This window comes from Rathayibacter sp. AY1F8 (genome assembly GCF_002932165.1).
GTDB lineage: Bacteria > Actinomycetota > Actinomycetes > Actinomycetales > Microbacteriaceae > Rathayibacter.
The window spans coordinates 1-85,098 of the sequence record NZ_PSVB01000014.1; the positions used below are offsets into that span (position 1 = coordinate 1).

The following is an 85,098-nucleotide window of genomic DNA, read 5'->3' on the forward strand; positions in this document are numbered from 1 at the left end:
GTGGGGTGCGGGGCGGGATTGAGGCGGCGGGCCGTCTCGGCTGAGTCGATCGGACAGGGGCGGCTGGGGGAGTGCGGACATGCTCGGGCGGCAGTCATCCGCCCGAGCACGCGATCAGCGTGTGATCGGCGTCAGGAAACCCAGTACCCGCCGGATGCTCCGAGCACCACCTTCCCCTGCCGAACCGCATCGTCGATGGACTGAGCGACCAGACCGCGGATGTTGTCGGTCATGCGGAGGATTCCGAGAGTGGTCATCGTCGCCCTGACCAGGGCGTAGTGATCGATACCGGGAGTCGCGCGAACACACTGCGAGACGGCGTTCGCGGCCTCGAAGGGGTCGATGTGCTCGTACACCCGGTCGACTCCGAGGTAGACACCCGTCCGAGCCCCGTCGTAGTCGTCGGGCCCGAGACCCGCAGGCCAGAGGAATCCCGGATCCGCCAGGCGCCGGAAGTGCTCGGGGAAGCAGTCGACGATGCTGTCGACCCGGGCTGTGCTGACCTTGTTCAGCTCGAAGGCCCCGGCGATGAGCTTGGCCGCGCGCGTCTCGTGGAGGGGCCCCTCCGCCTCGACCACCTCGGACACCAGCTCGGCGATGGCGCGGCGGGACGACTCTGCGGGGAGGGCGTTCAGCACGTCCTTCGACCCGACCACGCGTTCCCGCCAGGCGGTGTACGTCGTGATGCCGCCCTGTCCGTTCGCCCCGGGCCGCTCCGGTGCTGCGGGTACGGAGACGGGCTCGGAGCGTGATCGGAAGGTCCCGGCGACGACGTGGAAGCTCCGTGCCAGTTCCGGTGCGTCGGCGACTAGATCGACGACCTCGGGTTGTGGCGGGGTCGGAGCCGAGGGCTCGGCCTCCGGCAGCTCGACCTCAGGTGTCGACGCCTGCTCGTCCCGCACCAGATCGTCCGCTCGCCGGACCGCGTCCCGCAGGCGCTCGATCACCGCGTCGCGATCGGCCAGCCATTCCGGCAGCCACACCCGCTCGACGGCGGGCCAGCCCATCGCGTTCTTGAGCACGGCGCCGGGGAGTCCGTCGCGGTCGCTGACGGTGCGACGACGGCGCCAGGAGGCTCCGTCCAGCAGCACGGCGACGAGAGGCCGGCCGGGCTGCTCCGCGGTCGCCAGCGCGATGTCGACGCGGAACTCCGACAGGCCCACGTCGATGCGAGCGGCGAGGCCCGCCTCGATGAGGGCCGCGGCGAGCTCGTCGCGGTGCGCGTCGGGGTGCGGGAGCCTGTCGAGGGCGTCGTTCACTCCACCGGAGCCCGCCTGCGCGAGCTGCAGATAGGCCTTCAGGTGCTTCACGCCGACGGACTGGGTGTCGTCCGCTCGCAGCTCGGCCGGGTCGAAGCTGCAGAAGAGGACGACCTGCCGGCGGGCGCGGGTGATGGCGACGTTCCAGCGCCGTTCGCCCCCGGCACGGGTGAGCGGGCCGAACTGCAGAGGGACCACGCCCTTCTCGTTCGCGCTGAACGCGATCGAGAACAGGATCGTGTCCCGCTCGTCGCCCTGCACGTTCTCGAGGTTCTTCACGAACAGCCCGTCGGTGATGTCGAGCGACCGGGCGATGCGGGGGTCGGACGAGCTCCGGAGCAGGCCGTCGATCAGATCGCGCTGCTGCGCGTTGAACGTGATGATGCCGAGGGACGGGACGACGTCCGGCGACGCGTCGAAGCGGCGGTGGACCTCGGCGACGATCGCTTCGGCCTCCGCCGCGTTCGTGCGCAGAGCCTTGCCTCGACCGGTGCGGATGAAGGTGCCCGCCACGCGGACGAAGGAGATGCCGTAGCACTCCTGTCCGTCGCCGGTGTCATCGGCGTGCGGGGTCGGGAAGGACGAGAGCCGGCTGTCGTAGTAGCGGCTGTTGCTGAAGGCGATGAGCCGCTCGTCCTGGCTTCGGTAGTGCCAGGACAGCCAGCGCGACGGGACCCTCGCCTGCGACGCCTCGGACAGGATCGACTCCTCGTCCACGACGGTGTCCGCCGGAAGCGTCTCGTCCTCGACCGCGCCCGTCTCGGCGAAGCTCGTCGGCGGCATCTGCTTGCTGTCTCCCACGATGACGGCGCTGCGCGCCCGTCCGAGCGCACCCACGGCGTCGGCGACGCGGACCTGCGACGCCTCGTCGAAGACGACGATGTCGTAGAGGTCCGCGTCGACCGGCAGGAACCGGGCGACCGACTCGGGGCTCATCAGGGTGCAGGGCGCGAGCCGGGTGATGAGCGGACCGAAGTCGTTCATCAGGCGGCGCACCTTGAAGCCACCTCGCGACTTGTTCTCGAGCTGGCGCTTCAGGCCGCCCATCATCGTCGGAGGAAGCGAGCTCAGGTCGCGACGGGCGAGCACCTGCGACGGGATGATGCGCGGCAGCTCGTTCCGCACGGCGCTCGCGCTGGTCGTGTAACGGCCGAGGAGCCGCTCGTGCGCGGCTGTCCGGAACCCGCCGAGCTCCGTGCTGGCCAGCCGCTCATCGACCGAGGAGGCGGCGAGACCCTTCTCGAAGGCCAGGAGCGCGTCGTCGACGTCTCCTCCGCCCTCGAGGTACTGCCGGCGGGCCGTCGACATCCCCGCTTCCCGGAGCGGTTCGAGGCGCTCCAGGAAGGCCAGCCAGGTCTCGAGCGAGCGGACAGCACCTCGTCCGCTGCTGCGCTCGGTCGCGGACTGCCGCCAGGCCTCCACGACGGGTCTGCCGCCGGCCCAGTCGGACAGCTCCTCCGACGGTGCTCCGGCGACCTGCAGCAGGGAGCGGTGGGCGTCGATGAAGCGCTGCAGTGACGCGCCCAGGACCGCGCGGTCGGGACGGGCGTAGACCGCTCGGATCAGGTCGCGGTCGACCGCTCCGTTCGCCTCCTCGCCGACCACGACGAGCCGCCGCAGGGTGCGCAGCACGCCGATCTCGGCCGAGATCCGACGGAGGGTCTCGCCGTCGAAGGCGTTCCACCGCTCGGGGGCGATCGGTGCGGGGACCTGCCGGACGAGCTCGCGGAGGTAGAGGGCGTGCTGACGAGCCAGGAGGACGCGGTCGATCAGGGCGACGAGGCCATCGAGAGGAACGCTCTCCGGTCCGGAGCGGAGGTACGAAGCGAGGCGGTCGCGGACCGATCGGCGCAGCTTCTTGCGCGCGAGCAGCCCGGCTCCGTCCGCGGCGACCGCCGCCGCGCGGATGTCGTCCAGGTCCGCGTCGATCACCCTCTCGTGGATGACGTCTAGCACGTCGAAGCGGAGCGGGGCGAGGCGCCGCAGCTCCTCCTGCGCGTGGGCGAGGTGCGCGTCCCATCCCTGCTCGATGAACAGGTCGAGGGTGGCGAGCGGCCGTTCGTCCGCCTCCGAGGCGCGGATCGCCGGCTCGAGCAGTGCCGGGTCGGACGCCGCCGCCAGCGCCGGCGCCGGGAAGTCGAGGCGATCGAGCTCGAGGAGCACTGCGTCCAGTTCGTCGGCCGCGTCGGCGACCTCCCCGGCGAGGCCGGGGGCGAGGCGGGAGGGGGAGACGAAGGACCACGGGTGCCCAGGCCGAGGCCGGGCCGCGTGGAAGTCGTCCGGGAGCAGCCGCAGCGCCCGCCGGATCGAGTCGAACTGCTCGAGCGTGCCGTTCTCGACGAACCGGCGCGGCACGTCGAGAGCCTGGATGTGCTCCTCGGCGAGGACCTCCCGCTGGTGCGCTTCGTAGAGGGAGTATCCGGCGCCGTTCTCCTCGTGCACGTGGTCGGCGTAGCGGCGCAGCTTGCGCGTCGTCGACTCGACCGTGTCCTGCTGGATCGCGAAGCCGTGCGAGTCGGGCTGCACCGAGAAGTCGAGCGCGGCGCGGATCTGCGCCCGGGCCTCGGCCGGACGGGCGCCCTTGTCGTGGAGGTCGAGGCAGAAGGGGCCGAGCCCGACCTCCTCCAGGCGCCGCTTCACGACGTCGAGTGCCGCCCGCTTCTCGGCGACGAAGAGGACGCGCTTGCCCTCGGCGAGCGACCTCGCGAGCAGATTGGTGATGGTCTGCGACTTGCCCGTCCCGGGAGGGCCCTCGAGGACGAACGTCTTCCCGGCCACTGCGGCCGCGACGGCTTCGAGCTGCGAGGCGTCGGCAGGAACCGGCACCTGGGCGGAGAGCTCGTCGAGATCGAGGTCGAGCTCCTCGCCCGCCGGGTCCTCGAACGCCTCGAGCGGCGTGTTGATCAGATGGGAGACGAGGGGATTGCGGGCCAGGACCTCCCACTGCTCGTCGAGGTCACGCCACAGCCGGAACTTGGCGAACTGCAGCACCGCGAGGTCGACCGTCTCCTCGACGCGGAAGGGAAGGCCGCGCTCGGTCAGGGTCGCTCGCACGGAGTCGAAGACGGCGCGCAGGTCGATGCCCGACTCGTCCTCGGCCGGCGCGGCGAGGCCGGGCAGGTCGAGTCCGACGCTGACCTTGAGCTTCTCCACCAGGCAGAAGTTGGGAGTCGACGAGCCGGACTCGTCGAGCGTGATCGTGAAGACGGAGCCGCGGGCCGTCTCCTTGATCGTGACCGGCACGAGGACCATCGGCGACCTGAGCTCCCGGTCGTCGAGCGTCCAGTGCAGAGTCCCGAACGCGAGGTAGAGGTTGTTCGCGCCGGTCTCCTCGACGATCGTCTTCGCCGACGCGGCGAACTTGCGGAGCTTGTCGGTGTAGGCGGCGGCGGTGACGTCAGCGAAGACCCTCTTCTTCGTGACGAGCATGTCGTGGCGCAGTCCTGACGGCAGGTCCCTTCCGAACCGGATGCCGCGCTCGCGCTCGATCTCGGGGATGTCGTCCGAGGGCGCAAGGTGGATCGACGTGCCCTGATTGACGATGTCCTCGAAGAGAGCGGCGTCCGAGTCGGAGACGGCCAGCGAGAAGCCCGCACGATCGGTGTAGTTGATGAGCCGGTTCCGGAGACTCAGATCGAGGAGCGCGTTCTTCCAGGTCGCGACTCGGGCGGGCCCGGTCTCGACTTCTCGGCGCCGCCCTCGTCCTGTTCCGGTGAAATCGAGGACGAAGGAGGTGGCCCGGGGCGTGTACTCGTGCACCGTGTACTCGCCCTGAGCGCTCACCGCCCGGCTGGGAAGCGGGTAGAGCCCGCTGTTCCGCGCCTCTCGCACATCGACGACTCCGAGCAGGCTGCTGCTGCCGGCGACCAGGAGCGAGCGGGCAGCAGCATGCGCCCGCTGCATGCTCTGCGAGTCGCCGGTCAGCATGGTCGTCTCGACGACACGGATCCTGTCCATGTCAGCGAGATTCAGGGCCGCGCTCGCATCGAGCGAACCGGCACTGCCGAGGGTCGAATCGACTCGCCAGTACCCGAGGAAGATGTGCCCGGGCAGGAGCCAGAGAGTGCTGTTGATGCCCGCCTGCTCGAGGGCTGCGGCGAGGGTCACGGTGAGATCGAGGCAGGTTCCGAGTCCTCCCTCGAGGACCTCGGCCGGTGTGCGCACCTTCTGCCCGTCCTCGCCCCAGCTCGCCGGAGGCTCGCTGTAGGCGATGTCACGAGCCCGCATCGCGTCCCAGATGGATTCGACGATGGCGTCGACCCTCTCCTCGCTCTGACTCTGGTAGCCGTCGAGGTCGGATCGACCGGTCGCGTCGTCGAGTCTCTCCGAAGCCTCGTGAAGCACGGTCGCGACGACCGTCGCGTTCGGCTGGACGAAGGAGGAGAGCAGCTCCAGCCCCAGCTGGAGCGGCCGCGCCTTCCACTCGCTCGCAGCGAGGATCGTCACGGCGACCGAGGTCTCCGCCACGCTGTCTCCGTCCTCGGTTCTGAGGACGGCGCCGATGACACCCGGCCGGCGCTGCTCGACGGCGAGCATCCGCGCCGGATCGAGAGAGAGCGCCACGTTCTCGAGCGACTTGTCCTGGCCGGGGGCGAGGTCGAGTCGCAGAGTCCGGGGGCCGCCGAGCGAGCCGTTCGCGTCGCGGACTTCGAGGTCCAGGGACGCTCCCCGCAGCTCTTCTCCCCGATTGCGCACGGTGATCCGAGTGACGGGCTGGATCCGAGCGTTGGCCATCGCGTAGGAGAGCTCGTCGTGGGCCTCGATCTCCATCGTCACGGGATCATCGTCATCGATGGCCGGGAGGTCTGCACTCGTGTCGTCCCGCAGGGTCGGCGCATCGGCGTAGCGGGCTGATCCGCGAGGCCGACGGAGGACTGGTTCGGGCTCGCGCTCGGCGTCGGGCGAGGCGGGATCGCCGGGGACCGCTACAGGTGAAACGGCGTCGGACGGTAGGAGGTCGGGGGAACTGGCCGCGCCGGATCGTCTGGGTGGCTGTTCCCCCGCGTCCTGAAGGACCACCTCCTCCCGTGTCGACGAGGGAGCAGTCGGACGCGCATCCGACGGTTCTGAGAGGAAGGCGCGCCGCATCTCGCCGAGCTCCTCTGCCAAGTGGTCCATGGCGACTTCCTGCAGCAGGGTCTGAGCGGTCTCGATCGCACGGTTCGTGCGGGCACGGTCGAAGGGCTCGTTGTGCGCCCAGAGGTTGCGCACCCGCTTGAGGTCGCGGAGGCAGTCCTCGGCTGTACGGCTGATGGCGTGCTCGAAGGGCTTCCCCAGCGGATCGATCCGCTCCGTGAGAACCGAGACGAGGAGGGGGAGATCGCGGGCCCCGTAGTGCAGGCGCTGCCTCCCCAGCTCCCGATCCCGCCGCTCCAGGACGACCGTCCAGTCCTCGTCGGGCCCGATGTGCTTCTTGAGCACACTGTTCACCGTCGGCAGCAGACCGTCGACGACGGTGGCGAGCGCACGCTCGACCAGCTGGCGGTACTCGAGATCGTTCATGCGACGGGTTCCCCTTCGGCCCGAGACACGGTGTGCCACGAGATTTCTCGATCCTATTGACGGCCCCCGACAACGGCGATTCCGGGGAGTCGGAATCAGCAGCCCAAGCCGTCAGTTCGTTCCCGCTGTGTCGAGATGTCCTGAGATGCGCCCGACGAGTACGACGCCGTGTGCTCCGAAAGCGTCGTCGAAATAGAGGCGTGGCGCCGTCCCCCGATGAGTGGCGAGCGGCACGTGCGCGAACATCTCGACCACGCCGTCCACCGCGATGCTCTCGGGGGCCCTGACCTGCCGCTGTCGGCGCATGCGCGGATCGTTCCGGACCGTCTCGCTCTCCTGCCAGGCCACCCGCGGGAACCGGTTGAAGCGGCCACCCGGCGTCCTCTCGATGTAAGCACGGAGCGAGTCGTCGAAGTCCCCCTCACGGCGGCATGCGACATAGGCAGAAGCTGTGGCGAGTGCGTCCCAGGCCTTCTTGACCGCCGCGACCCCGAGAGCGCTCTGCGCGTCGAGCTCCCGCGTCTCGTCGCGGTCGCCGAGGAAGAGCAGCCCGTCGAGGCTCTGCATCCGGTCCAGCAGCTCTGCGAACGTCGCCGGATACTCGATCTCCGGTGCCGATCCGGCCTCTGCGATCGCCGCTGCGGCGTCCTTCGGGTACACGCTGAAGAGCCGTCGACTCAGCCGGGACTCGCGGTCCCTGGTCTCGATCAGCCGGTCGTAGAGATCGTCGTTCTGCTGCACCAGTTCGTCGCGCTCCGCGCGGGCGAAGTCGAGTGCGTCACCCAATTCCAGCTGTCGGTGTGCCGCCTCTTCCGCCTGCTGCTGCGCCCTGCTGTACTGCTCGAAGAGGTCCTCGACGAAAGCGCGATCGAACTCGCCGGTCGCCGTCGGGATGGTCGCCTCCGCGAATCGGCGCTCCAGTTCCTGGTACGGGGTCGTCCGAGAGGCTCGGAGCAGCTCGTAGTCCGCCTCCCGCAGAACGCGAGGAAGGGGCGTCCGAGCGATAGCGGCGATCTGCGCGTTGCGGATCACCCGGTTGAGCCGGCGCCGGTCCGAGTCCGCCAGCGATCGCGCTTGAAGGATCCGGTGACGGAACCCGTCCTCGGGGCTGCCCGGCTCCGCGCCCGGAAGGAAGGTGCGCATGGCACCCGCCGGCACTCGATGGAAGCGGCCCAGCTGAGCGCTCAGTTCGTCGGCGACGGCCCCGGCGACCACGTAGCCGACGGCGAGACCCTGCGTCCCTCGAATGATCCGGCTCAGATCGTCGCTCCAGCGGTCGACGGGAACACCCTCCGGAGGCACGCTCACGTAGACCGCCCCGATCCGGGAGCCGTCACGGATGATGTCCGTCAGTTGTTCGACGTGCGAGGAGGACGCGATCACCTGGAGATCCGCCCACGGCTCGGCCTGTCCGTCCATGAGCGGTACAGCGTCGATCAGACGCGAGACGAATCGCGGAGTCCCGGTCTGCTGGGGCTCGACGCGGGTCTCGCCTCGGGAATCGGTGAGTGTCAGAGACGGCGGCTCGATGTCGACCCACACCCACGTGCGATTCATGGTCTCGACGATCGTCACATCGATGAGCGCGAGTCGGCTCGTCGTCGCGCCTGCGTACCAGCGTGGCGGCTCCCACGTCTCGCTGAGCCGCCAGCGCCGCGCCGCGATCCCCCGTCCTTCGACCGCCGACACCTCGACGGTCGAATCGTCTACGCGTGCAGAACCCTGCTTCGGAAGGTCCTCGAAGCCTTTCTCGGCGAACCACTCGGCGACGATCGCCTCGATCCGATCGCGGTGCTCGATTGACGTCTCGGTGGAGAGGATGGAGCGGTAGCCCACGGGCATAGCGGTGTCCTTCGGCGGTGAAGCGGTTGTGGGAGGACTCTAACGAGAAGGGAGTGAATACCGGCCGGAGAATTCTCGCGCTGCAGTGCACGACACATGTCGTCTGTATTCTCGGCACTGGCCGTTCCCGTCCTCATCCGATGACGTGCTGGCGAGAAGCGGAGATGCTCGTGTCCACAGATCCCACCCTGCTCTTCCTGCACGGCGTCGGCGCCGGCGATCCGGACGACCACTGGAAGGGCACGCTCGACACAGCGCTCAGAGGTGTCGGCTACCCCGGTCTCGGATCGATGCATGTCGTCGCTCCCAAGTACGCCCATCTGCTCAACGGCGCGAGCGGCCGGACGGTTGTCCCCCCTGTGGCGGCCAAGCAGCCGACGAGGGACGCCGCGAAGAGGAACCGACGGGAGTTCGAGGAGCGGACGGCCGCGATGGAGATCCGTCTCGGTCGGCACGATCAGGGCGTCGGATGGCTGGGCGGCGAAGCAGCAGTTGCGGCGGCCGCCGTGTCACCGCCGTTCAAGCAGGCGCACAACTACCTCAACGACTCCAATGTCCGTGCGGCGGTCCTCGCTCTGATCCTGGCGGCCGTGCCCGCCTCGGGAAGCCTCGTGATCATCGGGCACAGCCTCGGCTCGGTCATCGCAGCGGACCTGATCCGCCGCTTGCCCGTTGCAGTGCGCGTCACGGGTCTTCTCACCATCGGCAGCCCGCTCGCGAACGGCGGCTTCGACGTCGACAAGCTGCGCGACACCCTCCAGGAACCTCCGGCGAATCTCGACTGGTGGGTCAACGTCTGGAACGCGTCGGACCCCGTGGCTGCCCACCGCGGCCTGTCGTCGGTCTTCGACTACCTCCTCGACTTCCGGATCCAGACGAGGCAGGTGCCGATCGACAAGCGTGCTCATTCCGCAGGGGAGTACCTGTCGACTCCGGTCGTCGCCGAGACCGTCGGCTTCGCGCTCTTCGGCTCGCGGTCGAAAGAAGTCGACACGATCGACAGCGGCGTCGACATCCCACTGGACGGAGTCGAATCGGCCGGACTTCTCGCCCTGCGCTACGCGCACCTGGCCAAGGAGCGACTCGAAGGCGATGTCGCCGAGCGCTTCGAGGGTGCCCTGCGGTACGTCCAGGCGTTCTCGATCGAAGAGATCCGAGCGAGGAACCTTCGTGAGAACAGGCCGTTGCCTTCGCAGGTCGCTCGCCTGGTCGTCGACCTCACTGATGTCGCCGCTCCCGCCCCTGAACCGGTTCCCGCCGCCTATGTCAGCAAGGAGGAGGCGGTGGCCTTGATGACCGTTCTCGCGTCGGAGAACGTCATCAAGCCCTTCGAGATCACTGTTCCTCGTGAGACCTGGCAGGCGGCCATGGGGGACCTGACCGCAGAGCTCGGCCTGACGAGCAAGTTCGGCGCGGACGTCTTCACCGCCACGAAGGAGGCACAGGCCGCTCTCAGCGGTTCGCGCGGTCGCAACTGGATCAAGTGGGGTGCCATCGGAGCGGGTGCCGCCGCTCTGGTCGTCGCCACAGGCGGCCTGGCGCTCGCCGCGGGAACCGGACTGGCCGGAGCGGCTGTCATCACCAGCGCCCTCGCGAGCTTCGGACCGGGCGGCATGATCGGCGGACTGCTGACCGCCGGATCGCTGGTCACCGCGGGCGGCGGGGGTATCGCGTTCGGTCTGGCCAGTCCTGGCACCAGCGCTGACGTGGTCGAGGCTGTGGTCGTGCAACGCCTGTCGGCTTCACTGCTGCGACAGAAGCAGGGTCTCGATCCGGATCCCGAAGTGTGGGCGATCCTGACCCGGACAGAGATCGAGATCCGTCGTCAGCACGAGCGCTTGGACGAGTTCTCCGACCCGGACGCGGCGACGCTCAAGGATCTGACGCGGAAGATCGAGATCGTCGAGCGGGCCCTGGCGCATCTGACGGCGAAGGGCCTGGAACCGGTCTCCACCACGTACGAGGTCGAAGTCTGACGCCGTTTCCGAAGACGGGGCGAGGACGGGGTGTGAGGAGACGTCCTCATCCGTCCGTCTACACGACGAACGCCGATTACGATCACGTGAGGCGCTACGCCGACGAACCAGCAGGGGTGCAGTTGAACGACGCGGTCATCGAGAGCAAGCTGAACGTCGCTCCCGGATCGGTGGTGGTGGTCCGCGACGAGGAGTGGCTGGTCACCAAGGTCGAACAGGCGACGGACGGCGCGCTCGTGAGGGTGCAGGGGCTGTCGGAACTCGTCCGAGACACCACTGCAAGCTTCTACGAGGGGCTCGACCGCATCGAGGTCCTCGATCCGGCTCTGGCGATCGTCACGCCCGACGACTCCTCGGGCTATCGCAGGGCGAAGCTGTGGGTCGAGGCGACCCTCCGCAAGACGCCGACACCGCTCACCAGCGATGACACGACGATCAGCACGAGCATGCTCGCTGACGCGCTGCCCTACCAGCAGACGGCCGTGAGGCAGGCGCTCGACCCGGCGAACCTGCGCCCGCGGATCCTTCTGGCCGATGCTGTCGGGCTGGGCAAGACGCTCGAGATCGGCATGATCCTCTCGGAGCTCGTCGCGCGCGGGCGTGGCGACCGCATCCTGATCGTCAGCCCGCGGCATGTTCTCGAGCAGATCCAGCACGAGATGTGGACCCGGTTCGCGCTGCCGTTCGTGCGGTTGGACTCGGTCGGGATCCAGCGGCTCCGGCAGAAGCTGCCGGCGACCCGGAACCCCTTCACCTATTACAAGCGCGCCATCATCTCCATCGACACGCTCAAGAGCGACAAGTACATCCAGCACCTCCGCAAGCAGCGCTGGGACGCGATCGTCATCGACGAGTCGCACAACCTGACGAACTCCGGAACGCAGAACAACCGGCTGGCCCACGTGCTTGCGCCCACGACGGATGCGCTCATCCTCGCCTCGGCCACCCCGCACAACGGCAAGCCTGAGTCGTTCGCCGAACTGGTTCGCCTGCTCGAGCCGAGCGCGGTCACTCCCAGTGGCGAGCTCATCGAGAGCGAGGTCTCCCGCCTCATCATTCGCCGGCACCGCAACAGCCCGGAGGTGGCCCAGGCGGTCGGCAGCGACTGGGCGCAACGCAAGGAGCCGCAGCACCTCCTGATCACGGCCTCGCCCGAGGAGGACGCGGTCGCGACCGAGCTCGCCGACACGTGGATGCACCCCGAAGGGTCGAGCCCCTACTCGGGCAACAACTCGGCCCTGTTCCCGTGGACCCTCGCGAAGTCGTTCCTCTCCTCGCCGGCCGCGCTTCGGGAGAGCATCCGTGAGCGCACCCGCCGCCTCGGCGAGGCGTCGACGATCGAGCAACAGCGCGAGAAGCGAGCGCTCGAGCACCTCGGTCGGTTGACGCAGGAGATCGATCCCGACCGATCGGGCAAGTACCTGGCCCTCGTCGACTACCTCAAGAAGATCGGCGTCGGCAGGAACTCTCCGGAGCGGGCCGTCGTCTTCGCCGAGCGCGTAGCGACACTCAAGTGGCTGAAGGAGTCGCTCCCCGCGGCGCTCAAGCTCAAGCCCGAGAACGTGCAGATCCTGCACGGCGGCCTGACCGATGTCGAACAGCAGGATATCGTCGAGAGCTTCAAGCTCGAGGGGTCGCCGATTCGCGTGCTCATCACGGGCGACATCGCCTCCGAGGGCGTGAACCTGCACACCCAGTGCCACGAGCTGATCCACTTCGACATCCCGTGGAGCCTCATCCGGATCGAGCAGCGCAACGGCCGCATCGACCGCTACGGGCAGAAGCACGCACCGCAGATCACGACCCTGCTGCTCAACCCCGCGCACGAGCGGTTCCGCGGCGACGTGCGCGTCCTCACCCGCCTCCTCGAGCGCGAGAAGGAGGCGCACACCGCCCTCGGTGACACCGCCTCTCTGATGGGCAAGTACGACGTCGATGCGGAGGAGAAGGAGATCGTCCGCGTGCTCGCGGGCGAGCGCGATCTCGACACGGCCGTCCGCTCGGTCGAGGAGGTCCAGCAGGACGACTCCCTCGCCGGCTTCTTCGCGCGGCTGCACGCGCCGCTCCGGACGGCCGCGGCCGTCACCGTCTCCGCCCCGGAGACGCGGCTCTTCGCGAGTGACGCGCACTACCTCTCCGAGGCCCTCGAGGAGGCGTACCTCACGCCGGGCGCTGACCCCCGCGCCGGTGGTGTCTCGTGGCGCCACCACGAGAACCAGAGCATCGTCGAGTTCGCGCCGCCCGCCGACCTCCAGCAGCGCCTCGACGTGCTCCCGCAGAGCTACCTCGGGCAGCGACGCGTGAAAGAAACCCTCAAGCTCGCGACCTCGACGCAGCGCGGCAAGACCGTGCTCGCGGCAGCACTCAGTGACCGTCTCGGCTCGCAGTGGCCCGAGGCGCACTACCTCGGCCCCTTGCACCCCGTCCTCGACTGGGCGAGCGACCGAGCCCTCGCCTCTCTCGGCCGTAATCAGGTCTTCGCGATACGCGGACCGGTGGACGAGCCGACCGTCGCACTGATCGGCACGCTCACCAACAAGCGCGGGCAGATCGTCGCGTCGACGATGATGACCGCGGCGTTCGTCGGCCATCCCGACTCTCTCTTCCCCGCCGTCCAGACCTACCCGTCTGCGGGAGCGCTGTTCGATGCCCTCGGCATCGCCGGCTCGTCGAACAACCCGGGAGCCGTCTCGGGCGTCGATGACCTCCAGCGACTGATCGCACCGGCTGTGAAGCAGGCGACCGGAGCGCTCGAGAACGTCGTCGCCGCCGCCAGGCAGTCCACCGTCGACCGAGTCGCGGCCTGGTCGGACCGGGTGAGCGCTTGGGAGGAGGAGGCCAACGCTCTCATCCAGCGCGAGGGCCTCAAGCAGCGCCGCATCACCGTCGAGGCCGAACGCTCCCTCGCGGAGTCGATGGCACCGAACCGCCCGCTCGTCCGACCACTGCTCGTGGTGGTCCCCGACGACTGGGCCGAGACCTCCGAAGGGGAGGACGCATAGTGGCTTCGAGCGACGCGATCGTCATCGGCGAGGGCTGGATCAGCGAGCACTACTTCGGGACCGATGCGAAGTCGCAGTCGTTCACGGCCCGGGTGCTCGATCGGCGGAAGCAGTGGGAGGAGGCGAAGACGGCGGGCACGCCCACCGTGCGGTCACGGTTCACGGAGGCGCGGGCCGCGCTCGAGGCGGAGCTCGCCGCGTTCTCCTCCGAGGCCGTCGATCCCGAGCGGGTGTCGGAGCTGTACGAGCGCCTCGTGCGGATCCTCGGCTACAGGACCGGAGGCGCTACCCTCGCGCGCACCGGTCCGCTGCTGCAGGTGACCACGCCCGGGATCGCGCCGGCCGCGCGCCTCGTCCTGGTCGAGGCGAAGCCCGTCGAGAACGTCGAGGAGCTGCTCGAGAAGGGTCCGGCGGGTCATGACGTCAAGACGCTGCTCGTCCCGTACGAGCTCGAGGACGGCACCGCCCTCACCTCCGTCTCGCGAACCCTGACCACCCTGATGGTCGAGGAGGGCGGACCGGCGTTCGCTCTCGTGCTCGCCGGCCGCTGGCTCCTGGTGGCCGAGCGCGAGCGTTGGCCCGAGGGCCGCTACCTGGCCGTCAACCTGCAGCTCGTCGCCGAACGCAACGACGACAAGCGCGCGGGCGAGATCGATCGCGCCCTGACCATCATCGATGCGCAGTCGCTGCTGCCGGACGCCGACACCGGCGAGATCTGGTGGTCGGCGTCGCTCGAGGAGTCGGTGCGGCACACCGTCGGCGTCTCGCAGGACCTCCGCGACGGAGTCCGCCTCTCGATCGAGCTCATCGCGAACGAGGTCGTGCGTCGTCGCGCCGACGCCGGGCTCGACCCGCTGCCGAAGGAGGAGGCGCAGCCCCTGGCGGTCCAGTCGCTGCGATTCCTCTACCGCATCCTCTTCCTCCTCTACGCCGAGGCCTCGCCCGAGCTGGGCGTGCTGCCTGTCGGAGCGAGCGAGTACGAGCAGGGCTACAGTCTCGATCGGCTCCGCGATCTCACGCTGGTCGAGCTCGCGAGCCCTCAGGCGCGATCGGGACGGCACCTCTACGAGTCGCTCGGCAAGCTCTTCGAGATGGTCGACCAGGGCCACACACCGCCCGATCACAAGTCGGGTGAGTCGGACGCGTACGGCGTCCTCGACGACGGACTGACCTTCCACTCACTCCGCGCCGACCTCTTCAAGCGGGAGGCGACGGCCCACATCGACGACGTGGGCCTCGGCAACGAGGCGCTGCAGAACGTGCTGCGCCACCTGCTTTTGAGCAAGGAGTCGCGCGGTCGCGATCGTGGCTTCATCTCCTACGCCGAGCTCGGGATCAACCAGCTCGGCGCCGTGTACGAGGGGCTGATGTCGTACACCGGCTTCTTCGCCGAGGAGGATCTCTTCGAGGTCGCAAAGAACGGGGACGGGAGCAAGGGCTCGTGGGTCGTCCCGACGACGCGCGCCGACGGCATCAGCCCGAGCGACTTCGTGACGGTCGAGGACCCGGCGACGCTCGAGAAGCGTCCGGTCGTGCACGAGCGCGGCTCCTTCGTCTACCGCCTCGCGGGCCGGGAGCGCCAGCAGTCGGCCTCGTACTACACGCCCGAAGTGCTGACGAAGTTCGTGGTGTCGCAGGCGCTCGAGGAGCTGCTCGACCAGGACGGCACGACCACGCCGGCCGCCGACATCCTCGAGCTGACCGTCTGCGAGCCCGCACTCGGTTCGGGCGCGTTCGCCATCGAGGCGGTCCGTCAGCTCGCCGAGCAGTACCTGACGCGGCGGCAGAAGGAGCTTGACACCCGGATCGACCCCGACGACTACCAGCGCACGCTCCAGCAGGTGAAGGCGTACATCGCCCTGCACCAGGTCTACGGAGTCGACCTCAACTCGACCGCGGTCGAGCTCGCCGAGATCTCACTCTGGCTCGACACCATGGTCGAAGGTCTCGCGGCGCCCTGGTTCGGATTGCACCTCAAGCGCGGCAACTCACTGATCGGCGCGCGCCGCGCCGTCTTCACCCGCGCCCAGGTCGAGCAAAAGGCGCACCTCACGGCGACGCCGACCGACGTCCCGGTCTCGGAGCTCGTCGAGAACCTCGCCGCGGAGCGGGTCGCGGGTGCGACAGCTGGCAAGATCCACCACTTCTTGCTGCCCCACGAGGGCTGGGGTTCAGCCGCCGAAGCGAAGGAAGCGAAGGAGCTCGCCCCCGAGGCGGTCGCGAAGCTCAAGGAGTGGCGTAAGGGCATCCGCGCGAAGCCGACCAAGAAGCAGCTCGACGACCTCGTCAATCTCGGCTACCGAGTCGAGGTGCTCTGGCAGCTCGCGTTACGCCGGATGCAGATCGCCGAGCAGCAGATTCGCCGCGACATCCCGGTCTGGGGTGCCGAGGGGTTGCCCGTCGGAGGCGAGGTGTCGCGCGAGGAGATCGAGGCATCGCTCGCCGACGAGAACGGGGCCTACCAGCGCCTCCGACTGGTCATGGATGCGTGGACGGCGATGTGGTTCTGGCCGCTCACCGACCACGGCGTGGAGGGGGCTAAGTTGCCAACGCTCGACTACTGGATCGACTGCTGTCAGAGGATCCTCGGTCGGCACGCCGAGTTGAAGCCGTCGGCGCGGGCGCAGGGACAAATCGGACTCGCGAGCGCGGCGGACTGGGGTGAACTTCGCATCATCGAGGACAACGAGCTCGGGTTTGCGAGTACCTGGTCGATCGCTGACGTGGAGCGCGAGCACCGCTGGATAGCAGTTGCTAGAGGGGTGTCTGCGGGTCAAGGTTTCTTCCATTGGGAGCTCGATTTCAGTGCGGCGTTCGCGCGCGGGGGGTTTGATTTGCAAGTCGGCAATCCTCCTTGGGTGCGACCGCGGTCGGACGTCAGCGCACTTCTGGCCGAAGGCGACCCCTGGTGGCAGCTCGCAGTTAGACCGAGCCAAGTCGAGATGCAAAGGCGGCGCGAGTCGGCGCTGCGTGTGAATTGGGTACGGCAGCTTGTTACTGACGGAGTCACTGAGGTTTCCGCCGTCGCTGAATATGTTGGTTCTAGCGCCAACTTTCCCACTCTGACGGGACTTCAACCAGACCTCTACCGATGTTTCATTGAGCATTGTTGGCGCTCCCAGTCGATCAGGGGAGTGACGTCACTTGTACATTTGGAGTCTCACTTCACCGACGAAGGCGCTGGGAGTTTTCGGTCAGAAGTTTATTCGCGCCTCCGCAGGCACTGGCAATTTATTAATTCACTTATGCTTTTTGAGATCAAAGATAGTAAGCGTTTCGGGGTGAACGTTTATGGTGGGCGACGAGACGCACCGTCGTTCCTAAATGCCTCCTATATCTATCAGCCATCGACAATCGAAGATTCTTTGCGGCACGATGGCGCAGGTAGCGAACCAGGAATCAAGACGGACTCGGGAAGCTGGGACGTGCGAGCCCACGGCGGGCGCATCACTTCAGTGACTGAAGCGGAGTTGTCCGCCTGGCACGACGTGCTTGAGGAGCCGACTGTGCCGCTCCTCGAGACGCGAATGCTTTCTACTGTGAATCGTGCGTCTGCCGCAGTCATTCAAAAGTTAGCAACCGCGGAGAGGATCGAGCGCTTAGGAGTCGAATTCTCACGCGGCTGGGACGAGAGCATTGATCGAAAAAAGGGATTTTTTGAGAACGAGTGGGGAGCGCCCTCGTCGTGGGAGGAGGTAATCCTTCAAGGACCGCATCTTTATGTGTCGAACCCAATGTATAAAATGCCCAACTCGACAATGTTGCATAATCAGGACTGGTCCGTCACCGATCTTGAGGCCTTGCTTCCAGACGCAATCCCTGTGACTTCCTATAAGCCGACTGGCGATCGGCGTCTCTATGACGCTGCTTATACCCATTGGGGACGAGTCGAACGACGACCAGCCCGCGGGGTTTACCGGGTGGCGTGGAGGAATATGGCCGCGAACTCAGGGGTAAGAACATTTTATCCAAGCCTTATTCCACCTGGCGCTGCGCACATCCACGGCGTCTCGAGTGCCGGTACTGATGTCGCTTCTCTAGCGACCCTGCTGGTCGCCGCTTCGTCGCTTACAAGCGACTTCTTGATTCGATCTGCGCCTAAGTCGACCATTTCCGTCGAAGCCGTAAAGAGGCTCCCGCTCCCTGTGCTCGGCACCTTGCGTTCTGCCGCCGTTCTTCGCGCCGCTCGCCTAAATTGTGTCACAGATGCATACGCAGCTTTTTGGCGCGATGCGGTGTCGCAAGATGTCTCGACCTCTTGGACTGGAGGAATCGATTACCCTGGCAGGCCACATCTCGGAACCTTCACCCGAGAGTGGACGCGGTCCACTCCGCTTAGGCGTGCTTCCGACCGGCATCAGGCTCAGCTTGAGATAGATGTCATTGTCGCTATCGGCCTCGGCGTCTCTATGGAGGATCTCTGTACGACTTACCGTACGCAATTCCCAGTGCTGTACGGCTTCGACAGGCGAGAGTACCTCTTTGACGCGAACGGGCGCCTCGTCCCCATGTCCGTCCAGCAGGTCTGGCGCAAGAAGGGCGACGCGATCACCGAGCCCGAGCGGACCGCTACCAACGCCTCGGGAAACACCTACACGTACGAACTCCCGTTCGTGAACCTCGACCGGGAGGCCGACATGCGGCAGGCGTACGCGCACTTCGAGAAGCTGCTCGAGGAGCGCTCGTGAGCGAGCTGCTCCCGACGGTCCAGGCGGAGGACATCCGCGAGGGCTTGGTCGACTACCTGACCACGACCTTCGCTCTCAGCGATCCGGACGCAGCGGCGAGGCTCGACGAGTTCCTCAACGACCCGGCGAGCGGACTGTTCCGTGGTCCCTACCTGCGCCTGCGGCTACCGTTCCGTGAGGCGGAGGCAGGCTGGCAGCGTTCGATCGGCGACTGGGCCGGCGACTTCACGCCCTACGGGCACCAGGCGCGCGCCTTCGAGCGCCTCACCTCGATGGATCTCGGACCGGACAAGCCCCGTCCGCGGCCGACCCTGGTCACGACCGGCACGGGATCGGGAAAGACCGAGGCATTCCTCTACCCGATCGTCGACCACGTGCTCCGCGCGAAGCGTGCCGGTCAGACCGGGACCAAGGCGCTCATCCTCTACCCGATGAACGCTCTGGCGAACGATCAGGCTCAGCGCCTGACGCGCCTCCTCGCCGAGAACGCCGCCCTCTCGGGCATCACAGCGGCGCTCTACACCGGCGAGCAGGGGCCGGTGCGGACAGCCGTTTCACCAGCCGGACTCATTTCCGATCGCCACACGATCCGGCAGACCGCGCCCGACATCCTGCTCACGAACTACAAGATGCTCGACCAGCTGCTGCTCCGCTCCGACGACGCCGGCATCTGGGAGCAGAGCGCCGAGAGCCTCCAGTACCTCGTGCTCGACGAGTTCCACACCTACGACGGCGCCCAGGGCACCGATGTCGCGATGCTGCTGCGCCGGCTCGGGCTGCGCCTCAAGAGCTACTGGACCGACTCCTCCGCCGTGACCGAAGACGACCGGGCGCGACCGCTCGGGCGCATCACCCCGATCGCGACCTCGGCGACGCTCGGCGACAAGGGCGACCCGGCCGCGATGATCGCCTTCGCTCACACGGTCTTCGGTGAGCGGTTCGACTCCGCCGCTGTGGTCACAGAGTCGAGGGTCTCGGTCGAGGAGTGGACCGCCGGAGCGCGCGAGAGGATCGGGGTCGGCCCCACGGGCCTTCGTCAGGATGTCGATGACGACGTCGTCGCGGCGGTGAAGAAGGCTGTGAGGGAGCTGCCCGACGAGGCCGATTCGCGCGAACGCGCCCTCACCGTCCTCGGCCGACTCTGGCAGCTCGACGGCGATCGCCTGGCCGCGGCCGACTCCGCGCTCCTGCTCGACCTGGCGCGGGCGCATCCGTTCGTGCAGCGGCTGCTGGCGGCGACAGCAGAGGCGACGGGCCTCAGCGAACTCGCCCTCGCCCTGTTCGAGAGCGCGGCGCCGAGCGAGGCCGAGATCAGTGACCGCTCCGCGTTCGTCGGCCACGTCGCCTCCGCGCTGAGTCACGTGCGTGCCATCGCAGGACGCTCCGCCCTCAGCGTCGACCTGCATCTCTGGGTCCGCGAACTGACGCGCATCGACCGCATCGCGACCGGTGCCCCCTCCTACCTGTGGGGTGACGACGGCGAGCTGGAGCTCTCGGAGACGACGGACGCCTTCGACCCCAGTGGAGCCGACGCGTTCCCTGCTTTGTACTGCCGGCACTGCGGTCGTTCGGGCTGGGGCGTCTCACTCGCGCCGGTCGGTACCGATCTCGACAGCAACGACGATGCGATCCGCAAGAAGAAGGCAGCGAAGGAGGGGCGCTTCCGTGCCTTGATGTACGCGCCGCTCGAGGCCGACACGGCCTGGGGGAACGAGGGCTTCGAGACCGCCCTCCGCGACGGGCTGCGGTTCTTCGCCGTCCGACAGCGGCGCATCCTCGACAGCGTGCCGAGCGACGACGACGAGGAGCTGCTCGCCGGGTCGATGCTCCCCGTCCTCACCCTCGTCGGAGACGACGCCGACAGCGACTCGATGGACGACCTGTGTCCGGCCTGCCTGCAGGCCGACGGCATCCGCTTTCTCGGCAGTGCGATCGCAACGCTCCTCTCGGTGACGCTGTCGACGATGTTCGGCGCCCTTGGTCTGAACCCGGCCGAGAAGAAGGCGCTTGTCTTCACCGACAGCGTGCAGGACGCGGCACACCGCGCCGGGTTCATCCAGAGCCGCTCGCACACCCTCACGCTGCGCTCAGTGCTCAGGGATGCGGTGGGCGACGACCCGATAACTCTCGCGGATCTGGCCGACGAGGTGATCGCCAGGGCAGGTGATGATCCCTTCAAGCGCTACCGGATCCTGCCTCCCGAGCTCGCCGATCGCGACGAGTTCCCCCGCTTCTGGGATTCGGCGACGCTGCGCTCCGTGCCGGCACCCGTCCGCAACAGGGCGAAGCGCCGCTTGCAGTTCGACGCGGCGCTCGAGTTCGGGCTGCAGTCGCGGCTCGGCCGCACTCTCGAGCTCACGGGGAGCGTCGTCGCGGAGGTTTACGCCGGGACCGCGGAGCGGCTGTCGACCCTGGCGCGGCCGTTGATCGAGGGCTTCGAGCGGAGCGTGACGCTCGACGGCGAAGCTGCGCCCGAGGTGCCGGATGCGGTTCTCACGATGTGGGTCCGCGGCGTTCTCGAGCGGATGCGCGAGCGCGGAGCCATCGCGCATGACTGGCTCACTCCCTACATCATCGACGACGGCAACCGTTGGCTGATCTGGGGCGGCCGCAACCGGGGGCAGGGCGCACCCGCTTTCCCGCCCGGTCGCCCTGCTCCGGCGTTCCCCCGCGTCGGCGGGTCGAAGGCCCGCACGGCCCGCACCGACAACCTCGACAGCGTCGGATCGGCCCAGAGCTGGTACGCGGTGTGGACGAAGAAGGTGCTCGGCGTCTCGGCTCACGACGGTGGGACGCTCGCCGTGCGGCTGCTCGATCAGTTGGCGACGAGCGGCACGATCACCGTGACGATCAGTGCCTCCGCCGCCCGGATCTACGCGCTGCAGCCGAGCGCGATCATCCTCGCGCCGACCAGAGACGACGATCTTCAGGCCCGCCGCCACACCCTCGAGTGCGACGTCTGCCGCACCGTCGTGCCCGGGTCCGTCGCCGTCATCGATCAGCTCGAGGGCGCACCCTGCACCGTGGTCCGGTGTGCCGGACGCCTCCGCCGTCAGCCGAGGGGTGAGAACTACTACCGGAAGCTCTACCGCTCGACGGACATGCGCCGGATCGTGTCGCGGGAGCACACGAGCCTGCTCACCGCCGAGGACCGCCTCGCCTACGAGGACGGCTTCAAGCGGGGCGACCAGGAGCCCCAGTCGCCGAACGTGCTCGTCGCGACGCCGACGCTCGAGATGGGCATCGACATCGGTGACCTCTCGACCGTGATGCTCGCCTCGCTGCCGCGGAGTGTCGCCTCCTACCTGCAGCGCGTCGGACGCGCGGGCAGGCTCACGGGCAACGCCCTGAACCTCGCCTTCGTGACCGGTCGCGGCGAGAACTTGCCCCGCCTCGGCGACCCGCTGTCGATCATCAACGGAGCAGTCCGCCCGCCGGCCACCTACCTCAGCGCCGACGAGATCCTCCGCAGGCAGTACCTCGCACACCTCGTCGACGGTTTCGCCCGCACGGCGAAGCGCTCGCACCCTCGGACGGCGCAGGGCGCGATCGGACAGGCCGGGCCCGACACGTTCCTCGGGGACCTCATCGTCGAGGCGGAGACGAACAGCGAGGAGCACCTCGCCCGCTTCCTGGGTACCTTCGACACGCTGTCCTCGGCAGCTGTCGAAAGCCTCCGCGAATGGGCGACGCGGGTGGACGGACCCGGCTCCAGCGCACTCGCCCGCCACCTCTACGACGCCTCCGCTCGCTGGGCTCGTACGGTCGAGACCCTCTCGCACCGGCGCGCGCAGATCGAGCAGAGCATCCCCGAGCTGCAGCAGCGGGCCGAGTCGCCGGCGGCGATCGACGACGACAAGCGCGCCCACCGCTCCGCCCTCGCTGCACTCCGCATGACGAAGGGGCAGCTCTCGACCCTCCGGGGAGAGCATTGGATCGCGGTGCTCGAGGAGTACGGGATCCTCCCGAACTACACCCTGCTCGACGACTCCGTCACACTCGACGTCGCCCTGAGCTGGATCGACCCCGACACCGAGCAGTACCAGACCGACGCCGTCTCTTACCAGCGCGGGTCGGCGAACGCCCTGCGCGAGCTGGCGCCCGGAGCGACCTTCTATGCGCACGGACTTGAGGTGCTCGTCGATGCCGTCGACCTCGGTACCGACGGCGCGGCGATCAGCACGTGGGCCTTCTGCGCGGCGTGCGGATTCGCGAAGGCCGTCGGAACAGCGCCGACCACCGGCTCGTGCCCGCGGTGCGGAAGTGGCGCGATCGCCGACACCCGCCAGCGCTTCGAGGTCGTGGAGCTGGAGCGGGTCTCGGCCGAGATCCGCCGCGACGAGTCGCAGATCAGCGACAGCCGGGACGACCGCAAGCGTGTCGCCTTCACGACCTTTGTCGCGGCCGACATCGACCCCTCGGACGTGGTGAAGCAGTGGTACGTCGAGGGATCGGGCTTCGGAGTGAAGTACCTGCGCACCGTCGACATCCGCTGGCTCAACGTAGGTAGGTCGGGTGTCTTCGCGCCGTCGGCCGTGATCGCGGGCCGGGACGAGCAGGCGCCGATGTTCCGCGTCTGCGGCCGTTGCGGCAAGCTCGACCTCTCGTCACGTTCGAACCGACCGGAGGAGCACCGCGCCTGGTGCCCGCTTCGCAAGTCCCACGAGGAGGATCCGCGCACAATAGCGCTCTCGCGCACGCTCACCACTCAGGGCATCGTGTTACGCCTGCCCGCGGCGATGACGATCGGTGACCGCTTCGCCGTGCCGAGTCTCTCGGCCGCGGTGGTGCTGGGTCTGCGGGAGCAGATCGGTGGCGCACCCGACCACATCCAGGTCGAGGCGATCGTAGACCCCACGCTCAGCGACGGCGGTGACAACGATGAGGCCCTGCTGCTGCACGACGTCGTCCCCGGCGGTACCGGCTATCTCGCCGAACTGGCCGATCCGGACGTGGTCTGGGATCTGCTGCACCGCGCGTACGAGGTCGTCCGTGACTGCCCGTGCAAGGAGGAGCATCGGCGTCTCGCCTGCCACCTCTGTCTCCTGCCGTTCACCCCGCCGGGGCGGACGGAGAGCGTGGCGCGAGGATCGGCCGAACGCCTGTTGCGCGAGCTTCTGACGGGGAGTGCGGAGGGTGAGCCTTCTGCGGAGCCTGGTTGGCTGCTCCGGGAGACGCCTCCTGAGACCGAGAACGCGGAGTCGCACCTGGAGCAGGAGTTCCGTGTCGCCTTCGCGAAGCGGCTCACCGCGCTCGGCGCCGTTGTGAAGGATATGCCGGGCCCGAAGGGCAACAAGCTCGTCATCACCGGAGTGGGTGGCACCGGACAGTGGACCCTCTCGCCGCAGGAGTCGGTCGCCAACAGCAAGCCCGACTTCACCTTGTCGTCCCACCAGTCGAACATCCAGGTGCAGATCTTCACGGACGGCCGGGCCTTCCACGCCAGCAAGGCGCACAACCGTGTCGGCGACGACGCGTTCAAGAGGTCGGTGCTCCGCGACTCGGGCCACGTCGTGCTCGGCATCACCTGGGCCGATTTGCAGGACGGCGCACCAGCGGTGCCTCCGACGTGGTTCTCGGAGCCTCTGGCGCTCGACCTGATGGAGACGTTCGGCTACAACAGGGACTCCGTGACGACTCTGGCCGGTGGGCCGATCGACTTCCTCGTCTCGTGGATGGCGACGCCGGATCCGATCCGGTGGACCGCGGTGGCGAACGCGGTCCCAGCGATCCTCTCGGGTGCGGTGGACGCTGTGACGACGTTCTGGCTCGCTACGGAACGATCTCTCGCCGAGGTGGCGGCGCAGGTCTACTCGGACAACGAGCAGAGCGATACTGCCGGTGATCCGGCCTGGCTGTACCGCCGCGGGCCTCTCGTCGTCGTGAGTCGTGCCCGTCGGGGGGACATCAGCGCCACGGAGACCCTGGTCGTTCTCGATGACCGCGAGCAGGCCCTCGACGACACGCAGTTCGAAGCGGCCTGGCGGGAGTGGCTGAGCCTGTCGAATGCGCTGAACCTCCGCGACCGGACGACGACGATCACTGTCACGTCGGAGCTGCTGTCGGGTCCTGCGCTGCCGGTCCCGGTCGTCGAGCCGCTCGACCCGTCCCCTGTGCTCTCGGCCGAGTGGCAGCTCGTCATCGACGAGCTGAGGACCGAGCCGGAGCTGGCCTTCGCCCGGGCGCTGGCGGCCCTGGGCGTTGCCGCGCCCGCGGTGGGGCTGGAGGCGGGAGACGGCATCCCGATCGCGTTCGCATGGTCGGAGTCGCACGTCGCTGTCGACTTCGAGTGGGACGATCGCGACCGGACCGACCTGGAGGCCGAGGGGTGGACCGTCGTCGCGGCTCAGCCCGAGCTCGTCGCCGCCGCACTGACCGGACAGGGGAACTGATGCCGTACATCATGATGACGCCGAGCGTGAACAAGCTCGAACCGGCCGTCAAGAAGAAGGCGTTCGCCTTCCTCGAGAAGCTCGGGGAGAGCGATGCGACGCCGGGGCTGCACATCGAGCCGCTGCACAACGTGGTCGACAACCGCGTCCGCACCGGCCGTGTCGACATCGACTACCGCGCGGTGCTCTTCAAGGTGCAGGGCAGCGGCGACGATGCGCACTACGTGTTCATCGGCGTCTGGAAGCACGACGACGCGATCGCCGTCGCCAAGAAGACCCGGCTGACGATCAATCCGGTGAACGGTGTCGCCGAGCTGATCCGCGAGTCGGAGCCGGAGCCGACTCCTGATCCGGTCACGCCGGTTCCCGATCCCATCGGCGTCGTCGAACCGGTCGCCACGGAACCGCTCCCGGTTCTTCAGGGCTACTCCCTCGATGATCTGGTGAACGTGCTCGGGATCGAGGAGAGCGTCGCGAAGCAGGCGCTCGCTGCGCCGGACTCCGCCGCACTCAACGTGGTCGCCGAGCGCGCTGCGGAGCGGGCTCTGTGGCAGGGACTCGCGATCCTCGAACTCCTGACAGGGTTCTCGGTCGCGCGGATCAAGCGCGACCTCGCGCTCGACGACTACGAGCCCGAGCTCGTCGAGAACGAGGACGACCGACTCCTTGAAGCGCTCACCCATCCTGCGGCGCAGATCTCGTTCACCATCGTCGACGACGAGGCGTTGCGTCGAGCCATCGACGACGGCGACTTCTCGGAGTGGCGAGTGTTCCTTCACCCCGAGCAGCGCCGGTACGTCGACCGTGACACCACGGGTCCCTTCCGGCTGTCGGGAGGAGCAGGAACCGGCAAGACGGTCGTCCTGCTGCACCGCGCCCAGCGCCTTGCGAAGCGGGATCCCACCGCGCGGATCGTCCTGACGACCTACACGACCAACTTGGCCGAGGCGCTCAAGACCGATCTTCGGAGACTCGCCCCCGAGATCCCGCTGGCGGCGGCGCCCGGTGAGCCGGGTGTCTTCGTCGCGGGCGTGGACTCCCTCGCGGGCGCTGTGCTGCGGGCCTCCGGATCGGATATCGCCGCCGACGTCGAGACGGTCCTCGGACAGCGCACTGCGGACGTCACGGTGCGCCCGGGCAGCGACGACATGAAGGACGCGATGGAGGACACCCCGACGCTCTCGCCCGACCTCCGCAGCGTGAACTTCCTCGAGACCGAGTACGCCCTCGTGATCCTTCCGAATCGAATCACCACGAGGGAGCAGTACCTGAAGGTGCGGCGACCGGGTCGGGGAGTCAAGCTCGATCGAGCTCGGCGGTCCGCGGTCTGGGATGTGATCGAGGCGTACCGCCGCCGCGGGCGCATGGCAGGGAAGGCCGACTTCGAGGAGGTCGTCGCGATCGCCGCGGCCTCGGCCGAGCGTCGACGTGCAGAGGGTCTGCCTTCTCTCGCCGACCACGTCCTCGTGGACGAGGGACAGGACCTCACACCGTCGCGCTGGAAGCTCCTGCGCGCTCTGCCCGATGAGGGTCCCAACGACCTCTTCATCGCCGAGGACTCGCAGCAGCGGATCTACGGCCACAGAGTCGTTCTCGGTCACTACGGGATCAGGATCGTCGGCCGTTCGCAGCGTCTGACCCTCAACTACCGGACGACGGCGCAGAATCTGGCCTACGCCGTCGGCCTGCTCGAGGGCACGCCGTTCGTGGACCTCGAGGAGCTCGACGAGGACATCGCCGGGTACCGCTCGTCGCGTCGGGGGCCGGTTCCGCGAGCTCTTCCCGCCGCCTCTCCGGAGGAGGAGTGGAGCAACGCTGCCACGCTGATCCAGGAGTGGCTGAACGCGGACGGGGCACCCGCGCCGGAGACCATGGCGATCCTGGTCCGCGACAAGTGGGTCCGCGACACCGTCGCTCGTGTCCTCGCCGAGCGGAAGGTCACGGTGAGACCAGTGGACCGCGGAGCGATCAAGCCGGGACAGCCTCTCGTGATGACGATGAACCGGGCGAAGGGCATGGAGTTCACGAACGTCCTTCTTTTCGGGCTCAGTGATCGAGCGGAACCCAAAGCCTTCCGCGACCTTCCTGAGGCGGAGCGCGTAGACGCCCGATTGCGCGAACGCTCGCTGCTCTACGTCGCTGCCACGCGCGCTCGCGATCAACTCGCCTATTCGTGGAGCGGCACGCCCTCGCCGCTGCTGCGCATGCCCTGACCTCTTCGACATGTCGGTGGTCGCTGCCACCCTCCGTCCATTCCCCTTTGAAAGGCTTCCCACCCATGGACAAATACACCGTCGCCCAGCACTCGGTGGGCAATGTGCTCAACTGGGTGGAGACCGGCAAGATCGCGATCCCCGAGATCCAGAGGCCGTTCGTGTGGACGAGCACGAAGGTGCGCGATCTGATCGACTCGCTCTACCAGGGCTATCCCGTCGGGTACCTCATCACCTGGCAGAACACGGCGGTGCGCCTCAAGGACGGTTCGCTGTCGGGGTCCAAGCAGATCCTGATCGACGGCCAGCAGCGGGTGACGGCGCTGACGACGGCGCTCGCCGGCGGCTCCATCGTTACGAAGGACTACAAGAAGACGCGGATGCAGATCGCGTTCAACCCGCTGACGGAGAGCTTCGAGACCTACACCCCGGTCCTCCGGAACAACCCGGAGTGGCTGCCGGACATCGCTGCCGTGATGAAGCCCGAGAACCTCTTCGGCCTCGTCCGCGAGTACCTCGAGAAGAACCACGAGGCCGACCGCTCGGTCGTCGAGACGAACTTCTCGAAGCTGATGAACGTGCGCACCAGGCAGGTGGGCATCATCGACCTCGCGGAGAACCTCGACATCGAGACCGTCACTGAGATCTTCGTGCGCATCAACTCGAGCGGCGCGCGGCTCACACCCGCCGACTTCGCGATGAGCAAGATCGCCTCCTACGGCGAGTACGGCGCGCAGCTGCGGAAGTTCATCGACTACTTCTCGCACATGGCCGTCGCACCGCACTTCCACGCGATCATCCAGGAGAACGACCCGACCTTCGCCGAGACCGACTACTTCGCGAAGATCAGCTGGCTCAAGGACGACGCGAGCGACCTCTACGACCCGACCTACCAGGACGTCCTGCGGGTCGCCGGTCTGATCGAGTTCGATCGCGGGCGCATGGTCGCGATGGTGAGCTACCTGTCCGGCCGCGACTTCGAGACCAAGAAGTTCGACGACGCGATCGCGCAGGAGTCCTTCGAGCGCCTCGAGCGCGCTCTCTACCGGATCACCAACCGCTACAGATTCACGCAGTTCCTGATGACGCTGACCTCCGCCGGCTTCATCTCGCCGTCGCTGATCACCTCGCGCAACGCCGTCAACTTCGCTTACGCCCTGTTCCTGCGCCTGTCGGACGAGGGCGAGCTGCCCATGCCCGAGATCCAGAGGATCGTGCGGCGCTGGTTCGTCATGTCGATGCTCCTCGGCCGACACTCCGGCAGCTTCGAGACCACGTGGGAGCTCGACCTCCGGCGCCTCCGTGAGATGGGAGCGCAGGCCTACCTCGAGTCGATCGAGCGCAGTGCGCTGTCCGAGGCGTACTGGACGGAGGGTCTTCCGCTCGACCTGGTCACGTCGAGCAGCCGGAGCCCCTACTTCGTCGTCTACCTGGCCGCGATGGTGAAGCGCGGAGCGCGCGGGTTCCTCTCGAACCACGTGGGCGCGTCGGACATGCTCGGCGATTCGGGCATGGGCGACATCCACCACCTCTTCCCGAAGGCGTACCTTCAGGCGAGCGGGATCAACGATGCCGCTGACCGCAACCAGATCGCGAACTACGTCCTCGCGGAGACGCCGGTCAACATCCGCATCGGCAGGCTCGCGCCGGCCGAGTACGGAGCGCGCGTGCGGGCGCAGATCGAAGCGGGAACGCCGGACCTCGGCGACATCACGACCGAGGCCGAGCTGCTCGCCAACCTCCGCTCCTCCGCGGTGCCCGAGAGCCTCCTCGACGCGACGGCCGCCGACTACCCGTCCTTCCTCATCGAGCGGCGCAAGCAGATGGCGGCGCTGCTGAGGGACTACTACTTCTCCCTCTGACTGGTCGAGTGCTCGATCGGCTCAATCGCTGAGTCCTCAGATCCGCTAGGTGTTGGCGACTCACTCGTGATGCCCGCTGACGCATTAGTTATCCGACGAGGCATTGATTACAGCTGATCGAGGGCTGCGGCTTCCTGGTGCTCGTTTTCCAACGTCTCTAATTCCAGGCTCGAGTACTCGATGAGAAGCGAGACGATGTAGTTCTCTCCGCCCAAGTAGAGGATGATGCGGCTGCCCGCGATCTCCCAGATGATGTAGTGGCTGTAAGCGCCAGATGCTGCGGCGACACCTAGCTTGAAGGGGTCGTCTCGCCAGAGATCATCGCTCCAGTACTCGTTGTCTTTGAGGGGACTGCCGTATTTCTTTACCAGAAGGTCTTTCAGACGATCGAATGCACGCACATAGTTGTACTCATTTGTGTACTCCTCGGTGACGATGTACTTCGCGCGGACGAGAGTGTCATTCACTAGGATGTAGAACGCTTGCACATCCAGGTCGCTGAGCCTGACTTCGTAGATCAGAGCAGTGTCAGTCTGGCCGGACGGTTTTGAAGGCTCTGATTCGAGTATCTCAGCCTTGGTTGCGCCCCACGGCGCCCGCCGGAACCCGTCTACTTGCACTTTTCGAGTTGCTTCACTCACCTTTACCCACGTGCCGTCCTCACGTAGATCAAACCGGCTGCCATCTGCTGTGGTAGCAATCACTTCTCCCCCTCACGATTTCCCTGATCCTCTCAGTTGAGGTGCTCGGAGGGAAGCTCTTCTGTCAGACCGACGAGCTGGAGCTAGCGCCCGTCTCCACCCAGCCGCTCACTCATCCCCGCGACCTCCTGCCACGCTCCGGTCGCCCGTTCCTCCGCCGTCGCCTCCCGGAGCAGCGCGGTCAACCGCTCCCGCAGCCGCAGCTCTGCGGCCGTCATCGCGCTCTCGTGCCCCCGCGCGAGGAGGTACGAGTGGGCGTCCGTCGCGAAGGCGGCGAGGGCGTCGAGGAAGATCTCGAGGACGCGGGCGGCCTCGCCGACGCGGGACGGATCGTGGGGCACCGGCAGCATCGGCACGAGCCGCAGCCTCCCCTGCCAGAGGCGCTCGTCGAGCGGATCCGCGAAGAGGGTGAGCGCGGTCGCGAGCGTTCCCGAGGCGGAGGAGGGGAACGCGCGGCGGACGTCGTGGACGATCTCGTGGAAGTGGTCGTCGGTGAGGCCGAAGCCGACGAAGAGCAGGTGCCGGGTCGCGAGGGTGGCCTTCACGATCGAGGAGAGGGCGCGGCGGGAGGAGTCGAAGCCGAGGTAGTCGTCGCGGGTGAGGACGATCGAGGACGGGTCGTCGACGGTGCCGTGGAGCTTCAGCAGCCAGCGCTCGTGGTCGCCCTCGTGGTCGCCGGGGATGACGGCGCGGGGGACGCCCGCGTCCTCGGACGCCGTCTCGAAGAGGCGGTCGTAGTTGAGCGTGATGGCCTGCTCGGAGTCGATCGCGGTGAGGAGCGCCGGAGCGAGACCGTACCGCTCGAGGGAGCCGATCTCACGGGCGACGGATTCGGCGAACCGTCCGGGCTGCTCCTCGTCGAAGAGCGTCGCGAGGTAGGACGCCTGGTCGAGCACGTTCTTCCCGCTGAGGACCGCGGACGTCTCGGAGTCGAGTCCGATCTCGCGGCCGAGCTCCTCGAGCAGTCCGTCCCAGGAGGGGCCGCCGGCGCTGACGCTGGTCCCGGCGCCGAGGAAGGGCACGAGCCGGCGGCGACGGGCGCGCTCGGCGAGGCTCTGCGCCTCCTCGAGGGCCGGAGCCTCCAGCTCGGGCCAGGACGTCGCGGGATCGAGTCGTCGCCTGGACTGGGCGAAGGCGTGGACGTCGGCGCGGAGGGTGACGATCGCGATGTCGACCTCGAACGCCTCGGCGGCCTCCCGCAGCACGCGGAGCTGCTGGGCGAGCACGGCGTCGCGGAGGGTCCCTGATCCGCCTCCCGCCGTCGCGAAGAGCGGCACGGCCAGGAGCGGCAGCGGCCGCCTCGTGCGCCGATCCCTCGTCACCGTCCGCGCGGCGACCTCGACGAAGGCCCGGAGGCGGCGGGCGATGTCGGCGAGTCCTTCGCTGTCCTCGGCGTCGTGCACGGCGCGATCGGGGACGGCGGTGAGGACGGGAGTGGGCTCGCCGTCGCGCGGCGCGAGCGGCAGTGCCGCCTGTCGGCCGTCCGAGAACTCCGGAGTCAGCGCGGCGCGTGCGCGATCCTCCAGCTGCGGCACCCCGCGCCAGAAGTCCGTGAACGAGAGGAAGCGGTCCGTCGGCAGGAGCCACGCGTCGCAGGCGAAGTGGAGGAGGCTTCCGCGGGTGACGAAGAGATGAGGTCGAGGCACGGCCTCTTCCTATCAGCATCGCTCAGTCGCCCGGGAGGGCTCGTTCTCCGCGTCGAGAACGAGCCCTCCCGGGCGACTCGGTGAAGAGGGCCGGGAGTCACGCGCGCATCCGATGCCGACGTGACACCGGCGTCAGCGCCCCAGCACTCCCGCGTACACCGCCAGGTACTCGTCGACCATCCGGTCCACGGCGAAGCGGCGGCGCGCGGTCGCCCGCACGGCCGCGCGGTCGAGGAGTCCGACCCGCTCGACCGCGGCGACCGCCTCCGACAGGGAGCCCACCGCGTACCCGGTGACGCCCTCGTCGATGATCTCGGCCATGGATCCGCGGCGGTTCGCGATCACCGGCGTCCCGCACGCCATCGCCTCGACGACGGAGAGGCCGAACGGCTTGTCGAAGCCGATCGGATGCAGGACCGCGAGCGCCCCGCCGAGCACGAGGGCCCGCTCCTCCGGCCCGACCGAGCCGCGGTAGACGACGCGCGTCCCGTCGACGAGCGGCTCGACCTCCTCGCGCCAGTAGCGCTCGTCCTGGACGATGCCGCAGATCAGGAGTCGGCGCCCCGCCGCGGCGGCGATCCGGACCGCCTCCGCCGTGCCCTTGTCGGGGTGGATCCGGCCGAGGATCACGAGGTCCTCTCCTCCGGATCCGGCGGGGAAGCCCTCCACGTCGATCCCGTGGTGCACCGTCGCCGCGTAGTCGAGCTCGGGGGAGCGGTCGCTGTCCGAGATCGACACCAGGTGCGCGGTGCGCGTGTGCCGCAGCGCCTCGCGGTAGGCGGGCAGGATCTCGGGCCCCGAGAAGCCGTGCACCGTCGTCACCAGGAATACGGCCGCGGCGGCGTCGACGTCGACGCAGCGGCGGATCAGGAGGCCGGCGCCGCGAGTGGCGTCCTCGCGGCCGTGCCCGGCGGGGAGGACCTACTCGAGGAGGAAGGCGCGCCCGTTGATCAGCAGCGTGTCGCCGTCGGTCGCGGCGAGAACGCCGAACTCGTCGACGGAGCGGGTGGAGTCCCCGGCGGTGTCCGAGGTCGCGGCGACAGCGGGAGTGGCTGCGGCGGCGGTGAGGAGGAGCCCGCAGGCGAGTGCGGTGATCACGGTCGTGCGGTTCATCGGCGTCGTCCTTGGCGTCGTGGTGGGCCGCTTCTCGTGGAGGCGGCGGGAACTGGTTCCGAGCCTAGGGCGCCGAGCCCGTCAACGCCCTGGGTCGTTCCTTGGGTTCAGCTATGAAGTACCGTGCAGCCATGCCCTGGGGACGCCTCTACTTCGCCGTGCAGGCGCTCGGCGGAGCGGCCTGGTGGGTCGCCGTGGCGCTCGTCCCCGCGGTGCGGATCGCGACGCTCGGCAGCCTCGATCCCGTCCCTGTCGCGGCTCTCGACCTCCCGCTGTTCGTCGGCGCCTCCGCTCTGGCCGCCACGGGCATCCGCTGGGCGGCCGTCACCGCGACGGCCTGGACGCTCCTCGTCGCGGTCGCCCTGGCCGTCTGGGCCACCCTGACGGGGGAGGCGGGCTGGGGCGTCGTCGCGATGCTCGCCGCGGCGGGCGGCTCCGTCGTCGCGGCGTGCCTGCTCCTGCTCGGCCGGGTGCCGACGCGCTGGATCGCCTCCGGTCCCCTCTCCTTCCGGGTCGCGACCGCGGGCCGCCGACCCGGATCGCACCTCGCCGCGACCCTCGGGCAGATCGCGGTGTTCTGGGGAGGCGCGCTGGTCGTCGTCCCGCTGGTGATCGCCGCGCTGGAGGAGCGCTGGGGCGTGGGCCTCGGAGCGGCACCGCCCGCGGTCGTCGGCCTCGCCGTCCTGCTGCTGGTCGCGGCGAGCGCGCTCGGGATCTGGTCGGGGCTCACGATGTCGCTCCTCGGCGACGGCACGCCGCTGCCGATCGCGATGACCAACCGGCTGGTTATCGCCGGGCCCTACCGCTGGGTCCGCAACCCGATGGCGGTCGCCGGCATCGTGCAGGGAGCGGCGGTCGGGCTGCTGCTCTCGTCGTGGCTGGTCGTGCTGTACGCGCTCCTCGGCGCCGTCGTCTGGAACCAGGCCGTTCGCCCGCTGGAGGAGGCGGACCTCGCCGCCCGCTTCGGCGCCGACTTCGAGCGCTACCGCTCGCGCGTCCGCTGCTGGGTGCCCCGCCGCCCGGAGCCACTGCTGCGCCGGGGGTAGCCGCCGCCGCGGTGCGCTCGTCGAGGCGTTCCGCTCCCGCCGGGACACCGCCGCCAGGCCGGCGTCTCGCCGACGAGGGCGGTGTCTCGAGGTGACGGACGCGCCTCTCGCGACGGCGACGCGCCTCGCCCGCCGACCCCGTCACTCCGCGGTGCGCCCGCGCCCCACCACCGCGGCGACCAGCCCCGCCGAGACCGCGGCCAGCGCGACCAGCACCCCGCCCACGCCGAGCGTCCCCGCCACGAGCGGAGTCGCGAGCGCCAGCGCGACACCGGGGAGCGCCAGGCGCGCGGGCATCGGCTGGTGCTCGCCGAGCGGCGCGTGCACCGCCCACAGGGTCAGGACGAAGGCCGCGACCGGGACCGCGACGGCCGCGCCGATCACTGTGTCGGACGCCTCGAGGTGGCCCGCGGTCGCGGCGACGGCCGCCTCCAGCCCGGACCCCAGCGCTGCGAGGGCCGCGAACGCCGCGAAGTGCGCGTAGCCCCAGCGGTAGGAGAGGCCGCGCCGCCGCTCCAGCAGCTCGCCGGAGGGATGCGAGAACGACAGCCACCACAGCGCGAACACGATCACCAGCCCGCAGGCCGCGACCAGCACGAGCGAGGTGCTGACGCCCGCCACCGTCACCGCCCGCTGCACGCCCATCACCGCCGCGAGGACGCCCTCGCCGAGCAGGATGATCGTGAACAGCCCGTACCGCTCGGCGACGTGGTGCGGATGCCAGTTCGCGTCCCCCGCCCGCTGCGCCCAGAGGGGCACCGCCAGCTCGCAGGCGACCAGGAGCAGGAAGCTCACCACCCCGACCTCCTCGGGCAGGAGCAGCCGCAGCAGCCAGCCGACCTGCACGATCGAGAAGCCGACGGCGTTGCGCACGGCGGAGGTGCGGTGCTCCGGAGTGGACACGGCGACGCGGATCCACTGGCTCACCAGCGCGAACCGCATGATCGCGTAGCCGATGGTGATCGCACGGTAGTCGCCCTCCTCGAAGCCGGCCGGGACGCCGGCCGCGAGCACGAGGACGCCGGCCATCTGGGCGAGGGTCAACAGCCGGTAGGGCACGTCGTCGGTGTCGTACCCGGAGGCGAACCAGGTGAAGTTCATCCACGCCCACCAGATCGCGAAGAACACCATGCCGAAGGGGAGGAGCCCCTCGGCGAGGTGCCCCTCCTCGGTCGCGTGGGCGAGCTGCTGGGCGATCTGCGCGATCGCGACGACGAAGGTCAGGTCGACGAGCAGCTCGAGCGGACTCGAGACGCGGTGCGCCTCGTCGATCGCGCGCGGCTGCATCCGCACGCGGAGGGGGTGCGCGGGGGAGGCGGGCATGCGCTCATCCTGCACCCGGAGGGCCGCTGCGCGAGTGCCGCGCCCGCCTCCCGCGACCCTCGGCGCCCGCCCTCGCACCGAGTGTCCAGAAGTCGTCGCACTCGAGCGCGAGCGCGACGACCATCGGACACTCGCGGGCGGCCGGATCTCGCCAGGTCGGGCGCAGCCGACACCGCGATCACGCAGAAGTCGCGGTACTCGCGCTCCCGTACGGCCACTTCCGAGTTCTCGTGCGCCCCGGGCGACACCCGGCGGCCCCGCGCCCGCGCCCCGCGCCGGCCCGCGCAGGGCCCCCGCCTACGATGGGTCGGGATGTCCCCCGAATCCGCGCTCGCCGCCCCGACCCGCGCGTCCCCGGGCGCCCGGCGGTCGCGGCGCGGGCCGCTCCTCGGGCTCGCCCTGGTCGCTGTCCTCGTGGCGACGCGCCTGCTCGCCCCGGACGCGGCGGGCGACGCCCTCTCGGACGCGGTGCGCGACTTCCTCACCCTCTCGATCAGCGTCGTCATCGAGTCGCTGCCGTTCGTGTTCCTCGGCATCGTCCTCTCGATCGCGGTGCAGCTGTGGGTGCCCGAGGCCGTGCTGCTGAGGATCCTGCCGAAGCGGGCGCTCCCGCGGCGGCTCGTGATCTCGCTGCTCGGCGTGCTCCTCCCGGTCTGCGAGTGCGGCAACGTGCCGCTCGCGCGCGGGCTGATCGTCAAGGGCCTCTCGGTGTCGGAGTCGATGACGTTCCTCCTCGCCGCGCCGATCGTGAATCCGATCACCATCGTCACGACCTACCAGGCCTTCGGCTGGGCCGACGGGATCCTCGTCTGGCGCGTCGTCGGCGGCTTCGCGATCGCGAACCTCGTCGGCTGGATCTTCAGCCGCCACTCCGAGCCGATGAGCCTGCTCAGCGACCGCTTCCGCGCTGCCTGCGAGGCGGGCGAGCGGCCGTCCCGCTCCCTCCGCGACCGCTCCCGGCGCAGCGTGCTGCTGTTCGCCGAGGAGACCGGGGCGATGATGCCGGCGCTGTTCGTCGGCGCCGCCATCGCGGGGCTGATCCAGGTCGGCGTCTCGCGCGACGTGCTGACCACTCTCGGCGGCGACCCGCTCTGGTCGGTGCTGGCGCTGATGGTCCTCGCGTTCGTCATCTCGATCTGCTCGAACGTCGACGCGTTCTTCGTGCTCTCGTTCGGCTCCACGTTCCTGCCGGGAGGCATCATCGCATTCCTCGTCTTCGGCCCGATGATCGACGTCAAGATGCTCGCGCTGCTGCGCACCACGTTCTCGGCCGCGACGCTGGTGCGCGTCACCGTGCTGGTCGCCCTCGCCGCCGCCGTGCTGGGACTGGCGGTGAACTATGCGCTCTGAGCGCCTCCTCGCCCGCTGGAAGGGCGTCGTCCTCAGCCTGATCGGCGTCGTCTCGACTTTGTGGCTCGCGGCGACCGGCCGACTCGGCCTCTACATCCACCCCCGCTACTTCGAGTTCTCGGTGGTGCTCGCGGTGATCGCCGGAGTGCTGCTGATCGCGGCGTTCGCGGTCGTGCCGGGCGCCGAGGAGGACGCCCACGAGCACGAGCACGAGGACGACGTCGAGCACCTCCACGCCCCCGCGCCTGCCCGCCCCTGGCGCCGGGTGGTCGCGGTAGCGGCCGGAGTCGCGGTGATCGCCTCCGCCGCCGTCGCCCTGCTCGTGCTCCCGCCGGCCGCCCTCACCGCCTCGACCGCGACGCAGCGCGAGGTCAACACGAGCGCCGTCGACGCCTCCGTGACCGCCGCGGCGCCCACCGGCGACACGGCCTCGTTCAGCGTGCGCGACTGGGCGACCCTGCTGCGTCAGGGCGCGAGCGAGCAGTTCCTCGCCGGCCGCACGGCGACGGTGAGCGGATTCGTGACCCCCGACGCCTCCGACCCCGAGAACGTCTTCTACATCGCCCGCTTCGTCGTCACCTGCTGCGCGGTGGACGCCCAGCCGGTGGGCGTGCCGGTCTACCAGGCCGGCTGGGCCGACACCTGGTCGGAGGGGCAGTGGCTGGAGGCGAGCGGCGGCTTCGGCGCGAACCCGAGCGTCACCAGCGCCGAGGCGGTCGTGCTGGAGCCGGAGGCGCTCACTCCGATCGACGAGCCGGCGATGCCGTATGTCTACTGAGCGCGGCGCGAATCCTGAGCGCGGCGCGTCTCCTGAGCGCGGCGCGTCTCTCGAGCCCGGCGCGTCTCCCGGCGGCGGCACGTCGGCGCAGAGCGGGCGACGGGCCGGAGGCGGTGCGCGGCGGGCTCCCGGCCTCGACTCCGCAGGCGCCTCCCGCTTCCCGCGGCTCTTCTGGGCGGTCGTCGCGGTGCTCGTCCTCGCGGTCGGAGGCCTGACCGCCGCCACCGTCGCGAAGGGGCCCCGGGTCGCCTCCCTCGAGGTCAGCACCGACGGCGTGGTCGAGCGCGACGGCTCCCGCGCCCGCCTGCACCTCGACCAGGCTCTCGAGCCCGACGCACTCGACCGCGTCCGCGTCGCTCCGGACGCCCCGCACACTGCCGAGCTCGACGGAGGCGTGCTCACCGTCACGTTCACCGACACCCTCCGCTACGCCACCCGCTACGAGATCGGGATCGACGACGCCCGCAGCGCCGCGACCGGCTCGGCCACCGACGTCTCCGCCTCCTTCACCACGAAGGACCCCGACCTCTTCACCCTCGACCGCACCGCCGACGACCCCTCGCAGCCCGACGCCGTCCGCGTCCGCCCGCTCTCCGGAGGCGACGCCCGGGTCCTCGTCACGGCCGACCGGATCCAGGACTACGCCGTCGTCGGCCCGGTGCTGGTCGTCGTGACCATCGAGCCGGACGACACGAACCTCCTCCGCACGGTCACGCTCGACACCGGCTCCGAGGGCGTCATTCCGCTGCCCGGCCCTGGGATCGTGCGCGAGCTGCACTCCTCGCCCGAGAAGGGCGTGCTCGGCTGGACCTTCACCGGGCAGGCGCCGTCGGGCCCGCTTGACCGCGCCCTCTACTCCTACGACCTCACCGACCAGAAGGCCGAGGCGGTCCCCGTGGTCGGGATCGACGGCGGGCCGCTGCGGGCGCGCGACTGGATGTTCGTGCCCGGCACCACCTCCGTCGTCACCCACTCGCTCGACGACACGGTGCTCCTGCTCGACCTGCTGACGCCCGGCTCGATCAGCCCGCTCGGGCAGCACGCGGAGCTGCGCGGATTCGTGCCCGGCGCGAACCGGCTCGTGGTCGCCGATCCGGAGTCGGGCTCGCTGATCGACCTGGCCGACGGCTCGGTCGAAACGCTCGCCCTCCCGCCGGCCGACGTGAGCGCGACCGCGACGCCCGTGCAGATCCTGCTCCTCGACTCCGGGAGCTACGTCGAGCTCGAGGCCGAGTACGCGCCGGAGACGGGGGCGACCCAGTACTCCGTCGTCCGCGTCGACGCGTCCGGCACCTCGGAGGTGTTCCGCACCTCGCCGACGGGGCGCATCCGCGGCGTCTGCCTCTCGCCGAACGGGCAGTACCTCGCCGTCGAGACCGTTTCGGTGGAGGGCCGGCCGGACGACTACCCGAGCGAGCCGGGCTTCAGCGCGACCTCGACCGTGCTCGTCGACCTCGGCACCGGCGACACCGCGCGCAGTGTCAACGGACGTTCGCGCGACTGGTGCGCGTAGGGGCCGGGCCGACGACCGGCTCGTCCACCTGACTGATTGCTGGCGGCTCGGAAGTACCGGATCGTTCAGCAGATCATCGAGAACGACCAGCGCGCCGAGCTGAGCGTCGCGGACCGCACCGCCGCGTGGGCGCAGCTCGCGTTCGAGGGCGTGTCCGCCGCAGCGATCGCCAAGCGCACCGGCACCAAGACCGACGCGGTGAAGAAGGGCCTTGCGGTCGCGGAGTCCGGCTCGCACCGGTCCCCGCCCCTCCTCTTCTCCCACTGCTGCACAGGAAGGCCTGACCATGACCACCACGACCACCGCACCCCGCCCCGCCCACCGCTTCGACCCGTACCAGGAGTGATCGACCTCGAAATCGGATCGCTTTCCACGGCTGGGGGACCGACGACGAGAACGACGACCACCCTCGACGCTATCGACTGCGCCGACGGCCCACACGAGATCGATCCCGCGTCGCTCGGTGAGAAGCCGATTTCGAGTGTCGACGCCACCCCATCGGACGCGGACAACGACACCGTCTGGGTCCTCACAGTGCGCGGAGACCGGGATCCCTCCTGACATCGGCGGGACTTCTCGACGCGCTCGGCCGGTGTCGTCCTCAAGCGCGTCTCGGCTCTGCTGTCCAGTACGGAAATCGTCCTACGGCCGGCCGAGTTCAGCTAGTCGACGGTCATAGCGGGCCAGTTCGGCACGCATCTGCTCGATCGACCTCGGCGTGAAACGCCTCACCTGCATGTCGAGGATCGCATCGGCCACGACGTCGCTGGTCCCGAATGCTGCGGCAACGGCCGCCCTCTCGTCGTCGCGACCTCCCGAGACGCTCGCGCACACCCGGAACAGCTTCTCGGGGTTCTCGATGGCTCTGATGCAGGCGTTGATGATCTCGGTACTCATCACGAGATTCTGACGTTCGCTGTCGTCGTCCATGCGGTCACCGTACCGGCCGAAGCGACCTGCCTCCGGGCGGCGACGGCCTCGCGGCGGGGCGGACGTTCTCGGCGCTCCAGTCGGTCGGGTCGTCGCGGGGATCGCGAGGCCGGGCTTCATGGCGACGACGATGTCCGCGTTCTCGAGGTCCTCCACTGTGACGGCGCGGGGGGTGCGGTCGCTGATGTCGAGACCGAGCTCCGCGACGGTCGCGGCAATCGCGGGGTTCACTGTGTCTGCGGGGGACAGCCCGGCGGTGGTGGCGGTGTAGCGGTCGCCGGCGAGTACTTCGAACACGCCGGCCGCTCCCAACTCGGCGCCCGCGGTCAGCCGAAGCACCAGCATCGCCTGCACGATCCACCTCACCCGGAAAGGGGACTTAGTTAGACCGTCTAGAAAATCTAGGCTGTGACCGCTCGATCGGCGATCCCTGGCTGCTGGTCGTTCGAGGTTGGCGCGCGTTCGGCCAACCGGCAGCGAGGGGTGCACCGACCCGAACGGTTGCACCCCTTGCTGTAATTGTGAAGCCACCAGAGCCCGTTGACGAGAGGGCCCGGAGGCGCCGAGACATTTTCGAGGGTCGATGCCGGTGAGGGTCAGGCGAAAGCGCTGCCCGCCAGCGGATGCGCGAGCAGGATCCCCGCGATGAGGACGAGTGCGGCGCTCGGCAGCACGAACTCGACGGGGCGTTTTCCGTGGCGGCTCAGCGCGGAGGGCGCCAGATGGATGAGCACGCCGACCGTGAGCAGGGCGGCGCACGTGAGAAGACCCCATCCGCTGATGAAGAGCAGACTGACTCCCGGGCCACCCGACTCGGGGATCCCGTACCAGACGGCGTCCGCGATCCAGAGTGTCGCGGCGGCGACGCCGGTTGACGCGAGAGCGACCCAGGACACAACGGAGCTAGAGCCGGTCGAGGTCGATCTCCTGGTGTCCACCTGCCGAACGCTCGGGCAGCCGACGGCGCTGGACAACGAAGCCGGAATGAACAAGAGGTGGACGTGAATCCGTCCGGCGACGGACGGCCGTGCCCCTTCAAGGAGTTGCCGGTGGACTCCCGAGCGCAGTGTCGTCGTGTCTCGTTGCCCTGCGGTCGGGGATCGAGGAGCGGGGAGGGGGAGGCGCCGGCTGGTGGACCGACAGGTCGGCTTCGCTTGCAGTTCCCGCAGCGGAGGATCGCCATGCTCACCGGCGGTGCCGACTCGCTGCCCGTGAGGGGAGCTCTCGCTGAGCTGGCGGATGAGCCGATCGGCGATCGGGTTCAGCCGGTGAGCCGGCGGACCTGTTCAGCGGAGAGCTGGCGGTCGGCGAAGAGCACGACTCGTGCGGTCGGGTCTGGGCTGTGCGCGTCCGGACCCTCCCATCTGAGCGCGAGGCCGAGTCGCTCGATGGTGCGGCGGGAGCGTGCGTTGCGTTCTGCGACGACCGCGGTGATGGGCAGCTCCGGTCGGAGGCGGTGGGCGAGTTCGATGCCGGCGAGGGCGACCTCCTGCGCGTAGCCCTTGCTCCAGTGGTCGGGGTGGAGGGTGAACGCCACATTCCAGGCTGCATCGGAGAGCAGAGTGCATCCACCCATTCCGATCAGATCACGGCTGTCGATGGGGGAGTCGCGCCGGCGGATCACCCAGCTGCTGAGTCCGTCCCGTGTCCACTGGGTCCTTCGATACGCGATCACGGCCCGGGTCTGATCGGCGGAGAGATGGAGGAGGAGCGGATCCTCTTCCGCGATCCGCGGATCGGTGTAGAGGCGGAACAGCTCGTCCAGGTCGGTCTCGGCGGGCCGGCACAGTCGGAGCCGGTCGGTGAGCACGTCGAGGTCCCGTGGGGCACAGGCCTGTCCGTCGCTCACGCTCATGGGATGAGGTTGCCATGACCCGACCGCTCGACCAGCGTTGAGTGCGCATGTGATCCGGTCGCGCGAGGTGGCCCGTACGGGGATCGGTGGCCGGAGGTCCTCAGTTGCTGACGTGAGTCAGAGTCCGCGCGTACTCGATCATCGGATGACCACCGAGCGGATGCGGCGCGGGATCCCCGTGAGGCTCGAAGCCGGACGCCTTGTAAAGCCCTTCCGCCCGATCGTTTCCGGCGCGGACGTGCAGCTTCAGGACGAGGTAGCCGAGCTGAGAGGCGGACTGGACCGCGTCGTCGAGCAGTGTCCGGCCGAGCCCGCGCCCTGTCTCGCTCGGTGCGACGGCGAGCAGTTCGAGCAGCGCACTGTGTCGGCCCGGACCATCGCCCGTGTCGACGGTGAGAGCGAACCCGAGGGGATCCGAGCCGATGACGGCGAACCGAACGAGAGGCCGGTGGAACTTCGCTCGAGCCCTCTCGGCGACCGCGTCGTCCTGACTGCATCCGTCTCGTGCTCTGAGTGCCTCCAGCCAGAGGTCGATGCAGGGCCCGCGATCGTCAGGCGAACCGGCTCGGATCTTCATGCGCTGAGGCTATCGAGGCAGCCATCGGACATGTTCCGAATCCGAGTCGCGTCCTCGTTGTGGACGCCGGCTCGCCGGCTGACGCTGGACAGCAGCTCGCCGAGGCGTGGTCGTGTCACCGAACGAGACGTCGGGCGAAGGACCGGCACATGCTCCGAGGGGCGGGCGTGAGCGAGGAGCGATTCGTACAGTGGAGGTATGAGTGTGATGAAGGAGACGGGTACCGCGCGGCGGAGCGGACGAGGGTGGACGCGGGCTGCGTTCGTGCTGGGCGTTCTCGCCGTCGTGTCCTACGCCGTCGGATACCTGGCGGTGGCCCACCTGTGGGTGGGCGATCCCCTGGTCATCGGAGTCGCGACCACGCTGCAGTACCTTCTCCCGCTGGCCGGCGTCCTCGTCGGTCATCAGGCGCGACGACACGTCGGTCCTCGCTGGGAGTCGACGGTGGGACTCGTGCTCTCATACCTCTTCCTGGCCTTTGCCGTGGTGCCGGTCGTCATCGGCTTGGCCGGACTGCTGCTGGCACGCTGATCGATCGACGACCCGGATCATTCAGCGGTTCACGCGATTCGCGGCCGTCTGAACGATCGGCAGCTTCTTCGCACGAAGGGTGGCGGCGAGGAGCCAGCCGAGGAGGGAAGCGATTCCTGCCGTGACTGCATATTCCGTGATGAGGCCCGCGGAGGAGGGCCAGGTCGCGTTTCCCGACGCGAGTACCAGCGCGGTGGAGGCGGCGGCGCCGATCACGAGTCCCAGACCCAGGAACGCGGCCGCCCGCCCGACGCGCGGGGTGCGGCGTGTCCGCCGGTCGAGCCAGAGACTCGAGGGAAGCCATAGGAGTGCGCCCGCGACAGTGAACGCAGCTGCCGTGCCCGCGATGAGCCCTGCTGCGGACCCGCCCGATACATCCCAGCTGCCCGCGGTTCGCACCAGCGCGAGGACCGCAACGGCAGGCCACGCCAGAATGCCCCATGCCAGTTCTCGTGTTTCCATGAGCATCATGGTCCGGCACGTCGGTGAACACGCCATGAATCAGAACGTTCAGCACTCCACGATCATGTGTTCCGTAAGGGGATGGTTGAGCGGGCCATCTTCGTCGTCCGCGTGGACTCATCCCTCCACAGGACCGGGGCACGTCTCGGGGCTGAAATCGGAGGTTGCGGTGGTTGCGTCCGGGCAGAGGCCGGTGGTCCAACCGTGATCATCCGCGTAGGAGTTGTATTCGTTTGTCAGAGAGAAGACGATCCCTGCGTTCCAGGGTGCCGTGTAGGCGAAAGAGACGACGGGATCCCCTTCATCCGTGAGAGAACTCCAGGCGAGCTCCGCCTCCTCGCCCGCTGCTGCTGCCGTGTCGAGGCATGCGACCGCGTTGATGGGCACGAGCTCGGTTTGATCAAGCACGAACTCTCCGCAGGTATCGGCAGCGTTGCCTTCCTGCACGATCAGCGGCGCGTCGCGCAACGCGCGAGCTGCCCGGATCGGATCACCCTCCGGAGCTGGTGAACCTGAGCACGCGGCGAGCATCAGTGCGCCAGCAGCAATGAGCGCCGTAGCGGCGCAATGCCGTCCCGCCATTCCCTCGCCTGTTCGTTTCACGGCGCCACCGTACTCAAGACCGCGCCTTTGTCTACTTGCAACCGGCAGGCGGGGCCGGCACCGTCCCGTATCGGGATGGTTCACCGGGCCGATCTGGTGCCCGGCCGTGGAAGACTCGTTGGGCCGACGACAGCGGAGCGTGACGCCAGTGACTTCAGTAGTGAGCCTCATCCGCTCCAACAGCCTCTCCGGCGCAGCGCAGTATGCGTACGCCGCGACAGTTCCCGCCGGCTCGCGCATGATCTTCCTCGCCGGAGATGTTGCACTGGACCCGGTAGATCCCCTGCCCCGGAGTTGCCGTCACTTCGTCCCTAGTCTTTTCCTATGAACGCATCGAGCTCATTGCCCTCTCTTGACGGTTACCGCTTCGCGGCTGTCCGCGACACAGTCGGCGGCGAAGTAGGACCTGAGACTGTCTTCGACTACCACGAAGCGGACGGCGAGGTGTGGGCCACCTACGCCGGCGGCGCAGTCCGGCGGGGATTCCTTGTCGGCACTCGAACCGGTGACACGGTGGCGTTCCGCTACTGCCAGCTCAACGAGGACGGCGAGACCTCGACGGGATCCTGCGTCTCCGAGATTGTTCTCGACCCAACTGGGCTGCTTCGAATGAAGGAGACGTGGGCCTGGGAATCAAAACCCGGTAATGGCACCAGCGAAGTCACGGAGATCATCGTCCCTCGCCTAGCATCGGTCGTCACAGAACCCCGAACCCGACCCTTTCACGAGTCGTAGAATGAGTGACAAGTTATAGGACGACACTGCTCGGCGCGCCGCGTTTGTGGAGTTGATCGCTAAGTGGCGGCGTCTCTTGATCGTTGCGTGGCGCTAGTTGCCGATGACGAGGATGCTGGCAGCGGCTTCGATGACGTCGTCGGTAATGGTTTCGAGGTCGTTGATCTTGAGCACGCGGGCTATCTGCGGAAAGAGTCGTTCGAGTAGGCGGAAGTTGCCGCGGGTGATGCGTTCGATGGAGGCGATGGCTTGGGCGTCGGTGAAGTCGTCGGGGTCGAGGGTGCGGCCGAGGCGCTTCCAGTGGCGGTCGAGGACGAAGAGGAGTTCGTCGCGACCGAGGGCGCGGTAATGGTGGGAGAAGCCGAGGCGGCTGTAGAGCTGCGGGTAGTGGCGGAAGCGTTGGTCGATGCCGGGCATGCCGATCAGAATTATGGAGAGGTGTTCGCGGTCGTGTCGGTCGCGGAGCAGCTCGAGTGCGGTGGGTGTGAGTCGTTCGGCTTCGTCGATGATGAGTAGCTCGACGAGGTGAGCCACTGGTCGTGCTTTGAAAGGCGGGTCAGGTTCGAGGGAGCGCAGATGTTCGTCGGCGCAGAGGCCGACTTTGATTTGCCAATGGTCGATGTCGTGCATGAGGTCTTTGGGTCGGCAGAGTACTTCGGGTGTGTAGAACACGGTGCGGGATCGGTTGGCGAGGGCGTAGTGCTTGGCGTCGTGATCTCCTCGCAAGCCCCATTCGTTGATGTAGGGCTCGAGAGCGTCCCAGTTCGCATAGCGGCGGGCGGAGTTGGTCTTGCCGACACCAGCATCACCGTGACAGATGCCGATGGTTCGTTCCTTGCGGACGGCGTTGGCGAACTCGGTGAAGCGTCGGTGCTCTTTGGTCACGATGAAGGCCTGGTTCATCACTCGTCCTCTTCATAGGTGCGTAGCCGGCGCCGATGGGGAACGGGCGCGACGCTGTGCGGCTCCTCCCGGACGGTGGCGGTGGGAATGCGGTCGTTGACGACGTGCCGGAGTTGTCGTCGGCGGGCGCGGCGGGCGGCTTCGATGTCGCGGAGGCTGAGTCGGAGGTTGGGGTGAGCTTCGTCGACGGCAACACAGACGAAGGTGTCGCGGTCGTAGACCCGGATCTCTGAGACGTCACGTGGGTCATATCGAATCGTGACGGTGTGCCCGACGAAGGGTGCGAGCGTCGGGGCGAGGTAGCGCTGGCCCTGGAAGTGAATGCCATCGCGCTGCACGACGCGATTCTTCGGAACAGTGAGAAGAAGCCCATCGAGCTGTTCGAGGCTGTCAGGCATACGCGGGAGCCAGCCGTCAGCAACCCATGCGTCTCACGGAGAGGCTTCGAGCTCGCGATGCGGGCGCTCGTTGTAGGTCCTGACGAAGGCGCCGATCGCCTGGTCGAGGGCCGCCAGATCAAGTACTGGGTCGGGGCTTCTGCTGCCGGGCCCGAGGTGCCCCGGGAGGGTAGCGAGGAGTTCGGTGTTGATGGTGCGGAAGAAGCGTTCGATCTTGCCGCGGCCCTGGGGTCTGCCGACGATGGAATGGATGATGCGGATGCGCAGCTCGATGGCGGTGCGCTCGAGGTGGTGGCTGGTGAAGTCGGAGCCGTGGTCGACGTGGAGAACGTCAGGTATCCCGCACATAGCCCACGTCGGGTCGGGCTTTCTCCAGATCGCCTGACGGAGAGCAAGTGCTGTGTTCATCGCGGACGGTGCCCCGGCGAAGACGATGTAGCCGCAGATCGCGCGCGAATAGTCGTCCATCACGATCGTCAGCCACGGCCGATCGGGCGCGCCCCCGGTGCCCATGATGAGGATGTCGAGTTCGGTGTGATCCGCCTGCCACATGTGGTTGGGACGTTCGGCGCGTCGGCGAAACACCAGCTCGTGCTTGTCTCGATAGGCGGCCGGTCCTTCCAACGCGAGTGTTACGAGCGCCGGGTCTAGAGCTTGCACGATTTCCCTGACGGTGGCGTAGCTCGGCGCCGACAGGCCATGATGATCTGCTTCAGCGCTTGCTAGGCGGTGCAGCGTGGTCAGCGCTGGTCGCGGCCTGCTCAAAGCCAGTCGTTCGATGAACGCCACGAGCTCAGGCGGCGAGGGGTATCTGATCTTCGACGTGAAGTCGGAGAATTCGCCACCGCTCGTCACCGTCCATGGCATTTGCTACATGGCGGTGCTCTCGCGGCCGGCGAGGGCTTGCTGGTGACGGTAGAGGGTGGCGCGACTCCAGCCAACGAGTCGTGCTGCGTCTTCGGCGGTGCGGCCCTTCGCTCGAGCATCGGAGGCGATGGCGAGCTTGTCGGCGATTACTGCAGGATCGGACAGTGGGCGGCCGAAGCGTGTGCCGTTCTGCCGCGCCGCTGCGATCCCCGCATTCACCCGCTCGACGATCAGTTCGCGCTCGTACTCGGCGAGGGTGGCCAGCATGTTGAGCATCAGCCGGCCCGTCGACGTCGCCGGATCGATGCCATCAGAGATAGACCGGACGTGGATGCCGCGGTCACGCAGCAGGTTCACCGTGTTCAGGACGTCCATCAAGGAGCGGCCAAGCCGATCAATTCGCCACACGACCACGGTGTCACCGGACTCTGCATGCTCGAGGAGCTTCTTCATCCCTCGGCGCTCGATCGCGGTCTTGCTCCCGGAGGTGACATCAGCCAACACGTCGCGCTTTTGAACGCCGACAGCCACCAGCGCGTCGAGCTGCAACTGCGCATCCTGACTCGATGTGCTCACGCGGGTGTATCCAAGAAGTCTCACTCGACCAGTTTGACTCACAAACTCCTCGCAGTCATGACCCTGAGACGGTTTCTGTTGAGACGCATTTTCGAGACATCTGCGACCTCAGAATCGCGCGGACCCGACACCGCGACAGCGATGCCGACCGGGCGTCTCAGAAAGCTGTTGTTTTCCGAGATGTAGTTGATGTTGCAGGTACGGTGTCTCCGTGCCGAATAGTTTCGCTCCCGTGGACCCCGTCGCGCTCACGCAGTCTTTGATCCGATGTGCTTCGGTCACCCCGAGCGACGACGGAGCCCTCGATGTCGTGGCAGGCGTACTTGAGAGCCTTGGCTTCATCGTTCATCGGCTGGACTTCGATGGCACCCCGAATCTCTACGCCCGCCGAGGAATCGACGGACCGCACCTGTGCTTCGCCGGTCACACCGATGTCGTTCCCCCAGGCTCTAACGACTGGAGCTCCGACCCCTTCGATGCGACACTCCGCGACGGGACGATCATCGGTCGAGGTGCCAGCGATATGAAGGGCGCCATCGCCGCTTTCCTCGCAGCGGTCTCGCAGACGCAGCCCGAAGTGCTCGACCTTGGGTCGGTCAGCCTCCTGATCACCGGAGACGAAGAGGGGCCGGCCACGGGTGGCACCGTGCGTGTGCTCGAGTGGCTCGCCGATCGCGGCGACATGCCGGACTTCACCCTTGTCGGCGAAGCGACGAACCCGGAGCGAATCGGCGACGTGATCAAGATCGGACGGCGCGGAAGCCTTAACGCCAACCTGACGGTGCGCGGGTTCCAGGGGCACGTTGCCTACCCCCACCTCGTCGACAACCCAGTGCACCGCCTCATCCGCGTTCTCAACCGACTCGCCACAACACCACTCGACGAGGGGTCCGAGTGCTTCGAGCCGTCGAGTCTCCAGATCACCACGATCGACGTCGGCAATGCGGCGAACAACATGGTGCCCGCCGAAGCAACCGCGCATCTGAACATTCGCTTTAACGACCTTCATTCAGCCGAGAGCCTCGAGGGCTTGATCCGCCGGGCGGCAGAAGAGTTCGCAACCGACTTCACCCTCTTAGTCGAGGTAAGTGGCGACCCCTTCATCACTGCTGGATCGAGCCACGTCGCGCTGTTATCCGAGGCGGTAACATCCGTGACCGGGCGAACTCCCTCGTTGGATACCGGCGGAGGAACTTCCGATGCGCGATTCATCGCCCACTATGGCGAGGTCGCCGAATTCGGCCTCATCAGCAGCACAATCCATCAGATCGACGAACACGTCGTGGTAAGCGATCTGCACCAGCTCACAGTGATTTACCGCACGTTTCTCGCGAAATTCCTGACTCGCTGAAATCCTCGGTGATCCGACGCACGCGTAGCGCGACGTCAAGGAGCGATCAAAGACTGCCGCCACAAAGCGATCAACTCCACACCGCGTTGACGCTGGCTTGTCACGTATTCGGCCGTATAAGTGACAGGAGTCAGCGGTGCTCGTCGGGTCCATGCGCGTCTCGAAGACCGACGGGACGCAGACCACCGATCCGCAGCGCGACGCGCTGCTCGCGGCCGGCGTCGAGGACGCTCAGCTGTACTCCGACCTCGCATCCGGCCGGAAGGATGATCGCCCGGGCCTGCTGTCGTGCCTGAAAGCACTGCGCGAGGGCGACACGCTCGTGGTGTGGAAGCTCGACCGGCTCGGATGCGACCTTCACCACCTCGTGAACACGGTCCATGACCTCGCCGCCCGCGGCATCGGGCTGAAAGTGCTCACGGGTCAGGGGTCGGCGATCGACACGACCACCGCTGCCGGCAAGCTGGTCTTCGGGATCTTCGCGGCCCTCGCCGAGTTCGAGAGGGAGCTCATCTCCGAACGAACGATGGCGGGCCTCGCGTCCGCTCGAGCACGCGGCCGGGTCGGCGGGCGCCCGTTCACCATGACGCCCGCCAAGGTGCGACTCGCGATGGCATCGATGGGCAAGCCGGAAACGCACATCGGCGCCCTGTGCAAAGAACTCGGCATCTCCCGCCAGACGCTCTACCGCCACGTCTCGCCCACGGGTGAGGTGCGACCAGACGGCCTCCGCGTCCTCGGGCGGAAGACCACCTAGACGCAGCTGGCCGACGTCGGCGTACGCTCCGAAAGACGGCTCCGGTAGTTGTGCAGACGACCTTGAAGATCTGTGCAGAGGACCTCGAGAACTGACAACCGCGAACGTCATCAGATCGTTGAAAGGTTGACTGATCAGCGTCCCGTTAAGGGATGGTCGACCGGACGGCCGGTAGGGGTCGTTCTCACATGCTCGTCCGCGCGGTCGACGTGAGGAACGGGGTGGTTAGTACCGGCGGATAGAGACGTTCTCACCGAGGCTCGTCCAGTCGAGGCCATCAGCGTCGTCCGGACCGGCGCCATCGGTGTGTATCTGAACGACCCATGCTCCGTTCAGCGACAACTCATCCCCGCAGCCGCTTCCGTCTTCGTTGTCGCCTTCTCCGTCCACGATCACGCACCGGCCTCCGGTCGTGATCTGCGACCCGATCCAGACGTCCAATCCGTCGGCTGAGCCGACGTAACGGATCGAGGCGGGGTCGTAGCCGTCTCCTACAGTGCCGACGTCGGGAAGAGCGTCTCGCTCGTCTTGTGCCCGCTTGAAATCGGAGTAGGCCTCGGTGTCGGGGCCGGAACACCCGGCCATGAGCGTCGTCGTGAGCGCCATCACTGCGGCTCCGGTCACCCACCTCAGGCGCGTTGTCGATTCCACCGCATCCCCCTGTGCCTCGTCAGCACAACGTACCGCGCTGCGAAGGAGAGGAGCGCTGGCACTGTAACGATGGGTCTTCTTCCGAGTCTCGCACCCACGGGAGAGTCGATGGAGCGTTCCGTATGGGGATCGCTCACCGAGACGTTCTCGGCATGCTCATGCGGTGAATGCCAGGAGGCCTACCGCGATCAGTAGCGCGGGTACTGCAAGTCCGGAGAGGAAAATCTCCCAGTAGTTCCGCGAGGAGTGAAGAGCGCGGATCCCCGTGAGGATCCAGACGGCGATGCCGCAGAAGAAGGCGGAGGTGCCTGCTGCTACACGTAGATTCTTGCCCGCCGCGATCCGCTCAGGGTCAGGTTCAGAGCCCATGAACGTGAAGCCCGTCGCCTGGATCGAGAGGACCACGAGCACCATCGGTGCCACGATCATCCCGAACAGCGCGACGAGCGTGATCGCCACCCTAAGACCAGTACTCGTGGCGGTCGGTAGCTCCCGCGCCTGCCCCGTCGCTGTCATTTCGCGGTCCCTCTTCTACTTCTGCCGGTGGACAGTCGAGCGAACGGCGAAACGTCACGAGTTCCGCTCCCGTCCCGCGATCGCTGTCTCAATGTCGGATCCGCTCGCGGAGGGTAAAGCCGACGCCGAAGGCTCCCGGCATCTGCTCTATGCATGGCTCGCCGTCAGTCGCAGGTGACGGGGTCTTTCGATGCTAGGTCTGCGTGTGGGGCGAGTTCAGTGGATTGAACAGGGCCGTCGCCGAGAGTGATGATTGCCGTGGTTCCTCGCCACTGGAGTGTGTACCCGTTGGCGCTGAAGGGGAGGTAGCCGTCGTCGCTGTAGTAGGTGGACATCCATTCGACCGACATTTTGCCCGGTTGCACGACCCCGATAACCCCGCCGGCGGAGGTGAGGAACGAGTGCTGGTGCACGGCGACTCGGCATCCGTTCTCGCTCGCGGTCGGTAGCACCTTGTAGACGGAGCTGTTGAAGATCAGTGAGCTGAAGAGGGCGAGAGGGACGGCGAGTGTGAGGATCGCGCCGCCGGTCACGAGCGCGACGGTGGTGACGAGTCGCCGTGGTCGTGTCGTCGGCGGTGGCTCGGGAGCGAGGGCTAATCGCGTGATTGCGGCGCTGGCGCCGACGATGAGAAGGATCCACTCGAGCTCGAACAGTGTTGGGATCCAGCTGCCCAGCACAATCGTTCCCCAGCCGAGCGCTTCGCCCCACTTCATGCCGAGCCCGAAGGCGCCGGCGAAGGGTCCGAACAGGCCGAGCAGTGTCACCAGGACGAAGGAAGCGGGCGCCACTCCTCGCAGTCGTCGCCGCCATCGTGCACGCACGAAATCACGCTGCGACGGTTCGGCAATCACGTCGACCATCGGGAGGCCCCCATCGTTGATGCTCATTCAACAGTTCCAGTCTCAGATGGAGACAGGAGCCGCAGGCTCGACGCCACCACTCATCCCGCTCCGTGCGGGATTACTGGGCGAGCGCGACGGACCCGAGGGACGGGTAGTCCGGAGCTGAATAACTCATCACGGTGAGGGTCCGGATCGTCGGCATGAGATCGGCGCCTGGTATCTCGATTTCCTGTTCCGGGTCCGCCGGGTCGAGCTGGCCGATCTCGTAGCTGTAACCGGCGGTGTCCACCCAAGCTCCTGAGCTGTCCTGCTCCAGAGCGCCCTCTTTGAGAGAGAGCCTCACATCGAACGCGCCGCTGGTCTCGAAATCCTTGAGGGTCACCCATGTGCTCCCGTCCGAGCGTCGTTCGATCAGCGCGGTGCCGGTCGTCTCGGCCTGCTGGCTGACGAAGGCGCCCTGCATCGGGAGTTGCTGCTCAAAATCGCTCAGCTGCTCTGCTGTGGATGCGGCAGCTTCGGTCGAGCGAGAACTGGAGGGGACGACCTCGCTCGCTGGTGTGCGGTCTGCTCCCGGTCCGAGACCCGTGCAGCCAGTCAGAAGAAGCACGCCTGTAAGCACCACTCCGAGACGCTTGCTGGGAAACCGGCTCAACCTCATTTCGTGATCCTGACACAACGGTGCTCACGATGGACGATGCGCGGATGGTGGTGCGCATAAGTGGCCGCACCCGCTCGAGGGTCGGGGCTTCATTAATGGAGGCTTTTCGGTTGCACAACCGCACTGCGCTGTCCCGTTAGAGGATGGGTTACCGGTCGGGCAGGTGATCCTCCGGATTGATGTCCGCTCGTTGTAGAGGTCCGTCGTAGACGCTGCCGGTGCTCCACATGGCGATGACGGCCCATCCGAGGTCGGCATGTGCGATCGTGCCCTCCGGGATGGTGCGCGAGAAGAGGGCGTAGTCGATCCCGTCGACAGGGAGTACCGAGACGGTCCATCCGTCTCGGTCTTGGGCGAGAGCGAGCGAACGAGCTTCGACTTCCTCGATCACGGCGACCCCATCGCGCTTTCGGGAGTCTGTGGGGAGCGTGCCGAGGAGGAGACAGCCGGCGGCGAGGGAGGCGATCGTCACGGGGTCGGTCACCATCCCGTGTACGTGACCGTGGGGTCCGACGCGAGTCCCGGGGCGCACCATGGTGCGGACCGAGCAGCGCGCGACGTGCAGTCCGCGATCGATCGCGATCGTCGTGTCTTCATCGGTGCCGGCGCCATGAGTCGTGGTCCACAGCTCGCGGCCTGACAGGGGGATGAGCGTCTGCATTTGCTCATCCAAGCCTGTGTCCGTGGTCGTGCCAAGGAGTCGTCGCTCATTCACGCTGCCTTACTCCGGTGCTGTCCGTTAGGGGATCGATCACCGGGTCGTCACGCGGTGCGGCCGAGCATCGCAGCGGACGCTGCGGCGCAGTTCTGCGGGCGACGCGCTCGATCGTGTCTTCAGAGCATGGCGGCCTACCGAGGCGACTGCTTCAGAGGACTTGTCCGTCACCTATGGCTTTGGGGCCTTCAACGATAGTGAAGGCCGCTCCGGCGCGGAGGGAGCTGTAGTCGATGTCGTACAGAAGCTGAAGGGTCACTTCGCTCGTCTCGCCGGGATCGACTTCAGTAGCCTCGCTGCTGCGCACGATCACGCCGAGATGCGTTCCGTCGCCGCCGACGACGACGACATGAGGTCGGTACCTTCCGTCGAGACCGATGGGCGCCTTTCGGCCGCCGTCGCTGATTGGACGGAGACGGATCCTCGCGCGAACCGTTCTCGCGTCTGATTGCGGTGGTGTCACCGGCTGACCACTCTGCCCACTGTTCGATGCATGGACTGATCATCGCAGCCGCGCTTCGCGTCCCGGATTGGGATCGTTCAGCGCTTCGGTCGCAGGGGCAGGCCGGAGCTAACTGGTGGCGTCCGTGACGAGCTGTTTCTCCGTGAGCAGTTCGCGGAGAGCTGTGCGGGCGCGTTGGTATCGTCCACGTGCGGTGCTGGCGGAGAGGCCGAGGATCCTGCCGGCATCGATGACGGTGAAGCCGTCCCAGAGCACGAGCTTGATGAGCTCCGCCTGGTCGGGAGCGATCGCGTCGAGCGCGCGTCGGACGTCGATATGCTCCGCGGTGGGCTCCTCGAGTGGCATCGCCCGCAACGTCCCGGCGAGCTTCATGGCCAGATCGGAGCGGCGGGCATTTCCCCGCTGAGCGTTGGCAAGGGTGCGGCGGGCGACGCCGAACAGCCACATGCGTGCTTGCTCTGGATCCGTTGGGATGGAGTCGACTTTGCGCCAAGCGACGAGGTAGGTGTCGCTGAGCAGATCCGCTGCGTCCGCGACGGGCGAGACGCGGCGCTCGAAATAGCTGAGCAGGTCAGAGGCGTTGGCGAGGTAGACGGCCTCTAGGACGGCGGTCCTTTTGGCTTTCACGGCGCCTGCTCCTCTGTGATGTTGCAGCCGCCGGCCGATTCGATGGAGACGCCTTCGCCGTATCCGGCCTCTCTGAACTGCTCGATGATGCGGTCCGCGATCAGCCGGGTCACCGCGATCCCAGGATCCGCGGTGAAGCCACGGGCGTCTGCCTCTCTTTGCTCCTGCTCGATGGCGGTACGTCTGGCCTCGGCGTCGACGCTCGCGATCGTCGGGTCCCAGTCGTGGGTACTGAGGAACACGCGCGCTTCGCGCGCCTCACGCTCGACGTCTGCGCCCTGGCCGGCGGAGTAATCCGGCTCGACCCGAATCGCGACCTGGCAGAGAACATTGCCCTGCCCGTCTCCAAGGTCGAAGGAGCGCTGGACGGCTGCGTCTGGGGTGAAGCCTGCCCAGTCGAGAATCGCGGGGCCTGCCACTGCGCCCGTGACGCCAAGGCTCAGGCCGGCGACGCTCAGCGCGCCGACCAGCCACAGGTTGCGACGTCGCCGCGGACGACGAGTACTGTCGCCGACCTCCTCGACCGCCAAGCGAGCAAGACGGTCCGCATCGCCGCGTAACGCGGGATACGACTGCCGGGTCGGCGGCACGGCACGGCGAATCAGGTCGTCGAGTGGGTCGGCCACGGGTGCTCCGTTTTGGGTGCTCATACCGATTACATGTCCGGCACCAGCCCGAACGTAATGGGAGCCGTGCGAAACGGCCCCATCCGTCCGGTGAACGATCGTTCACCGGCACGGTTCCGCCAAGGATCCGTAGTGCTGAACGCGACAGTGGGGAGAGTAGGACCGCAAGGCACAGATCCGATCGACGTGGGCACAGAGGCCCGGTTGTTCAGCGCTGAGCTTCACTATCTCGCCATCAGGTCAGAAGTTCGTCCATCTGCGATCGCCTGCCCCTACTGTGTAGCGATGAGGCACCGTCCCATCAGCGCAGTAGTTGGTCTTGTTCTCGTGGCGTCTCTCGCAGGCTGCGCCCCGATATCTGGGGAGGACCCTCGCATCACTCAGTGGCGTGCAGAGCGCCAAGCGGATGCGGAAACGGGCCGTGACGTTGTTGCGATCCTCTCGCTGAACGCTAACGCCGACGATGATGGTGGCCACGTCGAAGCGACTCTCGCGCGACCCGCCCTGCCGACAGCGATCACCTTTGAATGTCTCGGGGACGGAGTGATCGATCTCGAGATCGGATCGCTGTCCACGGCAGGAGGCCCGACGACGAGGACGACGACGACCCTCGAGGCGATCGACTGTGCCGATGGCCCGCACGAGATCGACCCGGCGTCGCTCGGCGAGAAGCCGATTTCGACTGTCGAGGCCACCGCGTCAAACGCGGACGGCGACACGGCCTGGTTCCTGACGATCCACGGGGACATCAACGCTTCCTGAGGTCGGCGTGACTTCTACACCGGCCACGGCGGCGGCTCGTCCCGTATGGGGATCGCCTACGGTCGGTTGAGTTCGGCTAGTCGACGGTTGTAATCGGCCAGTTCGTTCCGCATCTGCTCGATCGACCTCGGCGTGAAGCGCCTCACTTGCAAGTCAAGAATCGCATTGGCCACCACGTCGCTGACCTCGAATGCCGCGGCGACGGCTGCCCTCTCGTTGTCGCGACCTCCCGAGACGTTCGCGCACACCTGAAACAGCTTCTCGGGGTTCTCGATCGCTCTGATGTAGCCGTTGAGGATCTCGGTGAGTGCCACCAGGTTGTGACGTTCTTCGTCGTCCTTCATGCGGCCACCGTACCGGCCATGGCCGCCGCTGCGGGCGTCCGATGAGGGGTTGCTATCCGGACACCCGCGCAGCGCCGGCCAACGTCTTGACGTCGACCAGGTGTAAAGCGCGACGTCGACGGCTGAGCGGCGGCCGACATCCGCGCAATTGCGCGGCGCAGCGCCCGCGTGCAGAGGAGTGCGAACACTGACAATCAGTGTCGTTCCTCGCGGTCGCCTGCACGACTCTTCGTGCCGTTGCGGCACTCGTGCAGACGACCGTGAACATTCGAATGCTCGAGGTCGTCTGCACAAGCGACGCGAGCATGGCGTCCTTTGCCCGGTGGGGCTAGGGGATCGGTCGGCTCGCCCAGGCTGATTCTGTAGGAGGTCGCTTCTAGCGTGGATCGAGGCCCTGGAACGTGTTGGGGAAGTTGTCGAGCCAGCGCCATCGGTCGATCGGCCACGTGATCGCGACGGCTCGGCCTGTCACGTTGTCGATCGGGACGAAGCCCTTGGAGGGCGTGCCCTGTTGGAGGCGGGAGTCGGCGGAGTTCTCCCGGTTGTCGCCCATCACCCAGAGCCCATCGGCAGGCACGGTGACATCGAACGGGATACTCGACGCGGCCGGGGCGTTCTCGCCGTCCTTGATGTACGAGGCCTCATCGAGGGGCTGCCCGTTCACGGTCATCTGCCCCAACGGCGTGCAGCAGACGACGTGATCGCCAGGAAGCCCGATCAGCCGCTTGATGAGGTGATCGTTGGTCTCCTCGGGCGCCAGTCCCACCGCCTGCAGCGTGTTCTCGAACAGCCAGGCGATGGACGTGTCCTCGGCCTGCGGGACGGGCTGAAGCCATCCGCCCGGGTCCTTGAACACGATGACGTCTCCGCGGGACAGGGGTACGACATCGGGGACGAGCTCGTTGACGATGATGCGGTCGTCCTGCACCAGCGTGTTGTTCATCGAAGACGACGGGATGTAGAACGACCGCACGAGGAACGTCTTGACCAGGCTGGACACCAGAACCGCCACCAGGACGATGACCACCACGTCTCGCAAGAACAGCAGCGCCCCGTGCCGCCGCCGCTGCGGCGGCCGTGGGCTGGTCAGGGGCACGGACTCAGCCGGCGTCGTCATGCTGAGAAGGCTACGTCCGCCGGTCCTGCTTGAAAGACCACTGCTCAGACCCTCCACGAGAAAGAAGTACGGGACGCATCGAGTCGTCCGCAGCGTCCGCCGCGGGCGGCCAAGGTGGTCGTCCCGTATGGGGATCGTCCGGCCGTGCGTCTGGGAGGATCAGCGCATGTTGCCGGATGCCGAGCTTGCCGCAGCGATCGAGGCTGTCGGGATGCGGCGGCGTCATCCGGTTTCGGAGTACGACTACCGGATCGATGACGTGCGGCTGGTCGCTGGTTTGCTCGACTTTCGGCTCTGCATGTGCTCATCCAACCCGGAGTCCGCTGCCCCGCCAAGGCTTCGCGTGGTTCGGGTCGACGTCGCCCCGGGCGGGCACTGCTGGGCGGCTAGCTGTTTTCTCGTGTCGCCCGGCCGGGGTGGAGGTGCTGCTAGTTCTCCGAGCTTGCAGAGAGGGTGGAAGTCGTTCCTGGTGGGCGGTAATTGCCGGCGAGGTGGATGAGGTTTCGGGCTGGCATCCAGCCGTGCTCGCGGGTCTCGGTGTGGTTGAGGGTCTCCACGAACAGCTCGAAGTCTCGGTCGCCCTTCGTGTCGTGAATCCAGGCCAGGACCTCCTCGACCGAGTCGGCGTCCGTGATCCGCTGCGGGTCATGGGTCACCGCCAGCTCGTCATCGGCGCCAATCCAGAAGCAGACCCAATAGGTCAGCGGTTCCTCGCGCTGCGCGTCAAAGAACGCTTCGTTCCATTCGGCTCGCATCAGCCCTCCCGTGTCCATCTTGAAGATAGCTCTACCAGCGCCGCGGCGTCCGTCGAGGGGTCGCTCACCGCATCAGTTCGCCGAGCGGGATGCGCCTGTCGTTTCTCGCAGACGCCTGCACAACGCATCGCGCCACCCCGGCACTCGTGCAGACGACCGCGAACATTCAGATGCTCAAGGTCCCCTTCACAACCGACGCGAGCGCCGCCGAACTGTTCCGCAGAGGGATCGGTCATCGGACACGAGAGTTGATGGATTCGATAGGACGCCCCGCCGACGACCATCGGGCCGATGGCGGAGCGCCGTCGGCCGCTTCTTGGTCACGGCGTGATCACGCGCAGCGGGCGCCGGACTGCCGCTGGTTGTGGCGCGCTACCCGTTGATGCCGACCTGCCATTCGGCGTCGAGCTGGCCGAACTCTCCGTCGTAGCAGCGCTTCTCGTCTCCTGAGTCGATGTTGTCGGTGAGGTTCGAGTAGCTGATGATCGGTCCGGACTCGTCCACGCGGAAGAGTTTCAACCCGGCGTCTTCCATGCAGGCTCGATAACGGGCGAATCCGTCGCGGTACTCGCTCTCAGTCACGACACCGTCTGCGAGTGCCTCCGTGAGGGCGGCGGAGGGCTCGGGATCCTCGGCCGGCTTGATCCACGAGGCCCAGAAGGTGTACCGAGTCCGTCCGTCCGCGACCACCGTGATCGTGTGTTCTCCGTCGCCGAAGACCGGCAGGAACGCGCCGCCGTTCGTGGTGCTGCGGGTGTCGCCGTCGCAGTTGATTCCCGGCTTGGCTTCTCCGTCGACTTCCAGATCGAAGCGGCCGCGGTCGACGCAGACGAAGGCGGTCGCGATCTTTGCGGAGGGGTCCGGTGCCGGGCCGAGCTGCACTTCGGTCCGACCCTGCCCGTTGATGACAACGGGCGTTCCGTAGAACGTGGCGTCTCCTTCGGTGAGCGCCTGGGTGACCTCTGCGATGTTCACGGTCGAATCCGGTGCATCACTCTCGAGTGCTGCTGCCGACACGGCGCCGGAAAGGATCCCGGCTGCCACGAACGCGGTGACGGAGACGGCGAGAGTGCGCCGGCTGCGAGGAGCGCGCACCGGCGTGGCGGTGGGTGTTGCGACGAGCATCCGTCGCAGCTCGTGGTCGCGGTCCGACAGACCCGGTTCAGACTTCATGGGTGATTCCTTTCGCAGAGAGAGCGGTGGTGGTGTCGAGTTGCTCGCGCAATCGACTCTTCGCGCGGGAGAGGCGCGACTTGACGGTTCCGACCCGGACGCCCAGCACGTGGGCTGCCTCCTGGTCAGTGAGGTCTTCGAGCACGCAGAGCGTCACTACCTGGCGGTCGAGGAGGGAGAGGCCGCGCAGCGCGGAGGTAGCTTCGCCCTCGTCGGACATATCAGCGGGGTCCTCGTGTGGCTCGGGCGCGGGTAGTCGGCTCAGGGCCGCCTGGTACCGCTTGGACGCCCGGGCGAGGTTGTTCAGCGCGTAGGTGCAGGTACGCAGCAGCCAGGGCAGCATCGAGCCGTCCACGAAGCGAATCGCCTCTCGCCGGCGCCACGCCTCGAAGAAGGAGACCGCCACAGCGTCATCCGCGTCGGTCCCACCTGGCGCCAAGGCGTGCGCGTGGCGGTAGAGACGTCCACGGTGACGGTCGAAGAGGATCCCGTAGGCATCACCGTCGCCCCCCACGGCTCGGGCCCAGACCTCTTCATCGCTTTGCTCACTCACACTAGGAAGTGTCCGCGACCGCGTAAAACGTTCCCTCGCCGCCGAAAGTTCCTCCGACACCTTCGCCTAGGGCTACGGATGCAGACGCAGCAACCGTCCCGTTGAGGGATCGTTGAGCGGTCACCCGAACGCGGATCCGTAGACCGATGCACGCCGCATTGCTACGGCGAGACGATAGAACCCCTGAGAGTCACCGTCTGTCACCATTCGTCGCCCAGCTTGCGGAGACCGTTGTCTTCCGGCAGGGTCTGGCGCGAGTAGTCGTGCAGAACGTCGGGCGACGCAGTTTCGCGTCCGTCACGTTCAGCTTGGCGGATGGCCGCGATGACGACGCATGTCACAGCCACGATCAACGCCGCAGCAGTCGTCAACGTCATCCATATCGGCTGAACGGTTGACCCATCCGAGCACAGCGGGTTCCAGAGGAACCCCTCTCCCGTCAGGCTGCCTCCGCCGCGGGTCCTGCACGTCTCGCTCGGGTCCCACATGTAGATGGAGGCTACGGCTCCCAGGGCGGCTGCAAGACCGCCGAAAACCAAGGCGAGAACGATGGGCGTCGCTGCACTCGGTCGCGGGGGCTCTCCAACGTTCATCGGGACATCATGCACCGCGCTCCACCAGATTGATCAAGAGCCGGAACGTCAGGCCCGGTATCGAGTGGCCCGCGTGGAGGTCATCGCGCCGCGACGGTGAGGTTCAATTCTTCGCCGACGCGCAGAATTTCGTCGGAAGGGAAGCGGAACGGGTTGAGGTAGAACAGGTCATCGGCCGTCATGTCGAATCGTGCCGCGACGTCCTCTGCGAGGTCGTTGCGAGCGACCGTGTACGACGTCGGCATTCCGTCCGTCGATGTCGTTTCGCCACGCGCTGCTGCACGCGGCCCGGCGTCCTGGGCGACGAGATCACTGCGTTGAGGCTTCACGCTCCATCGGACGTCAGCGACAGCAATGATCCTCATCGAGCAGTCGGAATCGTTCTGCGGTTTGGTGGTGATGACGAGCTGATCGATCGCTGTCGGGTCGCCGTGGAACTCTGCGAGGTTCCGCCAGGCCTTGTAGGGCTTCCCTGGCTCCGCATCCGCGAGACCCATTGGGAAAGCAATGTCGAAACAGGTGGCGCCCTCATCGATCGGGTCCAGCGCTGCCATGACCGCAACGGAACCTGAGGAAGATGCGGTCGCGGCGGGAATCTCTAGCTCGTCTGATGCCAGAGCCAGCCGGCCATCAGCCGCACTCAAACGGATGCTGCCGGCCGTCCCATCGCTCCCCGTGAACGTTGCCACGCCAAGGTCACCGGTCAGTGCGGCGTCGGAGCTGCTGTCTGTGGACACCGGAGGCGGAGCCGGCGGTTCAGGCTGCGGCGTGCATCCCGTGACGACGATCAGGCATGCTGCGATCACGACCGCGCTTCGCGCCTTCGAGAATGTCCCCACCAGCTCAGGGTAAGCGACGTCCCCGCTCTTCCCTTGGCCGTGCGGTTGGGGCGACCGGATGGAGTGCTCGCGGTTCCCTCCGCTGAGGCCAGCTAGGGGCTACAGCAGCTTGCTAGTGTCCGGGCCTATGGATGAGCCCCGAAAGCGCGGACGCCCTTTCGTCATCGCGGGAACGACGATCGCGGCTGCAGCCGCCCTCTGTGCTCTCGTGCACTACGCCGGTCTGGCCGTATTCAGGACCGAGGGGGACGTGCCGGCGGCTTCGGCCGTCGACCTTCCAGACGGGAGCGAGCTCGTCAGTGAGACTGTCGAGTGCGCCTCCGGTGGGTGCTGGCGGCTGCTCTCGGTGCGCCCGCCCGACGCGATGACTCCCGAGCAGCTGTCGACCGAGCTCGGAACGACGCCGCAAGCGCGCATCGCAGGAACACTCTGGGACCCGCGCACCATCACGGTGAGTTCCGCTATCGACGGACCCCTCCTAGAGGTCCGGGCCGATTACTGGTCACAGGAGTACGCGCCCTAGGCGCGCGAGTGACGCGTTCTCGAGTCGACAGCATTGGCGCCCCCCGACTGTTTCGCTGGGGGATCGCTTACCAGATGTCCTGCTCCTCACGCTGCGTCAGGGGCGACGGTGGCGGAGATCCGCCGCGTCCGTTCGATGATCAGGATGTCGGTGACTCGGATGCCGAGTGCGGTGAAGAAGCCAGCCACCGCATTCCAGTAGAGAGTCCAGAGGATGAGGCCGCCAACTTCGTTCTGGTCGTCCCGGGGTGGAGCCCAGTCGGCGTTCGCGGCGTGGACCTGCCAGATCACAGCGAGGGCGATGCACAGCAGGCACGCTCCGAGGCCGAAGGCGAAAAGGATCTTGCTCCCGGAGTTTGTGCAGCCGAATCTCCACAGCACGTTCCTGAGGACGATGAGCGACACGGGGATCGCTCCGAGCGAGAACGTCCATTGCTCCCACGTCACGAGAATGCCCCCGTCTCGCAGCGAGCCGGATCGTCGGCAGGTGCCGTCGTCACTCTTCGGAGAGCGGGGGAGTGGTCGCGATCATTTCAGGAGAAGGTGTCTCGTAACCGCCGATGATGAGCGTGCTGGTGTCGGTCCAGCTCGGCTCGGAGTAGGCAACCGGCTCGGGGTTTCCCGCGGCAGGCTTCTCGCTGGTGATCCCGGTAGCCACCGCACCCACAGCAAGGAAGCCGGCGACGATCCCTGCGACCGTCACGGTAAGCACGGTGTTGCGAAGCGTCTGCATCGTGCTGCCCCTCGAGTAGGTCGAATGGTGGGGAGCGTACCAGCGCAGGTGCTGGCGACGCCGTGCCACTGGTCCCGTATGGGGATCGTCTACCGGGCGGGTTGGTTGAAGGATTCTCTGGGATTGGATACTTGTTCTGGTCGACCCCTTCGGTGATCTGCCCTTGTTTCGCACGCTTGACACAAACCCTCGCCCCTTTGTATCGTCTACTCAACACAAAGGGGACGGTCGTGGGTAACTGGGGCTTCGCGGAGATCACGTTGGTCGTGATCGGTGTGCTCGTCGTGGCGAGCGTCGTCGCGGGAGGAGTGTCGCTGCTGACTCAACGTCGACAGCCGCCTGCCGTAGTGCGCGCTCATCGCGTCGGCGTCGTGCGGATGGTCACCTCGGTCGCCGCCGCGCTCGTCGCTTTCGCGGTCGCGGTGCTGATTCACATAGCGAATCCGCGCTTGGAGTCGGTCCCGTTCCTGCTCGGGCTGCTGCTCGCAGCGGCTGTAGGGCTCGGCGTGTTCAGTGTGATGCCCGTGCCCTCCATCGATGGAGCGATGAGGCGACGCACGGCGAGCGTGATGCCGAGACGACTTTCGGATTACTCCACGGTTCGACAACGCGCGACCTTCGCCACGATCGCCTCGATGACTGCGCTCATCGCACTCCTGAGTGGTCTGCTGTCGAAGCCGGCGGACGATGGTCGCTGGATCTGTCCGGTGATGTTCTCGGACCCCTGCCTCGCTGGAGGGCCGTTCCTGTTCCCGGGATGGCTCTTCGCAGCGCCGGCTCTTCCCCTGATCGGTCTGCTCGTCGTTGCCGTTCGGCACGCTCTGCGCCGCGTCGTCACCTCTCCCGCTACCGCTTGGCCCGAGCTCAGCGAAACAGATACCGCGTTGCGGCGCGGCGCGGTGCGGCTCGTTCTTCGTGTTGCCAACGCCTCACTCCTACTCACGAGCACGGTCTTCCTGGGCTCGGCGGCGCTTCCGCTGATGAACGCACCTGTTCTCGAGACGGGCATGACGCCCGATTCGGCACAGCTCGCGGGGATCGTTGGACTGGTGCTCTTGGGTGTGGCCGGCGTCGTGTTCCTCGTCGGCATGGTGATGGCGGTACTGGCCGCCACGTCTCTGGCGCGCCTTCCTCGGGGTGCCGCTGACGTGTCGACGGTGATGGCGTGATGAGCATCGAGGTCGACGCTGACGATCCTCGACCGCCCTACGAGCAGATCCGCGCAGCGTTGGCGGCAGAAATCACGTCTGGCCGGTTGCAGGCAGGCCAGCGCCTCCCGACCGTTCGACAGATTGCGGGTGACCTCAGAGTGGCGGTCGGTACGGCAGCGCGCGCCTATCGGGAACTGGAAGAAGCGGGCCACGTCGAAACACGACGCTCCCAGGGCACCACAGTCAGACCCGGGCGAATCATCGCCATCGACGTCACCGCAGCTGCAGAAGCATTCGTTCGGGACGTGCGGCGAGATGACGTCGAGCTAGCGGACGTGCTCGCCGCCATAGAGAAGGCGTGGTCGACGAAGCGGTAACCACCAGGGGGCGGTCGTTCACCGTTCCGTATGGGGATGGGTCAGCGGTCGCGGGCAAGCCGTTCAGCTCGAGAGAGGGCGTCCGGCGTCAGTCGTCGTCGGACCCGGCCCGAACATGGAGCCAAAACGCCGCTTCCCACGCCGCAGGATCACGGTCGTAACGCTCCGCCTCAGTGACGTACTTGTCATGTGCGCGCTGCGCGGACTCGTGGTTCCACTCCCTGATCGCGACGTCGTTGAGAAGCTGCCCACCGAAGTGCACGATCTCGTCTCGGTAGTCACCCATCGCCTCGTTCATCCACTCTCCGTGGTCGGCGGCCTGCGTGTGAGTGGCGAGATACGCGTTCCATCGCGCGTCCAGCTGAGCCCGAAACGGGTCCGGGTCGCGGTCGGGGGATGAAGACTGCTCCATGACCGGAACCCTACGACTCGGTCTTCGGCCGCATCGTTCTCGTCCCCGTGGCGAGCGAGAGGCGGAGGAGGACCGCCCAATTCCACAGGGGTGCTTCAGCAGGTGGACGAGGGCGGTCCTAAGATTCGGGGGTGGGCATCACCATTCCTCGCATGGCCGCGACGATCGAGCGGCGTCTTCTCGTCAACTTCCGGGTGGACCCCGTCGTGATTGAGTCTCTGCTGCCCGAGGGGCTCCGTCCGCAGATCGTCGACGGGAGCGCGGTGGCGGGCGTCTGCCTGATCCGGCTGGGAAGTTTCCGGCCGATGTGGGTCGCACCGAGGATCGGCCACCGGAGTGAGAGTGCGGCCCATCGAGTGGCAGTCGAGTGGGACGGGCCCGACGGGATCCGGACCGGAGTGTTCATCCCGCGCCGGCACAGCGCTTCGCGTCTCGCCCAAGTCGCGGGTGGGCGGGTGTTCCCGGGCGTCCATGAACGCGCTCGGGTGAGATCCGTCGAATCGGACGACGACCTGAGTGTGACCGTCGACGCCGCCGATCTTCGTGTCGCTGTCGACGCCCACGTTGTCCCGCCCGAGACGTTCACGAGTTCACTGTTCGCCGACCTGTCCGCGGCGTCCGATTTCTTCCGGAAGGACGCTGTCGGCTGGTCGCCGACGCGAGCGGGGCGGCTCGAGCCGCTTCGGCTGGACACCCACGCCTGGCGCGTGGAAGCGGCTCGTACGACGCGTGTCCAATCGAGCTTCTTCGACGCGCTCCCCACCGGCTCCGCTTCGTTCGACCACGTACTGGTCATGCGGGATGTCCCGGTGGTGTGGAGCAGTCTTGGAGAGGCTGCGCCTGCCGCTCGGCCTTGACCGGCGGGTGCGGAGCATGCGGTCACCCATCCTCCGCGGAACGGTCGGCGGACGGGTGCGGAGGGGTCACCGTTCGGCGCCGCGCTGTACTTGGTGCGCCTCATCACCGGCGGCCGCGCTTGGGGTGTTGCCGCGGGCGCGCTGACGGCCGCAGTCGCCTTCGCATCGAAGCTCCGGCGAGCAAGGCGGACGAGCGCGATCTGGCGTCCCGTAAGGGGATCGGTGAGCGGAACGTTTCAAGCTACGCAGGCCCGCAGAGGCCGATCGTGACGAGTGTGGCCGCCGTGTCACTCACCGGGTCGGCGGCGTCAGCCGGACATCGAGCGGCGTCCATACACTGAGGACTTGTGACTGCTGATCGAATCCAGCTCGTGCGCGACGACAAGCTCACTATCGTCCCCGCCTCCGCCGTCGCGGTGCAGCCGTCAGCGGGCTGCTGATGGCCAGCGGGGCGAGCAGTGCGCTCGCCTGCAACGCTCTCGGCGCGGTGATCCATGACGTCCGATCAGCGATCTGACCACGACGCGTCTCTCGAGCGCGAGCCCGACACGGCTCAGGCTCGCACCGATGCGAACTTCCGCCCGGCCGACCACTTCGACTCCGACGGGTCGATCACGCAGCCGACCCTCGGCTTCACCGGGTGGGTTCGCTGGATGTGGCGCCAGCTCACCAGCATGCGCACCGCGCTGTTCCTCCTGCTGCTGCTCGCGATCGCGGCGGTGCCGGGCTCGCTCGTGCCGCAGCGCTCCTCCGACCCCAACGGCGTCACCCAGTACTTCGTCGACAACCCGGACCTCGCGCCGCTGCTCGACAAGGTCCAGGCCTTCGACACCTACACCTCGGCGTGGTTCTCGAGCATCTACCTGCTGCTGTTCGTCTCGCTGATCGGCTGCATCATCCCGCGGACGAAGCACCACTTCCAGGCGATGCGCTCGCGCCCGCCGAAGACGCCGGCGCGCCTGCAGCGCCTCGCCGGCTACACCGTCCGAGATGTTGAGGGCTCCACTGCGGAGGAGGCGATCGAGGGCGCCCATGCGATGCTGCGCCGCGCCGGCTACCGCATAGAGCGGTACAACGACCCGCGCGGCCGCTGGTCGAGCGTGTCCGCTGAGCGCGGCTACCTCCGCGAGACCGGCAACCTGGTCTTCCACTCCGCCCTGGTCGGCATCCTCGTCGCCGTGGGTATCGGCGGCGGATTCGGCTACAGCGGGCAGCGCGTGCTGGTCGAGGGCGGTCAGGGGTTCGCGAACAACCTCGCGGCCTACGACTCGTTCAACCCGGGGCGCTTCTTCGACAGCAGCCAGCTCGACCCGTATCAGCTGAACCTCGACAGCCTGGCCGTCGAGTACGTGACCGAGCCTGGCGAGGCGTTCGGGCAGCCGATCGACTACACCGCGACCGTCACCACCACCCAGCGCGGAGGCAGCAGCGAAGAGCGCACCGTCAAGGTCAACGAGCCGCTGGCGATCGGGGGCACGAATGTCTACCTCCTCGGCAACGGCTACGCCCCGACGATCACGGTCCGCGACCCCTCCGGCACGGCGATCTTCACCGACTCGGTGCCCTTCCTCCCGACTAACGCGAACCTCACCTCGGTCGGAGTGGTGAAGGTGACGGACGGCCTTGCTGAGCAGATCGGCATGACCGGCTTCTTCTACCCCACCCAGGACCAGCTCGCGACAGGGGCATCGACGTCCGTCTTCCCGGACCTTCAGTACCCCGTGCTCTCGCTCAACGTGTTCTCGGGCGACCTGGGATTGAACGGCGGAGTGCCGACCTCTGTCTACGAGCTCGCCGTCGACTCTCTGACTCGACTGACCGGAGGCGACACCGGAGTAGCACCATTGACGCTGAAGCCGGGCGAGACCACGAACCTGCCCGACGGATTGGGTACCGTCACCTTCGAGAACGTCGGAGCCGACCCGGACGTCATCGGCACCGATAGCGTCCGCCGCTTCGCGTCCTTCGACATCCACCACGACGCCACCCAGGGCTGGGTGCTGCTCTTCGCGATTCTCGTCCTCGCCGGGCTTCTCACGTCACTATTCGTGCCGCGCCGACGAGTCTGGATCAAGGCCACCCCGGCCGAGGACGGCTCGCTGCGCCTCGAGTACGCCGGACTCGCCCGAGGCGAGGACCCACAACTCGTGCGAACGGTTCGAACGGTCGCCGACCGACACGCGCCACTCGACTAGAGCGGGCTGCTCGCTGCCCTAAATCCCAACGACCTCGGGGCGTCTACCCATCGGGCGGTCCTGAGGAAGATGTAGTGCTCACCGTCAGGGCTGTTTTCACGCCTCGGATCTTTGTCCGCTCCGACGTCGTTTGGGCGCAGTGGCGCCGGTGTCAGGTCGCTGGCGTGCATCCCGTGTAGGGATCCCCACGCGGGACGGTCGGATCACCGGGGTTGATCCGCCCCTCCCGTACAGGGCTGGATCAGCCCGTCAAAGGGCGCCCGTGGATTGTCTGGTCGCGAACGCGAGGTTGAGGAAGGGTAGATCGTCGCGTGCGATGACGGCCGTTATGTGGCGACCCTCGAGTTCGGCTCCGATACCGAGGACGTGAGCGTCGGTATCAAGTAGAACCCCGTTTTCCGGTCGGCTGTCGACGCTGACTGCCACGCCACGCTCGACCGCAGCCGCGGTCGCTCCGCCTAGCAGTTCCCCTGGCAGCGTCCCTTGGACGCGCGTATCGCGGAATCGGTTCCTCAGCACGTGATTCACATGATCCGTCAGCGTTGATTCGATCGTTCGTGGACCGGGGTCCTTCGGGTCGATGAGCGTCGTCAGCACTGCTTCCCAGAGCATCGGGAACTGGAGTCGAGCTCTTATCTCCATGAGTCGTGCGGGAAGGGGGCGCACTGGTGGTTCGTCGAGCTGAGTGCGCAGCTCGCTGCTGATGTCGGCCAGGTTGGCGGGATCGTCTCGGTTCTCCGGTCGGCGCCAGAGGGTGTAGGTGATCGCCGCGGAGAGGTAGCGGCTCTGCTCGTTTGTGGTGTGCACGATCGTCCCTACAGCGATCTCTTCGACGGAGGGTTGCTGCTGCAACGTGAACAGCGCACCAGGGAATCGAGTGGTCACTTCATCAAGCGACGGCGGGTACGGGTCCTCAAAGCTGGAGTGCACGGCCTCAGCCTGTTCGAGCCACGGCAGCTTCGCAACGGGTCACTGGATGACGGAGTGGGTAGCCGCGTCGATGTGCTCTGAGCCCGATCCGCTCCGGCCTCGTTCAAGCACGTCAGGACCATGGAAGACGCCTGTCCCGTAAGGGGATCGTTCACCGGTACACGCATGAGCGACACCGACCGCCGCGAAATGTAGAGATGATCGCTCTGTGGCGGTGTTCTGCGATCGCATTATGGCGGCAGAGAGCGCTCGTTGGGGCACACCTCAACTTGGCGTCAGGCGGGCTCGCTTAGCGAGTTGTCTCGTCCATCGAGTCGGGAGCCTGCTCGGGAGAGATCTCTGCGTCTTCGTGGCGGGCATTGCGCAGGGGGGAGAGTGCGACGATGAGCGCGGCTGCGGTGAAGGCGATCGCCGCCGCTCCGATCGTCAGGTTGTAGCCCCAAGCCGTTACGAGGACGCCGGTCAACAGCGCACCGAAGAGAAACACGACGCGATTCGCTGTGCGGATGGTGGAGTTCATGCGGCCCTGGATCTCGTCGGGCGCGATCGCTTGCCGGTATCCCGTGTCGTTGGCATCCTCAATACCCATCGACAGCCCGTAGACGAACTGCACGGCGCAGACGACGGGAAGCAGGAGACCGAGGCCGCTGTCCACGTCGAGGGGAAGAACGGCGAGTGCCAGCCAGGGCAGGATGACGAGCGCACGGCCCAGCAGGATCGCACGACCCGCTCCGACCCGCGCCCCGACAGCAGGTGCGACGAGAGCTCCGAGGAGGCCACCGACGCCGCCGAACGCGAGCGAGACGCCGAACGCCCAAGCGGGCAGGGACAGCTCTCGGAGAACGAACACCGCGAACACCGTCGTCACGATGCTGTTGCCGAGGAACCAGGCGTGGACGGAGAGCGCGAGCGGCCGGAGGGTGCGGTGCCGGTAGGTGAATCGCATTCCCTCGAGGATGTCGTGACCGATGTGACGGCCTGGTGCGCGGCGATCGGGCCGGCGCTCCTCCACCTTGATGCGTGATTGCAGCACCGCCGACACCGCGTTGATGGCAGCGTCGAAGGCGAGCAGGAGTGGTGAGCCGATCAGGTTGAGCAGTGCTCCGCCGAGCGCGGGTCCTGCCGTTCCCGCCAGGGTCTCGCTCTGGCCCAGTCGCGCGTTGGCCATCACCAAGGACGACCGGGGAACGATCTGCGGGAGGAACGGCTGCGCGGCGGAGTCCGCGAACAAGGTCAGGACACCGAGCAGCAGGACTGCCGCGGCGAGTGACCAGAAGGTGAGCGCATCGAGAAGGAGAAGGACGGGGATCATTCCCAGAATCAGCGCACGCCCGATGCTGGTGACGACCAACGTCCGCTGGCGCCGCCACCGATCCATGAGCGCGCCCACGATCAGACCGAACAGCAGGTACGGCACTACGCCGAGCGCCGCGAGAATGCTGATCTCCGCAGGCGTTGCGTTCAGTACCGAGACGATCAGCACCTGGAACGCAACACCCGCGATCGCACTGCCGAAAGAGCGGATGGTCGTTGCGCTCCAGAACAGCGCGAAGGGCGGAAGGCCGAGCACTTCGCGCGGACCGTTCATCGGAACCCTCCGGGCAGCCGATCCATCTCTACGGTCCGCCGCGCATCAATCATTGGTGCCCCTCACGATTCAGTCCACTCTCCCAGAACAGCGGCCTGAGAGGATGTGGTGTCCGGTAGGGGATTGCCACCCGGGCGGATGGGGCCGTTTCGTACGGCTCCCATTACGTTCGGGCTGGTGCCGGACATGTACTCGGTATGAGCACCCGAAACGGAGCACCCGTGGCCGACCCACTCGACGACCTGATCCGCCGCGCCGCACCACCCACCCGCCAGTCGTATCCCGCGTTGCGCGGCGATGCGGACCGTCTTGCTCGCCTGACGATCGAGGAGGTCGGCGACAGCACCCGTCGTCCGCGGCGACGTCGCAACCTGTGGCTGGTCGGCGCGCTGAGCGTCGCCGGCCTGAGCCTAGGCATCACGGGCGCGGTGGCAGGCCCCGCGATCCTCGACTGGGCAGGCTTCACCCCCGACGCAGCCGTGCAGCGCTCCTTCGACCTCGGAGACGGGCAGGGCAACGTTCTCTGCCAGGTCGCGATTCGCGTCGAGCCGGATTACTCCGCCGGCCAGGGCGCAGACGTCGAGCGTGAGGCGCGCGAAGCGCGCGTCTTCCTCAGTACCCACGACTGGGACCCGACGATCGCGAGCGTCGACGCCGAAGCCAGACGTACCGTCATCGAGCAGGAGCAAACAGAGGCAGACACCCGTGGCTTCACGGCGGATCCTGGGATCGCGGTGACCCGGCTGATCGCGGACCGCATCATCGAGCAGTTCAGAGAGGCCGGATACGGCGAAGGCGTGTCCATTGAATCGGCTGGCGGCTGCAACATTACCGAGGAGCAGGCGCCGTGAAGGCGAAGAGGACCGCCGTCTTGAAGGCCGTCTACCTCGCCAACGCCTCCGACCTGCTCAGCTACTTCGAGCGACGCGTCTCGCCCGTCGCGGACGCAGCGGATCTACTCAGCGACACCTACCTCGTCGCTTGGCGCAAAGTCGACTCCATCCCAACGGATCCCGAGCAAGCACGAATGTGGCTGTTCGGCGTCGCCCGCCGCACCCTCGCCAACGCTCAGCGGGGAAATGCCCGCCGCTCCGATCTGGCCATGAAATTCGCCGGGACATTGCGGGCGATGCCACTCGAGGACCCCACCGCGGAGCATCTCGACGTCCGACGAGCGCTCGACGCGATCGCTCCCGACCAGGCGGAGCTCATCAAGCTCGTGCTCTGGGACGGATTCACCGTCATCGATGCCGGCAACATCCTCGGCCTCTCCGCCAGCACCGCCCGCGGACGATACCAACGCGCCCGCACAGCTCTCCGCGAACTGCTCACAGAGAACGAGCTCGTCACGGACGGCACCAGCTAGCTAGGCGACGTCGAACGCACCCCGTTCCGTAAGGGGATCGTTGACCGGCAGAGGGGCTCTCCGCTATGTCCTCGCTCGATCTTCCTGCGACTCGGTGATGAGCTCCTGCTTGCGTTCGGCTCTGAGCGCGACGACGGTTCCCGCGAGAGCGAGGGCGGCGGCTACGGTGAAGAGGGCGGTGGCGTCCCACCTGTAGTGGTGGATCGTGATCTCTGGCGAGGTCTCGCTGGCTGCGTCGGTGCAGGACAGGGTATTGCCGGGCTGCGTCCAGCGGTCTCCTGTGGCATCGTCCAGTACAGCGTCGTCGGGGTGGATCCGCACCGTTGAGACGTTCGGAATTTGCTGTCTAAGCATCGCTTCGGCTAGGCGCTGATTTTAACAATAGATGATACTAAGAAAGAAATCCCGAGAACAAGCATTGCTATAGAAACAAATAATACGGTGGCCGGGGTTGATGACCTGGCGACACGTTCCGCCCTGTTCCCGTAAATTCTCCGTATCATCCTCGCGTTGAAGCGCGCGTAAGCCTTTCCTTTCCATGTCAGCAATATTGCGGCGGTAATGAAAATAATGCCTGCTACTAGTTGAATATATCGTTCGTCCATTGGTTATACTTCTCTTCTGCTCGTAGGGACAACGCACTCGTCGCCACAGGAGAAACCCGAAGCGGCGATTCTGTTGCCGGCCGCCCGCTCACCGCCAGCAGTTCTGGTCGTGGGAAAACCTAGCTCTTCCGGCACGCTTGATGAGCTGCGTGGAGTTGGACCCAAGCAGTGGGCGGTGTAGCTCGACATGTCCCGTACTGGGGATGGGTTACCGGTCAGCGCAGCTTCGGCGCGCGGACCTGCTCGCCGGGCGCGCTCAAATCGGATACCCGAAGTAGCGTTCGATCCAGCTCGAGTTGCTCATCACGCGCGGTCCGTCGTATCGGGCCCAGAGCGTTTCTTCGGCAGTGACTGTGAAGTTCACGGTGTCGAGGGCTGCCAGTATCGGTGACAAGTCCTCTGGTTCGACCAGCGCATCGAACTCCTCGCTTGTATACGCTTCCTGGGCTTCGAGGGCAATGAAGCAAAGGTCCCCGTGTCGGCTGATGCAGATGACGAGGTTCGCCGAAGTGCGGTTTGCTGCACCGTCGACCGTGACGTGCGTGAAGGTCGCGGAGTCCTGCCATTCCCAGGGACGATCCGCCGTTACAGCACTGGGAAAGCTCTCATCGAGCAGTGCGACGAGGGCGTCCACCTTTGCCGCCAGTCGCTGACCGTCGAAGTCAACCGGCTCATCGCCGGGCCCAGGGATGTCCAGCTCGCGCAACCGCCGCTCAAGCGCGATTCCCTCTAACCACATGCCTCAAGTCTCTCCCTAGCTGTAGTTCGGCGCCTCCCAGAGCAGTGCCGAAGAGGGCGCACGGGTATTTCATCGGAGGATTATCCAGCGGGCGTCCGGTAGGGGATGGTTCATCGGGTGCGCTGGTAGTCACTTGACGCGGTTGGCGAGGCCGAGCTGCCCGCAGACGTCGGAGGTACCGGGAATGACAGCTGCAATGCCGTCGGGCATGACGCAGACGGTCAGTTCGGAGGGAATCTGTCCTGGTCGAAGGTCGACTGGTGAGCCATTCGCCGTGTCGACGTCAAGTGCGCCCTGCCTCCACAGGTCGGAGCAGAACGCGATCGCGTCCGGGATCGGCACCTGATCGCCGCTGCCGGGTATTCCGTCTTGTGTTGCGAGGGCTCCTGTGGTGCCGGGGAACTCGGACCCATTGCGTTCTGCTCGCGCGAAGCAAGCGACCGTCATGGTGTCGGACACCGGCGCTTGGGCGAAGAAGAGTCCGCCCGAGACCGCGGCGAGGATGACGGCCGCGGGAACCGCGGCGATCGCGATCCGGTGACGTCGGTGGCGCCCGCTGCCTGGGTCATTCTCTGCGGCCTGCGCGATCACCGTTCGGAGGGCGAGGGTACGGTCGTGCTCTGGTGCTGTCATGTCAGTACTCCGCGGGTCGGAAGGTGTGGGGAAGTGTCCGCCTGCGTGTGAACTCATCGCGTAGGCGACCTCGGGCGCGGGACAGTCGGGACTTCACCGTCCCGACCGGAATGCGCAGCACGGCGGCTGCTTCCTCGAGGGTGAGCTGCTCAATGACGCAGAGCGCGAGGATCTGCTGATCCGCCGGCCGCAGCATCGTCAGTGCAGCTCTGATGGTGCGGCTGCGTTCGGCGGATGCCGCTGCGGCTGCCACCGTCACTGCTGGATCGGGCGCGTTGACAGGAGGTGGAAGAGTGCGCAGCATCCGCTCGTATCGGCGTCGACCGCGACCGATGTTCCGGGTGACGTTCAGGGCGACGACGAGCAGCCACGCGGCGAGCGAGTCGTTGACGAAGCGGACGTCGGCGCGCTTACGCCACGCCTCAAGGAACACGACGGCCGCGGCATCCTCCGCGTCGACGGACTCCCCGAGCAGTTGACGGCAGTAGGCCCGAACGCGCAGGTGATACCGGTCGAAGATCAGCGCGAATGCCCGCGGATCAGCCCCCGTCGCGCGCCGCCAGACCTCGCGATCCGTCTCCCATTCCACACCCATGCCTAGAAGTGTCCGCTTGATCGAGTTGGTTCCAAATCAAACTCAAGTGATACAACTCGACGTGAAACCGGCAGGGCGTTGAGGAGACGTCAGCCAGTCCCGTTTGGGGATCCTCGAGCGGAGAGTTGCAAAGCGGATCTCGTCTGAGAAGATCGGCTCGGATCGGACACCACTAGGCATGAGCACGCCACCGGAAGCAGCAGCACTCGCGCGAGACGCTGCGGCGCGCACTGATGACGCCGCCCTGATGGACGGCGCGAGGCGAGGCGACCGGGCTGCGTTCGGCCGGCTCTACGACCGGCACGCGGCGACGACCTACCGCTACGCCCTCAGCATCGTTCGCACGCCCAGCGACGCCGAAGACGTCGTGCAAGACGTATTCCTCACCACGTGGACGCGGATCAACGACGTCGCGATCGTGGACGCATCCGCCCTTCCGCGGCTGCTCACCACCGCCCGGTTCACCGCGCTGAACCTCGTCCGAACCAAGACCCGTGCACGGAACCGCACCGAGGACGCGGACCTGTCCCTGCACCCGGATCGACGTGGCACCCCTGACGAAGAAGTTGCGAGGCGCCAGCTCGCCGCGGCGATCGAGGAAGCCGTCTCCGAGCTCTCCGACACCGATCAAGCGCTGTACTACCTGTGTATCGAGCAGGGCAGCAGCTACGCCGACGCCGCGAAAGCACTCGGCTCCACCCACGGCGTTATCCGCAACCGGCTCAGCCGGCTCCGGACCGCGCTCCGCACCACCCTGCGCCCCTTTGAAAGGGAGAACTGATGACCCACGACCTCGGCCCGACCACGGGACAGCTCACCAGGATGCGCGCCACCATCCTCACCGACATCGCTGCCCGCCACCGCTCCACCAAGCGCCGCCGCCTCGTCGGGCTCGGCCTCGCGGCCGTCGTCGCGATCGGCACCAGCGCCGCCGCGATCACCGTAACGCAGGCTAGCAACGACGAAGCCAACACGAGTTTCGACTGCTACTCCGTCGCCGACGTCCGCGCGGACCACACCACGAGCATCCTCGTGGACGACGACCGCAACGCATTCGAGCTGCTTCCACTGTCCGAGCGGGTCGCCGCCGCCCTCGAACGATGCGAAGCGAGCTGGAGCGCCGTCCCCGACGAGCCCTACCCGGGAAGCGGACCCATCAACGTACCTAACCCGACGGTCTGCGTCCTCGCGGACACCAGGCTCGGCGTCTTCCCGAACAGAGCGGGCCAGCCCACTGGCCCCTTCTGCGAAGGACTCGGCCTGGCAGCGCCGGCACTCGCGGCATCTGCCGACTGAGCCATCCCACGGAAGGCGTTACGTCCCGTAAGAGGATCGACTGGCGGGCTATTCCTCGATCGGTTCAGCGCCCTCGAGCGGAGTCAGCGTCGCCCAGAATCCGTTCCCGGAACTGAGGTACAGGCGGAGGGGCTGGTCGGTGTCCATCGGGTCTCCGTCCGGGTAGAGGTCGGTGCCGCTGCACGCATCAGGCATCGACGCGGATTGTCTCTCCTGCAATGAACGGTCCCTTCTCTGTCTCATCCACGGTGACCATGTATGCGGATGCTGCGACGCTGAAGACGCTCTGAGTTCCCGAGGCGCGAGGGGAGGCGGTCGTGATGACCGCTTCGGCGACCTCGTAGCGGGCTTCCGCGGATCCAAAATACGCCCAGCCCGGGCATCCCGACGTCTGCACCGCCGGCGCGCAGCCGGCGGCGGTGAGCAGCGCCGCTCCGGTTGTGAGTGCGGCAGCAACTCGAATGCGGTGACGCGAGCCCGAGGTCATGCCGGTGACGCTACCCGCTCAGCTCCGTCCCATATGGGGATCGGCTAACGAGACCGCGTGCCGTACAAGGCGCTCTTCACTCCCCGCCGTTCACTCACCGAATGAGCGAACAAGCTGTGCCCGTCGACGTTCTGCGCGTGCACGGTGCGTCACCGCTGGCGCGATGATGTCGTGCTCGTCGTGGAGGGCGATCCGCGCGTGGTGTCGGTTAATCTCGTCGCTGTCTTCTGCGATGAGTTCGATTGCTCGTCTGGGTCGGTCGGCGCGGAATAGTACTGCCCAGCGCACCTCGACCGACCGGTCGCGCGCCAGCCGGAGCAACTGCTCGTCATTGGGGTACTGGAGTCCGCCCTCTGCGGCTCCGGCGCGGACGGCGCGATCGCGGTCGGTGATGAGACGCTCCATCTGTGTCAGGGAGATGCGGGGGTTGCGCGCGCACATGCCGCGGACAACCGGTGACGGGTCGGTGAGAAGCGACTCGAAGATCTCCAAGTCGTCGGTGGTCTGAGCCGTCCGGCCACGAGTCTCCCCGAAGGGATCCGCCGCGAGTGTTCTCTGTACCGCAAGGGCGAGCGACCTTTGGTCGTCGTCCGCGTACAGGTGGGCAAGGATCGCACGGACCCACTTGTCCGTTGATTTCGCCGCGATCTCGTGGAGTTGAGGGCGTTCACGAAGGCTGGTGGCGGCGGCGAGGCGCACGGCGTCGACGTCATCAGCGAGGAGACGCCCGATCGTCAGGTCATCCGCAGCGGCGTTCTCGGCAACAGCGATGCGCACCGATTTCGACTCGTGCCCGGCGAGTACCCGCAGGAGCACAGCGTCCACCGACGACTCTGCCCGAAACTTTGCCGAACGAATTGAGGGCATGACCACGATCATGTCAGCAGGCGTCGCGGTCGATGCGGGGGAACCAGTCGCGTACCAAGGCGGTAGGAGTTTCAGTCTCGATAGCCGATCGTGCACCGGACGGATTCGTTAGGGGTTCTCGCTCGCCGGCCCTTCTGTGTCAGCGAGGAAGGCGGCGGCGAGTCGAGCGACCTTCTGGCGGTATCGCTCGCAGGCTCCGATGCCTCGCGCGTCGAGCTCGTCATCGACCTCGACAAGCGGCTGCGCAGCTGCCGGTCCGTCGTGACCGATCCGGTCGTGCACCCAGGATGAGAAGGAGCGGAGATCCCAGTCGCCGGTGAGGAAACGACGGCATGCGACGCGCAGCGCGAGAAGCGGGATCTCCTCACCGTCCCGATCCAATGGCCGCGCGCCCGCTTCGATGAGTGCCGCCGAGCTGAGGTCGAAGACGTCGGCGGGAGTGGCGCTGGAGTAGAGGGACGCGAGAGCGACAAGGGACTCGCTGTCACTCCCTGCTGCGACGAGATTCGCTGCCAGAGCGATCACGTCTCGGGGCTGGACCAGCCCGAAGAAGAGAGCGGCTGTCGTTTCGCGCAGGGTCGGGATCGAAGGGTCATCACGGTCTTCTGCATCGTCTCGCATCCGACCTCCTCCGACCAGTCGCTCGCTGCCGCCCCGCGCTGCTGTCGCGGCGGCGGCGTCAGCGCGACTCGACACGTCGATCGGAACCGGTCGGTGACAGGTCGGCCCGTGGCTGAACCCGTGCTCGAGCTCGTAGACGCATTCCGAGCAGACGTGACCGCCGGCCGGTCCGGCATCCGCGACGTGCTCCACCCACGGGTGAGAGCACGCGCAACAGGCCTCAGCGAGCAGGGAGCGGAACCGAGCGCGGCGCGAACGGCGCGCGTCAGCTCGCGGGCGCCAACGCGAGAGGCCGAACATCCCGTGAGCGTAGCGAGCGCATCGCCACGCCGTCGCGCGCTCCGCCGTGCTTCCATCGCTTCTGGCGTCCCGTAAGGGGGTCGCTGAGCAGGAACTTCTCGAGTCCCGCGGTGCCGATGATCGGTGCCGTGTGGCGGTACCGTCGTTGCCCCTTTCGTAGAGGACCTCTGTGATCACCGTCAGCAGGTCAGGGTGAACCTGACGAGCTGGAGACCAACGCTCGTCGCAGTGATGGCAGCGAACGCGATGAGCGACGCCGCCGGACGAGACGGCACTCTGCGTCTCTTGGACAGCATGAGGATGCTGGATGCGCCGAGCGCCCAGGCAGGTGTGCTGAGTGCGGCGATGAGGAGCAGGACGGGTCCGCCTGTCGGAGGCGGTCCAGGGTCATCCATCTCCGCGAAGCCCATCAGCCCGGCGATGAGGATCGCTAGTCCCGAGAACGTCACGATTCCGAGGATCGCTGTGAGGAGGAGGGCGTAGGGGAGCGCGGTCGACGTGAGCGCACGCGCGGTCTTCGCCGCCGCATAGACGGATCCTCCGATAACGAGCAGGGCGCCGAGGTACCAGGCTGCTGCGCTCAGCGGGATCTCGCGCGGCCGGCAGTCCGTCATGGCTGGTGAGGCGAGGGTCAGCAAGCTCGCGCCGGCCTGAACGAGAAGCGCGGCGACAACGGTGAGAACAATCGCCGTCGCACCGGCGATCCGCCTCGCGCGCAACCGTGCATCGTTCTGCTGGTCGGTCATGGGCTCGAGGGTAGCTACCCCAGTCGGATAAAGAGGTCTAGTGGAGGCGGCCGCCCTCCATGGGACCGTCAACCATGCGTCCGGTAGGGGATCGTTCAGCGGATGGCGGCGGCCGGCTGAGGGCGCCGATCGGGGGTCTCCGTCGCCCGTAGCGGACCGAGCCCGAGTGCGCGTCTGAGGACGAACGCGCGCGACGCAGGCCCGGACAACTCTCGCCGTCGCCGGTCATAGGTTCGGCTAGGTTCAACTCGTGCCTTCGAGTCGACCAAGTGACCTTTCCGCTTCGGCAACAATAGGAGCAAGTTTTCTTGCGCACGCGTGGATAGCCCTGCTTGTAGGGGTTTCTTACACGGTATCTGCTCTTATGATTGCTGGACCGATGCGTGAAGCGGCCTCGGGAGTGCAATACACGCTGGCAGATGCAGTTTTTGAATACGCGTGGCCGTTTGCTTTAGTTGCTGTAGTTCTTCTCGCGCTGTCGCCCTTGACCGCGAAGATATCGAGGTCTATTAGTGGCAGCACTAATGGGGGTTCTCATCAACCACTGAGTATCACGAGAAACGCTTGGCTTATTTCGTTAGTTGCATTTGGGGTCTGTTTAATTCCCGCAACCCTTGCCAGCGCTTTTGGGTTTCTGATAATACCATTCTTGCTAATCATTGGCACCCCGTCGTCTTTTTGCATAGTGGTGCTCTTCTTGCAAAGGGCGAATGCGCGCAGTGCGCGACAAATCAGACCCTGAAACAGGTGGTCGCGTGTTCGCCGTGTACTCACCGGAGGGGCCGGCGCCTTGCTTCATACGTTGCTGCGTGGCGATCCCGCCCGAGGGTCAGAGGGTGGGGAACCAGCTTGAGTTGTCCACGATCCACAGCGACACGGAGTTCCAGAGCCCGGTGATGACGAGGACGCCGATGACGATGAGGAGCACGGCGACGGCCTTGTTGGCGTAGGCGCCGATGCGGCGCAGCCAGCGGCGTGAGCGTGCTGCGCGGGCGAGGACGAGTCCGAGCAGGAACAGCGGGGTGAGCATGCCGAGGAAGTAGACGAACCCCAGCGCGACGCCGAGTCCCACGGTGTCGATGTTGGAGGCGAGGCCGTAGGCGATGGCGAGGGATGGGCCGAGGCAGGGGTACCAGACGGCGGCGCAGCTGATTCCGAGCAGCAGTGCCTTCGCGGCCGAGCCGCCCGGGGTGGACGTTTTCGTGATCCAGGGGATCCGGAGGAAGCCGAGGGAGTAGAGGCCGGCGGCGATGAGCAGTCCGCCGGCGATGAACGTGTACGGCGGCCGGGCGAGGTTCACGTTCGCGCCGAACGCGAGCAGCAGGGCCACGGATCCGATCAGTACGAGAGCGGCCCCGACCGCGAACGCGAGGATCGACCACACCTGCCGAGACGGTCGGGCCCGTCCGTCCCCTGTCGAGGTGAGGGCGCCGACGATGCCGGGGAGGATCGGTGCGGCACAGGGGGAGAGGAGAGCGAGCGCGCCCGCGAGGAACGCGGTGCCGAGCGCGGAGAACATCCCCTCACCCTAGTTTCCGGAAAGGGCACATCCTGGTCTCGCGCTTCCTAAGCTGACCTCGTGACCTGGACAAGTCGACCGCGCAGCATCGCAAGGGTGACCGCTCGAACCCTCGCCATCACGGCCATCGCTGCCGCGGGCGCGGCCTCGCTGAGCGGGTGCTTCACCACCGCCGAGCGGCCGCCGCTCACTTTCGCGGACCTCGACCGGGCGGCGACCGACGCCGATACGTTCCCGACGCTGCCCCCGCGGGCCTCCTCGTCCAAAATGGACGAGACCAGCTCCCGGCTCGTCGGCCGAGTCGGCGACCGGTCGCTGTTCCTGGCGCGCACGAGCGATCCGGAGACGACGTGCCTGACGAGCTTCGCTGACGAGGACACATGGAACCAAAGCTGCGGCGTCGGCGGGTTCGACTCCACGGTCGACCGGAACACTCTCCACGTCGTCCCGGACGGCGGGAGAGTCGAAGAGACGTGGACGCCGCTGAGCGAAAACGTCTTCATTCACAGTCCTGGTGTGCGGTGACGACGATCGAGGAGCTTCGACTGGATAAGAGAGGCAGGGAGCGGATGACTCAGAATCAAACTCGACTGCTCTCGTTCGCGTCGGCAGGAGCCCCGATCTTTGCAGTCGGGTTCGATGCTCGAGGAGGTCGCGGCGTTTCAAGTGCGAACTCCTTCTACCATCACCCCTCATTCCGACAAACGTTCTGGTCGCGGGTGAACCAGTGAAGCGTCGCGTCCGGTGGCGCTGGATTGCTCTCGCGGTCATCGTCCTCGTGGCGGGGTTTCTTCTCTCAAGCGACCTATCAGGGAGTTGTATGGACTACGTGAACGCGCCAGGCGTGTGCACTCGCGCCAACGAAGACCCGAGAACATGGGTCCTCCTTGTGATCGGTCCCCTGATCCTTGTGGGTGCGCTCTACCAAGCCTTCCGGCGTAGGTGACAGACGAAGAGGTATGCCCCTCTTGGGAGCGACATACTGCTTCGCGGGCGGGAGCGGTTGATCTATGACCGTCCTGGTCGTCGTGCAGAGATGGTTGATCGGTTGAACGGCTGGCGAGGTGCCGATTCGTGGCCCGTCTCAGGTGGCTGGCGGTGCTGTGATCTCGAGAGAAAGTTCGATCTCGATCGGGTCACCGCTGTGTGAGCGTAGGGCAAGAACAGCGGGGCCGGTGGGCAGGTTGGCGGGGAGGTCGAAGGACTCGTTGACAGTGGATCGTTCGCCCTTCGGTATCGGTCGGCCGAGGAGTATCTCTTCGCCGCTCGCGGAAGGGGTGATGGTCACCGTGACGTCCGAAGCTGCGCGGCTCGTGCCTCCGGTGTCTTCACACGTCTCCCAGATGAAGTCGGCGCTGAGCCGGACCACTCCGTCTGGTTGCAAGGTCGACTCTTGAAGCTCGACCGCCTTTGCGGCGCAGGATCCGGCCGAGCTCGAAGTCACGCCGGCGCAGCCGCTAACGCTGAAGACCATGCCTGCCGCGACGACAATGGATGTCAGCCCTGCTGTCCGTCCCTGCCTCATGCAGGTCAGTGAAGCATTGCGCGCTCCTGCTCTCATCACGAGCGCCGCAAACGTCATCAAACCGTTGATGTCCCGCACTCGGCCTTCGGTAGAGATCCGGAGGGCAGCGCCGGTCGAACCTCCCGTAACGGGATGGTTGGCCGGGCGCCTAGACGTCTGCGGGCAGCGGTATCGTCCCGCGAAGCCTGTGGCGGTGAAGCTCGCACCGTCGATCATTACTCCGACGTTCGGGCCGGAGGACATCAGCGCGGGATGTTCCTACTGCGCTCGGAACTGGCGCTGGTCGCTGCAGTAGCAGTGATGGCCGCGAGCGGCTGTCCTGCGGAACGCTGCCGCCCGCGCCCGCGCGCGGCGCATCCCGCGCGCCGGGCTGGTGCGGGGAACGGCCCTCCCGCAGACGCCAACTTGCAGCTCGCTGCCACGAACACTGTCCCACTGATGATCTTCGAAGGGCATGCGTGTCCCGCTGCCAAGCCCGGGTGTCGGCAACACCCAGGGTTGTATTGCCGAGCTATGCGGAGTAGACCTAGACGTGCACGACTACCGCTCACAAGGGGTGAGCGCGGGGACTTGGATGAAGGTCGTAATAGTCATGCACACCTCACGAAATCGGTCCGCTGGCAAAATCGCCACGGTGTTCGTTGCGCTCGTCCTGGGTACGGTTGTCGCACCTGCCGCTCAGGCTGACGTACCAGGACTGAACACTCATTCCTGCGACGGACAGACGTACGACCACTCGCTCGGCAGCTACAGCAACGACCAGGGGGACTTGCCGCTGCGTTGCGGAAATTCCCGGTTCGGACTGAATCACATCATCGCTCGCGGCCACTTTGACGCGGACACCAACTTCGATATTCAGCAGACACTCAGCTACGGCCTCTACGCACCCGGGAGCTCAGGCTCTAAGACGCTCTACGACGCAAACTGCACACCCGTCTACTTCGTTCTCTTCGGATATAACGCCTACAACGGCTCCGATCCCCTCGCTAACCCCATCGGCATCGTCAACGCCTACAAAATCGACAGCACCATAAACACCCGATCTACCAGCAGCACCACCGCCGCACCCATCATCCAACCGCCCTACGGGACCGGATGCCCCGTCTACACCCCGATCGAGAACGATTGACCGACACCCGCGACCTCGCCGACGTCGTGGGGTGGATGCGCCGCCACTACTCCACCCCTTACGACGTCATCGCGGCTACCGCAACCCACAGCTCAAACGGATGGAGCGTTGACACAACCATTCGAGCTACACCCACCTCCACTGACGAGGTAGTGAATCTCGACCAGTGGGACCCTGCCGCAATCGATTCCCTGACCACCGGAGGCGACCTTGCAGTCGAAGCCTTCGCGCTAATCTTGCACGCCAACCTCATCGAATGGTGGGATACGGAACGACCGAAAACGTCGACGCGATACTGAACCACTAAACAATGTGACGAATCAAGCATAAGATCCGAGCAGACACCCCCTGCGAGGCGACGGACGGAAAGCAGCTGATTGCTCCGTTGAGCGGCTCTTCACCGGCACGCCGACAGCATCACGGGCCGCCGACCGACTCGACCCTTCCCTCGGCAGCTCCCAGAACCGCGCCACCCCGGGCACGCTGCTTCAACTTCGATCCCATCGCCAACACTCCGACTCACGGTGGTATTGCAACGACCGGCTGAACCCAAGTCCCCCTAACGGACACCTCCGGAGTAGATGAGGACAGCCGCTCCGGCGTCGAGGAGCCTCTCCGGCCCCTGTTCGATGCGCGAGGATTTGGACACGCGTACCGATAGGGAATCGCTCTCCGCGTCGAGCGGGAGCCTCGCGCCCGCAGCGCGAGGCTCCTCTGACCCGGCCCGGCTCGAACGGGCTGCCACCCTCACCGTGCTGCGGGCAGGACACCCCCTTACTGGATTAGGGGTGCCTTGGGCGGGCGCATTCGACGGTAGTGCGGCGCGAGCCTCGGAGGGCTAGTGCGTCGATGCGTCCGGCGTCCGATGAGGGGTCGTCATCCGGCCGCCCAGGATGGCCGCGCATGAGACCGGAATCTCGCGGCGCTGTTTGTCGCAATAGACCCGCCCGATGAGATGCCCGATGGTGGGGCGTCAACTGACACACTGAGCGCACGGTCGCTCGTGGGATACGCCCGCGTCTCAACCGACAAGCAGGATGCGACCGCGTAGCGCGACGCGCTCCGGGCGGCCGGCGTCCCATCCGATCGGATCTACGTCGACTCGGGCCTGACCGGCCGGAACCGCGAGCGTCCCGCGCTACGAGAGGCGCTGCCTGCGTGCGACGCCGGATCGACTCTGCTCGTGACGAAGCTCGACCGGCTCGCGCGGTCCATCACAGACCCTCGCGACATCGTTGATGAGCTGACCCGCCGCGGGGTGAAGCTCAGCATCGGGGGATTGGTCCACGACCCGGAGGATCCGATCGGCCGGCTGCTGTTCAACGTGCTCGCGATGGTCGCGGAGTTCGAGGGGGATCTGATTCGTGCCCGCACTCGTGAGGGGATGAAGGTCGCGAAGGCCAAGGGGCGTCTGCGTGGCCGTCAGCCGAAGCTGTCGCCGAAGATCGAGGCGCATCTGGTCGCAGAGCATCGTGCCGGGAACTGCACCGTTGCCGAGTTCGCGGCGGAGTTCAAGGTCGCGCGGTCGACGGTCTATCGGGCGGTGCAGCGGGCTGATGCGCGCGCCGCTGACGCTGTCGCCCTGGCGCCGCCGACGGAGGGCGCATGATGTCGGGGGCGGAGAGGGTACCTGCGCTGGTGCCGGAGAGGGTGGAAGTGCTGCCCGGTTGGTCTGCGCTTACACGTGTTCTCAGCACCGGGTGGGGAACTCTCGCCCAGGCGATCGCCTCTATCTGGCTCTTCGTCGGGTTCGCGGTCCTTCCTCCGGGATCGCATCTGCCCCTTTTCGTGCCGCTGGTGCTGTTCTTCGCCGCTCTCGCTTGGTCAATGATCTGTCTCGCGATCGGCACGTCCAGGGTCACCGGTGAGAAGGAAGCCAGTTACACGACCCTGGGGTTCGGGCGCATCACGGTTCCTGCGGTTGATGCGAGAACGGGCGTCGTCCTGCGGGCGGCAGGCGAGCCGCACTGCCGACTCGTCGGCCGGGTCCGGCACTCCACCGCCGACGCGTCCGCCGCTCAGTCGAACCGCGCGCCCTCCGGCCGCGGCGGCAGCACGAACAGGATCAGCAGGAACACGTAGCCGGCGATCGGCACGAGGATCGCGAGGATCCACAGCCCGCTGCGGTTCACGTCGTGCAGTCGCCGCCAGATCAGCGAGAGCGACGGGAGGAACGTCGCCAGCGCGATGGCGCCCGCGGCGAGCGACACCCAGAAGGTCTGGAACGGCGCGCCGCTCGGGTACGGGGTCAGCGTGAAGTCGAGGCGCCACGGGCCGCCGTCAGCCAGCTGCAGGAGCGCGGTGAGGACGCTGCCGAGGAGGATGATCCACCAGTACTCGGCCCGGCTCGCCCTCCCGCGGAAGCGGAGGTAGTTGCCGAAGAAGCGGCGGAGCGCCGCCATCGGCGGAGCCCCGTAGTAGGGGAGGGTCAGCGGCGGCTCGGGGGTGCTCGGGCTCATCGGGTTCCGTCTCTCATCCCTCGACCGTATCCCCTGCTCCCCGGGGCGCCGCGTCGTCCGTGCGGACGACATCCCGGTGTTCGCCTCGGCGGAACGGCGCCGTGTTCAGGACGCAGGAGGCCGCCGTGACCACGACTGAGAAAGGCTGCCGTGCTCACAGCGCAGGAACACCGCCGTGTTCACGAAGCTGGAGGCCGTTGTGAACACGATCAGCGAGTAGGGACCGCCTCCGCCCGCACCGCCGCCGTCGCCCGGGCGTCGACGATCAGGCTGACGACGAGCCCCACTACGACGATGACGATCGCGACCCACGGCAGCACGTCGAGCCCGCTCGCGTCGATCGCCAGTCCGCCGACGACCGCGCCGCCGCCGATGCCGATGTTGAACGCCGTCGTCTGGAGCGCCGCGGCGAGGCTCCGCAGCTGGAAGGAGGAGGTGCGCAGCATCCGGGTCTGCAGCATCGCCGGGATGCCGCCGAACGCGATGTTCCAGACCACGGCGGCGACGACCACGGCCGTGGCGGCGCCGGTGCCCGCGGCGACGGCCAGGCCCGCGAGCGCCAGCACGACCGCGATCGCGGCGACCACGAAGCCCGAGCGGGGGAACCGGTCGGTCGCGAAGCCGGCCAGGACGAGTCCGACCGCCCCTGCGCCGCCGAACGCGAAGAGCACGAGCGGCACCGTGTCGGGGGCGAAGGAGGCGTTCTCGAGCCAGGGCGTGATGTAGGTCGAGAGGGTGTTCTGGCCGATCAGCACCAGCAGGATGACGACGCAGACGCCGATGATGCGGGGGAGCGTCCGGTCCTTCCGCGCCGGCAGGCGGATCTCGCCGGTCCGCAGCGGGATGTGGTGGTCGACCGCGGGCAGGAACTTCACCACGATCAGCGCGAGCACGAGCACGACGCCGCCGAGGATCGCGAAGGTGGGCCGCCAGCCGAACGCGTGCCCGAGCGCCGTGCCCAGGGGGACGCCGAGGACGAAGGCCGCGGATCCGCCGCCCGCCGTGATCGCGGTCGCGCGGCCGAGCTGCTCCGGAGCGACGAGGTGCGCGGAGTAGGCGGCGACGATCGCCCAGAAGAGGCCGTGGGCGAGCCCGCCGAGGATGCGCGCGCCGATGAGCAGCCCGAAGGTGGGGGCGAGCGCGGCGAGGACGTTGGCGACCGCGATGGTGCACAGCGCCACGAGGAGGAGGCTCTTGCGCGAGAAGCGCTGGGTCACCAGGGTCAGCGGAGTCGTCGCGACGACGACGGTCGCGGCGAAGATCGTGACGAGCTGGCCGGTGAGCGAGATGCTCACCCCGAGGTCGCGCGACATGTCGGGGATGAGCCCGGTCGGGAGGAACTCGCTCGTCACGGAGACGAAGACGGCGCCGGCGAGCGTGAGCAGGCCGATCCAGGGGAAGGCGGGGGCTTTCGCGGTGTCCTGAGGGTTCACGGTGTCCTGAGGTCGGGGGCGGGCG

76 protein-coding genes and 1 pseudogene are annotated in these 85,098 nt (G+C 67.1%); 27 read left to right on the forward strand and 50 right to left on the reverse strand.

Annotated features, from left to right (window positions below; genetic code table 11):
* Window positions 1-131 precede the first annotated feature (131 nt).
* Entirely contained in the window at window positions 132-6,761 is a 6,630-nt protein-coding gene (locus C5C35_RS11105) for a DUF3320 domain-containing protein (protein ID WP_104263115.1), read from the reverse strand.
* A gap of 111 nt (window positions 6,762-6,872) precedes the next feature.
* Window positions 6,873-8,603 carry a hypothetical protein gene (locus tag C5C35_RS11110; protein ID WP_104263116.1) on the reverse strand — a complete coding sequence of 577 codons (1,731 nt, stop codon included), beginning with the start codon at window positions 8,601-8,603 and terminating at the stop codon, window positions 6,873-6,875.
* Window positions 8,604-8,767: 164 nt separating this feature from the next.
* Between C5C35_RS11110 and C5C35_RS11115 the strand changes: the two genes are divergently transcribed.
* The 6 genes from C5C35_RS11115 to C5C35_RS11140 all read left to right on the forward strand — a co-directional run bounded on the left by C5C35_RS11115 (window position 8,768) and on the right by C5C35_RS11140 (window position 28,736).
* On the forward strand, window positions 8,768-10,579 hold the full coding sequence (locus C5C35_RS11115; RefSeq protein WP_258069043.1) for a hypothetical protein: 1,812 nt from the start codon (window positions 8,768-8,770) through the stop codon (window positions 10,577-10,579).
* A gap of 86 nt (window positions 10,580-10,665) precedes the next feature.
* The gene (locus tag C5C35_RS11120; RefSeq protein WP_258069044.1) at window positions 10,666-13,581 is read left to right on the forward strand and encodes a DEAD/DEAH box helicase; all 2,916 of its coding nucleotides are present in this window, start codon (window positions 10,666-10,668) and stop codon (window positions 13,579-13,581) included.
* The gene (locus tag C5C35_RS11125) at window positions 13,581-18,269 is read left to right on the forward strand and encodes a DNA methyltransferase (protein ID WP_104263117.1); all 4,689 of its coding nucleotides are present in this window, start codon (window positions 13,581-13,583) and stop codon (window positions 18,267-18,269) included. The genes C5C35_RS11120 and C5C35_RS11125 overlap by 1 nt, the downstream gene beginning before the upstream one ends.
* On the forward strand, window positions 18,266-24,661 hold the full coding sequence (locus tag C5C35_RS11130; protein ID WP_104263118.1) for a DEAD/DEAH box helicase: 6,396 nt from the start codon (window positions 18,266-18,268) through the stop codon (window positions 24,659-24,661). The genes C5C35_RS11125 and C5C35_RS11130 overlap by 4 nt, the downstream gene beginning before the upstream one ends.
* A complete protein-coding gene (locus tag C5C35_RS11135) occupies window positions 24,661-26,874 on the forward strand; it encodes a UvrD-helicase domain-containing protein (protein WP_104263119.1) in 2,214 nt (737 codons plus the stop codon). The genes C5C35_RS11130 and C5C35_RS11135 overlap by 1 nt, the downstream gene beginning before the upstream one ends.
* 65 nt (window positions 26,875-26,939) lie before the next feature.
* Complete coding sequence (locus C5C35_RS11140) at window positions 26,940-28,736, forward strand: DUF262 domain-containing protein (RefSeq protein WP_104263120.1); 1,797 nt, start codon at window positions 26,940-26,942, stop codon at window positions 28,734-28,736.
* Between the two features lie 107 nt (window positions 28,737-28,843).
* On the opposite strand, the gene C5C35_RS16725 is transcribed toward C5C35_RS11140, so the two are convergent.
* The 4 genes from C5C35_RS16725 to C5C35_RS11160 form a co-directional block, all read right to left on the reverse strand.
* Complete coding sequence (locus C5C35_RS16725) at window positions 28,844-29,440, reverse strand: hypothetical protein (RefSeq protein ID WP_146084592.1); 597 nt, start codon at window positions 29,438-29,440, stop codon at window positions 28,844-28,846.
* A gap of 80 nt (window positions 29,441-29,520) precedes the next feature.
* Complete coding sequence (locus C5C35_RS11150; protein ID WP_104263122.1) at window positions 29,521-31,083, reverse strand: SIR2 family protein; 1,563 nt, start codon at window positions 31,081-31,083, stop codon at window positions 29,521-29,523.
* A gap of 132 nt (window positions 31,084-31,215) precedes the next feature.
* Window positions 31,216-31,905, reverse strand: coding sequence for a glycosyltransferase (locus C5C35_RS11155; protein ID WP_258069046.1), 690 nt, complete (start codon window positions 31,903-31,905; stop codon window positions 31,216-31,218).
* A gap of 99 nt (window positions 31,906-32,004) precedes the next feature.
* A complete protein-coding gene (locus tag C5C35_RS11160) occupies window positions 32,005-32,196 on the reverse strand; it encodes a hypothetical protein (protein WP_104223384.1) in 192 nt (63 codons plus the stop codon).
* Window positions 32,197-32,327: 131 nt separating this feature from the next.
* Between C5C35_RS11160 and C5C35_RS11165 the strand changes: the two genes are divergently transcribed.
* Window positions 32,328-33,242 (forward strand): isoprenylcysteine carboxylmethyltransferase family protein, encoded by a 915-nt coding sequence (locus C5C35_RS11165; protein WP_104263124.1) that lies wholly within the window; start codon window positions 32,328-32,330, stop codon window positions 33,240-33,242.
* A 141-nt stretch (window positions 33,243-33,383) separates the two neighbouring features.
* Here the strand turns inward: C5C35_RS11165 and C5C35_RS11170 are convergent, their stop codons facing one another.
* Window positions 33,384-34,565, reverse strand: a complete 1,182-nt coding sequence (locus C5C35_RS11170) for a low temperature requirement protein A (protein ID WP_219814166.1) — start codon at window positions 34,563-34,565, stop codon at window positions 33,384-33,386.
* Between the two features lie 312 nt (window positions 34,566-34,877).
* Here C5C35_RS11170 and C5C35_RS11175 point away from each other — a divergent pair, with 312 nt between their 5' ends.
* Genes C5C35_RS11175 through C5C35_RS17370 form a run of 4 tightly spaced genes read left to right on the forward strand, consistent with a single transcriptional unit; the run spans window position 34,878 to window position 38,767 of the window.
* Window positions 34,878-35,915, forward strand: coding sequence for a permease (locus C5C35_RS11175; RefSeq protein ID WP_104263125.1), 1,038 nt, complete (start codon window positions 34,878-34,880; stop codon window positions 35,913-35,915).
* Window positions 35,905-36,693 (forward strand): TIGR03943 family putative permease subunit, encoded by a 789-nt coding sequence (locus C5C35_RS11180; RefSeq protein ID WP_104248332.1) that lies wholly within the window; start codon window positions 35,905-35,907, stop codon window positions 36,691-36,693. Before C5C35_RS11175 ends, C5C35_RS11180 begins: the two co-directional genes overlap by 11 nt.
* Complete coding sequence (locus tag C5C35_RS11185; RefSeq protein WP_146084593.1) at window positions 36,683-38,206, forward strand: hypothetical protein; 1,524 nt, start codon at window positions 36,683-36,685, stop codon at window positions 38,204-38,206. The genes C5C35_RS11180 and C5C35_RS11185 overlap by 11 nt, the downstream gene beginning before the upstream one ends.
* Window positions 38,207-38,242: 36 nt before the next feature.
* Window positions 38,243-38,767, forward strand: a complete 525-nt coding sequence (locus tag C5C35_RS17370) for a hypothetical protein (RefSeq protein WP_104260804.1) — start codon at window positions 38,243-38,245, stop codon at window positions 38,765-38,767.
* 81 nt (window positions 38,768-38,848) lie between these two features.
* Here the strand turns inward: C5C35_RS17370 and C5C35_RS11195 are convergent, their stop codons facing one another.
* The 4 genes from C5C35_RS11195 to C5C35_RS11210 all read right to left on the reverse strand — a co-directional run bounded on the left by C5C35_RS11195 (window position 38,849) and on the right by C5C35_RS11210 (window position 41,568).
* Window positions 38,849-39,502, reverse strand: a complete 654-nt coding sequence (locus tag C5C35_RS11195) for a low molecular weight phosphatase family protein (protein ID WP_258060023.1) — start codon at window positions 39,500-39,502, stop codon at window positions 38,849-38,851.
* Between the two features lie 230 nt (window positions 39,503-39,732).
* On the reverse strand, window positions 39,733-40,032 hold the full coding sequence (locus tag C5C35_RS11200) for a hypothetical protein (protein WP_104263127.1): 300 nt from the start codon (window positions 40,030-40,032) through the stop codon (window positions 39,733-39,735).
* A 365-nt stretch (window positions 40,033-40,397) separates the two neighbouring features.
* Window positions 40,398-40,991, reverse strand: coding sequence for a GNAT family N-acetyltransferase (locus C5C35_RS11205; RefSeq protein WP_104247869.1), 594 nt, complete (start codon window positions 40,989-40,991; stop codon window positions 40,398-40,400).
* A 100-nt stretch (window positions 40,992-41,091) separates the two neighbouring features.
* Window positions 41,092-41,568 (reverse strand): GNAT family N-acetyltransferase, encoded by a 477-nt coding sequence (locus tag C5C35_RS11210; protein WP_104223376.1) that lies wholly within the window; start codon window positions 41,566-41,568, stop codon window positions 41,092-41,094.
* Window positions 41,569-41,766: 198 nt separating this feature from the next.
* Between C5C35_RS11210 and C5C35_RS11215 the strand changes: the two genes are divergently transcribed.
* Window positions 41,767-42,099, forward strand: a complete 333-nt coding sequence (locus C5C35_RS11215; protein WP_104226378.1) for a hypothetical protein — start codon at window positions 41,767-41,769, stop codon at window positions 42,097-42,099.
* Between the two features lie 21 nt (window positions 42,100-42,120).
* On the opposite strand, the gene C5C35_RS11220 is transcribed toward C5C35_RS11215, so the two are convergent.
* Window positions 42,121-42,561, reverse strand: a complete 441-nt coding sequence (locus C5C35_RS11220; RefSeq protein ID WP_146084594.1) for a hypothetical protein — start codon at window positions 42,559-42,561, stop codon at window positions 42,121-42,123.
* Between the two features lie 117 nt (window positions 42,562-42,678).
* Entirely contained in the window at window positions 42,679-43,164 is a 486-nt protein-coding gene (locus C5C35_RS16730; protein ID WP_146076936.1) for a hypothetical protein, read from the reverse strand.
* 324 nt (window positions 43,165-43,488) lie between these two features.
* Between C5C35_RS16730 and C5C35_RS11230 the strand changes: the two genes are divergently transcribed.
* A complete protein-coding gene (locus C5C35_RS11230; protein ID WP_104223373.1) occupies window positions 43,489-43,899 on the forward strand; it encodes a hypothetical protein in 411 nt (136 codons plus the stop codon).
* Between the two features lie 93 nt (window positions 43,900-43,992).
* Here the strand turns inward: C5C35_RS11230 and C5C35_RS11235 are convergent, their stop codons facing one another.
* Genes C5C35_RS11235 through C5C35_RS11245 form a run of 4 tightly spaced genes read right to left on the reverse strand, consistent with a single transcriptional unit; the run spans window position 43,993 to window position 46,667 of the window.
* Window positions 43,993-44,802, reverse strand: a complete 810-nt coding sequence (locus C5C35_RS11235) for an AAA family ATPase (protein ID WP_104263129.1) — start codon at window positions 44,800-44,802, stop codon at window positions 43,993-43,995.
* Complete coding sequence (locus tag C5C35_RS17375) at window positions 44,802-45,200, reverse strand: Mu transposase C-terminal domain-containing protein (protein ID WP_308470968.1); 399 nt, start codon at window positions 45,198-45,200, stop codon at window positions 44,802-44,804. The genes C5C35_RS11235 and C5C35_RS17375 overlap by 1 nt, the downstream gene beginning before the upstream one ends.
* Window positions 45,201-45,233: 33 nt before the next feature.
* Window positions 45,234-46,067 (reverse strand): DDE-type integrase/transposase/recombinase, encoded by an 834-nt coding sequence (locus tag C5C35_RS11240; RefSeq protein ID WP_308470969.1) that lies wholly within the window; start codon window positions 46,065-46,067, stop codon window positions 45,234-45,236.
* A gap of 3 nt (window positions 46,068-46,070) precedes the next feature.
* Complete coding sequence (locus C5C35_RS11245) at window positions 46,071-46,667, reverse strand: recombinase family protein (RefSeq protein WP_104263130.1); 597 nt, start codon at window positions 46,665-46,667, stop codon at window positions 46,071-46,073.
* A 208-nt stretch (window positions 46,668-46,875) separates the two neighbouring features.
* On the opposite strand from C5C35_RS11245, the gene dapE reads away from it, so the two are divergent.
* Both dapE and C5C35_RS11255 read left to right on the forward strand, forming a co-directional pair.
* Window positions 46,876-47,994, forward strand: coding sequence for a succinyl-diaminopimelate desuccinylase (gene dapE / locus C5C35_RS11250; RefSeq protein ID WP_219814167.1), 1,119 nt, complete (start codon window positions 46,876-46,878; stop codon window positions 47,992-47,994).
* Window positions 47,995-48,130: 136 nt separating this feature from the next.
* Window positions 48,131-48,751, forward strand: coding sequence for a recombinase family protein (locus tag C5C35_RS11255; RefSeq protein WP_104263132.1), 621 nt, complete (start codon window positions 48,131-48,133; stop codon window positions 48,749-48,751).
* 225 nt (window positions 48,752-48,976) lie between these two features.
* Here the strand turns inward: C5C35_RS11255 and C5C35_RS11260 are convergent, their stop codons facing one another.
* The 8 genes from C5C35_RS11260 to C5C35_RS11290 all read right to left on the reverse strand — a co-directional run bounded on the left by C5C35_RS11260 (window position 48,977) and on the right by C5C35_RS11290 (window position 53,852).
* On the reverse strand, window positions 48,977-49,402 hold the full coding sequence (locus tag C5C35_RS11260; protein ID WP_146076643.1) for a hypothetical protein: 426 nt from the start codon (window positions 49,400-49,402) through the stop codon (window positions 48,977-48,979).
* A 156-nt stretch (window positions 49,403-49,558) separates the two neighbouring features.
* Window positions 49,559-49,861, reverse strand: a complete 303-nt coding sequence (locus tag C5C35_RS11265) for a hypothetical protein (protein ID WP_146084595.1) — start codon at window positions 49,859-49,861, stop codon at window positions 49,559-49,561.
* A gap of 221 nt (window positions 49,862-50,082) precedes the next feature.
* On the reverse strand, window positions 50,083-50,808 hold the full coding sequence (locus C5C35_RS11270; RefSeq protein WP_146084596.1) for a hypothetical protein: 726 nt from the start codon (window positions 50,806-50,808) through the stop codon (window positions 50,083-50,085).
* Window positions 50,809-50,881: 73 nt separating this feature from the next.
* Window positions 50,882-51,421, reverse strand: a complete 540-nt coding sequence (locus C5C35_RS16735; protein WP_146084597.1) for a hypothetical protein — start codon at window positions 51,419-51,421, stop codon at window positions 50,882-50,884.
* 148 nt (window positions 51,422-51,569) lie between these two features.
* On the reverse strand, window positions 51,570-52,082 hold the full coding sequence (locus C5C35_RS11280; protein ID WP_104263136.1) for a hypothetical protein: 513 nt from the start codon (window positions 52,080-52,082) through the stop codon (window positions 51,570-51,572).
* 205 nt (window positions 52,083-52,287) lie between these two features.
* The gene (locus tag C5C35_RS17000) at window positions 52,288-52,449 is read right to left on the reverse strand and encodes a hypothetical protein (protein ID WP_181134145.1); all 162 of its coding nucleotides are present in this window, start codon (window positions 52,447-52,449) and stop codon (window positions 52,288-52,290) included.
* A gap of 258 nt (window positions 52,450-52,707) precedes the next feature.
* Window positions 52,708-53,226: an RNA polymerase sigma factor gene (locus C5C35_RS11285; protein WP_104263137.1), complete on the reverse strand. Its 519-nt coding sequence runs from the start codon at window positions 53,224-53,226 to the stop codon at window positions 52,708-52,710.
* Window positions 53,223-53,852, reverse strand: coding sequence for a hypothetical protein (locus C5C35_RS11290; protein ID WP_104248169.1), 630 nt, complete (start codon window positions 53,850-53,852; stop codon window positions 53,223-53,225). Before C5C35_RS11290 ends, C5C35_RS11285 begins: the two co-directional genes overlap by 4 nt.
* A 543-nt stretch (window positions 53,853-54,395) precedes the next feature.
* Here C5C35_RS11290 and C5C35_RS11295 point away from each other — a divergent pair.
* Window positions 54,396-54,614: a hypothetical protein gene (locus C5C35_RS11295; RefSeq protein WP_104263138.1), complete on the forward strand. Its 219-nt coding sequence runs from the start codon at window positions 54,396-54,398 to the stop codon at window positions 54,612-54,614.
* 56 nt (window positions 54,615-54,670) lie between these two features.
* On the opposite strand, the gene C5C35_RS11300 is transcribed toward C5C35_RS11295, so the two are convergent.
* From C5C35_RS11300 to C5C35_RS11345, 9 genes are all read right to left on the reverse strand, one after another.
* A complete protein-coding gene (locus tag C5C35_RS11300) occupies window positions 54,671-54,958 on the reverse strand; it encodes a hypothetical protein (protein WP_146084598.1) in 288 nt (95 codons plus the stop codon).
* A gap of 376 nt (window positions 54,959-55,334) precedes the next feature.
* Complete coding sequence (lepB, locus tag C5C35_RS11305; protein ID WP_104263140.1) at window positions 55,335-56,075, reverse strand: signal peptidase I; 741 nt, start codon at window positions 56,073-56,075, stop codon at window positions 55,335-55,337.
* A 428-nt stretch (window positions 56,076-56,503) separates the two neighbouring features.
* Complete coding sequence (locus tag C5C35_RS11310) at window positions 56,504-56,848, reverse strand: hypothetical protein (protein ID WP_104261691.1); 345 nt, start codon at window positions 56,846-56,848, stop codon at window positions 56,504-56,506.
* A 354-nt stretch (window positions 56,849-57,202) separates the two neighbouring features.
* Window positions 57,203-57,955 carry a hypothetical protein gene (locus tag C5C35_RS11315; protein WP_104317915.1) on the reverse strand — a complete coding sequence of 251 codons (753 nt, stop codon included), beginning with the start codon at window positions 57,953-57,955 and terminating at the stop codon, window positions 57,203-57,205.
* Between the two features lie 37 nt (window positions 57,956-57,992).
* Entirely contained in the window at window positions 57,993-58,556 is a 564-nt protein-coding gene (locus C5C35_RS11320) for an RNA polymerase sigma factor (protein WP_258063341.1), read from the reverse strand.
* A 200-nt stretch (window positions 58,557-58,756) separates the two neighbouring features.
* A complete protein-coding gene (locus C5C35_RS17005; RefSeq protein WP_181028852.1) occupies window positions 58,757-58,933 on the reverse strand; it encodes a hypothetical protein in 177 nt (58 codons plus the stop codon).
* Between the two features lie 296 nt (window positions 58,934-59,229).
* Window positions 59,230-59,988 carry a LysM domain-containing protein gene (locus tag C5C35_RS11330; protein WP_146084599.1) on the reverse strand — a complete coding sequence of 253 codons (759 nt, stop codon included), beginning with the start codon at window positions 59,986-59,988 and terminating at the stop codon, window positions 59,230-59,232.
* Window positions 59,989-60,597: 609 nt separating this feature from the next.
* Window positions 60,598-60,915, reverse strand: a complete 318-nt coding sequence (locus C5C35_RS11340; protein ID WP_146078857.1) for a hypothetical protein — start codon at window positions 60,913-60,915, stop codon at window positions 60,598-60,600.
* Between the two features lie 91 nt (window positions 60,916-61,006).
* Window positions 61,007-61,243: a hypothetical protein gene (locus C5C35_RS11345; RefSeq protein WP_104263143.1), complete on the reverse strand. Its 237-nt coding sequence runs from the start codon at window positions 61,241-61,243 to the stop codon at window positions 61,007-61,009.
* A gap of 230 nt (window positions 61,244-61,473) precedes the next feature.
* Here C5C35_RS11345 and C5C35_RS11350 point away from each other — a divergent pair, with 230 nt between their 5' ends.
* The gene (locus C5C35_RS11350; protein WP_104263144.1) at window positions 61,474-62,412 is read left to right on the forward strand and encodes a hypothetical protein; all 939 of its coding nucleotides are present in this window, start codon (window positions 61,474-61,476) and stop codon (window positions 62,410-62,412) included.
* Window positions 62,412-62,771 carry a GntR family transcriptional regulator gene (locus C5C35_RS11355; RefSeq protein WP_104263145.1) on the forward strand — a complete coding sequence of 120 codons (360 nt, stop codon included), beginning with the start codon at window positions 62,412-62,414 and terminating at the stop codon, window positions 62,769-62,771. Before C5C35_RS11350 ends, C5C35_RS11355 begins: the two co-directional genes overlap by 1 nt.
* A gap of 88 nt (window positions 62,772-62,859) precedes the next feature.
* On the opposite strand, the gene C5C35_RS11360 is transcribed toward C5C35_RS11355, so the two are convergent.
* Window positions 62,860-63,183: a hypothetical protein gene (locus tag C5C35_RS11360; RefSeq protein WP_104263146.1), complete on the reverse strand. Its 324-nt coding sequence runs from the start codon at window positions 63,181-63,183 to the stop codon at window positions 62,860-62,862.
* A gap of 131 nt (window positions 63,184-63,314) precedes the next feature.
* Between C5C35_RS11360 and C5C35_RS11365 the strand changes: the two genes are divergently transcribed.
* Window positions 63,315-64,040, forward strand: coding sequence for a DUF2071 domain-containing protein (locus tag C5C35_RS11365; RefSeq protein ID WP_219812209.1), 726 nt, complete (start codon window positions 63,315-63,317; stop codon window positions 64,038-64,040).
* A 494-nt stretch (window positions 64,041-64,534) separates the two neighbouring features.
* Window positions 64,535-66,235 carry a cytochrome c biogenesis protein ResB gene (locus C5C35_RS11370; protein WP_104263147.1) on the forward strand — a complete coding sequence of 567 codons (1,701 nt, stop codon included), beginning with the start codon at window positions 64,535-64,537 and terminating at the stop codon, window positions 66,233-66,235.
* Window positions 66,236-66,484: 249 nt separating this feature from the next.
* On the opposite strand, the gene C5C35_RS11375 is transcribed toward C5C35_RS11370, so the two are convergent.
* Both C5C35_RS11375 and C5C35_RS11380 read right to left on the reverse strand, forming a co-directional pair.
* Complete coding sequence (locus C5C35_RS11375) at window positions 66,485-67,165, reverse strand: hypothetical protein (protein WP_104263148.1); 681 nt, start codon at window positions 67,163-67,165, stop codon at window positions 66,485-66,487.
* Between the two features lie 289 nt (window positions 67,166-67,454).
* A complete protein-coding gene (locus C5C35_RS11380) occupies window positions 67,455-68,753 on the reverse strand; it encodes an MFS transporter (RefSeq protein WP_104263149.1) in 1,299 nt (432 codons plus the stop codon).
* Window positions 68,754-68,974: 221 nt separating this feature from the next.
* Between C5C35_RS11380 and C5C35_RS11385 the strand changes: the two genes are divergently transcribed.
* Both C5C35_RS11385 and C5C35_RS11390 read left to right on the forward strand, forming a co-directional pair.
* Window positions 68,975-69,604: a hypothetical protein gene (locus tag C5C35_RS11385; RefSeq protein ID WP_104258120.1), complete on the forward strand. Its 630-nt coding sequence runs from the start codon at window positions 68,975-68,977 to the stop codon at window positions 69,602-69,604.
* Window positions 69,601-70,119: an RNA polymerase sigma factor gene (locus C5C35_RS11390; protein WP_104263150.1), complete on the forward strand. Its 519-nt coding sequence runs from the start codon at window positions 69,601-69,603 to the stop codon at window positions 70,117-70,119. Before C5C35_RS11385 ends, C5C35_RS11390 begins: the two co-directional genes overlap by 4 nt.
* A gap of 63 nt (window positions 70,120-70,182) precedes the next feature.
* On the opposite strand, the gene C5C35_RS11395 is transcribed toward C5C35_RS11390, so the two are convergent.
* The 4 genes from C5C35_RS11395 to C5C35_RS11410 all read right to left on the reverse strand — a co-directional run bounded on the left by C5C35_RS11395 (window position 70,183) and on the right by C5C35_RS11410 (window position 72,691).
* The gene (locus C5C35_RS11395) at window positions 70,183-70,473 is read right to left on the reverse strand and encodes a hypothetical protein (protein ID WP_146084600.1); all 291 of its coding nucleotides are present in this window, start codon (window positions 70,471-70,473) and stop codon (window positions 70,183-70,185) included.
* 507 nt (window positions 70,474-70,980) lie between these two features.
* Entirely contained in the window at window positions 70,981-71,463 is a 483-nt protein-coding gene (locus tag C5C35_RS11400; RefSeq protein WP_104263152.1) for a hypothetical protein, read from the reverse strand.
* Window positions 71,464-71,592: 129 nt separating this feature from the next.
* Window positions 71,593-72,054 (reverse strand): hypothetical protein, encoded by a 462-nt coding sequence (locus C5C35_RS11405; RefSeq protein ID WP_146078858.1) that lies wholly within the window; start codon window positions 72,052-72,054, stop codon window positions 71,593-71,595.
* 43 nt (window positions 72,055-72,097) lie between these two features.
* Window positions 72,098-72,691: an RNA polymerase sigma factor gene (locus tag C5C35_RS11410; protein ID WP_104226387.1), complete on the reverse strand. Its 594-nt coding sequence runs from the start codon at window positions 72,689-72,691 to the stop codon at window positions 72,098-72,100.
* 103 nt (window positions 72,692-72,794) lie between these two features.
* On the opposite strand from C5C35_RS11410, the gene C5C35_RS11415 reads away from it, so the two are divergent.
* Window positions 72,795-73,472, forward strand: coding sequence for an RNA polymerase sigma factor (locus C5C35_RS11415; RefSeq protein WP_146084601.1), 678 nt, complete (start codon window positions 72,795-72,797; stop codon window positions 73,470-73,472).
* On the forward strand, window positions 73,472-73,987 hold the full coding sequence (locus tag C5C35_RS11420) for a hypothetical protein (RefSeq protein WP_104223349.1): 516 nt from the start codon (window positions 73,472-73,474) through the stop codon (window positions 73,985-73,987). Before C5C35_RS11415 ends, C5C35_RS11420 begins: the two co-directional genes overlap by 1 nt.
* A 48-nt stretch (window positions 73,988-74,035) precedes the next feature.
* On the opposite strand, the gene C5C35_RS17010 is transcribed toward C5C35_RS11420, so the two are convergent.
* The 6 genes from C5C35_RS17010 to C5C35_RS11440 form a co-directional block, all read right to left on the reverse strand.
* The gene (locus C5C35_RS17010; RefSeq protein WP_181134946.1) at window positions 74,036-74,182 is read right to left on the reverse strand and encodes a hypothetical protein; all 147 of its coding nucleotides are present in this window, start codon (window positions 74,180-74,182) and stop codon (window positions 74,036-74,038) included.
* Window positions 74,175-74,474: a hypothetical protein gene (locus C5C35_RS16740; protein ID WP_146084602.1), complete on the reverse strand. Its 300-nt coding sequence runs from the start codon at window positions 74,472-74,474 to the stop codon at window positions 74,175-74,177. The genes C5C35_RS17010 and C5C35_RS16740 overlap by 8 nt, the downstream gene beginning before the upstream one ends.
* A gap of 90 nt (window positions 74,475-74,564) precedes the next feature.
* Window positions 74,565-75,353 (reverse strand): hypothetical protein, encoded by a 789-nt coding sequence (locus tag C5C35_RS11425; RefSeq protein ID WP_104288640.1) that lies wholly within the window; start codon window positions 75,351-75,353, stop codon window positions 74,565-74,567.
* Window positions 75,354-75,449: 96 nt separating this feature from the next.
* Window positions 75,450-75,962, reverse strand: a complete 513-nt coding sequence (locus C5C35_RS11430) for a hypothetical protein (RefSeq protein WP_104263155.1) — start codon at window positions 75,960-75,962, stop codon at window positions 75,450-75,452.
* A gap of 479 nt (window positions 75,963-76,441) precedes the next feature.
* On the reverse strand, window positions 76,442-77,008 hold the full coding sequence (locus tag C5C35_RS11435) for a hypothetical protein (protein WP_104223345.1): 567 nt from the start codon (window positions 77,006-77,008) through the stop codon (window positions 76,442-76,444).
* Window positions 77,009-77,837: 829 nt separating this feature from the next.
* Window positions 77,838-78,527: a cytochrome c biogenesis CcdA family protein gene (locus tag C5C35_RS11440; RefSeq protein WP_104263156.1), complete on the reverse strand. Its 690-nt coding sequence runs from the start codon at window positions 78,525-78,527 to the stop codon at window positions 77,838-77,840.
* A gap of 96 nt (window positions 78,528-78,623) precedes the next feature.
* Between C5C35_RS11440 and C5C35_RS11445 the strand changes: the two genes are divergently transcribed.
* On the forward strand, window positions 78,624-79,052 hold the full coding sequence (locus tag C5C35_RS11445; RefSeq protein WP_104263157.1) for a hypothetical protein: 429 nt from the start codon (window positions 78,624-78,626) through the stop codon (window positions 79,050-79,052).
* A gap of 559 nt (window positions 79,053-79,611) precedes the next feature.
* Here C5C35_RS11445 and C5C35_RS16745 read toward each other — a convergent pair.
* A complete protein-coding gene (locus C5C35_RS16745) occupies window positions 79,612-80,130 on the reverse strand; it encodes a hypothetical protein (RefSeq protein WP_146084603.1) in 519 nt (172 codons plus the stop codon).
* Between the two features lie 454 nt (window positions 80,131-80,584).
* Between C5C35_RS16745 and C5C35_RS11450 the strand changes: the two genes are divergently transcribed.
* Entirely contained in the window at window positions 80,585-81,181 is a 597-nt protein-coding gene (locus C5C35_RS11450; RefSeq protein ID WP_104340475.1) for a hypothetical protein, read from the forward strand.
* A gap of 955 nt (window positions 81,182-82,136) precedes the next feature.
* Window positions 82,137-82,790 (forward strand): annotated as a pseudogene (locus C5C35_RS11455) (recombinase family protein).
* A 409-nt stretch (window positions 82,791-83,199) separates the two neighbouring features.
* On the opposite strand, the gene C5C35_RS11465 reads toward C5C35_RS11455, so the two are convergent.
* Window positions 83,200-83,640, reverse strand: coding sequence for a DUF805 domain-containing protein (locus C5C35_RS11465; RefSeq protein ID WP_181068431.1), 441 nt, complete (start codon window positions 83,638-83,640; stop codon window positions 83,200-83,202).
* Window positions 83,641-83,849: 209 nt separating this feature from the next.
* Window positions 83,850-85,098, reverse strand: a 1,249-nt coding sequence (locus C5C35_RS11470; protein ID WP_308470970.1) for an MFS transporter, incomplete at its 5' end; no start/stop codon positions are given.

Excerpts from the sequence above, each read along its gene's own strand:
- C5C35_RS11105 (WP_104263115.1), bottom strand. The coding sequence starts at position 6,761 with ATGAACGATCTCGAGTACCGCCAGCTGGTCGAGCGTGCGCTCGCCACC.
- C5C35_RS11110 (WP_104263116.1), bottom strand. The coding sequence starts at position 8,603 with ATGCCCGTGGGCTACCGCTCCATCCTCTCCACCGAGACGTCAATCGAG.
- C5C35_RS11115 (WP_258069043.1), top strand. The coding sequence starts at position 8,768 with ATGCTCGTGTCCACAGATCCCACCCTGCTCTTCCTGCACGGCGTCGGC.
- C5C35_RS11135 (WP_104263119.1), top strand. The coding sequence starts at position 24,661 with ATGCCGTACATCATGATGACGCCGAGCGTGAACAAGCTCGAACCGGCC.
- C5C35_RS11140 (WP_104263120.1), top strand. The coding sequence starts at position 26,940 with ATGGACAAATACACCGTCGCCCAGCACTCGGTGGGCAATGTGCTCAAC.
- C5C35_RS11160 (WP_104223384.1), bottom strand. The coding sequence starts at position 32,196 with ATGAACCGCACGACCGTGATCACCGCACTCGCCTGCGGGCTCCTCCTC.
- C5C35_RS11165 (WP_104263124.1), top strand. The coding sequence starts at position 32,328 with ATGCCCTGGGGACGCCTCTACTTCGCCGTGCAGGCGCTCGGCGGAGCG.
- C5C35_RS11170 (WP_219814166.1), bottom strand. The coding sequence starts at position 34,565 with ATGCCCGCCTCCCCCGCGCACCCCCTCCGCGTGCGGATGCAGCCGCGC.
- C5C35_RS11175 (WP_104263125.1), top strand. The coding sequence starts at position 34,878 with ATGTCCCCCGAATCCGCGCTCGCCGCCCCGACCCGCGCGTCCCCGGGC.
- C5C35_RS11180 (WP_104248332.1), top strand. The coding sequence starts at position 35,905 with ATGCGCTCTGAGCGCCTCCTCGCCCGCTGGAAGGGCGTCGTCCTCAGC.
- C5C35_RS11185 (WP_146084593.1), top strand. The coding sequence starts at position 36,683 with ATGTCTACTGAGCGCGGCGCGAATCCTGAGCGCGGCGCGTCTCCTGAG.
- C5C35_RS11205 (WP_104247869.1), bottom strand. The coding sequence starts at position 40,991 with ATGAGCGTGAGCGACGGACAGGCCTGTGCCCCACGGGACCTCGACGTG.
- C5C35_RS11210 (WP_104223376.1), bottom strand. The coding sequence starts at position 41,568 with ATGAAGATCCGAGCCGGTTCGCCTGACGATCGCGGGCCCTGCATCGAC.
- C5C35_RS11215 (WP_104226378.1), top strand. The coding sequence starts at position 41,767 with ATGAGTGTGATGAAGGAGACGGGTACCGCGCGGCGGAGCGGACGAGGG.
- C5C35_RS11220 (WP_146084594.1), bottom strand. The coding sequence starts at position 42,561 with ATGGAAACACGAGAACTGGCATGGGGCATTCTGGCGTGGCCTGCCGTT.
- C5C35_RS11230 (WP_104223373.1), top strand. The coding sequence starts at position 43,489 with ATGAACGCATCGAGCTCATTGCCCTCTCTTGACGGTTACCGCTTCGCG.
- C5C35_RS11235 (WP_104263129.1), bottom strand. The coding sequence starts at position 44,802 with ATGAACCAGGCCTTCATCGTGACCAAAGAGCACCGACGCTTCACCGAG.
- C5C35_RS17375 (WP_308470968.1), bottom strand. The coding sequence starts at position 45,200 with ATGCCTGACAGCCTCGAACAGCTCGATGGGCTTCTTCTCACTGTTCCG.
- C5C35_RS11240 (WP_308470969.1), bottom strand. The coding sequence starts at position 46,067 with ATGCCATGGACGGTGACGAGCGGTGGCGAATTCTCCGACTTCACGTCG.
- C5C35_RS11270 (WP_146084596.1), bottom strand. The coding sequence starts at position 50,808 with ATGAGCATCAACGATGGGGGCCTCCCGATGGTCGACGTGATTGCCGAA.
- C5C35_RS16735 (WP_146084597.1), bottom strand. The coding sequence starts at position 51,421 with ATGAGGTTGAGCCGGTTTCCCAGCAAGCGTCTCGGAGTGGTGCTTACA.
- C5C35_RS11280 (WP_104263136.1), bottom strand. The coding sequence starts at position 52,082 with ATGCAGACGCTCATCCCCCTGTCAGGCCGCGAGCTGTGGACCACGACT.
- C5C35_RS11300 (WP_146084598.1), bottom strand. The coding sequence starts at position 54,958 with ATGAAGGACGACGAAGAACGTCACAACCTGGTGGCACTCACCGAGATC.
- lepB (WP_104263140.1), bottom strand. The coding sequence starts at position 56,075 with ATGACGACGCCGGCTGAGTCCGTGCCCCTGACCAGCCCACGGCCGCCG.
- C5C35_RS11310 (WP_104261691.1), bottom strand. The coding sequence starts at position 56,848 with ATGGACACGGGAGGGCTGATGCGAGCCGAATGGAACGAAGCGTTCTTT.
- C5C35_RS11315 (WP_104317915.1), bottom strand. The coding sequence starts at position 57,955 with ATGCTCGTCGCAACACCCACCGCCACGCCGGTGCGCGCTCCTCGCAGC.
- C5C35_RS17005 (WP_181028852.1), bottom strand. The coding sequence starts at position 58,933 with ATGACGTTGACGACTGCTGCGGCGTTGATCGTGGCTGTGACATGCGTC.
- C5C35_RS11345 (WP_104263143.1), bottom strand. The coding sequence starts at position 61,243 with ATGCAGACGCTTCGCAACACCGTGCTTACCGTGACGGTCGCAGGGATC.
- C5C35_RS11355 (WP_104263145.1), top strand. The coding sequence starts at position 62,412 with ATGAGCATCGAGGTCGACGCTGACGATCCTCGACCGCCCTACGAGCAG.
- C5C35_RS11360 (WP_104263146.1), bottom strand. The coding sequence starts at position 63,183 with ATGGAGCAGTCTTCATCCCCCGACCGCGACCCGGACCCGTTTCGGGCT.
- C5C35_RS11370 (WP_104263147.1), top strand. The coding sequence starts at position 64,535 with ATGACGTCCGATCAGCGATCTGACCACGACGCGTCTCTCGAGCGCGAG.
- C5C35_RS11380 (WP_104263149.1), bottom strand. The coding sequence starts at position 68,753 with ATGAACGGTCCGCGCGAAGTGCTCGGCCTTCCGCCCTTCGCGCTGTTC.
- C5C35_RS11395 (WP_146084600.1), bottom strand. The coding sequence starts at position 70,473 with ATGCTTAGACAGCAAATTCCGAACGTCTCAACGGTGCGGATCCACCCC.
- C5C35_RS11400 (WP_104263152.1), bottom strand. The coding sequence starts at position 71,463 with ATGTGGTTAGAGGGAATCGCGCTTGAGCGGCGGTTGCGCGAGCTGGAC.
- C5C35_RS11410 (WP_104226387.1), bottom strand. The coding sequence starts at position 72,691 with ATGGGTGTGGAATGGGAGACGGATCGCGAGGTCTGGCGGCGCGCGACG.
- C5C35_RS11420 (WP_104223349.1), top strand. The coding sequence starts at position 73,472 with ATGACCCACGACCTCGGCCCGACCACGGGACAGCTCACCAGGATGCGC.
- C5C35_RS17010 (WP_181134946.1), bottom strand. The coding sequence starts at position 74,182 with ATGCCTGATGCGTGCAGCGGCACCGACCTCTACCCGGACGGAGACCCG.
- C5C35_RS16740 (WP_146084602.1), bottom strand. The coding sequence starts at position 74,474 with ATGACCTCGGGCTCGCGTCACCGCATTCGAGTTGCTGCCGCACTCACA.
- C5C35_RS11425 (WP_104288640.1), bottom strand. The coding sequence starts at position 75,353 with ATGATCGTGGTCATGCCCTCAATTCGTTCGGCAAAGTTTCGGGCAGAG.
- C5C35_RS11430 (WP_104263155.1), bottom strand. The coding sequence starts at position 75,962 with ATGCGAGACGATGCAGAAGACCGTGATGACCCTTCGATCCCGACCCTG.
- C5C35_RS11435 (WP_104223345.1), bottom strand. The coding sequence starts at position 77,008 with ATGACCGACCAGCAGAACGATGCACGGTTGCGCGCGAGGCGGATCGCC.
- C5C35_RS11440 (WP_104263156.1), bottom strand. The coding sequence starts at position 78,527 with ATGTTCTCCGCGCTCGGCACCGCGTTCCTCGCGGGCGCGCTCGCTCTC.
- C5C35_RS11465 (WP_181068431.1), bottom strand. The coding sequence starts at position 83,640 with ATGAGCCCGAGCACCCCCGAGCCGCCGCTGACCCTCCCCTACTACGGG.